Here is a 110471-nt window from a genome sequence, read left to right as displayed (position 1 = left end):
AACGTCATCGCCGACGATGCCTATCCGCAGACATCGCCGACCGGGTACCGTTTCGAGGCGCTGTCGCATCAGGCCTGCCTGAACCGCCTGCACGAGATGATGGGTTATGAAGCGTTGCGCGCCGAGCAGGCCGACTTGCGCAAGCGCGGCATCTATCGCGGCATCGGCATTGCGGCCTTCGTCGAGATCACCAATCCCAGCCCGGCCTTCTACGGCGTCGGCGGCGCGCGCATCTCGTCGCAGGACGGCGCGATCCTCAGCCTGACGCCGTCGGGCGAGGTCCGCTGCCTGATCTCGGTCACCGAGCAGGGGCAGGGCACCGAGGCGATCATCAGCCAGATCGTGGCCGATCAGCTCGGCCTTGCGCAGGAGCACGTCAAGGTCATCACGGGAGATACCGAGGTGACGCCGCATGGCGGCGCGACCTGGGCCTGCCGTGGCGCCGGCATCGGCGGCGAGACCGCGCTGCAGGCCACGCGCGTGCTCAAGCGCAATATTCTGGAGATTGCCGCGCTCATTCTTCAGGAGCAGCCGTCGGCACTCGACATCATCGATGGCGAGGTCGTCGACGCCGTGACCCGGAACCAACGGTTGCCGATCTCCGAGATCGCGCGGATCGCCTATTTCCGCTCCGATACGCTGCCACCGGGCACGCAGGCGCAGCTCACTGTCAGCCATCACTTCGCTCCGCAGGGCTATCCGTTCGCCTTCACCAACGGCATCCAGGGCTGTTCGCTGGAGGTCGACGTCGAGACCGGCTTCATCAAGGTGCTGAAGCATTTCATCGTTGAGGATTGCGGCCGCGTCATCAATCCGATGCTGGTGGATGAGCAGCTTCGCGGCGGCATCGTGCAGGGGCTGGGTGCGGCGCTGTTCGAGGAATGCCGCTACAGCGAGACTGGTCAGCTCATGAACGGCTCGCTCGCCGACTACCTCGTTCCGATGCCGATGGAGATGCCAGACATCGTCATCGGCCACGTCGAGACGCCGACCGCCGACACCGTGCTCGGAGCCAAGGGGGTTGGCGAGGCCGGCACGGCGGCGGCCTCCGCCTGCGTGCTTAACGCCGTCAACGACGCGCTCGCGCCGTTCGGCGCGACGATCAATTCGATCCCGATCACGCCCATAAAAGTCCTGAAAGCCCTGAAACGCTTCTAAAAAAAGTCAGTTGGAGGAAATCATGCCCAAATCCGGTTCGACCTCGACAATATCCCGCCGCACCGCGCTCGCTGGCCTCTCGGCCGGCGCCGCCCTGCTCGCCATGCCGCGGCTCGGCCGCGCCGCGGACGAGACGATCCGTATCGGCTTTCCGACGCCGCTGACCGGCCCGTTCGCTGCTGAGGCGCGCGATCAAGTCAAATGCGCTGAGCTCGCCGTCAAGCTCGTCAACGACAAGGGCGGCATCGGTGGCCGCAAGGTCGAGCTGCTGGTGCGTGACGACAAGCTCAATGCCGGCGAGGCCGCGACCCGGACGCTGGAGCTGATCGAGAAGGACAAGGTCCACGCCGTGGTGGGCGCGCTTTCCAGCGCGGTGCAGCTCGCGGTCAACGAGGTCACCCGCGCCCGCGGCGTGATCTACGTGTCGATCAGCCAGTCCGACACGATCAACGAGGCCAAGGATTTCAGCAAATATACCTTCCATGAGGCGCTGAACCCGCACATGACGACCGCTGCCGTGGCGCGGCAGACCCTGAAGAAGGGCATGAAGGTCGCCCATCTCGTCGCCGACTATGCGTATGGCCATGAGATGCTGCGCGGCTTCAAGCGCGCGCAGGCGGCGATCGGCGCTGATAACGTTGGCGAGATCCTACATCCGTTCGGCGCGGCCGACTATTCCACCTTCATGCCGCGCCTGATGTCGATGCGGCCGGACGTGCTCTGCATCTCCAATTTCGGCCGGGACCAGGCAAACGCGATCAAGCAGGCGGTGGATTTCGGGGTCAAGCAGCAGATGAAGATCGTCGTACCCGTCATCCTGCACAACCAGCGGCTCGCGGTCGGCCCTGACGTGTTCGAGGGCGTGGTTGGTGGCGCGAACTATTACTGGGGACTCGAGCCGCAGAGCAAGTCGGCAGCAGCCTTCAACGCCGCGTTCAAGGCCGCCAATAGCGGTGCGATCCCGACCGATTACGGCGCTTATGGCTATTCAGGCGTCGGTTCGCTGCTGGCAGCCATGCAGGCCGCCGGCGGCACCGACACGGACAAGGTCGTAGATGCCCTGGAGAAGCTGCAATACGATCTGACCAAGGGCCCGCAGCACTACCGCAAATGCGACCACCAATCGGTGCAGTCGGTGCTCGTGCTGGAGTCCAAGAAGAAGTCCGCGATGGCGAACGACAACGATTTGTTCGCCATTCTCGCCAACGACACCGGCTCCGACGAAATGCTGCGCAGCTGCAGCGAGCTCGGCCACGCGACCTGAAGCCCGGCCGATGGACCTGTCGCTGATCATCATGCAGCTTCTCTCCGGGATCGCCCTTGGGGCGGTCCTGGTCATTACTGCGCTTGGACTGACGATCGTGTTCGGCATGCTCGGGGTGGTGAATTTCGCCCACGGCGCGCTGTTCATGATCGGAGCCTATGCGGGGCTGTATCTGGCGTCGCTCACCGGCAGCTTCTGGTGGGGACTGCTGCTCGCGCCCATTTTGATCGGTGCCTTCGGCATGCTGATCGAGTTCGTCCTGATCCGCAGGCTCTATGGACGCTCGATCGACGACCCGCTGCTGCTCACCTTCGGCCTCAGCTACATCCTGGTCGAGGGTGTGCGCATCGTGTTCGGCAGCGACGGCATTCCTTTTCCGACCCCGCCGCAGCTGGTCGGCGTGCTCGATCTCGGCATCGGCTTCTTTCCGCGCTACCGCATTTTCGTCATCGCGCTGGTGGCGGTGGTGCTGCTGGTGCTCTGGCTGACGCTGGAGAAGACCCGCATCGGCCTGATCGTGCGCGCGGGCGCCCGAGACCCCACCATCATGCAGGTGCTGGGCGTCGATATCGGCCGGGTCTGGCTCGCGATCTTCGGCCTCGGCGTCGGGCTGGCCGCGCTAGGTGGCGTGCTTGCTGGACCTATGCGCAGCGTCAATCCGGAGATGGGCTCGCTGGTGCTGGCCGAAGCCTTTGTGGTGACCGTGATCGGCGGCCTCGGCTCGATCGTCGGCGCGGTCGTGGCCGGCCTCATGGTCGGTATCTCCATCAGCCTGGTGGCGCTGTTCGCCCCCGAAATGGCGACCATCGTCATGTTCGCCCTGATGGCGATTGTGCTGCTGATCCGCCCGCAAGGCCTGTTCGGCGTCAGAGGGAGGACCGCGTGACGTCACCATCGAGCGGCGAAGCGGTCGCCAAGCCTTCGTCCAGCGGGCTCGGCTGGCTTCTCGAGCAGCGCGTGCTGCTCTCGATCGCGGTGCTGGCCGTGCTGCCCTGGCTGCTGCCGTCACAGGCGCTGGCCGTCAATGTCCTGATCTACGGCGTCGTGGTGATGGGCTACAATCTGCTGTTCGGCTACACGGGACTGCTGTCGTTCGGCCAGGCCGCCTTCTTCGGTGCCGGCGCCTACTTCACCGGGATTGCGATCGGCCGCTATGGCGTGCCATGGTTCGCCGCGGTGCCGATCGCCGTACTGCTCAGCACTTGCCTTGCCGCCGCGATCGGCATCGTTTCGACGCGTACCCGCGGCATCTATTTCTCGATGGTGACCTTGGCGCTGGCGCAGCTCGTCTATTACGTCGCGCTGCAAGCCTCGTCCTTCACCGGCGGCGAGAATGGCCTGCGCGGCTTCACCGTCGATCGCATCAATCTGTTCGGCCTCCAGGTCAATTTCCTCGACCCCGTCAACAAATACTACGTGCTGATGGCCTTCGCGGCGCTGGCGATGTGGTTCCAGTCTCGCATCCTGAATTCGCCGTTCGGTGCCGTGATCGAGGCGATCCGCGAGAACGAGCAGCGGGCGCGGGCCTGCGGCTATGACGTCGAGCGCAGCAAGCTGATCGTGTTCATGCTGTCGGGCGCGATCTCCTCGTTCGGCGGCTGCATGCTGGCGCTGCATCTGTCGATCGTGCCGCTCGACCTTCTGCACTACCAGACCTCCGGCATGATCGTGATGATGGTGCTGCTCGGCGGCGCCCGCAGCTTCTTCGGGCCCTTCGTCGGGGCTGCGAGCTTCCTGATCCTGGAGGATGTCATCTCGCTTTGGACGCCGCATTGGCAGATTTTTGTCGGCGCGATCTTCGTGCTGTTCGTGCTGTTCCTGCCCAAGGGGATCTGGGGAACGCTGCTCGACACGCTCGGCATCGGAAAGGCGCGGCCATGAGCGGCGAACTGCTTCGCGTCGAGGGGGTCGGCAAGCGTTTTGGCGGCTTCGTCGCGCTCGAAGACATTACCGTGTCCTTTGCGGCAGGACAGCTCACCTCGATCATCGGACCGAACGGCGCTGGCAAGAGCACCTTCTTCAACATCCTCTCCGGCGCGCTGCCCCCGACGTCGGGCACGCTGCACTTCAGGGACCGCGAGCTGAACGGCCTGCCGCAGCACCGCTTCGTGCATCAGGGCATCTCGCGCTCCTACCAGATCACGAACATCTTTCCGGACTTGTCCGTGCACGAGAATGTGCGCGTGGCGGCGCAGGCGCTGACCGTGAGCTACGACATCTGGCGCAACCGCGCCCGGCTGACGGAGCTGAACGCGCGCGCCGATGCGGCGCTTGAGGCGGTCGGACTGCTCGGCAAGCGCGCTGAATTGGCCAAATTCCTCTCGCACGGCCAGCAGCGCGCGCTGGAGATCGCGATCGCGCTGGTCTCCGAGCCCGAGCTGCTCCTGCTCGATGAGCCCACCGCCGGCATGGGGCCGGAAGAGACCAAGGACATGGTCGCGCTGCTCGAACGGCTCGCGGAGAAGCGCACGGTGCTGCTGGTCGAGCACAAGATGAAGATGGTGCTCGGCCTGTCCAAGCGTGTCGTGGTGCTGCATCACGGCCGTCTGCTGGCGGACGGCGCGCCCGACGAGATCAGGAGCAACCCGGAAGTCCGGCGGGTTTACCTCGGACAGAGTGAAGGCTATGGCTGAGACCGCGCTGCTCGAAATCGATGATCTCCACGCCTGGTATGGCGCCAGCCATATCCTGCACGGCATTTCCCTGCAGGTGAAGGAGGGCGAGGTGGTAGCTCTCGTTGGCCGCAACGGCGCCGGCAAGACCACCACGCTGCGGGCGATGATGGGTCTGATGCCGAAGGCCACCGGCCGCGTGCGCTTTGCGGGCAGGGAGCTGCTGCCGCTCCGCGCTCATCAGCGATTCCATCTCGGTTTGGCCTATGTGCCGGAGGAGCGCCGCATCGTTCCCGGGCTCTCCGTGCGCGAGAACTTGCGGCTCGGCCTGGTCGCGGCCGGAAGCGAGATCGAGGAGCGCGCCGCGATTGACGAGATCGCCGAAACCTTTCCGCGCCTGAAGGAACGCCTCGATCAGGAGGGCGTCACGCTTTCGGGCGGCGAGCAACAGATGCTCGCGATCGCCCGCGCGCTGATCGCAAAGCCCAAGATGATCCTGCTCGACGAGCCCTCGGAAGGCATCATGCCCGTCCTGGTCGAGGAGATGGGCGTGCTGTTCCGCCGCCTGCGCGACGAGGGCAAGACACTGCTGCTGGTCGAGCAGAACGTCGAATGGGCCCTGCGGCTGGCCGACCGGGCGGTGATCATTGACCAGGGCGAGGTCGTGCATCAAAGCAGCGCCGCGGCACTGCTGGCGGACAAGGACATCCAGGAGCGCTATTGCGCGGTGTGACGGCTCCGGAGGGCCGCACGCCAGCAGGTCATCCAAGCAGCTTGCCGAGCTCGTTGAGCTTTGCGATCGCGGCCTTGCCGACTTCGGTGATGTTCTTTTCCGCGCGCGCGGCAAGCTCGCGATCGGCCTCGAAGCCTTTCCTGGCGGCATTGACGCTTTCGCGGATATGGCCGCCCACGTTGGGGTCGCCGATCGCTTTCTTCACCGCACCGTCGTCGAAGGCCTTGACGGTCTGCTCCTGATCCGCTAGCCGCGCGTTGCTGCCGGCTGTGGTCTCCTCGAGCGCGAGGCCGAGCGCCTCATCCAGGAGTTCGTGCAAGGCTGCGAGCGGACCCTCGGTGGCGGAGCTTGTGGTGCTGACCTTGAAGCCCGGCGTATCCGGCACGAACAACACGGTGCCGCGCGCGAGCCTGTTGAGATCGGCATGCGGATTAGCCTGCTGCAAGGCTTTTAGCGCAGCTTCGCTGCGAACCTGGCTCAGATTGGCATGCAGCAGCTTCTCGCTGACAGCCTTGAGTTTCGTCTCGTCTCCAACGATGAAGGTGCGCATCGAAATCTCCGCGGATTAGCCGATCACGTTGAGTGGCGCCCACGGCGTGTTGGCAATGCCGCCGGGGATGATGATGTTGCTGGTCGTGATGTTGCCGATCACGGTCACTGCCCGCGCGCCGGTGAGGCGGATCGAGCTTTCGCCGCCGCGCACCCGGTTCGCGCTGATGATGGCGACCGCGCTCTCCAGCGAAACGGCGACGCTTCTGCTGCCGGATTCCACCCGGTTGTCGTTGAACAAGCATTCCTGGCCGGCCACGACCAGAACGGCGGGTGCTGGCCCGCGCGCGGCCAGCATGTTGCCGATGATGCCGGCGCGCGCGCCCTCGGTGTCGTTGGCGGCAAGGCTTGCCCTGACGAACGCATAGTCGGCGCCAAGCGCGAGGATCCGCCCGTCGCCGAGCCGGATCGCGACCTTGTCGCCGGCCTGTCCGAACGGCACCTTCGGATTGACCTCCGCCGTGGTGAGCGCGAACCAGTTGCCGTCCGAATTGTCCACGCCCGGCGTGAGGTCGCGCTGCACGCTGTTGTGATTGACCTCGATCTGGGTCTGCGGCGCGCGCAGCATGATGCCGGCGCTGGTGCCGACAAACCCCTTGGCGGGCGCGACCTCGACGATCTCGTTGCCGCTCACGCGCGGCCGGTTGACGCCGAAGGTGACGACGCCGGCGCGCAGTGCGGACTTGACCGCCGTCAGGCCGATCGCGCGAACCAGATTGCCCGCAATCGTCGCGCTGTCAGCGCGGATCACCTCGATGCCGACCACGGTGCCGTTCTCGCTCTCGGTGACCGGTTCGATGTTGCGGATGTGGTTATTCTCGATCGAGACGGCTGCGGCGTCGGTCGCGCCGCCGAGCATGATCCCGGCGCCGCAGGCGTCGATCGCGTTGAGCTTGATGATCAGGTCCTGTGCTCCGGCAATCACCTTGATTCCGGCCGTGCCGAAGCCGTGGATCTGGTTGGCGAGGATATGCGCAGTGGCGGTGCTGCGGCGGTCGAGCCCGGGGATCAGCCCGATGCCGACGTGATCGCCGGGCGACCAGTTGCGCAGCTGGTTGCGCTCGATCCACAGCCCCGCCGCGGCACAGGCGATGCCGTTGGCCGTGACGTTGCAACTGTTGCCGTCGATAGCCAGCGAGGCGCCGGGAAGCGCAAGGCCCTGCGCGGCGATGGCGGTGTCGGTGCAGCCGATGATCTCGTTGTGCGCGATCCGCGTGGCGAGCAGATGCAGCACCTCGTCGGCGAAGGCGATCGCGCCGCGCTGGCACAGAAGGACGTTCTCCTCGATCGTCACCGCGGCCGTCAGCAGGAAGCCGGCACCGTTCTCCACGCCCTTGAGGGCGCCGCCCGCAATCCCAACCGGCGCGAAGATCGCGTTTTCGGCGAGCTTCGCACCGCCAACCACACCGCGCAGCACCACCGCCGGGAGCTGTGCATTCTCGGTGCCGAGTGCCGCGATGGCGAGACGGGTCAGGCCGAGGCCGATGCAGGTCGAGACGTCGATGGTGGGGTCGCGTGCGAGCGAAAGGATCGCGAGGTCCTCGATTGCGATCGCAAAAGAGTCCTGGATGGCGAAGGCGCCGGTCGGCGCCACCAGCAGCGTTGCCGGGCCCTTGCCGGCGATGCGGACCGATTTCGCCTGTTTGATCGCCACGGCCTCTTTGAGCACGTAGCGGCCGGGGCCGAGGCAAATGGTGCCGCCGGTCTCGCGCACCTTGTTGACGGCGTCCTGGATGGTGAAGCTGCCGCTCTCGTGCTGCTCGACCGTGACACAGGCCGTGCAGGCACAGTCGTGGCCTTCGCCTTTCGGCGGCCACGGGTGGCGGCAGTCGCTGACGCCCTGGGCGCCGACATCCCAGATGCCGAGCCGTGCATAATGGTGATGGATGCCGCGCGGCGGCGCGCGGTCGAGCAACTCGACGCTGGCATCCGCCGTGCGCGCGGCGAAGGCCCACCAGTCGCAGGCACGACAGCCCACTGCCCCGATCGAATCGAAGCTCACGGTGACGCCGTCCTCAAGCAGGACTGTCGTGCCCGCGGCGGGCACCTTGATTACGCCGGTCGATCCGGCGGCATCGAGATCGCCAATCTGCACCGGTGTGCCGCTGGCGTCGGTCCGGAAAACCTTTCCTTTCTGATCCCAGCGGCGCACCCGCAAATTGGTCTGCTTCGGCCAATCGCTGTTGGGGAATCCCGGCGGCAGCATCAGGCCCGGCAGTGCCGGTGTGAAGCTGATGCGGCGGGTCGCTTCGGTGACGGTGATGCGGCGCATCTCGCCGGCCTTCTGCGAGAACTCCCTGGCGTCGTCGATGATCTCGACCCAGTCGCCGGTGTTGAAACGCAGCACGTCGTCGCGCCCGAGACTGTCGAGCTCGAGTTCGGTGGCCGAGATCATGCTGGCGACGCGCGAGCCGACGCTGGCATTTTCGCGCGACCATTTGAAGGTCGCAGTGCCGCCGGGCTGGCCGGGGTCGTGGATCTCGACCCGGTAGAGCTGGTTCTCGAGGCCGCGGAAGCCGCCGGTCGGCGGCAGCTCGCAGGGGTCGGTCACCGGAGCTGCGTCGAACGTGCCTGTCGTGAGCACGCCGGTCGATGGCGCGATCACTGTGGTCCAACCCGGCATGTCCTCGTCGGGCGTCGCGCAGCTGGTGTTGGCGCCGGCATCGGTGTCGAGCACACGCACCTGCCACACCGTCTGGAGCCGCGAGCTGGTCTCGACGCCGACGGCGATCTCGACCAGTTCCGGCCGCTCGAGCCAGGTCAGCTCGCGCTCCCAGACGTCGAGATAGACGAGATGGCGACCGGCCGTCGGCAGCGGCGGCCGCACTGCATCCGGCAGATAGGGTTGGGTCTCATAGGTCAGCTTGTCGGTGAAGACTGTCTCGGCCATGAGTTCGTCGAACAGGCGCTTGTCGGGATCGGCAAGGCCGTGATTCTCCGCGAGCAGGCCGTCGACATAGAGCCGCCCCTTGCCGATCTCGAGCGTATTGCCGGCAACGCCGAGCTTGAATGCATCCGGGGTGGTCGAGGACACCGTATCGCGGTCGAGAATGTCGCTGGCGAGTGCACGCAGCCTGCGATCGAGGATCGCCATCAGCTCGTTGGCGTCGCCGTCCAGCAGCACCGCGCCCTGTTTCAGCTCCACGCCGGCGAAGTCGAGCAGCGGGTCGAGACGAACGCGTGAGAAGTCGGCACCCATGATAGCCTCCGATGCACTCGGTCAACTCGCGAAGAACAGGCCCGCGTGCAGCCCGAAACGTAGATATTCATCGAGCCGCAGCCTGAGATTGGCCTCGCGCTGCGGCTGGAATAATGCGTTGAGAACGCCGATCTCGCTGTCATTGTCGCCGCCCGCGCGGATCGCGAGGCTGGTGCTGCGGCGCAGCTGCCCGTAGCCGGGATCGCCATAGCGCAGCGAGGTGAACAGCGGCAGCGCCGTGGGCGCCGTGTCATTCGGCACGCAATGGAAGCGCCGCGGCGTGATCGAACCCGCAGGCACGTAACAGAAGCGGACGCAACCTTCCTGGCGGCGCTGGACCAAGAGCGGCGCGATCCACTTTTCCGCGGGCTTCGGACCAAGCTCTGCGAAGAAGATGGTGTTGGAGGCGAGCTTCAACAGTTTCGTGTGAACCTTGCCGATGACGGTGCATTGGGCGGCCGTCAGCTCGGCGCCGGGGCCGCCTGCGGCATCGGCGGCAAAGGCGACGTTCCCCGGCGCGCCGGCATCGATGATGCAGTCGGTCAGCGTCACCTCGGCATCAGTGACGGCGTGGATCGGGCCGAGGATGCAGCGCTCCAATGTCACTTTGGCAAAGGGATGCCCGATGATCAGGCTCGGCTCGCCCGGCGAGGTCGGACTGCCGTCCCCATTCAGAGTCAGTCCGGGCACCAGCGTGCAATCGCGCAGCAGCAGCTCCCGCGGCTCGACATCGGCGAAGGCCGCCAGCCGCAACGCGCCGCCCGATATCACGAGCCCGTCGAGCGTGAGGCGACCGCGCGCGCCGATGTCGAGCGTGATCTCGCCGCCTGCCGCCAGCAACGGGCGGGTCTGGTCATGCGCGGCGACCACGACATGGTGCGGCGTGGCATCGCCGGTCACGTCGTCGACCACAAAGGTCGGCGTCTCCTTGTAGGTCAGGCTGTCGCCGATGATGAGGCGGCCACCGGTCCTGATCAGATTGAGCTTGGCCTGCCACGCGCCTCCGGCATCGACGGTCTGCTCGTTGCCGATATCGCCCGACCCGGGCACGCGCGGATACTCGCCGCCGCCGATCTGCCGCGCAGTGCCATAGTGGAATGTCGCAAGCAGTGGCCCGTCGGCGGGATCGCCGAGGAGCACGCGGCCGCGTTCGGGATCGAAGCCGATCGTGCCCGCCGTCACCTGCGCCTCATGGGCCCAGCCGATCACATTGCCGCCGCCATCGAGAATGTCGCGGAGATCGCAGACCTGCACCTTGGCCGTCGGCACCGGGATGGGCGGGGTGCCCGGCGTGAAAAACACCAGGCTCTCGCCGGCGCCATAATCGTCCTCGCGCTGTGCGTCCGGCTGTGCGGTTGCCTGTGCGGCGCGCACCGCCATTGCCATCAGCCGCACCGACAGTGGCTCCGGCGCATTGATCGGCTCGGCGAGATGGGAGATGTCGGACTCGGCCTGCGCGAATCGAAACAGCCGCATGTCCGCGCCGAGCGGGTTGAGACGGAATTTCCGGCCGGTCGCATCGCCGGCATCAGGCGTCAGCGGCACCGCCGTGAGCGACAGCGACAACAGCCGCCACAGGAAGATGCCGATGTTGGGGATGTTGTAGCGGCCGGCGCCCGTTTCCGGCCGCCGCATCTCGGCGGTGTGCGCGATGCTGTTGAAGGCGCCGTCGCGCCGGAACAGTGCCGCCGTGTCGCGCAGATTGCAGGTCGCGGGCGCATGCAGGCGGATGTGCTTCATGTATTGCGTGGTGGCGAGCTGCTCGAAAAATTCGACCGCATGTGCCGGCCAGCCGGTGACGTCCTGCGCGAGCTCCTCCAGCATCAGCGCGGTGCCCTTGCGGCGGCGAAAGGCGATGGTGTCGGCGACTTCGGCACGCGGCGAGGTCAGCTCGGTGCCGAGCCCGCGCAGCGGCCGGTAGCCGATGAGGTCGCCGATATAGGGCGTCACCCACTCGGCGCAGGTTTCGATGAACTGGTCGTCGTAGAGCTGGTCGACGGACTCTTCCAGCGTGGCGAACTCGCGCGCAAATGCCGCCAGTAGAGCCTGGAGCGGACCGGCCTTTGCGGGATCGCCCGCAAGCGCGGCGTCGCGCAACCGGTGCAGCGTCGGCAGCAGGCTGTAGAGCCGTTCGGGGGTGAGGCTGTTCATGCCATCTCCTCCAGGAGGTCGAACGGCGCCGGGTTCAATGTCAGCAGCTCGCTCGGCTTCACCACGCCCTGGTCGACATGCATCCGTGAGGCGAGCAGGCGGACCTGGCGCGAGGGAATGGTCTGCGCGAGAGGCGCCGTGCCGCCATAGAGCTGGACGAGGTCGACAGCGATGACGCCCGGCACCGATTGTGCCGCCGCGATCACGTCGGATTGCTGCACCGGCTGGCCGAGCTCACGCGCGTCGAAGGCGAAGTGCGCGCGTAGCGCCGCCTCGACCGCGGTGAGCACGGCCTTGGCGTCGAAATCGGGATCGCGCTTGACCTTCAATCCGATCCGGAACGTGCCGGGCTGGTAGGGCAACAGCATCACGGCGACGTGCGGATCGCCGCCAGCTTTCAGCGCAGCGAGCAAATTGGTCCATACCGGGCTTGTCGAATTGACGGGAGCGCCGGGTGGTCCCGCGATCGTGATGGCGACGGTCTTTCCGCGCGGCAGTTGCAACACCTGCGCCTGCGCCTTGGCAATGCCGGTGAAGGCGCGGGCAAAATCCTCATAGTCAAGGACGGACACGACGCGGCCGAGCGTGCGGGCGCCGAGCGGCATGCTGCGTCGCGCCGCGTCCGCCGGCTCCGGGTCGTTGCCGCCTTCGGCCGCGAACGGGTTGCTCACCCCCTTGAGGCCGAGCGGGCGCGACAGCAACTGGCTCAGCGTCTCGGCGCGAACGTTGCCGCCGACCCCGATGCCCTTGCGGTAGGTGGCGCGGACGTTGTTGAGCCCGCTCGGCAGCCGCGCGCCGCTGGTGCCGTCGCCGAACTTCACGAGATTGCGCCCTTGCTCGTCAATATCGAGCGCAAAGGCGCGATCGGTGGCGGCCGCGCCGGACAGCGTCGCGCGCTCGTGCCATGCGATCTCGCCGACCCGCAGCGTCAATTCGCTTGCGGCACCGCTCTCATTGGCGGCGGCGCGATAGGTCAGCGGCACCTGCTTCAGCTCGAATTGCTGGAACGGTTGGGCCGCATCGCCCGAGCCGAGGATCTGAGTCACCGTCTCGCCATGCGAGGCCGGCACCACATTGCCATGAACGACGACGCTGCCGCGGTCGAGGCTGCCGGCGAGCGGCGGATCGATCTGAAGCATGCAGCGGCCGGCATCGACAGCCTGAGCGGATACGAGGTTGGCCTGCACGACAACGGCCTGGCCGTCGGAGACGCGATTGCCTCGCACGATCAGCCGTCGCCCTGCGACGAGGCCATCGGCACTGACGGCCGCCGGGATGCTGCTGCCGGTCGCGGCATCATCGACGGCGTAGGGCGCGAGCGCGAGCTGCTCGGACTGCACGAAGGCCGTGATGCGACGAACTTGGTCCTGATAGCGGTCGTAATGGGAGCCGCGCAATTGCAGCCGGGTGACCTTGCCGGCCAGCGCGAACTCCGCGCGCGACGTCTCGTCCGCATCGGCGATCTGGTAAACGTCGAGATGCGGGCCGAGATCGAGGATGACATCCGACTTGCCGAAGGCCTTGATGATGACCTGGATGGAGCCCTTGGCTGCCATCGAAAGCACGACGTAACCGCCGGCGCGGACCTCGGAATAGACCGTATCGAGATCAATGAAACCGCCGCCCTGGGCCGAGCCCATCGGCGAGATCGTGTAGTCGGGCCACTCCGGCGCGTCACTCCCGCTCGGATAGTTGTTGCGAAAGTCCGTCGACATCGACTTCCACATCGGCGCGTTGTGGCCGAAGGGTGCTGCCCGCTTGCGCAGCGCATAGACCTTCGAGTTCTGGGCGGCCGTGACCCCGGAAAGACCGAGCTGCCAGGTCACCTTGGTGCGATCGAAATCCGATTGCAGCTCGACACTGTCGATGAAGCGGAAATCGCAGTTGCTGTCATTCGTACCGGGATTGAAGGCATCGCCGACGATCAGCAGCGCATCGCCCGGCTTCAGATTGTTGCGCTGGCCGGCGAGGTACATGACCGTGTCGCCTTTGTCCGGTCGGCGTGTCTCCGCCAGCCACGGTCGGATCGCATTCCAGGCCGGCCGTGCGGCGTCCAGTCGCTCGACCGTTTCGAAGGTCTGCGGCTTCTCGTCCGGCCCCGGTACGCTCTGCACTTTCGTGCCGATCTCGATCGACACTTGAGCGGGCACGCCGGTGACGAAGCTGCCCGGCTCGGGCGACAGTTTTGGCGGCGGCGCGGGCGGCGTTTCCAACGTGAAGGCAAGCCATGTCTCGGCGGCGACGCCGGGCCGCAGGCGGTAGCCGATCAGCCGGCCCATCTCCTGGAGCGAGACGCGCTCCAGCGCAGTGCGGAGATAGGATTCGTTGGCGATGCGCTCCTGGTAGAAGGTGAGCACGTCGGCAGCGCAGGCGAACGCATCGATCAGGCCGATGGTGAAATCGTCATCGGCGCGGCTTTGCAGCTTGCCGAGCGGTGCGAACGCGGCAGAGGACAGCGCAGCGCGCAGGCTGTCGCGGAACTGGGCGTAGTCGCCGACGCGATAGGCGATGGCGGAGAGGCCGTAGCGGTTCGAGATGCCTTGCGGCGTCTCGGCTTCGACGCCGGCGCAGCAGCCGCAGCTCTCGCTGCCGGCAGGCAGGGCATGAGGCTTGATGGTTGGAACCGGTAGCGTCATTTGCCGCCTCCCGCCTCGATGATGAGCCGGCCGCGCTCGCGGAAACTCGGATTATTGGCGAGCTGCGCGATCTCGAGGCTTCCGATCGGGATCACCTCGTCATCCAGCGAGGTCGCGATCGGCGAGATCAGCCGCTGGAATTTTTCCGCCTGCACCGCCTCGACACCCTCGACCGCTTGTGCGGCCGCGATGATGCGGCTGAGATAGACGGGATCGCCGAAAGAGAAATTGTCGGGATGGAACAGGCCGAGCGTGCCGTCGGGCAGCACCGCGCTCGACAGCACCGTCCGCACGGCCTGCGCGACTTCGGCGCGGAAATAGTCCGGCTTGACGCAGACATGCAGTGTGACATCGAGCGGCACATAGCGCGGCGGCCGTACGTCGAGGTCGTAGCCGGCCATCCTGAACCGTTCGAGATGGTTGCGCAGCTGCGTCGCGAAGGGCGCGTCGACTACGCCGCCGCCGAAGCGGTCGGGCGTCACGAACACGGCGTGCCAGCTTCCGGTCCAGCGGAACGTTGCGGCCGCGCGCTGCACGTCGGCGCGTCGCTCACTGGCGGCGGCGTAGTCGGCCGCCGTCACCGCGCGCTCCTGGGTACGGAACGCCTGTGGGGCATCGCGGCGCGCGGCTTCGATGTCCTCGGGCTCGACGCCGCCGGATGCGGGAAGCGGATTGCGTACGGTCGCGAACACGCCGTCCGTGGTGCTGACGATGTGGGCGATGGCTTCGGCGCCGACATTTCCGGATGTGCCATTGCCGATCCGGTAGGTCGCCGTGAATGCGGTGTCTTCGGCCGGGCGCTTGCCGAGCAGGCCGTCACCGAACCGCAGCAAGGCCCGGCCGTGGTTGTCGATCTCGACCACGACATGCGGCGCGTTGCCGGCGCTGTCGATGAGGTCGCGTCGCGGCAGCCAGTGCTCGGTGATGCCGGCGACTTGTCCCGTGAGATCGACGATGGCAGGCGTGGCGTCGCGCGGCGACAAGAGCGAAAATGTGCTGGCCGCCCACCACGGCTTGTCGTTGCTGACGGGAACGGCGAGCAGCGCGCCGAGATCGAAGGATTGCGTCAACGGGCTGTTTGCCAGCACCGGGCGGAAGCGCGGCGGCAGCATGACGTCCGGGGACGAGGTGCAGCAATTGCCCGGCGCGCGCGATGCCTGCTTCAGGCTAGCGCGCGGCATCACGCCGAGCTGTTCGGGCGGCAGCGAGCGGCCGTGATCGACGAGCACGATATTGCCGCGCGCAACACTGATCGCGAGCTCGGGGCGGTCCTCCACCGTCAGGCAAAGCGGGAAAGGCAGCGCGTCGGCCTCGCTCCAGGCGATCTCGGTGACGTCGACCGGGCCGTCGACCGGAGGCTCGTCGAACAGCCCGCCGGACGGATCGCTCGTAAGCGTCCTCTCGGTCAGCCGCACCGCGCAGCGATGGCCGGGATCGGCATCGGCGGCAGACAACGTCGTTGGGCTGATCACCTCCTCGAAGATCAGGATGTCGCCGATGGCGAGCGTATCAATGTGGCCGCGCAGCGTCGCGCGCGTGGTGCCGCGGGGCAGGCAGCATCCGTTGTTGCCCCAGGCATAAAAGGTGAGACTGTTCTGTTGCTGGTCCAACTCGGCTGGCGTGACCGTTTCGAACACCTCGGCGCCACCGTCGATCGCATCGCTGAGCGCGCGCGAGCCCGGCGTCAGCGCCACGTCCAACCCGGGCACGCGGGTCAGCAGCTGCGTGCCCGTCGGCAGCGCGATTTTCTGTCCATTCACGCCGAAATGCACGAAGGCGCGCGCGTTGCAGCCCTCGTGCAAATGATAGTCGACCAGCCTCGCATGGCGCCGCACCGAGATGCGCTGCCGCGCGGTGGCGAGATAGGCTTCGTTGGCGACCGCATCCTGGCGATAGGCGAGGTTGTCGGCGGCATAAGCGAGCAGCTCGACCAGGGTCACGCCGAGATCAGCGGCCGAGCGCTCCTGCCAGCCGGGCACGAGCAGGCTCAGCCTGTCTAGCATCAGCCGGCGAAAACCCTGATAGTCGCGCGCGAGATAGTCGATCTCCGGCCTCAAGCGCGGCGTGGGCGGGCACGGCGCGGTGTCCGCGCAGTCATAGTCCGAGGGACATTCGACCTTGAAGGTGAAGTCGATCGCCGACAGCTTGGGATCGAAACCGGCCGGCGGCAGGGCCGAGCCGGAATTGGCAAAGATGCCGAAATTGTAGATCGAATAATCCCCGCTGCTGTCGGTCCGGACGACCAGCGTGCGGGCGAGATCGTCGACGGTGTCGACCAGGCCCGGCTCGGCCTCGGCCGGCAGCGCGTCGGCCGGCGCACACCAGACCACGCCGACGGTCGCGATCCGCTCGCCGCCGGTGATGCGCAGGTTGTCCGGCGAGAGCGTGAAGCCGGGATGCAGGAGCCGCACCAGCAGGGTCTGTTGCCGTGGCGCGCCGGGCGGAGAAGCGAGGTCGAGCACCTCGATGAAGGCGATGGCGTTAGCGCTGCCCTTGGCCTCGAGCACCTCGAGCCGGCGCGGATCGCAGCAATGTTGCTTCATGCCGCGCCTCCTGGAACCGCAAAGCTCGCGACGTGGCTGGTGCGGTCGGCCAGCACCACGTAACGGATCTCGACCCGCAGCACCGCATCGTCATTGATCACCTCGACCGAGGTGACGGCGATCAGATGTGACAGGTGCTGATGCAGCGCGGCCTGGGCCAGCATCTGCGTCGTCGCGGCGAGCGTCACCGAGTTGGGCTCGAACACCAGCGCCAGGAGTCCTGCGCCGAAATCCGGCCGCATCACCCGCTCGCCCTGCATCGTGAACAGCACCTGCTCGATCAGGTCGCGGATGTGATCGGGGCGGCCGGTCGTCGCCGTGCGGCCCTGGTCGTCGAAATGATAGGGGAAATCGAGTTCGCTGCTCACGCCGTCCTCCCCTCAGGTTGCCAGCACGCGCGTCTGCGCCACGACGGGCAGCATCGGCGTGCCCGTCGGCGTGCAGACGGATTGTCCCATCATGGTCGCGGCCGGTGCGCCGCCGATCATCACCCGCGCCGCGCCCACCACCATCTGCGCCGTGACGCAAGGCGGCGCCGAGCCGGTGAGCGAGCAGGCCGCGATCGCGTAGGGGCTGGTGAGATTGACCGCTGGCTGGCCCGACAGCATCACACGCGGGAACGGCGCGACCGGCGTCGCCTGTCCGGCATGGCTGCACAATACGGTGGCGCCGAGATGCAAGACGGGAGCGGGCATGTGCGTCTCCTAGATCACGGTGAGCGCGCCGAGATTCACGTCGACGGTCGGCCCGGTCATGGTGATGACCGCGCCTTTGCCGTTGGAAATGGTGATGCCGACGTCGCTGACCGAGATCATCGCGCCCGTCGTTGTCTGCATCAGGATGCCTCCGGTCGGGCCCGGCACGTCGCTGATGGTGAGACCGTTCTTCAAGGGGGTTTGCAGGGTGATGCCGGGCACGCCGGGCGGCACTGCGTGCGCCAGCACCGGCACCTCCGCGGCACTGCCCCAGTAGCACCCGACCCAGATCGGATAGTCGGGGTCGCCGCGCTCGAACTCGACCCAGACCCCGGCGCCGATGATCGGCACCGTGAAGAAGCCGGCATTGATGCCTGCGGTCGGCAGGCAAGGCATCGCCCAGCTCGTCGGTATCACGGCGCCGACGTCGGGCACCATCACCTGGATCCGGCCGATCTGCAGCGGATCGATATTGTTGATCACCACCGCGCGATACTTTCCGAAAAATGGCGCATCGCTCATGTCGGCACCTGCGGGACGGTCGAAATCAGCGCGTTGCGTGCGAGCGAGAACGATTGCTTGTAGGAGCCGCGCTCAATCTCGTGGGTGACGTTCTTGACGTAATAGAGCCCGTCGAACGGCAGGCCTGCGCCGCGCACGCCAACCAGTTGCCGCGACTTCAGGACGCGGCCATATCTGGCGACGTCGAGCTTGCCGTTCCCGAACACGCTGTCGCTGTGCTGGCTGGCATAAGCGAGCCCCGCCATCAGCGCCTGCGGCGCGGACAGATGCGCGGTGTTGGAGAGCTTCTCGATCTTCGGCGGCAGCGGCGGCACCACGCCGAGCGGCGGGCTCATCGGCGTTATGTCGGGGATCGGTACCGGGATCGGTGCCTTGCTGTTGGCCTCCTGGAAGAACACGATCGGCATGACCTTGCGTTCCTTGTCGAAGTTGAACGAGATCTCCTCGACATTGGTGAGCGCGTCCATGTTGGTGGTGAGTGCCGGCTGTGGCGCGCCGAAGCGGATTTCCGGGCCCCAATAGGCCTTCGAGGCACCGGGCGCGGGACCGGCCTCGAGATAGAAGACGTAGCCGGCTTCGCCGGCGAGCTTCTTGACGTAAGCGTAGTCGCTGCCCTTCTGCTGCGGGATTTGCTGGACCGGGATCGGCGGGATGTCGAGCACGCTCGGGATCACCATCGGGATCACGCCGAGCGCCGCGTATTTGGCGAGGATCGCGAACACCCGCACCGAGGGCGGCATCGCCGGGAAGGGCAGGCCCGGCAGCTCGATGATGTCCATCAGCGCCGACATGTCCTTGCCCTTGATCACCAGCTTGCCGACACCGCCGCTGCCCGGCTGGGTCTCGACATTGGTGACCATGCCGTCGATGACGGACTCGGCCGTGCCGTTGATGGTGACGATCAGCACCACGCGCAGCAGCGGCGGCAGTGCGCCGCCGCCGGCAAGCAGGAAGATGGTGCGCAGCGGCGAGCGCACCGGCAGATCGAAGGTCAGCTCGAATCCGCTCTGCGCATCGCCGGATCCGATCTCGATCTTGGCATGGGTCAGCGTCTCCAGCACCTCGCGCGGCGCCGGCACCGGCGCCGGGCCGATCTGAAGCGAAAGCTGGACGCCGCCCTGCATCATCGGGGATCGTCTCCTTACAGCCCGTTCGGGCGCGGGATCTGCACGCGCTCACCGGGCGTGTCGGTGAGTTCGAGCGGATCGGTCACGACATTGGCGTCGGCGATCCGCCAATACAGTTCGGGGTCGCCGAGCGTTGCGGAGGCGAGCGTGTCGGGCCGTTCGCCGGCATTGACGATGTGTTCGCCGGCGATGCCGATGTCGCGCGCCTGGGGGATGAAGCGGCGCAGTACATAGGCGACACCGGGATCGTCGGCGCTGCGCTTGAGCCGCCCGATCGCGGCGCCGTGATAGCGGCTGTTTGGCGGAAAACTGTTGTCCGGAAACGCACCGGCATCGATCAGCATCTGGACGGGATCCGAGGACATCATGTGCTCCGTCAGGGCAGACTGGTGAGGCCAAGCGAGGCCAGTGAGGCGCTGCCGGTCAGGCCGGCAAGCGTCTCGCGGTTGCGCAGGTAATTGAGGAAGATGGTGCCGCCACGATGCGAGAAGCCGAGATCGTCGGTGCTCATCACATGCAGCCCGAGCGAGACCTTTGCGCGGATCGGGTTGAGCGCGGGATCGAACGCTTCCTCGACGATGGAGAACTCGGCGACGCGCACCGGCGCGACCCGGTTCTTGCTCCAGACGAACAAGGTGAGCGGCGCCTCCGGCGGCAGGATCTCGAGCGTGCCGCCATCGGCCTGGCTTGCGATGCCGAGCAGATCGTCGACGCTCGGATTGACGAGCGCCTCGAGCACCGCGAGCTGCGGCGCGATGCCGAAGGCGACCGCATTGGCGTGCGCGTCGGGATCGGCGAGCTGGTCGGTAGCGTCGATCTCGGCGTCGAGCTTGATGGTCTCGATCGCGGGCCCTTTCAGCCGGAACGGTTGCGCCCGCCCGCCGGCCGAGCCGTCGCCGCCGGTGCCCTGCACCTGGTAGCTGCGGCTCAGCGTGTCCGGATTGTACTGGAGCGCGATCTGCCGTCGCACCGTGCCGCCGCCCGGCGCCAGCACCACGAGGCCGCCCTTGATCAGTTTTGGGGACGAGGTGAGACCGGTCATGGCAGGCGCCCCCCCGATGGGCCGCGCGACGGCGGCAGCCGTTTCATCTGAAGGTCGAGCCGCAAGTCGCGCTGATAGCGTTCAAGACTGCCCGGTGCGAACGCGGCGATCCGGAGCGGCGTATCGACGGCGCCGTTGACGTAGAGCGTCAGGCCCCGCCGCGCGTACACGTATTCATTGGCCTCGACCTCGAACGTCCCCTGGAACGAATTGAGCCTTGTCTCCGGCTCGCCGAGTGCGTCGAGCAACGACGGCAGCGGCTCGACGAGGACGACGTCGGTCGCATCGATCAGCACCACCGTGCCGTCGTTTGCCCATACCCGCGCGCCGCGCGCGAAGCCTGCGGCCGAGGCGTTGAACCAGTCGGTCCGGTGCCTGGCGCTGCCGAGCGCGCCCTGACCATGCCAGGAGCGGTCGAGATCGAACACGGCTGCGACGTCGTCGAGGGAGGTCGGGTGCGCGAGGCCTGCGAACGAACGCAGGTCGCGCCCGGCGAGCAGCCGCAGCGGTGACAGAGCGAGATCCGACGGGCGCGCGGCTTGCATCGCTCAGCCTCCGATCTTCTTGACGTCGCCCTGGAAATAGGCGGCGTAGAGGTTGCGGATGCCGACGACGTTGACGAGCTTCACCGCCTCCGCATACGAGGAATAGCGTCGGCGTGATGCCGGCTGCACGGTGATCGGTTTGAGCTTTGCATATGCGGGGCCCTCAACCGCCTCGCGCAGCTTGGGATCGTTGACCCGCGGTGCGACATTCTCCCAGGCGATCTCGTCGAAGAGCGAATCGACGCCTTCGATCAGCGTATTGTTCTCGTTGGAGCCATCGCCGAAAGTATTGGCGAAATTGTCGTATTCCGTGGTCCGCAGCGTGTGGATATATTCGTGGATCAGCGTCTGGAACATGTCCCACAGGAAATCGCGATCTTTGTCCGAATCGGCCTTCTTGAAGATCTGGATGTTGATGTCGCCGAGATTGGCGGAGGCATCCCAGCCGCGGTCGATTTCGTTCAGCTTGTCGACCTGCGCGGCCGTGCTGGTGAAGTCGTCGGCGATCTGGTCGAGGATGATCGCCTCGTCGCCCACGGGATTGTTGCTGGCATCGAAATGCGGTGAGGCATTGAGCTTGCGATTGATGGCGCGCACGCGGTCGTTGGCCTGAAAGAAATACCGTAACAGCGCCTTCGCCCTGTCGCGCTTCTCGGTGCTGTCCATGCCCGCGAGCTCGGCCTCGGTCTCGGCGAACAGGTCGTGGATGTTGCCGCGCGCGCCGAGCGTATCGGCTTTCAGCTCGGGATGCTTCGACTGGTCGTAGTACTCGCCGAACACCTTGTCGGTTTCGTCCTTGCTGGCCTTGCCGATCCGCTCGAACTCCGCAAGGTGGTGCACCTTGTTCGGATCGCCGTGCTCCGCGGTCCCCTTGTCCTTGACCATTTCATCCCAGTAGTCCTGGATCATGCCGGGCATCAGCAAGCGCAAGGCGTCGTCGTACTTCTTCTTGCCCGCCGGGGAGTTGTCGAATGGCAGCGGGCTGCTGGGGTCGGGCCTCAGCGCCACCGCGATGTCTGCCTTCTTCGCGGCATCGGGTTCGACCGTCGTCGACAGATCGCCGGCGCTGGTGATCAGCGTGACGTCGCGGAACACGCCCTGAAGCATGACGTCGTATTTGTCGAGGATCCTTTCCGTCGCGTGAGCCTGCTGTTTGAGCGTTGCTTTCTTCGCCGGATCGCTCTCATCTTCGGCCTGGTCGCTGAGGAGGTCGAACCGGCGGGCGATGTCGGCGCGTTCGCGGCCGAGTTCCTCCGTGGCCTTCGCCCGCTCGGCCGGCGCGAGCGCGAACACCTCCGCGGCGATGGTGGCGACCTCGTCGTGGCCCGCTGCCGTCGCAATCCGGATCTTGATGGCCATGGCATCGTAGGCGAAGGTCGGCGCGCCCTTGCCCGGTTCGCCCTGTGGCTCGACGTCGCCCTTGGCGAGCGCGTCGCGTCCGCCGCGAAAGCGGGTTGCGAAGAAGCGCTTCAACCTCTTGTACTCGGCGCCGTCGATGTCGGATTCGAGCTCGGTGACGCTGAGTTTGCCTGAACCGAACATGATCCTCAGTGCGGCGATATCGCTCAGCTCGAGCAGGTCGAGGATGGCGTTCTCGTCGTCATCGAGTGTGGGGCCGCCCTGCATCTCCAGGATCAACAGCGCCTTTTGCAGTGGATCGAGCTTGAACTCGGCCTGGCCGGCTTTCCACCGACGGACGATCGCACGCGCCTTGTTGTCGCTGTCGAAGCTGCCTTCGATCGCTGCGGACTTGGTGATCTTGTCGAGATAGGCGAGCAGCTCCTTGTCGCCGAAATTGCCCTCGGCGCCGAAAAACACGGCGATCGATTCGTACCAGGCGAGCCGCTGCACCGCCGCCGGCGGCACGGTCGCGCCGCGCTGCTGCACGACATGGGCGAGCTCGTGCGCCAGAATGTGCCGGCCACGTGGGCTTTGCGGGTTGTATGCGCCGTCGCCGAACACGATGTGGGCGCCCGCGGTGTAGGCGGTTGCGCGGATCGCGCGGGCTGAGGCTGCGGCTTGCGCGTCGATGTGGATCCGCACATGGCTAAAGTCGGAACGAAATTGGCGTTCCATCGTCTCGCGCGTCGGAGCGCCGAGTGGCGAGCCGGCCGATCCGACAACCTCGGATACTGCGGCCGGCGCGCCCTGTCCCGTCGTGCCGGTGGGGCGAGGAAGCGGCGACAGCACCGGGGCCGGGCCAACCGGCTGCGATGACCGCAGGGCGTTCTCGGCCGCGTGCTCGGCCTCGCTCTCGAAGCGGTCGCGGGTCGGACGAAGCTCGAGCGAGGGCGCATGGGCCGGTGAGGATGGCTTCGGCACCGCCTTTGGTGCGGCATGCACGGTCATGGCTTGCCTCGCGGAGCGCCGGCGCCGGATGTCGTGGTCAATCGTGCCGCGATCCGATCGGCGACCGCGCGCGGCGCCTCGGCATGGGCGGCGCTCGCCTCGTTGGAGGACCCCGTGAGCCGCTGTTGCAAGGCCTGTCCGATTGCGTCGGCAAGTCCCGCAGCTTCGGAGTGTCGCGACGCATCGACGACGAGACGTCCGATCCGGATATCGATGCCGGAATGTTTCATGGCCCGACTCCCGGCCGAGGCCGCTCGAGCTTTGAGAACTCCGCACGCACCGCGGCGTTGATCGCGTCCTGCTCGATCCGTCCGCCGTCGGCGGCGGCCAGGAAGGCGGCGTTAAGCGCGATGGCGCGGATGTTGCCGCCGGTCAGTTGCAGCCTGGCAAGGCCTGCGAAATCCACCTCGCCGAGCGGTGCATCGGCAGGGAACTGCATGCGCCACAGTGTTTCGCGCGCGGCGGCGTCAGGGTAGGGGAACTGGACCACGTAGCGGATGCGGCGCAGGAAGGCGCGGTCGAGCGCGCTCTTCATGTTGGTGGTGAGGATCACGAGCCCGCGATAGGTCTCGATCCGCTGCAAGAGGTAGGCGATCTCGATATTAGCGAAGCGGTCATGGCTGTCGCGCACCTCGCTGCGCTTGCCGAACAGCGCATCGGCCTCGTCGAACAGCAGGATGGCGCCACTGGTCTCCGCGGCCTCGAACAGCCGGCTCAGATTTTTCTCGGTCTCGCCGATATATTTGCTGACCACGCTGGCAAGATCGATGCGATAGAGATCAAGTGCGGCCGCGCTCGCGATTGCTTCGGCCGCGTAAGTCTTGCCGGTGCCGGATTCGCCGGCGAACAGCGCGGCGGCTCCGAGCCCGCGGCCGTTATGCGCGGCAAAGCCCCAGTCGCCATGGACGCGGGGCCGGTGCTGCAATTCATTCGCGATGGCGCGGAGCTGCGCGGTCACCACCGGTGGTGCGACCAGGTCGTCGAAACCAACGCGGCTGTCGATCCGCTGCGCCAGCCCGTCAAGCCCGCCGCGCACCGCGGCGCGGCAGAGCCGCCACACCGCCGGCCCGAGCAGAGCGGGATCGGCCTGTGTCTCGGCGAGGGCTTCGGTGGCCACGAGGCGCAGGTCGGCGGCGGGCACGTTGAACTGCCGCAGCGCCGGACGCAGCGCGGCTGCGAGCGTGGCGGCCTGCTCACGCGAATGCCCCCGCAAGGCTGCGACCTGCCGCGCGGCGGCCGGGGCATCGGCAACCTGGAGCCGCAGCATACGGCGCTGCCGCAATCGCGACAAGCGGGCCGGCTCCGGCGCGTTGAGCACGATCGCGGGCCCCATCAGATGGGCGAGCAGCGTCATCGCATGCGCCTCGGCATCCGTCGCCTCGATCGGGCGGTCGAGCTCGAGCGCGATGATGGCATCCGAGAGGGCGGCCTCGCGGTCGAGCAGACGGGCGATCTCGGCGAGCTCGCGCGGATCGTGCGGCAGGTCGCGGGCGTGCAACCACAGGCCGTTCGCACCGAGGCAGGCGAGCGCCCCGCGCGCGAGGTCTTGCTGCGGCTCGATCTCGCCGCGAGCGTGACCCAGGGCGGCCAGGGCGGCCGCCCCCGTGCCGAGCGCGTGCGCGATCGTGTTCGCCTGTGGTGTATCGGGCTGGATAGAGCCGACCGGCTCGCAGCGAACGAGCCCGATCAGGCGGGCATCCATCGCGGCCACGCCGGTCAGGTAGTGGAGCACGCGCTCATCGATCTGGATCGGACGGCGCGGCGGCGCCTCGCGGCCCTCGCACACGATCAGGCGCCAGCGCCGCAACGGCCGGAGCGGCGAGAGCGCATCCCAATGTGGTTCGCTCAGCATCTGCATGGCGAAATTGAACGTCGGCTGCGTGCTCGCGATGGCTTCGGGCGCTTGCGTCATCGCCACGCCGACGAGGCGACGTAGCGCGCTGTCGAGCTCGACGCCGGCCGCGAGCAGCACGACGTCGCGCTCGAACGCTGACAGACCGAACAGCTTTGTCAGCGCGTCGAGCGCGGGCTCGAAATCATCGCCGCATTCCGGCGGAGGCGGCTCGGCGTTGGCCGATGGATCGCGCAACTGCCGTGCGAGGCGCAGGCGCAGCGCAGCGAACTGCGCCGCCAGCCATTGCTGGTTGCGGCTGGCCCAATCGAGCCCCGGCTGCGCTTGCGGTCTGTCGTGCATGTTCATGGCGGCACGCTCAGGGTTTGCGAGGCATCGAAAGCGGGCGCATCGCCGCTGAGATCGAGCAGGAGGCTGTCGACGCCGTCGATGCGCAACCGCGCCGGATAGGCTCCAGCGGGAAGCGTCGCGGGGAAGTCGAACACCAGCGGATCGGTGGCCGCGCTGCGCGGTTTGGCGGTGGCTTCCGCCGTGCCGAGGACGAGGCTCGCGCGCTGCCGCGGCTGCACCTGCGGCCGCGAGAACAGGGTGGCCGTGACGCGCAGCGGCGCAGTCTTGCGCAGCACGGTCGCTGCGGGCAGCGAAAGTCCGGCATCGGCTGCAATGACCAGTGCTGGGGCGATGACCAGGGCCACCGCGTTGGTCTCGCGCTCATTGGCTTCGCCGGTCGGAAGCAGGCGCAGCGTGAGGCTCCATTGCCCCGGCGCGAGCGCGGCCTGCGCAGCGGCATCGTTCGGCAGCGTCACGGTGAGCTCGGTGCCGTCGTCGTTCGGGGCGCCCGGCACCAGTTCAAAAGGAGCTGGAAATAGCGGGTGCGCCAGCCGCACATGAAAATTGCTGCCGCTGAGGCGAATGCCGGAGAGCACCACGGGCTCGCCGAGCCGCGCGCCGGCCTGCTTGTTCTGCGGCGTCGCCGCAAACAGCGTCGGCAGCGGAGGCAACGTGTCGGGATTGACGACGACGCCGCGGTCGCGCTTGGTCGCGGGATCGATGATCCCGCGCGACAGCACCGGCAGCGGCGAGACTGCGGGTTTCGTGGCCTCGATCAGCACCACCGACACCACATAGGCGGCCGTCGGCCGGTAATGCGATTGGATGGCGGCCCATAGCCGTGACATCTCCTCCGGCCCCATCACGGCCGGCGTGATCTTGATCAACTCGGCCTGATCGGCAAGGTCGGCGGCAGCGAGCGCCTGGAACGCCGGCGGCAGCATCGCGACGTCGAGCGGATTGGGATTGAGCGCGCGCTGCACCGCGGCGCGATCGAGCACCGGGCGCTCGTGCAACAGATGCATGCCGTAGCCGAGCAGGATCTCGGCCTGGCAGTCGACCCGCGCGTAGGCCGTCAGCAGATAGTGCAGGTCGAGCGCGAGCGGTGCGTTGGTGAGGCGCTCGCCGCTGGTCGAGGACCGCGACGGCAGGGAGCGGTTGCGCCAGCCGGGGTTCGGCGTCACCTGATGCAGGAACAGGTTGAGCCGCGGCTGCTCTTCAGGGCTGGCGAGGTCGATCGTGTCGGGCGCAACCGCACTGACATTGACGGTGCCGCCGACCGCGGGCCCGGCCTCGATCAGCCCGTTGTCGAGCAGGTTGCGCAGGACTGCGCTGACCGCGCCGATTGCGAGCGGCGAGCTCATGCGCGGCCTCCGGGTCCAGGGCGGCGCAGATAGTCGGATAGCGACACCGACGGCTTTGGTGCGGGCTTGACGGCGCGTGCCGCGCGTGGGGGCTCCGGCGAGCGGATGTCGATGCGGTCGATCGTCACTTTGATGACCGGCGGTGTCTCGCGCCGGCGCTGCGCCTGGCCGGCGAGCGCGGTCTGGCCGAGCGGAAGCGCCGGCGGTGTTGCAGCCTCGTTTCGGGGGCGGGGCGTGTCGCGCAAGACCGTGTCACGCGGCTGTGTGCCGCGCGGCGGATCGCGTGGGGCGGCAGGCAGAGGGGCATCGACAGGCGATCTTGACGGCGCGTCGGTTGATTGAAGCGGCTGCGCGGTAGCTGCGACCTTGGCTTCGAGACGTAACGGTGCGGCTTCGTTGTCCGGCTCCCTTTGTCTGCGCTGCGGCGCCTGCACTCCAGTGGCAGGATCGTCTGCGCCGGTGATGTTCGGCAATGCCGCCGGCGAGGATGCCGGTGTCTGTCTTTCATCCAGTCTTGTCTCGTGCATCGGAGCATCGTCATTCCGGGGCGGGGCGGCAAAACGCGGTGGCAGGGCAACGCGTGCCGCTCCGGGAATCGGTTCGCCGCGGCCGATGCGTGCAAGATTTTGCAGGAGGCCCGTCATGACGCGCTCGCAAGTTGCAGGTAGGCGGCGCGGCGGGTGTGCGGCAATGCCAGCACCTCGGCCTCGCTCCAGCCATATTCGCGCGCGAGCGCGTCGACTTCGAGCAGGGTACGCTCGGCCGCCGCCTGCACCTCGGTCCAGAACGCCGGCGCGATGTCGATCACGGCCTGCCAGGCGTGGCCGCAATCGGGGCAGTCGAGCGCGAAACTGAGCACCGCTCCGGGATCGCAACGTTCGAGCTCGGCCTCGACCCTGTGCAGGATGTCCTGCGCAGCCGGCGGCGCCTCACCGAGGCAGCGCGCGAGCAAGAGTTTTGCCGCGGCGGCGGAATCGCAGGTCGCGGCGAGGCTTGCGAGATCGGAAAGCGTCGGCAGCCGCAGCGCCAGCTCGCGGCCCCCGTTCGTGATACGCGGCGGCACGGCGTCAGCCGGTGGTGCAAGTCCGTCCGCGAGCACTGCGCTGTCCGCCGTGAACTCGCAGTCGGTGTGACAGGTGGGGCAGGCGGCGCGCAGCCGCCACGGCGCGCCGAACAATCGCGTGCGCAAGGCCAGCAGCGCGGCATTGCCCGTGCCGATCGAGTCCGTCGGCGCTGCGCCCGCCGCGGCGAACAGAGCATCGTCGCGCTGGCGCTGCGCGCGACCGGCGGCCCGGTCCCACAGCGCCAGGATGTCCTGCTCGCGTTGTGCGGTGGCGGAGAGCATGAGCGGTCTCAGGCTGGATCGGTGAAAGTGGGCTCGGACGGCTCGGCGACCGCCTGATCGCGCTCCCATCCCTCGTTCTCCAGCTTGATGTGCTGGATCGCCACCGCATTGGCGTTGGCATCGAGATCGGGCAGCGACTGGTATTCAGAGACCCAGCAGCGGAACAGCTTGTAGGCGAGCGCGAGCTGCCCGGCCTCGTTGTAGACCTCGAGGATGATGTCCTTGCGGAAATCCTTCAGCGAGACCTCGGCGCCAAGTCCTGCGCCGAAATGCCAGACCTTGTTGGCCCATTTCTCGAACTCGGTGTCGTGGGTGACACCGCGATCGAGCGTGATCGCCTCGAACTTGCTGCGGCCGGGCGACTTGCGTCCCGTCGAGGGATCGCCGCCCTCGCGGTGCTCGACCACTTCAGTGGTGCGTTTCAGCGCCGACACCTTGCTGATGCCGGCGACGTAGCGGCCGTCCCATTTCACGCGGAACTTGAAGTTCTTGTAGGGATCGAAGCGCTGCGGATTGACCGAGAATTGTGCCATTTGCTTGCCTCAGGTGTCTTTGCCTCAGGTTGGGATGTCGCCGGCGATCTGCTGGATCTTGATGACGACGAACTCGGCGGGCTTCAGCGGCGCGAAGCCGACGATGATGTTGACGATGCCGAGATTGATGTCGGCCTGCGTCGTGCTCTCGCGGTCGCATTTGACGAAATAGGCCTCGCGCGGCGAGCGGCCCTGGAACGCGCCCTGCCGGAACAGGCCCTGCATGAAGGCGCCGATGTTGAGCCTGATCTGCGCCCAGAGCGGTTCGTCATTGGGCTCGAACACCACCCATTGCGTGCCGCGGTAGAGGCTCTCCTCCAGGAACAGCGCCATGCGCCGTACCGGAACGTATTTCCATTCCGAGCCGCGGTCGTTCTGGCCGTGCAGCGTGCGCGCGCCCCAGACCACGTTGCCGTAGACCGGCAGCGTGCGCAGGCAGTTGACGCCGACCGGATTGAGCTGGCCGTTCTCGGCGTCGCTCAAGCTCAACGCGAAGCCGACGCCGCCGTTGACGCTGGCATCGGTGCCGGCTGGCGCCTTCCAGACGCCGCGCGTGGCGTCGGTCCGGGCGTAGACGCCGGCGACGAAGCCGCAAGGTGGAAAGTCGCGCACGACGCCGGATTGCAGCGGATCGGCCTGCATCACCCACGGGTAGTACAGCGCGGAGAAATTGCCGTCCGAGCCGGTCAGGCCGGCCTCGCCGTTGGCGCCGCTCATGTTGGCGACGGTCTCGTTCTGGAGGCTGTCGATGATCAGGAACGCACGGCGGACGTGGCAGCGCTGCTGTAGCTTGGCGAGTGCGCCCTGGGTTGTTGAATTGACGTTGGTGAGGCCGGGCACGCAGACCAGGTTGAAGATGTCGATACGATCGACGATCCCGCCGGTCGCGAACAGCGGATCGATCGCGCTGACGAACGGACCGTCATTGGCGGAGAGGACCGTGCCATCGGCGCCGCCCGCAAATGGTTTCGTGGCCGGGGTCGGGACCGTCGTTGACGCCGTGGTCAGCTTGTCCATGAAGGCGGAGCGGCCGTTGACGACGCTCGGCGCGTAGCGCGGATCCGCCTTGTTCATCGACAGGTCCTGGAACGTCTCCACGATGTCAGTGCTCGGCGACGGGCCGATGACGTCGAGCCGGAAGCGGGTGCTGTCGTCCGCACGCAGCGTCAGTCGGACGCTGAAGGAGTTGGCCCACAGGCCCGGCGAACTCGCCTCGATACCGAGATCGTTGATCGCGCAGGTCGCGGTCTTCGCGTCGTTGGCGGGCGTTCCCGAATTGAACAGCGCGATCCGCACGACGTAGGCGTCGCTGCCGCCGTTGTCGAAGAATTGGCGCACGGCGTAGCCGAGATTGGCGCGGCGGTCGAGCCCGCCATAGGCGCGCTCATAGTCGGCAAAGCTCGAGATGCGCACGGCACGGTCAACGGGGCCGCGCGGCGCCCAGCCGATGAACAGCGCGATCGACGTCGCCACGCCCGAGATCGAGCGCACGCCGCTGGAGATTTCCTCGATATAGACGCCGGGTTGCAGAAGGGCTGAGGGCATGTCGGCTCCTGTGATTTGGCGGTCCGTCTTCCTTGGTCAGACCGCGGCGATGGTCTTGCCTGGCCGGCGGGCGCGCCGCTGGCGCGGCCTGCGCCTCGGGCCGGGCGGATCCCGAATGGCTTCCGACAGGGATTGCGTCGTGATCTCGGTGATGGCCGTGCGGTGCGGCCGCAGCTCGTAGAGCGCGCCGCTTTCGCCGCTTGCGACGATGGTCACGACCTTCATCCGCGGCCGGCTGTGCAGAAGGCTCGCGAGGCTGTCGCGCTCGTCCGGGGCCTTCTGTGCCACCACGAGGACGTCGGCCCGGGTGCGGCGTGCCTCCGTTGCCAGATTGGCGTCGTCACTCGTCCCGACTACGGACAATGCCGGATCTTTCGCGACGACATGCTCGAGAAGATCGGTCATCAGCCTGGGAAATCCCGCAATGAGGATGCGTCTCTGTCGCAATGGCCACCTTTGTGGTGAGCCTTGCACAAGGCGCGACGGCGCGATTGAGCCAATGGGTCTAGCGAGGATGGAGTTGATGGTCCGGACCATGCCCGCGGCGGCGGGACCGCGACGACGCCAACCGGCGCGCAATTCACGGCGATATAGCGGCTTCGCGCGCGATGCCGGCCCGAAGGATCTAGGCCGAAAGGTCTAGCGGGTCTGGATCCGCGACGATGCCGACGCGGGCGCGCCGTTCGCGTGCAGATGCTTGCTGATCTCGCCGCGCCGGCGAATCTGCAATTTGCTGAGCACGTTGTGCATGTGGTTCTTCACCGTCGAATTGCGGATCCGCAAGGCTCGAGCGATCTCTTTGTTCGAAAGCCCTTCGCCGACGAAGCGAATGATCTCGTGCTCGCGTGGTGTCAGCGTGTCGACGCCGGCGGCCGGCGCTCGCGTGACGGTCCGCGCTGAGAGCAGCGCGAGGCGGCCGAACAGGGCGGCGGCGACCTTGGGCGAGCACACGAGCTCGTCGCGCATCGCGTTATGGACGGCGGCGACGACATCACTGATCGAACCCTCGCGCAGCACAAAGCCGGACACGCCGGCCTCTGCGCAGGCCAGGATGTCCTGCTCGGCCTCGGCGACCGCGATGGCGACGACCTTCAACGCCGGCGTCAGCGCGCGGCAGGCTGCCGATTGCTGCAAGCCCTGCGGCGTCGCTATGTCGACCAGCAGCACCTGCGCGCCGCTGTCGACGACTTGCTCAGGCGGGGTCGCAAGATCGCCGTGTCCCGCGATGCGTAAGCATTCCTGCCGGGCCAGGCAGGAACCGAGGCCTTCGCAGAGCAGGCGCACGTCGCTGAGGATGAAGAGGCTGATGGGTATGAGGCCGCCGCCGCCCGGCTCGGCGGGCGGCGGTGATGCATGCGAAGCGGTGAGGTGGGAATGCGGCGGGACGTGGCGCCCTGCCGAAAATGACGCATTGGACGACATGCCTGCCTCCCGATTGCCAACTCACAACCGTGTTTGCCGCCGCGCCCAGTTGAAGGCCACCAAGATCAAAAAGTTGTATATTTAATATCTTTCCCCTTGAAATTGAGTATCGCGCGTTTTGATGTCGCTGACAAGCACCGACACGGCATCCCGGCATGTCGGGGGCGTTTCGACGCATGTGAAGCGGACGATTGACAGGCAGCAATTTAATTTATCAGCGCTACGCGTGCGGATTGAGATCTGGCCTCTCAGGCCACGACCTTGGCGCCGGCGTCGCCGAGACGCTGGCGTTCCTTTGCGAGATAGTCGCCGATCGCATCGCCCGACATCGGCTTTGCGAAGTAGTAGCCCTGGATGAAGTCGCATCCCAGGCGACGCAGGCTGTCGAGCTGGGCGCGGGTTTCGACGCCCTCGGCGACGCAAGCGATCTCCATGTCGTCGCACAGGCCGGCGAGAGACTTGATGATCTTGTGACTTACCGGATTTTCGTTGATGTCGGCGACGAAGCTGCGGTCGATCTTGATCTTGTCGAGCGGCAGCCGATGCACGTGGCTCAGCGAGGAATAGCCGGTGCCGAAATCGTCCAGTGAAATGCCGCAGCCCATGGCCTTCAGCGTCGCGATCGATTGCTGCGCGCGCACGAAGTCGAAGGTGACGGCGGTCTCGGTGATCTCGAAGTCGATCCGGTGCGGCGGCAACCCGCTCTTCTCGATGATCGAGATCAGCGGCAAAATGCCCTCGGCTGCGCAGACATCGTGAGCAGAGAGGTTGAACGACAGGCGGATGTGGTCGGGCCAGGTCCTTGCCGTCGCAAGCGCGCGGACCAGCAGCGCCTGCGTCAGCGGCCGGATCAAGCCGATGCGTTCTGCGGCCGGAATGAAGTCGGCCGGCGAGACTAGGCCCAGGCGGGAGCTGCGCCAGCGCGCCAGGACTTCGAAGCCGGCGGTGTGCTCGCTCATGGCGTCCACGATCGGCTGGAACACCAGGTCCATCTCGGTGCTGAAATCGGCAGTGCGGAGCAAGTTCTCGATGACGCCGCGGCTGCGGATCTCGGCCTCGAGCTCGCTCGAGAAGATCACGGTGCGGCCGCGCAGATGGCGCTTGGCGTGATAGAGTGAGTAGTCGGAGCATTCATAGAGCGCTTCGGCGCTGGTCGCCGAGCTTGGGAACAGCGCGAAGCCGATCGAGCAGGACAGCCCGGTATGGGCGGTGTCGAGCTGGTAGGGCAGCTTGACCTGTTCGCCGATGCGCTGGCCGAGCCGCATCAAATCGTCATCTTCGGGATCGCCGCACACCACAAGGCCGAACTCGTCGCCGCCGAGCCGGGCAAATTCCACCCGCTGCGGGCCGAAGCCCTCGCAAACTTCGCGGATGCGGCGCCCGGCTTCGATCAGGACGCGATCGCCGACCGAGTGGCCGTAATTGTCGTTGATCGGCTTGAAGCCGTCGAGGTCGATGATCCCCACCGCGACGCGAACGCGCCTGCGTTCGGCGTCGGTGAAAGCGCTCGACAGCTCGGCGAAGAAGCGGCGGCGGTTCGGCAGCTCGGTGAGGGAATCGAGATTGGCGAGGCGGAAGTTCTCGTCCGAGAGCGCTTGCGTTGCCGCCTGCTGCGCCAGCAGCGATTTGCGGCTCGAGACGAGATCGGCGAAGTCGCGGTAGTAGATGAACAGCACCGTCACCATCGCGCCGGAGACGAGCAGGTTGTTGACCGCGATCGCCTTCAGCGTCGGTTCGCCGGTGGCCCAGAAGAACAGCACATAGGGAACGTCGACGACGAGCGTCACGATCAGCGCCGCGGAACGCAGATGCATCAGCGAAAAGATGCAGCCGATCACGGTCACCGCCATGTAGAAGGCGACCTGGCTCTTGGCGAAGGCGTCGCCGTAAGGGTACAGCGCAAAGGACCATGCGGTGAAGCCGGCGCCGATCGGCAATGTCATCCAGTTGGTGGCGCGCAGATTGCGCAGGATATCGGCATCGCTGCGCACGAGGTGCCGCTGGCGCAGCCACCAGAAGGTCCGAAGCGCGGCGAGCACGGTGAGCACGCTCGGCACGATCATCGTCAGCCAGTCCGGCGCCACGTTGACATAGGTATAGGCGACCGCGATCGTGTTGCTCATCAGGATGAAATAGAGCAGCGGGATCTGCTTGGAGAAGGCGTCGAACTGCGCGCGCGTCAGGTCCGGGTTATCGGCCGGCACGCGAAACAGCCGCATCGTGGCGGCGAGCTGAGACTTCAAATTGACGACAGGCATTGCAATACGCGCCCCGGATCCCTTCAAAAACGGCGGCGATCTTGCACGACGGGGGTAAAGGTCGCGTTAGGTGGGACTGCACGAAAAGCCAGCGCAGGTTGCGCGCTGCCACGGGATTTTCCAGCCGCGTGCATTGGTGAGACCGTGTTAAGGATATCCGGCGGCCGAGGCGCGTGTCTCAGGCACGTCTCGCCCGCGGCCACCCGCAGCTACGATCTGCTAACCATTGCGAGTCTTGGCTTTTCACGTCGGCGACGGCGCATGGCCGCGCGGTCAGCCGACGCGCGCGCTTCACCTCTCCCCGCGGAAGGAGAGGTGAAGAGAGGACAAATGGCCGTTATTTCTTCTCCAACGCCGCCGTCTGCTTGGCGAGTTGCTTGTCGAAATCCTCCGACAGGCTGGTTGCGTAGGTTGCGAGCTCGTCCGGCTTGACGAACGGGTTCGGTGCGCCGTCCTTCATCTCCGCACGCTTGGCCTGCATGCCATAGACTTCCGGATGCGGTCCGAGCAGCACCTCGATCTTCATCGCCTTGGCCTTGGCGAAGGTCGCGCGGTAATCATCAACGATGCCGGCATAGGTCGGCTGGCCGACCAGCCGGTTCAGCGCCACCGTGCCGCTGCAGAAGAACAGCACCTCGCGGTCCTGGCCACCGTCCTTGACGGTCATCTCCCAGCTCGTGCAGCCCGGCGAGTGGCCGGGCGTTGCATGTGCCGTCAGCGTGGTGTCGCCGAGCGTGACCTTGTCGCCTTCCTTCACCGCGCGGTCGACCTTCACTGCGGGGAAGGCGAGGTCCTCGTTCTTCTCGTCGCCTGGATAGTAGCCGCCTTCGAGCAGCGGTTTGTCGCGCTCACCGGCAACGAGCTGCGCGCCGGTCTCCTTCTTGATCTCGGCGAAGCCGCCGGTGTGGTCGAGATGCGCATGCGTGTTGAGGATGATCTTGATGTCCGCGACCTTGAGGCCGAGCTTCGCGATGTGCTCCTCGATCATGCCGGTCGACTGGGGCATCGCCGTGTCCATCAGGATCAGGCCCTGCGATGTCTTGATGACATAAACGGCAATGCCGTCGGTTCCGACATAATAGATGTTGCCGATCAGCTGGAACGGATCGAATGGCGCCGTCCATTTCTGCATGACCGCTGTCAGGAAATCCTTGATGGTCTGCGCCTGTGCGCCGGTTGCGAGGAACGCCAGCGCACATAGCGTGGCCGCGAGCTTCTTCATAGGTTGCCTCCCGAAGTGTTCTTGTTCATTTTGACCGTGCGCGCCTTTTGCTTGGCACGGCGCGGTGCCCAAGCTACGTCGCGCGAGCTACGGCAGCAACGGCCTCGTATCCGGAAATATTCATGGGCATGCGCGGAATAGCGGTCGCCGTTCGGTTTGAGCATGGCGGCTATCGCTGGAATGCGGCCGCTTGCTGTTTGACCGCGCGCAGGCGGCCCGCCATACTTTGCGTCAAGGCGAGCCAGAAAGACTTGTCGGCACCGGGAGCTGAAATGACCAATTCTTTGTCCGTCCTTGCGGGGACGTTGATTTCCCTCGTCTCCTTCACTTCAATTGCATTGTCGCAGCCGGCCTGCGTCACCCAGAACATGGCTGTGCCGCCCGGGGCCAACACCACCGACAAGGCGGCACCGTTCTTCATCGACACGACGGGCCTCGACTTCAAGACGGCGCCGCCGACGCGCGATCCCTCGAACCCCGACTATCCGCGCGCGACGGAGCTGCCCGACGGAACGCTGCCGCCGCCCGGTGCCGAGGGCAATTTCATCATCGGGCCCACCCACAATCCCGCGCCGGAGACGATTGCGAAGGAAGGCGTACCACGCGGCATGACAAAATCCTTCACGCTGACGTCGAAGGAGAGCACGATCTACAATCCCGGCCTGATCCGCGACGACGTCGCCGGCTGCACCAATTCCTCGATCATGACGACCGTCACCGCGCCGGATGACAAGTCGCACATGGTCGTCACCACCAGCCATCCTGGAATCTGGTCACGCACGATCGACGTCTACGTGCCGGCGCAATATGTACGCGGCACCGAGGCGCCGTTCATCGTGGTCGGCGACGGCGGCTCCAACGCCTACAAGGACCTCGCCACGACGCTCGATAATCTGATCGCGCAGCGCCGCGTGCCACCGATGATCGCGATCCAGATCGGCAACGGCGGCCAGGACGCGCAGGGCAGCCAGCGCGGCCGCGAATACGATGCGGTGTCAGGCGACTATGCGCAGTTCGTCGAGCGCGAGGTGCTGCCGCTGGTCGAGAAGAACGCCGACGTCAAGTTGACCAAAAACCCCGACGGGCGCGCGACGATGGGCCTGAGCTCGAGCGGGGTTGCGGCCTTCACCATGGCGTGGTTCTATCCCGATCTCTATCACCGCGTGCTGGCGTTCTCGCCGACCATGGTCAACCAGCAATGGCCGCACGATCCGTCGCTGCGTGGTGGTGCGTGGGAATATCACAGCGCTTGGACCGGGCCGGCCACGCCCAACCTCATCTCCAAGGCGGGCGTGCTGACGCCGGCCGAGCCGCCCGGCGTGCCGCTGATCGTCGCCGCGCCGGTAAAGCCGATCCGCTTCTGGTTCTTCGGCGGCGACCAGGATCTGTTCTATCCGAATCCGACCATTCCCGACGGCATGCATGACTGGACCCTGTCGAACGCGCTGACGGCGAAAGTGCTGGCGGAGAAGGGCTACCACTACCAGTTCCTGTTCGTGCGCAACGCCAAGCACGTCGACCGGCCGACGATCGCGCAAACGCTGCCGTCGGCGCTGGAGTGGGTCTGGAAGGGCTATCCGATCCCCTGAACGCGAAGTCGCGCGAAATCTAGCGGCCAATCCCAATCGTCACGCCGGCGGTCGAGCGCATGGCGTCCCGGAGGGTCGTCGCGTTCATGTCGTCAAGGATCTGACGTGTCAGCACGGTGGTCTGGCCGGGCGTGTTGAGGATCGTCTCGCCGCGCGAGGTCGAGAGCCGGTCGGCCTTGTGGGGCGCGGCCCGATCGGTGGCGGGCGCATGGTGCGGGCGTTTGCCGGACGCCGCAAAGGCCCCTTGCGAGATGCAGAGAGCGGCGATCACGATCAGGCGCAATGATCTTGCGGGCATGCGGCCTCCCATGTCCAAGCCGTCAGCCTAGCATATGGCGGGCATGGTCGCAGAGGACAAGGGTCAGGCGAGAGCGGCCCGGCGCTCCCGTACCGGTTCGCGGGGCCGGTCGGGGTTACGCGGCTCGGCGAGCCGGGTAAAGCTGCGCTGACCCGCCGACGCGGGCGCCTCGACGACGACGCCCTCGCAGACGATCTGCCCGTCCAGCATCCTGAATTCGAGCTTGTCGTAGCGTGGCATGGTCTCGCCGGGCGCGGGCGGCAGCAGCTCGACGCGGCCCTGGATGTTCAGCGTGGCGTCGCCGGCGCCGTGAAGCCGCGGATTCCACATCCTGATCCCGGTCTCCGTCCAGCGCTGCCGGATCAACGTGGCGCGGTCGACGGGTTCCACGACCTTTGTGCGCGTCTTCGGCGCGCTGGGGATCACCGGCGCAGGAGACTCGAGGACCGGCTCCGGCGCGACATGCGTGACGACGCTCGCTGTGTCGGCAGACGAACCCGGCGCGGCGATCGCTGCGATCGGGGCGGGATCGTTGGCCGGGATCGGCTCGATCTCCATTGCGACGATCGGGAAGGCCGCGCTGTCGATGCTGCTCTCGGAGACCTCCTCCGCCGAGACGTCGCTGTCCGCAAGCGCGACGCACGGGTCCTCCACGACAGCCGGCTCCACATCAGCGACGTCAGAGGAGGTATCGTCGTTGACGGCGAGAACGGGGGCATCAACCGGAGCGATCTCGATGTCGATAGAGGAGACCAGCGCCTCCTCTGCGACGACAAGCTCCACCTCGGTCGCGAGTTGGGGAGATGCATCGTTGCTGACGACGGGCTCGGAAACGTTGGCCCGCCGGCTCTCGGCCTCGACAGGCGACAGCCGCGCCTCTTCAACGATGACGGGTTCAGCGATCTCCGGAAGTTCCACAGGTGGGTTGCTGATGACGAGCTCGTGTGCACCGACCGGCTCACTCTCGATCTCGACAACCGGGACCGGTGTCTCTTCTACGACAACGGGTGCGACGCTGGTCTCAAGCTCCGCGGGCGGATCGCTGCTGACGAGCTCAACGGCCTCGCTCTCCACCTCGACTGATGAGACCGAAACCTCTTCGACGACGACCGCCTCGACCTCTGTCGGCGCTTCCAAGGATGGATCATCGGCGACGCTGATATCAGTTGGCGCCGCGGACGAGCTCTCCGGGATGACAGAGATAGCGGCGCCATCTTCGGCGACCGGAGCCGCAACGGCGATCTCGGTGTCACTGGGCAGCGGGGTGGTGCTGATGCTGTCGGGAGCCGGAACGGCTTCTGCGATGTTGGCGACGATTGCGGGCGAATCGCTTGCCGCGATCGGCGCGACATCGATGCTGCCGCCGTGAGGCAAGGGCCTAAGCCGGGTGAACGCCCATTTCACCGCGGGAATGCGGCGCAGCAACGATATCAGTCTCGAAAGCACAGGGAGTTGTCCAAGAGGTACTCGGCGTGAAGCAATCGCTGATTCGCCAGCAATGCAAAAAACTGCCCCGGCCGTCACATCGATGTCAATGTAGGTGGGACCAATTGCAGAACATCCGTGCCTCCACCGCGCGGGAAAGGGCAACGCGACTGCCGTGTCGGATGCGACAATGCACCACCGCCGGGTTGCGGGCGGTCGCGCCTAGGATGGACGGGACAGCAACGCAAAGCACGCGCATGTCCGATCCTCCCGACGACAGGATCGTTCCGATCCGCTCGTTGCAAGGCGCCCGGCTCGACGAGGGCTTTGATGCAACGCTTGCGGACCTCGAGGCGCGCCGCGATGAACTCGTGCAAATCATCTCGCGTCTCACCGACGGCTTGAGCGTGATCGATCAGGCCGCCGTTGGCGGATCAGCCCAGTCGGCGCGCGATCTGCTCGATCTGCTGGCCACGGCCAAAGCCCAGCTGAACGAGGTGACGGCCATCATCGAAAAGCTGCGGTCGTCCTGAAGCTCCGGCGCGGCAGGCGGCCAATGTGACCGCGCCCACAGAGTTGCCGCGCCGATCCCCGATACGCTTCCTTCGACGACGAAGGAGAAAAGACGTGATCCGCAAGACATACCCGGCCGCTGATCCTGCGCCGAACGTCGGACTTCCCTGCGTCATCCTTCCCGCCTAAGTTCAAACGTCTGGGGAGTGAGGACAACGCAATGAGAAAGCTTGCCGCCATCGCAGCGGTTCTGGTCTGGTCGACATGCGCATTCGCGCAGGATCGCACCATCACCGTGGCCTCGACGACGTCGACGGAACAGTCGGGCCTGTTTGGTTACCTGCTGCCGTTGTTCTCGAAGGCGGAGGGCATCGAGGTGAAGGTCGTTGCCGTCGGCACCGGCCAGGCCCTCGATATCGGGCGGCGCGGCGATGCCGACGTGGTGTTCGTGCATGACAGGCCGGCCGAGGACAAGTTCATGTCCGAGGGGCAGGGCGTGAAGCGCTTCGACGTGATGTACAATGACTTCATCATTGTCGGTCCGAAGAGCGATCCCGCAAAGATCGCCGGCGGCAAGGACGTCACGGATGCGCTGCGCAAGATCGCGGCGGCGAAGGCGCCATTCATCTCGCGCGGCGACAAGTCCGGCACCCATGCGGCCGAGCTGAGATTGTGGAAGGAGGCGGGCGTCGATATCGGCGCCGGCAAGGACAGCTGGTATCGCGAGATCGGGCAGGGCATGGGTCCGGCGCTGAACATGGCCTCGTCGTCGAACGCCTATCTTCTGTCGGACCGTGGCACCTGGCTGTCGTTCAAGAACCGCGGCGAGCTTGCCGTCCTGACCGAGGGCGACAAGCGGCTGTTCAACCAGTATGGCGTCATGCTGGTGAATCCGGCGACGCATGCGAATGTGAAGGCGAAGGACGGACAGGCCTTCATCGACTGGCTGGTCTCGCCGAAGGGGCAGGACGCGATCGCCGGCTACAAGGTCGGCGGCGAGCAGCTATTTTTCCCCAACGCGTCCCACTAGCAGGAAGGCGACGGTCGACACCGCCACGCTGAGCGCGAGCAGGATCAGCCCGAGCCCGAGTGCCAGCGGCAGGTCGCCCTTGCTGGTCTCCAGTGCGATCGCCGTCGTCATCGTGCGCGTGAAGCCGCGGATGTTGCCACCGACGATGATGATGGCGCCGACCTCGGCGATCGCGCGTCCGAACGCCGCGAGAAAGGCCGTCAGCAGCGATGTCCGGCCGAGCGCGAACAGCAAGCCGATGCTGCGCAGCGTCGATAGTCCGTCGATCCGCGCGAGGTCGCCATACTCCGCCCAAAGCAGGCTCGCCGGCCGGTGCACCAGCGCGACCACGATCGGGGTCGCAAGCAGGGTCTGCGCGATCACCATGGCGGTCGGCGTGAACAACAGTCCGGCTGCCCCAAGCGGGCCGGACCGCGACAGCAGAAGATAGAGCGCAAGCCCGACCACGACCGGCGGAAGGCCGAGCAGCGCATTGGTCAGCACGATGACGACCTGCCGCCCGCGGAATCGGGTGATCGCGAGCAGCGCCCCGAAGGGCGCGCCGATCAGCAGCGCGACGATGCCGGCGGTCAGGCTGACACGAACCGACAGCGCGACGATGCCGAGCAGCTCGGCGTCGGCCTCGCCGATCAGCGTGAGCGCGGCGCCGATGGATCGCGCGAAATCGTTCATCCGGCCGGACGCCGTCGCGCCGGCAGGAGATCAAGCACCAGATCCGAAGGGCGGCAAAGCCTGACGTCGTTCGGGGTCACCACGATCGGCCTGTTGATCAGGATCGGATGTACCACCATCGCTTCGAGCCGCTGGTCATCCGTCAGTGCGGGGTTGTCGAGCCCGAGCTCCGTATTGGGCGCCGCCTTTTCGCGGACCGCCTCGCGCACCGAAATCCCCATGCGCGCGATGGATTGCTGCAACGGGGCTCGCGAGGGTGGCGTCTTCAAATATTCGACCACGTGCGGCTCGATGCCGGCACTCCCGATCGTGGCAAGCGCGCTGCGCGACGTGCCGCAATCGGGATTGTGGTAGATGATCACGTCCATTCGAAAGCCCCCGGGCCTGGACCTTCGCGCGTTCTCGCCGCTGCGAGCCGGCAACAGGCCTTCCGCGGGACTAAATCACGATTCACGGCGAGATTTCCAGAAGGATCGCGGTCGCGCGGCTGGCACTGGGAACGTGGATGCCCGGGACAGGCCCGGGCATGACGGTTGCTCGTTTCCAAGCTTCAGCGCTTGACGTTAGCCGATGCCGAAATCGAGGGCGCGCCAAGGCTCTGCTGCCAGTAGCGCTCGATCTGGTCGACCAGGGCGGCCGGCAGCGGCACGTAATTGAGCGTCTCGGCCTGGGCCTTTCCGTTCTCCAGCGACCAGCGCATGAAGTCGATGGCCGCTGCCGATCGTTCCTCGGATTTCGGCGCCTTCGGCATCAGCACGAACGTCGTGGCTGTGATGGGGTAGGCGTCTTCGCCGGGCGCGTTGGTGAGCACGAGATGGAAATCTTTCTCCGCCTTCCAGTCCGCGCTCGAGGCCGCGGACTGGAACGATGCGGCGTCGGGGACGACGAAATTGCCGGCGCTGTTCTGCACGACGCCAAATGAGATTCTGTCTAGCCGTTGCAGCGCGTAAGTGTATTCGAGATAGCCGATCGAACCGGGCACGAGGCTGACGAGCGAGGCGACGCCGTCATTACCCTTGCCGCCGAGACCAAGTGGCCACTCGACCGAGGTGCCTTCGCCCACGCTCGTCTTCCACTGCGGGCTGACCTTCGAGAGGTAGTTCGACCAGTTGAACGTCGTGCCGGATCCGTCGATGCGATGAACCACCGTGATCGCAGTGTTCGGCAGCCTGATGTCGGGGTTGATCGCGCGAATGGCCGGATCGTTCCATGATTTCAGCTTGCCGAGATAGATGTCGGCGAGCATCTGGCCGGTGAAGCGGATCTGGCCGGGCTTGACTCCATCGATATTGACCACCGGCACGACGCCTCCGATCACGATCGGGAATTGCATCATGCCGAGCCTGTCCAGCTCCTTGGGATCAAGCGGCATGTCGCTTGCGCCGAAGTCGACGGCCTCTTTCTTGATCAGGCCGACGCCGATGCTCGAGCCGACCGCCTGATAGCTGACGGTGTTGCCGGTCTTCGTCTTGTATGCGTCGATCCATTTCGCCATCACGGGCGAAACGAAGGTTGAGCCGGCTCCCTTGGTCTCGGCCGCCAGGCTTTGCGTGGCGACGAGCAGAGCGGTGAAGAGGACGGGGAGAGTGAGATGCTTCATCATGCGGCCGAGGCTAGCAGGCCGGCCAAGAAGCAGATGTGGCCTGTGTCACAAAGACGTCCTGGCCGGTGCTCGCTGGCGCGCCCTCGGCACCCCTGCAGTGGCCGGGCAAAATGCGCACAAATCAGCCCGCCGGGGCATCGAATCGCACCTCTCCGCGGCGGAAGAGCGGCTTTATTCCCGCCCGAGATGCTTTAAGGAGGGGGCAGGATCAGGTCGCACCCGCCCGGCGGCGGTGCTAGACCCTGATGCAGGAACAATGGGGCCGGGCCGTCTGGCACGCCCGCAAGGATGAAGGATACGAGGCAATGATCAACACGGTTGGCATCATCGGGGCAGGGACCATGGGGAACGGCATCGCGCAGATTTGTGCCGCGGCCGGGCTCTCGGTCGTGATGGTCGACATCTCCGATGCGGCGGTGAACCGCGGGCTGTCGACCGTCGGCGGCAGCCTCGAGCGCCTGGTCAAGAAGGAGAAGATGTCGGCGGCCGATCGCGAGGAGGCTCTCAAGCGCATCACCGGCACCACCGACCGCGCGAAGCTCGCCGATTGCGACCTCGTCATCGAGGCCGCGACCGAGAACGAGGAGCTCAAGGTCAAGATCCTGAAGGACCTCTGCGCCACGCTGTCGCCGCGCACGCTGCTCGCGACCAACACCTCCTCGATCTCGATCACGAAGCTTGCCGCCGCAACCGATCGTCCCGATCGCTTCATCGGCATGCACTTCTTCAACCCGGTGCCGGTGATGGCGCTGCTGGAACTCATCCGCGGCTTGCAGACCTCCGACGACACCCACGCCAAGGCGCTGGATTTCGCCAAGCGGGTCGGCAAGGTGGCGATCACGGCCAAGAACAGCCCCGGCTTCGCCGTCAACCGCATCCTGTGCCCGATGATCAACGAGGCGATCTTTGCGCTCCAGGAAGGGATCGCAACCGCTGAGGAGATCGATGCCGGCATGAAGCTCGGCTGCAACCATCCGATCGGGCCACTGGCGCTCGCCGACCTCGTCGGGCTCGACACCATGCTTTCGGTGATGGAGGTCTTCTATAAGGGCTTCAACGACCCCAAGTACCGTCCGGCCCCCTTGCTCAAGGAAATGGTCGATGCCGGCCATCTCGGCCGCAAGACCGGCCAGGGCTTCTACACCTATAGCGCCTGATGGCGCGGGCGGCGGGTGCTCTGCATCCGCCGCCCGATCCCCGCAATTTGCGCTGCGACAAAGACGCCGCGTGCAATTGGCCCGACAATGTCGAACGGGCGGCCTGCGGGAACAAATGAACGGATAACGAAGGACATGTCGGATCGACTGAAGGCCGAGCGCGAGGCGGCGGCCGCGCGGCGGAACCTGCTGACCCAGGATGCGATCGAGCGCACCGGGATCACCGAGGAGATGATCGGGGAGCTCGTCACCCGCTTCTACGGACGCGTGCGCGAGGATGGGCTGCTGGGGCCGGTCTTTGCGATCGTGCAGAATTGGGACGAGCATCTCGCCAAACTCAAGGATTTCTGGTCGTCGGTCGTGCTGATGAGTGGCCGCTATCATGGTTCGCCGATGCGGGCGCATGTGCCGCTCAGCTTGGTCGGCGATCATTTCGATCGCTGGCTCGATCTGTTCGAGCAGACCGCGCGCGAGGTCTGTCCGCCGCCGGCGGCCGCGCTCTTCATCGACAAGGCGCGACGTATCGCCGACAGTTTTGAGATGGCGTCGGCGACCATCGCCGGCCGTATCGCTGCGCCGCGTCACGTGCTCCGGTCCTGACGACAGCAAATCTGCCTGTAAAACGTGCAGTTGTGTCGCTTCGAGGTTGTGCTGCGCGGCCAATAACGCGTTGCACCAATTCCCGCATCATCGGTCTGATCTGCAAAATCATCATGCCGATCGCGCGACGCGACGTTGCAATTGCAAATATGCGCTGGAACGCATTCATTTGCGTTCAACCAAAGCGAGCAAAGACATATTGATGCGCTGCGGCGCCAACTCTCCGCCTTTTTTTCGGCAGAGTTCCAGCGCCTGCTAGCGTGCATGTCGCGCGCATCGTTCAACACCACCCCCTCATCGTCCGAGAGCACCGCGGAGTCTGAAGTCGACGCGGGTACAGAACAGACGCGGCGAACGCTGCTGCTTGGCGCGCTCGCCACGACCGCCTGCCTTGGTTGTTCCACGCAGGCGCGCGCGGGCGAGGATCCGCCAGGCTCCGACGAACGTCCGCAGAAGGGTGATCTCCTCGTCTTCTCCGAAGGCGAACAGGAGGGAAAGCTCATCACCGCGGCCGATCTCCCGGCCGGTGGACCGCCGGTCCATGCGTGGCCGAAGGATCCCAACACGTCGGTGGTGCGCAGCGCATCGCGCCTCAACGAAATCCTGATCATCCGGCTCGATCCCGCCGAGCTCGACGAGAAGACCCGCGCGCGTGCCGTCGACGGCATCCTGGCCTATTCGGCGATCTGCTCGCATGCCGGCTGTCCCGTCACCGCCTGGGTCAAGAGCGATGTCGGCGACAAGGACGTGTTCAAGTGCATGTGTCACAACTCCGAATACGATCCCCGCGAGGGCGCGCAGGTCGTGTTCGGACCGGCGCCGCGGCGGCTTGCCGCGCTGCCGCTCGCGCTCGCTGACGGTTCGCTCAGCGTCGCCGGCAACTTCATCGGAAAGGTAGGTGGCGTGCAGCCAGGATGACGGACGGTGCGGGTTGTGCCCGCGTCACGAGAGGCCGCATCCGCCGATGGGCGGACGACGGGACGAACGACAAGAATTCAAAACAAGAATTCAAACGGATGAAAAAGGGGAACGTTCATGACCAGGAAGCAATGGTTACTGTCCGGCTTCGTCGCCTTCACGTGCCTTGTCTCGACCGTCGCCGTCGCCGGCCCGATCGAGAACTACGCGCCGGTCACCCAGCAGCGGCTGGAAAATCCGGAACCCGGCAACTGGATGCTCTATCGGCGCACCTATGACGGACAGGGCTACAGCCCGCTCGACCAGATCAACACCTCGAACGTCAAGAATCTCACACCGGTCTGGACCTTTGCCACCGGCGTGGTCGAAGGCCACGAGGCGCCGCCGATCGTCAACAATGGCGTGATGTTCGTGGCGACCCCGATGGGGCAGGTGATCGCGCTGAACGCGAAGACCGGCGACGAATATTGGCGCTACAAGCGGCAGCTTCCCGACGACCTCTTTCAGCTGCATCCGACCAACCGCGGCGTCGGTCTCTGGGAGGACAAGCTTTATCTCGCCACCACCGACGACCATGTCGTCGCGCTCGACGCCAAGACCGGCAAGGTGGTGTGGGACACCAAGGTGCAGGACTACAAGAAGGGCCAGTACATGACCCTGATGCCGCTGGTCGTCGAGGGCAAGGTCATCGTCGGAGGCTCCGGCGGTGAACTCGGCGTGCGCGGTTACGTCGCCGCATACGATGCCAAGGACGGCAAGGAGTTGTGGCGCACCTTCACCATCCCCGGCGAGGGCGAGCCCGGTCACGATACCTGGCAGGGCGACGACTGGAAGACCGGCGGTGGCTCCGCCTGGATGACCGGCAATTACGACAAGGACACCAAGACGATCTACTGGGGCGTCGGTAACGCCGCGCCATGGCCTGGCGAGACGCATCCCGGCGACAATCTCTACACCTCCTCGGTGCTCGCGCTCGATCCCAGCAATGGGAAGATCAAGACCTACCACCAGTACCACCAGAACGATTCCTGGGACTGGGACGAGGTCGAAGCACCGATCCTGGTCGACCTGCAACGCGACGGTCGCACCATCAAGAGCCTGATCCATCCGGGCCGCGACGCGATCTTCTGGGTGCTCGAGCGCACCCCGACCAAGATCAACTACGTCGCAGGCTGGCCCTTCGTCGCGACCGATGTCTGGAAGGGCATCGATGCCGAGAGCGGCAAGCCGATCGTCGATCCTGCGCACAAGCCGGTCATCGGCAAGCGGGTCGAGTTCTGTCCGTCGCTGTGGGGGGGCAAGGACTGGCCGTCGGCGGCCTACAGCCAGAGGACCGGGCTCGTCTACGTGCCCGCCAACGAGAATTTCTGCGGCGGCTTCACCGGAGAGAAGGTTCCGCTCAAGGCGGGCGAACTCTGGCTCGGCACCAAGCCGGAGGACATCGGCCTGACGACGAAGCCCGGCGCCGATCATTTCGGCGAGCTCCAGGCCTGGGATCCCGTCACCGGCAAGAAGGTGTGGCAGCACAATTTCCCGAAGTCGCAGCTGTTCGGCTCGGTGACGGCGACCGCAGGCGATCTCGTCTTCGTCGGCGGCACCAACGACCGCAACTTCCGCGCCTTCAATGCCAAGACCGGGGAGCTGCTGTGGGAGCAGAAGACCAACTCCGGCATCATGGGCATGCCGTCGTCCTATGAGATCGACGGCACGCAATACATCGCGATCCAGTCGGGATGGGGCGTCGACGCGCAGCGCATCCAGGATGCGCTCGCGACCAACAATATCGGCATCGAATCCAATGTGCCGCAGGGCGGCGTGATCTGGGTGTTCGCGCTGAAGAAATAAGCTCCGCGGGCGAATCGAAGGAAGCGGAGCGTCAGGGGGCAAATGCGGCGGACGGCAACGTCCGCCGCATTTTGCGTGTGCGGTAAGGATTGTTGCTCGCGCCACGAACTCGTCATGCCCGGGCTTGTCCCGCCTGCGCGGCCGAAGCCGCTTCGGCGAGGCGAAGGCCCGGGCATCCACGTTCTTCGTGCCGCGGCAGAGGTCGTGGATGGCCGGGACAAGCCCGGCCATGGCGGCGAGCGGCGGTATGTGGGCGCAGGCGCTGGACCGCTACTTCCCCTGCCGATCAACCTTGTCCTTTTCCTTCTGGTTCATCTCCTGAACCTTCGGATCGGAGCTGGTCTGCCCGGTGGCCTGTGTGGTCGAAGGCGGCGGGGCGCCGGCGTTGGGAAGCGAGTTCTGGTCCGGCGCGGTGGGGCGCGTGGCGGTGGTCGGCGGGGTGGTGTTGCTTTGAGCGAACGCAGCCGTGGTCGTCATGAAAAAGGCGCCCGACAGCAACGAGACTGCGAGCGCCTTTGAGATGTTGGTCATCGATCTGCTCCTGTCAGATCGATGGAAACGGCGCGAGGCCGCTCAATGTTCCGCCTTAGGCCTCCAATTGCTTGCCGAGCGGAAGGCTGCGGATACGCTTTCCGGTCGCGGCGAAGATCGCGTTCATCAGCGCGGGTGCGAACGGCGGAACACCGGGCTCGCCGACGCCGCTCGGCGGCGTGTCGGGTCCGGGCGGGACGATGTAGACGTTGGTTACAAGAGGAGATTCATCCATCCTGAGGACCTGGAAGTCGTCGAAGTTCTTCTGCTCCACCTTGCCGTCCTTGAAGGTGATCGCGCCGTATTTGGCGACGCTCAGCCCCATGATCGCCGCGCCCTCCATCTGCGAGGCGATGCGCTCGGGATTGACATAGGTGCCGCAGTCGATCGCGGTGTCGACCCGCGGCACCGTCAGCTTGCCCTTCTCGTCGACGGCCACCTCGACGATGGTCGCGATGTAGCTGACGAAGCTTCGGTGCACGGCAATTCCGAGGCCGTGGCCTTTCGGCACCTGACGGCCCCATTCGCCCTTCTCGGCGACCAGCTCGACCACCTTGCGCAGGCGCGCGGTGTCGATCGGGTAGCTGTCATAGGGCTCGCCGTAGTTCCACATGTCCTTCACCGCCGGCTTGACGATGCGGGGACTGCCGATCAGCGCGAGCAGCGTCTCCTTCTGGTCGCGCCCGGTCGCCTGCGCGATCTCGCCGACCATCGACTGCACCGCAAAGGCCCGCGGGATGTTCGAGACCGAACGGAACCAGCCGATGCGGGTGAATGCCGCGGCTTCCGGGTTCTCGCAGGAGATGTTGGCGATCTCGAACGGCATGTCGACGAGGCCCATGCCGAGCTCGAAGGGCGCCTGGTGGTTTGCACCCGCGGCGAAGGTCGAGGCGATGCTCGGGGCCACGCTGCGGTGGCGCCAGGCGATCACCTTGCCGTTCTTGTCGAGCCCCGCCTCGATCCGCTCGACAGAGACGGTGTGCAGGAAGTCGTGACGGACGTCGTCCTCGCGTGTCCATTGCACCTTCACCGGCGTGCCGAGCTCCTTCGACAGCAGTGCGGCCTCGAGCGCGAAGTCGCATTTCGACTTGCGGCCGAAACCGCCGCCAAGCAGCGTGACGTTCACCGTGACGTTGTCCTCGGGAATGCCGAGCGTCTTGGCGACGTCCTCGCGGGTGCCGCCGGGACTCTGCACCGGCGCCCAGATCTCCGCCCTGTCACCCTTGACGTCGGCGACCGCCACCGGCGGCTCCATGCTGACATGGGCGAGGTGCGGCAGATAGTATTCGCCGACGACGACCTTGTCGGCGGCCTTCAGCGCAGCGTCTGCGTCACCCTCCTGGCGCACGACGAGGCCCGGTTTGCGCGAGGCTTCCTCGAGCTCCTTGCGATAGGCGACCGAGTCGTATTTGCCGTTGGCGCCGTCGTCCCAGGTCAGCTTCAGCGCGTCGCGGCCCTTGATCGCCGCGCCGGTGTTGCGCGCGATCACCGCGACGCCGCCGAGCGGCTGGAATTTCGACGGCCACGGCCAGCCGCGCACCTGCATCACCTTCTCGACGCCGGGGACCTTCAGCGCCGCGTCCGGATCGAACGAGACCAGCTTGCCGCCGGTCACCGGCGGGCGCGCGATGACCGCATATTTCATGCCTGGCAGGCGTACGTCGGCGCCGTAGCGCGCCTTGCCGGTGGTGATGTCGTGGAGATCGACGATGCTGATCTGGCCCTTGCCGAGATAACGGAAGTCCTTGGGGTCCTTCAGCTTGAGGCCTTCGATGCTCGGCACCGATTCCTTGGCTGCGTCCGCGGCGAGTTCGCCGAAGCCGAGCTTGCGGCCGCTGGCGCTATGGACGACCTCGTGGTTGACGGCCTTGACCTCGGTCGCCGGCACGCCCCAGCGCTTGGCCGCGGCCTGCTCCAGCATGGTGCGGGCGGAGGCACCGATCTGGCGCATCGGGATCAGATAATGCCGCGTGCTGCGCGAGCCGTCGGTGTCCTGGTTGCCGAACTTGACCTCGTCGCCATGGGCCTGCTGCACTTTGACCCTGGACCAGTCGGCTTCCATCTCTTCGGCGACGATCAGCGGCAGGCTGGTGCGCACGCCGGTGCCCATTTCAGCGCGGTGGGCGAGGATGGTGACGGTGCCGTCGGGCGCAACGGCAACGAAGACGCGGGGATCGACCACGACGCCGTGCGGCATCTTGCCGGCGCCGGTCTCATAGGCGAAGGCCTGGCGTGACATCACGGGGGCGGCGAGCACGAAGCCGCCGGTGACGCCGAGCCCCTTCAGGATGCTGCGGCGCGAGACCTTCTCGACCTTGAGGTTCTTTTCGAAGCCACGGAGCTTCGTCGGGTTCTCGATGAAATTCATGTCACACTCCCGTCGATGCGAGATGGACCGCGTTCTCGATGCGCTGGTAGCAGCCGCAGCGGCAGATGTTGCCGGCCATCGCTTCGCGGATCTGGTCGTGTGACGGCTTGGGATTCTCCATCAGCAGCGCGGCGGCCTGCATGATCTGGCCAGCCTGGCAGAAGCCGCATTGGGGCACGTTGACCTGGCGCCAGGCCTTCTGGACGGGGTGGTCGCCGTTCGGATGCAGCCCTTCGATGGTGGTCACCTCGCGCCCGGCGACGTCGTTGATCGACGTGATGCAGGCGCGCACGGCCTCCTTGTCGACGATGACGGTGCAGGCGCCGCACAGGGCCTGGCCGCAGCCGAACTTGGTGCCGGTCAGGCCGGCCTCGTCACGCAGGAACCAGAGTAGCGGGAGATCCGGGTCGCCGTCCCAGCTCTGTTCCTGGCCGTTGATCTTCACCTTGATCATGATGGTCCCTCGCTCTTCATAAGCATGTCGATTTGAACATTGCCGACCCAGGTCGGCGCACTGCCCGTTTCGTCGTGTCGCCGCATCCCGGCTTGTTCTCCCGCGCGGGCAGATCCCGGCAGCAAGCAGGAATGCGAATCGTGATGTCCGGATGTGCTCGATACCTCCCGTCTTATTCTTGATTGATTGAATTCGCGCGGCATCGTGACGACGCGACCGTAGCAGAGACCGCGCCGGCCCGGCGTTCACAGCCGGGTGTTGTTGAAGGGAAAAGTTGCAACGAAGGTTTGTCAAAAGCAGGGCGCGGCATCACGCCCCTGCGCCTGCGAAATGTGCACGACGAAAAAAGCTTCGTCCGGCAGAGACTGCGCGGACGAAGCAGGATGCCTCAGTCGAGGGAGGGAGAACGCAGCGGCGCGGACTTCGAGGGGGAAGTGGGCGGCACTGCGCAGTCATTCAGAGACCAGGACTGAGGAGCTCATCTGAGGAGCTCATGGCGCTCGCGTCTGCCTCGTGCGATGCGGCGGCATCGCAGCGATTTGGTCGAGGGCCGGACCGTCCGGCTCGCTGGCGATGGTCGGGGCCAGCGAGCGGACGGGCACGGCGAAGGTCTGACGTCCTTGTTCAGGCGGCCTTGTCAGGCAGCCTTGTCAGGCAGCCTTGTCAGGCAGCCTTGGCTTTCGCCACGTGGGTCGCGATCGCGTCCATCAGCGCCGGCGATAGGCAGTCATAGGGCTCGAGCCCGATTTCCTTCAGCCGCGAGCGGATGCCTGCCATCTGTTCCGGCTTCACGCCGGATTCAATCACGGAGGAGACGAAGGCGGCGAATTGCGGCGCCTGCGAGCCCTGCTCCTGGAACAGCTCGGGATGGATGAAGTCGAGGCCGTAGAACGGATGGCCCTTGTTCTCGATGCGGCCGTACATGTGGGTGCCGCAAGCCTTGCAGGCGTGCCGCTGGATCACCGCCGAGGGATCGACGATCTGGAGCTTGTCGCCGTTCTCGGTCACGCTGACGTTCTGGCGCGGCACCACGGCGACCACCGAGAAGTTCGCGCCTTGCGGCTTCCAGCACTTGGTGCAGCCGCAGGCGTGGTTATGGGCGACATCGCCCTTCACCGCGACCTTGACCGGGTGGTCCGTGCATTTGCAGACCAGTGTGCCGCCGGCAAAGTTGCCGCTGCCCTGTTTGACGCCGTTATCGATCGAGGGATGGAGTGCAACAGTCATGGGTCGATCCTCCTTGGGTGTGACGCTTTCGAGCTAGAACACGACGACTGAACGGATGGATTTGCCCTCGTGCATGAGGTCAAAACCCTTGTTGATCTCCTCGAGCTTGAGCACGTGGGTGATCATCGGATCGATCTGGATCTTTCCGTTCATGTACCAGTCGACGATCTTGGGCACGTCGGTGCGGCCGCGCGCGCCGCCGAAGGCCGTGCCGCGCCAGTTGCGCCCGGTGACGAGCTGGAACGGGCGGGTGGCGATCTCCTTGCCGGATTCGGCAACGCCGATGATGATCGAGGTGCCCCAGCCGCGATGGCAGGCTTCCAGCGCCTGGCGCATCACGGTGGTGTTGCCGGTGCAATCGAAGGTGTAGTCGGCACCACCGTCGGTCAGGTTGACCAGATGCGCGACGATGTCGCCGGTGATCTTCTTGGGGTTGACGAACTCGGTCATGCCGAACCGGCGGCCCCAATCCTCCTTGGAGTCGTTGATGTCGACGCCGATGATCTTGTCGGCGCCGGCCATCTTGGCGCCCTGGATCACGTTGAGGCCGATGCCGCCGAGGCCGAACACGACCACGTTGGAGCCCGGCGTGACCTTGGCGGTGTTGACGACGGCGCCGACGCCGGTGGTGACGCCGCAGCCGATGTAGCAGCTCTTGTCGAACGGCGCGTCCTCGCGGATCTTGGCGACGGCGATCTCCGGCAGCACGGTGAAGTTCGAGAAGGTCGAGCAGCCCATGTAGTGGTAGACCGGCTTGCCCTTGTAGGAGAAGCGGCTGGTGCCATCAGGCATCACGCCCTTGCCCTGCGTCGCGCGAATCGCGGTGCAGAGATTGGTCTTCTGGCTCAGGCAGCTTTTGCACTGCCGGCACTCCGGCGTGTAGAGCGGGATGACGTGGTCGCCCGGTTTCACCGAGGTCACGCCCGGTCCGATCTCGCGGATGATACCGGCGCCCTCATGACCCAGGATCGACGGGAAGATTCCTTCGCTGTCGAAGCCGTCGAGCGTGTAGGCGTCGGTATGGCAGATGCCCGTCGCCTTGATCTCGACCAGGACTTCGCCGGCCTTCGGTCCTTCCAGATCGACTTCGACGATCTCGAGTGGTTTCTTGGCTTCGAAAGCAACGGCGGCACGTGTCTTCATCGTAAACTCCTCAAATTCTCGCAGGACGCCACGAGGTGGTATCGGTCCTGGTAACCTTCATTTCTTGCCCATGCAGGCGTCTTCCGCCTTGGTGTAGGTCTCGTTCTTCTCATCCTTCTTGGAGGGACGTTGACGGCCCCACGCCTCGTCGGAGCGGGCGCGCAGATAGACGTAGAGATCGTCCATGTAGCAGGCGACGTTCGGGTTGTCGCCGAAGGCAGGCATGACGTTCTCCTGCGCGGTCGAGATGTTCTTGCGACCGGAGGCGACGACGCCGAGGAAGTCGCCGTAGCTCATGGTCTTGACCGAATCCTTCAACGCCGGTGCGTAGGTGGATCCCATGCCGTCGGGGCCATGGCAGACGTGGCAGTCGGAGTGATAGCGGCGATATCCGGAATAGGTGAACCAGTCCACGGTGCCGTCGGCCGAAATCTTGTAGGTCGGGTTTCCTTCCTTATCGAGCCACTTTCCGTCGTCTTCCTTCTTGACGGCGGTCGGGTCGCCCGGACCGTCCGCAACGGCAATTCCCCCCGAGGTCACGAAGATGGTCGCAGCGATGACAAAGCAGATTTTACGCAAGAGATGATCCTCGAAGGCGTTCGGTGGAGACGAGCCGGCGCGTGGAGTTGATCCACGCGCCGGAGCGACACGAAGGTGAGGCTAGTTCGCCGCTGGCAGCGAGAACACGGTCAGCGTACCGCCGAGTGCCGTGTAGTTGCTGAGAGCCGCGTAGCCACCGACTGCGCCGAGACCGGCGGTCGGATCGGTCAGACCAGCTGCCAGACCGATACCGGCCCAGCCGCCCACGCCGGAGAGCACTGCGACATACTGCTTGCCGCCGTTCTCATAGGTGGTGACGTTGCCGATGATGCCGGAGGGAGTCTTGAACTTGTAGAGCTCCTTACCGGTCTTGGCGTCGACCGCCTTCAGGTAGCCTTCGAGCGTGCCGTAGAACACCACGCCGCCGGCGGTTGCGAGCGCACCCGACCAGACCGAGAACTGCTCCTTGTTCGACCAGACGATCTTGCCGGTCTTGCCGTCCCAGGCGATGAAATTACCCATATGGGTTTCACCCTGCGGCGGATACATCGAGAGCGTCGCACCCACATAGGGCTGGCCCGCGGTGTAGCTCACCTTGAACGGCTCGTAGTCCATGCAGACGTGGTTGGTCGGAACGTAGAACAGCTGCGTGTCCGGCGAGTAGGCTGCCGGCTGCTCGTCCTTGGTACCGAGCGCGGCCGGGCAGATGCCCTTGGTGTTGTGATCCTCGCCGCCCTTTTCAGTCGAGGCCGCGTCGAGAACCTTCGGGCGGCCATAGGTCGGTGAGTTCTTGTCCATGTCGACGCCGGAGGTCCAGTTCACCTTCGGGTCGTATTTCTCGGCGACCAGCAGTTCGCCGGTGACACGATCCATCGTGTAGGCGAGGCCGTTGCGGTCGAAATGGGTCAGCAGCTTGCGCGGTTGGCCGTTGATCGACTGATCCGAGAGGATCATTTCGTTGACGCCGTCATAATCCCACTCATCGTGCGGCGTCATCTGGTAGACCCACTTGGCCACGCCGGTGTCGGCATTGCGGGCCCAGATCGTCATCGACCATTTGTTGTCGCCTGGACGTTGCTTCGGGTTCCAGGTCGAGGGATTGCCTGATCCGTAATAGATCAGGTTCAGCTCAGGATCAAAGGAGATCCAACCCCAGGTGGCGCCGCCGCCAATCTTCCACTGATCGCCCTGCCAGGTCTTGAGGCTGGAGTCCTTGCCGACCGGCTTGCCGAGAGCGGTGGTCTTCTCGGCATCGACCAAGATTTGATCATCAGGCCCTCCCGAGTAACCGCGCCAAGCCAACTTGCCCGTTTTGAGATCGTAAGCCGTCATGTGAGCCTGGACGCCAAACTCGCCACCGGAAATGCCAACCAGGACCTTGTCCTTGACGACGAGCGCCGCAGAGGTTCCGGTCTCGCCCTTAGTGGGATCGCCGTTCTTCACAGACCAGGCGACCTGGCCGGTCTTGGCGTCGAGCGCAACCAGTGTGGTGTCAGCCTGATGCAGGATGATCTTGCCGTCGCCGTAAGACAGGCCGCGGTTGACCGTGTCGCAGCACATCACCGGGATGACGTTCGGATCCTGCTTCGGCTCGTACTTCCAGATGATCTTGTTCTCGTTGGAAAGGTCAAGAGCATAGACCTTGTTCGGGAACGGTGTATGGACGTACATCACGTTGCCGATGATCAGCGGGCCGCCTTCGTGGCCGCGCAGCACGCCGGTGGAGAAGGTCCAGGCGACCTGGAGCTTGCCTACGTTTTGTGCGTTGATCTGGTTCAGCTTGGAATAGCGGGTATTGGCGTAGTCGCCCGCCGGCATGACCCAGTCTTTGGGATTCTGCGACATCTTGATCAGCTCGTCATTGGCTGACGCGCTGCCGACGGCGAGCATCGCCGCGGAGCCAAGATAGGTCGCCATTAGCACCTTGCGCATAGTCATTCCTCCGTTGGTCTCGTTTATTGTTTCCGAAGCATTGCTTAATCACCGGGCTTCTCGTCCGGCGTCTGCTCGTGCAGGGCGGTCACGTTTGGGACCAGAAACGATGCTGTGCTGTTTCCTCCTCCGGATGAGAGCTACGGGTCCACGTGCAGGAGAGGCCCGTTTTTGTTGTTCCTGCCGCAATCCCTAACGACTTCGTCATCGGGAAACTTGCCCAAGAGGGAAGCCGGTTTGCTTGACAGCGCACGGACGCAAAGTTTTTGATTTTGCAGTAGCGAATTCAGCGGCTTCCGCGCGCCTTCGCGACCGCCTTCGACGCTCAGGTTCCCCTTGACGGCGCTGCAACTAAGGCGGAGGATTAACCGTCAAGGGTGGCAATGGAACGATCGCGCTCGTTGCAAGAGACCGCTCAAATTCGAGGTAAACGTCACGCAATCATGGCTGAGGGCTCCGGCAGCGCTGGTTGCGATTCGCGTCGAATCTGCAGATGAAACCAGCGGCTGGATTAATGTCCGACACCATTCACACGCTCTCGACGACCGGCCTGACGCCGAAGCGGCAGATCCAGAGCTGGATCGACGGGCTGACAAGCCTGTGTGGGCATTTCGACGTCGATCCGCTCGAGGCGTCCTCGCTCGAGGGCCGCATCGACTACACGAGCGTCTCGCGCCTGAAGCTCTGCCAGATCGAGGTCAGCCAGCATCGCATCGCGCACACGCTGGCGCGCGCCAAAGCCAATGAACACCCGTACATCAAGATCCACTTCCAGACCTACGGCGTGTCCTATTTCGAGCAGGAAGGCCGCCACATCGAGCTGAACCCGGGCGACATCATCGCCTATGACGTCTCGTGTCCGCATTCCATCATCAGCCCTGCCTTCACCCGCCACGACGTGGTGATCGTGCCGAAGGCCTTGCTGCGTGACCGTGGGTTCCCGTCGCAGCGGATGCCGGCCTGCAAATTGTCGGCGAAGACCGGGACGGGGAGGATCGCCCATGATTTCGTCCATGCCACCTTCGACGAGGCGGCCAAGCTGTCGGCGAACAGCGCGGTCGGTGTCGCCGATTCGCTGATCGACCTCTTGCTGCTGCCGTTGCGCGAAGCGGACACGATGTTCGATCGCGTCGGGCCCGAGGCGATGTATGTGCGCGCGCAATTCTTCATCCGCGAGCACCTGCGCGATCCGGATCTGTGCATCGACCAGATCTCCGCCGAGCTCGGCTGCTCCAAGCGCTATCTGCACATGCTGTTCTCCGAGCGCGGCACCACGGTGAGCGACTACATCTGGCAGGCGCGCTTGCAGAATTGCCGCCAGGAGCTCGAGGCGCACGGCGGCAAGACCATCACCGACGTCGCCTTCTCCTGGGGCTTCTCCAGCTCATCGCATTTCAGCCGCGTGTTCCGGAAATATTTTGGCGTGGTGCCGTCCTCGATCCACAAGGCCCAGCAAGGCGCCGCGGCCTCGGGTGAGCATTAGGCGAGCGCCGCAGCCGACGCAGGCCGCGCGGCGATATCTCTCAGGCCGATATGGCGACGTAGGGAATGCTGGTCACGAGAGCGACCAGCAGCACCGCGTTGCCCAGCATGCCGCTCCAATGCAGCCGGCGCAGCCGGCGCGGGGCTTCAGCATCGCCTGCGTCCCTCGCGCGGAGCTGGTCGTCGATCCGTTGCATGAACCAGCGGCGCCCGTAGATGGCCAAGGCTGCAATCAGCCCAACGCCCATCGCGGCGACCAGGCGACCGTCGAGCAGGAAAGCCAGCGCCCCGATCACGCCGGCGACGCGCATCACCAGAAAATGGGCGTTGAACATCCCACGCAAGAGCTGGGCGACGGGCTGGATATCGAGCTTCACCAGCAGGAAGGCGGGCGAGGCCAGCGTGAAATAGCCCATCGGAAAGAGCAGGATGATCATGACGGCAACGGCGACGCCATCCGGTGTCATGCGATCGGCCTTTCTTGTCCGCCGGTGAGGGGGCGGTACCGGCGCACAATCATAGCGGGAAAGTGCGGTTCCGACACTAGGCTTTGGTCGGATGCCGGGTTGCGATGGGACAGCCCGGTGCGCCGCGCAAGGTTCAGGCCGGCTCGAGGCCGAGCGACCGCGCGCTCTCGATCCAGATCGGCAACTCGTGCTGATACAGGGCATTGGTCTCCTTGAAGCCGATGGCCGGCTCGAGCACGAAGGTCGCGAGAACCTCCTTCACCTTCGGATCGCTGTTGGCGGCGACGCAGAGCGCCGCCAGGCGGTCGACCACCGGCTGCGGCGTCGCCTTCGGCACGGCCCAGCCGGAGAAGCCGCTCACGGTGAAGAATTTCGACGTTGCGTCCTGCTCCGGGAGGGTCTTGATGGCGGGGATCGCGTCGACCTTCTTCGAATGCACGGCGAACACAGTGCCGCGATCGCTTTGCAGGACGGACTGCGCCGCCGTGTAGCTGCCCATTGCGGCATCGAGCGTGCCTTCCAGCATCCCCGTCCACATCGGCGCCTCGCCGCGGTAATGGACCGGCTCGATGTTGAGACCGTACTGCTTGTTGAGCTCGTTGATCGTCATGTGCGGGGCCGAGCCCGCGCTATAGGTGCCGAAGTTGACCTTGCCGCTCTTGCGGGCGAAGGCGACGAAATCCTCCAGCGTCTTGACCCCGGTCTTGGGGTTCGCGACCAGCAACAGGCCGGCGCCCGGAATGACGCTGACCAGCGTCAGATCCTTGTCCATGTCGTAGCCGGGATTCTTCATCACGACCCGGTTCATGATGTAGGTGGTCGAGATCGAGCACAGGATGGTGTGGCCGTCGGGCTCGGCGCGGGCGACCTCTGCGGTGCCGATCGCGCCGGAGGCGCCGGGCTTGTTCTCGACCACGACGGTCTTACCGACCTGCTTGGAGATGAATTCGCCATAGGCGCGCGCGAGCAAATCGGTCTGTCCGCCGGCGGGATAGCTGCAAATCATGCGGATCTGCCGCGACGGCCAATTGCCTTGCGATGCGCCTTGCGCCGAGGCGCCGCGCGCGACGAAGGGCATCGCGAGTGCACTGGTACCGGCGGCGATGAAGTGGCGGCGATCGAATTTTGCGGGCATGATTCCCTCCTGATTTTTGCCGACCCTACTGCATCAGGCTGGGGTGGTAGGCGAGACAGATTGGCGCATTTGACAGGGCCGCGCGGTGCCCATTTTGTGCGTCATCCGGGCGATCGGGTCTTCCGCATCACCCGCAGCCAGACGATCTCGGTCAGGGCTACCGCAATCAGGCCGAACGCACCGCCGATCAGCACGTTGACGATGCGCTCCTCGGCGATGCCGCTGGCGCCGCCGGCAAAGGATGCAGCGAGCGCAATGAAGAAGCAGCGCAGGCAGAAGCCGACGACGTAGCGGGAGAACGAGATCAGGGTGAGGGTGGCCGCGAGAATCGCGATGGCGTAGCCGACGCGGCTTTGCGGCAGGGCAAGGCCCGCGAGAAAGCCGAGCGGCGCGCCGACGAAGGCGCCGATCGCCCGCTGCTTCAGCTTGCCGGTGGACGCTGTGAGGTCGCCGACCACGACGCTTGCGGCCGACCACATCACCCATTGCCCCTGCGCGAGGTTGAAGATCTCGACCAGGGCGGCTGCGGCAAAGACCGCCATGGCGGTTGCCGCTGCGGGCAGAAACCAGTCGACCGCGGGCGGTCCGAACGAGGTCGCGGCATAGCCGCGCAGCCGCTGGTCGTAAATCTGGATAGCGCAGACGAGCGCCAGCGCGATCGGAGAGGAGGCGATGATCACGCCGGCATGACGTATTGCTTCCGAGGCGCTCACGCCCTCCCGCACCTCGCAGGCGAGATAGACGGCGGGGATGAACACCCAATTGCCGAGCGTACGGAAATGTTCGCCGTAGCGCGTCCCCGCCACCGCAAGGAAGCCGGCGAGCGCCGTCAGCACCACGAATAGCGGCTTGACCGGAGCTGCAAGGAAAAGCGCGGCAAAGGTGACGAGGATGGCGAGATAATGCGACGCGACGACTTTTGGCGGAAAGTGCTGCCTGAGCGCCGGAATGAGCAGCGAGACCGCGACGAGCCCCAGGTTCAGCAGCGCCGTCTCGCGCGCGATGAAATAGGCGGTGACCATCGGGCCGACGACGATCAGCGCGCGCAGGAGCTCGCCGGTCTTGACTTCGCGGGAGAGGAGATCGCGCAGGTTGGTGGCAGAGGGTGTCGTGGGGGGATTCACGGGGCACCAAAGGGGCGAACGAAACGCTATGCATACCACGGAAATGTGGTCGGCACTTTGGCGTGTGGAGCGACGGTCGCACCACACCCTCGCTGTCATCGCCCGGCTTGACCGGGCGATCCAGTATTCCAGAGGCGCTTGCGATTGAATCGAGAGGCCGCGGCGTACTGGATGCCCCGCCTGCCGCCTACGCTAAAGCTTCGGCGCCCCTAGACCTCAGCCCCGGCGAAGCCTTGGCGTAGCCGGGTCGCGGGGCATGACACCGGTGATGTGGTGGCACGTGAGGCCACCTCACCTTTGAATGATCTTCGCCCAGACATCGCCGAGCACCGCAGGCTCGCGCGGCGGCAGATAGGTGAGGCCGGCCTGCTTGCCGAATTCGGCGATCTTGCCCTCGGCGGCAAGGCTGGTCAGCGCCTTGTTGACCGCGTCGATCAGTGCGCCGTCGCTGGCGAGCCCGACATAGCCGCGATTGGCGCCGATCGGATAATAATAGCCCGACGCGGTGATCGTCGTGTCGGGATGCGCGGCGCGGTGGGCATCGAAGCGGCCGAGGTCGATCAGCGTCGCGTCATGGTCGCCGCGCTGGAGCGCGCCGAGGAGATCGTCGCGGCCGGGGACGAAATGGGTGATGCTGTCGATCAGGCGGCCCTTGTCGAAGGTCATCAGGATGGCATCGCCCAGCGAGCCGCTCTCGATCGCAAGGCGAAGGCCGGCGAGATCGCCGATGTCGCCGATCTTGCGGCCCTGCGCTTTCGGCCCGAGTACCACCGTCATCGGCGAATAGACGTAGGGCTGGCTGGGCGCGAGCACGCCGAGCGCGACGCGGCGGCGGCGGTCGTCGCGCGTGGCCCCGGCGAAATCCGGCAAGCGTGCCGTCTTCATGCCGGGCTTGACGAGGGAATCCGTCGTCAGCGCATAGCCGCCGACCAGCGAGCAGCGCCCATCGGAGAGCAAGGCGTTGGCCTCGAGCTGCGGGCTCGAATCCTCGTCCAGCTTGCTCTCGAACCACTGGATCTTCAGCGGCCGGCCGATCCGGTCCGCGATCGCCTGCGCCAGCAGCACGTCGAAGCCTGAATCCGGCTTGCCCTTGCGATGCATCGAGAGCGGCGGCCGATCCTCATCGAGGCAAACCTTCAGCGGCTCGTCGGCCGCGCGCGCGGCGGTGGTCGCCGCCGCGAGGATCGCGGCAACGCTCCATGCGGCGAGCCAGGGTCTCATGGCTTTCTCCTGCTCGAGACGAAGGCCCAGAGATTGCCGATCTCGTCGTCGCTCAAAATGTCGGCCCAGGGCGGCATCTTGTTGTTCTTGCCGTTCTTCACCGTGGTGACGAAGCGCGTCTTGTCGTCGGGAAAGGCGCGCAGGTCCGGCGTGATGGTGCCGGAATTCATCATGTTGGGGCCGTGGCAGTGCGAGCATTTCGAAGTATAGGTCGACTTGCCATAGTCGATCTGTGCCTGCACGGGATTGCCGGTTGCATCGTCCGCGGCACGAACGGTCGCCGCAAGCGCGACCGTCAGCACCGCGACGGTGGCGATCGTCGCCACCGTCTTGTGAGATATGTCCTTCAGCATCGGGCCGTGGTTATTGCTTGACCGCAAAAACCCACAGCGAGCCGCCGGGCGGCACTTTGGCAAGCCGCTCGTCGCCGGAGAACAGCGAGTAGACGCCGCCATAGCCGGAGGTGACGGCAACGTACTGCACGCCATCCTGCTGCCAGGTCACCGGTTGTCCCTCGATGCCGGAACCGGTCTGGAACTGCCAGAGCTTCTTGCCGGTGTCGGCGTCGAAGGCCTCGAACTCGCCTGTCAGTGCGCCCGAGAACACGACGCCGCCTGCGGTCGACAGCACGCCCGAGAAGCGCGGGATGTCGCTTGGCGCTTCCCACTTGGCCTTGCCGGTCATGGGATCGATCGCCTTCAGATGACCGCGCGGGCCGTCACCCCACTCCCAGAGGTCGGTGAGGTCCATGCCGAGATACCATTCGCCCTGCTTGAAGGTGACAGGCTCGGTCTTGTACCTGCCGCCGAAGGCGAGCGTGTTGGCATAGGCGAGGCCGGTCTGCGGATTGAACGACATCGGCTCCCAGTTCTTGCCGCCGAGGATCGACGGATAGACGGTGACCTTCTTACCGTCGCGCGCGTCCTTCGAGACGTCGGTCTCGATCGGCTTGCCGGTCTTCATGTCGATGCCGGTCGCCCAATTCACCTTCACGTAAGGATTGGCCGCGAGCAGCTTTCCGTTGGTGCGATCGAGCACGTAGAAGAAGCCGTTGCGGTTGGCATCCATCAGCACCTTGGTCGGCTTGCCCTCGACATTCATGTCGGCGAGGACCATCTCGGCCACCGAGTCATAGTCGAACGGATTGTTCGGCGAGAACTGGTAGTGCCACTTGATCTTGCCGGTCTTGGGATCCATCGCCAGCACGGAGCAGGTGTAGAGGTTGTCGCCGGGACGCACCGCCGAGTTGAACGGTCCGGGATTGCCGATGCCCCAATAGACCGTGTTGAGCTCGGGATCGTAGGAGCCGGTGATCCAGGTCGAGCCGCCGCCGAGCTTCCAGGTGTCGCCCTTCCAGGTGTCGCCGCCGGGCTCGTCGGGCGAGGGGATCGAATGGGTCCGCCAGAGATGCTTGCCCGTCGCCGGATCCCAGCCGTCGATGAAGCCGCGGGTGCCGAACTCGGCGCCGGAGATGCCGGTGATGACGACACCGTCGGCGACCAGCGGCGCCACCGTCATCGAATAGCCTTCCTTGATGTCAGCGGCCTTCTGCCGCCACAGCTCCTTGCCGTCCTTGGCATCGAGCGCGATCACGTTGGCGTCGAGCGTGGTGCGGAAGACCTTGCCGTCATAGAGCGCGGCGCCGCGATTGATGATGCCGCAGCAGACGATACGCGGCGTCTCGGCGGGATACTCGACCTTGGATTTCCAGATCTGCTTGCCGGTCTTGGCGTCGACCGCCATGGTGGCGTTGTGCGAGGTCACGTAGATCACGCCCTGGTACACCAGCGGCTGCGATTCCTCGCTGCGATCGTCGTTGAAACTGTAGTTCCAGACCGGGACGAGATTCTTGACGGTGTCCTTGTTGACCTGGTTCAGCGTCGAGAAGCGCTGCAGATTGTAGCCCATCCCGTAGTTAAGAACGTTCGATGTATCGGTCGCGCCCTTGACCAGTTGCTCGGTGGTCTGTGCGCTCGCACAAGTCGATGCAAGCATGACGAGGCTCGCGGCCATCGCAAAGCGTTTCATCCGTTCCTCCCAATATGCGCGCCTTTTGACGCTGCGGGAGCAACACTCCGCCCGAACGCAAAACTCGTCAATACGAAAGTCGCAAGTGCGTCGCCGATATGTTGGATGCCAGATGCCGGTCACCTGACAGAAACCTGACAACCGACTTTCACTTGTGCGCAGACGCTGAAAAAATTCCGTGGCATGAAGCGGTGCCGGCTTCGGCCGCTTTACTCGGCGGTCGGGTTCCGCGAGTTGTGCGGTGCGCAGGTTGCAATTCCGGACTTGAACCGGGGCTCGCTTGTAGACTTATGTCGTTTCGATCCCGTGCGAATCGGGGTCTTGGTCAGGAGGGTTTGATGATTTCACGTCGCTCAGTTGCGCTTGCGCTCACGATTGCAGTGCTGTCCGGTCCAGCTTGGGCTGCTTCCGGCAACGCCGTAAAGATGTTCGACACCGACAATGACGGCACGCTCGATCTCGCCGAGGTGAAGAAGGCGGCCGCCGCGCTGTTCGCAAAGCTCGATCCCGATCACGACGGCACGCTGGACGCGCGCGAATTGCGCGGACGGTTAACGGCGAAAGAACTCGCCGCCGCCGATCCCGATCGCGACGGGACTCTCACGCTCGACGAATATCTCGCGGTGGTGGAGCAGCGCTTCAACGCAGCGAATCCCGACAAGGACGGAACGCTGGATGCGAAGGAGCTGAACTCGCGCGCCGGCCGCGCGCTGCTGCGCCTGTTGCGGTGAGAGACGCGGCGCTTGACTGGGAGCGAAGGCGATTTGCCCGAGAGGGAAATTCGCGAGCATAATGCGACAGTTCGCTGTGTTTGCGCTTCGATTCCAGACTTGCGCTGCACCTGACGCAGCCCTAGGTTTTGCCCCGCGCGATGTCGCGCTCAATACCCTTGGGAGACCCGAATGGCTTGGAAAGCTCCGAAGATCGTGGAAGTGCCGGTCGGCATGGAAATCAACATGTACGCCTGCGCTGCGCGCAAGTAAGACTGACGACCTGCCGCGGCTTCGATGGCGAACGCCGTCGAAGCCGTGGTAGTGTTCGCAATGCGCCTTGGAGCCCACACGATCTGGACGGCAATTGCGTTCGGTGTTGCGCTTGCACCGGCGTGTGTCAGTGCCGAAGAGAGCTTTGATACCGAGCACATCTTCGGCTTCATGATCGGCACCGATGTCGGCAATCCCGGCGAGCGCGAATTCCAGACTCAGACCACGGGACGCTTCGGCAAGGGCGGCACCTATCGCGCCCTCCAGCAGGAGGTCGAGATCGAAGTCGTGCCGCTGCCGAACTTCCGTATCGAGGTCGGCGGCACCGCCACGCTGCATGACATCACCGGCGTCCCTGATATCGACGACCGCCGTCAGTTCAATTTCCAGGGCGCCTCGCTCGACCTGCGTTACCGCCTGCTCGACCGCGAGCGCGCGCCATTCGGATTGACTGTCGCCGCCGAACTCCATGGCGATCGCATCGACGAGACCAGCGGCGCGAAGGGACGGATGTACGGCTCCGAATTCACGCTCGCTTTCGACCGCGAGCTGGTCCCGAACTTCGTCATCGGCGCGCTCAACCTGATCTATCAGCCGGAATGGGCGCGCTTCGAGGTGGCAGGTCTGTCCGAGAAGAGTTCGACGATCGGGGCGGCGTTTGGCGGCTTGGTGCGCGTGCGCCCCAATTTTCTGCTCGGTGGGGAGATGCGCTACTTCCGCCAGTATGAGGGCATCGGCCTCGGTGAGTTCTCGGGGCAGGCGCTGTTTGTCGGTCCGACCGCCTATTTCCAGCTATCGGAGAAGTCGCGGCTCACCCTGAGCTGGAGCATGCAGGCCTGGGGCCGCCCGGCCGGATCTGGCGGCAATCTCGACCTCGTCAATTTCGAGCGTCATCAGGCGCGATTGGTGTTCGGGGTAAACTTCTAGCGTGTTCCGCCTTTGCCCGCGCGCGGGGGAGAGGGAACATCCCGTCCGTTTGAAACTTCCCGCTCCTCGGTACGTAATCTTTCGTGCTAATCTCCATTGTCCCCTTGCGACAGGATCCCGGCATGAACCCGATTGACCTGGTGGTGACTGTATGTGCGGTGCTCTCGCCTGCGACCTGCGAGGAGCAGCATCTGGTGTTCAACTTTGCGGGGTCGCCGAGGCAATGCGTGATGGCCGCGCCGCCCTATATCGCCCAATGGGTCGGCGACCATCCGAAGTGGCAGGCAGTGCGGTGGCGCTGCGAATATCCGCACCCGAACGACAAGGCGTAAGCCGCCTTCGTTATTTCGTGCAGTCCTTCAGGTCCTTGTCGGCGATCGAGAACACCGCGTCCGCCTTGATCTCGATGTCGCGGACGATGCACTGCCGCGCATTGGGATAGCTGACCCTGGCGTCATAGCGGCCGGGCTCGACGCCGGTGATGCGCAGCCGCTCGTCGTGGTCGACCTCCTTGTCCTTGTCGTTCAGGCACTGGTTCGGGCCCCACTCGGTCTTGCCGGCGGGCGAGAGCTGGAAGCCGGAGATCGTCTCCGTCGTCAGATTCCAGAGCCTAATGCCCTTGCCCTTGCTTTGGGCGGCGGCTTCGCCGGCCAACGTCAACAACGCGATCAAAGCCAGAAACCAACGCATCAGCCGATCCTCCCAAAGGCGCCCTGTTATTCCCTGATCAGGCGCTCGCGGTTCTTTGCCTTGTCGAAATTCCTGGCGCGGTCAAGGCCGATCGGCGCGATCAGCTTCGCTGAGGCAAGATCAGCGCCCTCAAAATCGGTGTCAGTGACGGTGGCTCCGGTCAGGTCGGCGCCGCCGAGCTGAGCATTTTTGAGCGACGCGCCGGTCAGGTCGGCTCCCTTGAGGGAGGCAAATTCGAGATCGACGCGCGACAGGTCGGCATTGCGCGCGTTCAACCCTTCCAGATTGGCGGATCGCAGCACGGCGCGCATCAGCCCCATCGACTGGTTGCGCATATCGGCGCCAAGATGCGCGTTCGCAATCGAGGCGCCGACCAGGCTTGCGCCGGTGAGGTCGGCCGCGATGCGAGCACCGGTCAGGTTCGCGCCGTCCAGACGCGCGCGCGCCATCTGCGAGGCGAACAGATTGGCGCCCTTCAGGCTCGCGCCCGCGAGATCAGCGTCCAGCAGCCACGCCTGATCGAGGATCGCATGATCAAGACGGGCGCCGGCGAGTTTCGTCTTGTTGAGTCGTGCCGCACGGAGAATCGCCGTGGAAAGGTCGAGACCCGAGAGATCGAGCCCCGACAACCGCTCGCCGGTGAAATCGGCCGGCGCCCCGGCGCTGGCTTTGGCCAGGATGGCCTCGACCTCCTGACGGCTCATTTCCGCGGAGACCATCGCGGGTGACGTGAGGTCGACGTCACGCATCATGTCCTGCGCGCTCGCCATGGTCGCGACGAGAGCGAGACCAAGCGTCATGAGGGCGACCATTCGCTTCATCATCGGGCTCCGCTACGGGCCCTGTTTAGCACGCGCTTTGCGTGGCTGCCTATGAGGCATCACGCCCGGCGTGTTCGCCGCCATGTTCGCCTTGGATTCTCGCCACGAGGTCCGCCCTGATCGCGGCGATCTCTGCGTCGCCGCGTGCGCCACGCGGGATGCTGATGGGCACTTCTGCCAGAATTCGCGCCGGCTGCGGCGACAGGAAGAACAAGCGGTCGCCGAGGCGGATCGCATCGTCGAGGCTGTGGGTGACGAGCAGGGTCATCATGGGGCGGCTTGCGACCAGCGTCGCGATCTCGTCGCGCAGGCGGCCGGCGAGCGCGTCGTCGAGCGAGGCGAGGGGCTCGTCGAGCACGAGCAGATCGGGCTCGACCGCGAAGGCGCGGGCCAGCGCGACGCGCCGGGCAAGACCCAGCGACAATTCGCCGGGAAAGTGGCTGCGATGCGCCTCCAGTTCCAGGATCCTGAACAGCTCCGACAGCTTCGCCTCGGAGATGCCAGGAGCCGCAAGCCGCACATTCTGCTCGACCGAGCGCCACGGCAGCAGCCGCGGCTCCTGGAACACCATCCCGATCCGCGCTTCGGGTGGACGCGCGATGGTCCCGTGGAAATCGCGGTCGAGCCCGAGGATGATGCGCAGCATCGTGCTCTTGCCGCAGCCGGAGGGGCCGATCAAAACGCCGACCTCACCGGATTGAAGCGCGAAGCTGACCGGGGCCAGCACCTCGTGCGTTTCGCCCGCGGCACTCCTGAATGTCTTTCCGGAGATATCGACTTCAAGCCGCACGGGGCCGCCACCGTGTTGCGCGGGCTTCGAACGGCTGCACCAGCAAGGTTTCGATGACGAGTACGACGGCCGCGAAGGTGAGCGAATAGGCCAGCAGTCGCGGCGTGTCGAACAGCTGGAAGGCGACGCCGATCTCGAAGCCGACACCGTTCGGCCGTCCCAGCAGCTCGGCCACCAGCACGATCTTCCATACCAGCGACAATCCGGACCGGGCCGAGGCTGCGATATAGGGCGCAAGCTGCGGCAGCACGACGTGGCGGAACGCACGCCAGCGCGGCATCGCGAACACGGTGGCCATCTCGTCGAGCGAACGGTCGAGCGCGCGCGTGCCCTCGCGCAAGGTGACGATGGCGGTCGGCAGCTTGTTGATGGCGATCGCCGCGATCGCGGCCGCTTCGGTCAGGCCGGCCCAGATATAGGCAAGCACGATCACGACCAGCGCCGGCAGGTTCAGCAGCAGGATCAGCCATGGATCGCCGAGCCGGTCGGCGAGCTTCACCCGTCCCATCAAATAGCCGATGGCGCTGCCGAGCGACATCGCCAGCACGAAGGCGAGCGCGACGCGCGCCAGCGTGGCGCCGAGATGCAGGAACAGGGCGCCGCTCGATGCTTCCGCGATGATGACGTTGAGCACGGCCGGCGGGGAGGGCAGCTTTGCGCCGCCGACGAACAGCGCTGCAATCCACCAGGTCGCGAGAAACAGGGAAAACGAGAGAAGACGCAGCACCTCAGTCTCCGGGGACTGCGTGATAGAAGGTGCCGGGATCGAGCTCGGCCGCCGGCCCGACCAGGTCGCGTCCGCCGATCTCGGCGAGCACGCGATAGAGCACGCGCGCATCCGCCTCCTCGTCCACGATGCTCCGGCGCGGAATGCCGTCGCGATAGCGGTCGCGATAGGTCTTGAGGATGGCCGGATCGCTCGCGCCGGTGAGCGGCGCGATCTTGTCCCAGGCGGCGTCCGAGGTGACCAGCAGCTGCTTGGCCTTGCGGGTCATCGCAATGAAACGCGCCACCGCATCGCGGTGGCTTGCGGCCCAGCTTTCGTCGAAGACATAACCGACCGCGGACACCGCGCCCTTGGCCCCCAGCTTCGGCAAAATGTCCTCGATGCCGGCGAGGCGGCGAAAGCCCTTGGCCTCGAGCTGCGCACAGAAATTCCAGAAGTTGAGGCTCGCATCCATCTCGCCATCGAGCGCCTTGGCGGCGATCAAAGGCGGCGCGCCATAGACGATGCTCGCATCGGACTTCAGATCGATGCCGTCCTGCTTCATCCGCGCCTGCAGCAGCAGCCAGCTCTTGTCGATCGCGCCGCCGCCGACGCCGAGCTTGCGGCCCTTGAGGTCGGCGAGCGTCTTGAGCGGCGAGGATGCGGGCACCATCACCGCGCCGAGCGCGCTGGAATAAGGATAGAAGGTGAGCTTGGCGCCGAGCACGCGCTCGCGCGACACCCACAGCCAGTCGGACAGGATGATGTCGGCACTCCCGGCGCGCAGGGCGATCTTGCCGGCCTCGGGGCTCGCGAGCTCGGCGACGTCGAGCGACAGATCGGCTTCCTTGTCGAGCCCGCCGGCGCGGATGGCGGCCAGCTCCCAGGAGAATGTTCCGGTCTTCTGCACTGCAAGGCGGATCGTGTCCGCGGCGCGGCCGGGGGCGGCCAGCGACAGCGCCAGCGTCATCGCGAGCGCCAATGTTCGTCCAGGCGCTCTCAAACCAAGTGCTCTCATCACCTTGTGAGCCGTTTCCTCGAAGGGAGTGCTTTTCATGACAATACGCATAGCATAGCTTTCGTCGCAACCAGCGGGAGGACGCTCATGAATCTGGCGGGACAGCTACGACCGATTGTCGCCGCATTGGCGGTGTGGGCTGCGACCGTCTACGCCGCGCGTGCCGAGGAAGCCAATGATTATCCGACCTCGGCGCGTGCCGAATACGTCTATGGCTGCATGAAGGCCAATGGCGAGAGCCGGCAGTCCATCGAGCAATGCTCCTGCTCGATCGACGTGGTGGCCTCGATCGTGTCCTATGACCGTTACGTCACCGCCGAGACGGCGCTGAGCATGTCCCAGGTGCGCGGCAATCTCGGCGTCCAGTTTCGTACGTCCGAGCAGGCGAATTCGGCGGTGAATGATCTCAGGCGCGCGCAGGCGGAAGCCGAGGTGAGGTGTTTCTAGCTGCCGCATAGACGGTGCGATCCCTTCTCCCCTTGCGGGAGAAGGTGGCGCGAAGCGCCGGATGAGGGGTATGCCTCCGCGAATACTATCGCAAGAGAGTAGCTCGCGGAGACAGACCCCTCACCCAAGCGAATTTTTGTCTACCAGCGGTGCTGCCCTCTCCCACAAGGGGCGAGGGCACAGTCATCCGCACCGCGTTTGACTTTGAAGGGGGAGGGAAGGCAGCGCCTCACGTCCCCGGCTTCTCGACATCCCATTCATTGCGGAACACGTGCCCATCCGTGTCCTTCGCCTCCGCACGGAAGCGCTTGGCGCCATTGGAGACGTAGGTGAAGCGCAGATTGGGATCTTCCGAGATCGAGATGCCGCCCTCCACCGACAGCACGGGACTGTCGTCCTGCGTCAGCCTCAGTTGGTTGACGAAAAAGGCGGGGATGTAGAGCTGCGTGACCTGATCCATTTGCAGCCCGGAATTGTTGGGATGGCCGATCATGATCTGCGCCTCGCGGACGCGGCTGGCCGGTGCCTCCTCGCGCGCGAATTGCCGGTAGCGCATCTGGCCGAGCCGGTTCCTGGCTTCCTCGATGTTCTTTCCTGCCGGCGCCGAGCAGCCGCCCGAGGCCTTCACATAGGTCTTGGCGACGTAAAGCTGGCCGTCGCTGAGCTCGGCAACCGCGTGGACGTCGGTATAGTTGTTGACGCGCACGCGCGTGGAGATCTCGGTGACGTTGGCATCTGCGCCGAGCTCGAACTTGGCTGCCATCGGCGCGGGGTTGCGGTCGATCACCAGCGTGATCGAACGGATGCGGCGGCTATCCGCGGGCGACAGTTTGCTGCGCAGGGTCACCGGCACGATCGCCGCGTCCTCGGCGCGATAGGGCATCTCGATGCCGATGACGTCGTTGCCGTCGTTGATCGGACGGTTGCTAAAGATGTCCTGCACCAGGCCCGGCCAGGGATCGTAAGCCTCCTCGGCGCTCGCCGGCACAGCGAAGGCGATGCCAAGCAATGCGGCGATCAGGGGCAGGCGGCGTGTGCATCCCGTCATGGTCGTGGTTCCGTGCGGACGAAGCAGTTTTCTCTGGGGCGGCGCAGCCGATCCCCCGTCCAGCGTAGCGCGTCCACTACTCCCATTCAATTTCCGAAAATGCTGCGGTTGCGTTGCGAGCATTGTAGTCGTCGAACAATTGCCAATGCGGCCGTTCCGATGCGGCCGCCTTGTCGGCGGCAGTCCGGATCGGCTCGCCCTTCTTGTTCGACGCCCGGACGTCCGCCAGCAGGGTCGTGAGATAACGCCGCTCGTCGCCGAGCGCGGCAGGCCAGTCGCTCACAGGCCCGTGACCCGGCACGACGCGCTGCGCCGGAATTTTATCGAGTTCCCCGAGCGTGCCGAGCCAGCCGCGGATGCTGCCGTCCATCACCGGAATATGGCGGAGGAAGACGAGGTCGCCCGCGAACAGCGTCTTGCTGGTCTCGTCGAACACGGTCAGATCGTTGTCGCTGTGCCCGGCCGGCCAGGCCCGCAAGGTAAGGCGGCGCGACCCGAGATCGAGCGTCAGGGTATCAACGACGAGCAGGGTGGGCGGCACGATCTTCACGGGATCGATCAATTCGCTACCCATGAGGCGTCTAAAATTGTCGAGATAATACGGCCCGCGCGTCGCCAGCGCCTGCGGCAGCTTGCCGTGGCCGACGAAGCTGGTTCCCTCTGCGGCGAAGGCCGCATTGCCGAAGACATGGTCGGGATGGCCATGGGTGTTGATGACGTAGCGGATCGGCTTGGATGTGCGAGCCCGCACCGCCGCCAGCAGCGCCTCGCCCTCACGGAGGCTGCCGCCGGTGTCGATCACGGCCACCGCATCCTCGCCGACGATAAAGCCGACATTGGCGATGTCGCCTTCGTTCTCGCGGGTCATGAGGGCGGTGGTCCCGGAGTGCACGAAGATTCCCGGTGCGACTTCGCTCACAGGCAATTCGGCTGCCCCGGCGCGTGCTAGCGTTGCTGTCCCCAGCAGGGACAGGGCTGCGATCAAGGAAGCGATGCGAGACACTTTTCCGCCTCAGTTCAGATGGCTTGCCGCACTGCACTGCAACAAACCAAAGCCAACACAAAGTTTGGCAAAGCATGGCGCGTCATGCGTTGCATGGCTAGCATTCAAACAAACCGAGGAGGAAGCGCGATGACGGAGGCCGGGCGACATCGTCGCTGGTTGTTTTCACTGTGGGTCCTGGTGGCGTCCTGCGCGTTCGGCGACGTCGCCATTGCGCAGACCAGCGAGACCGGCGACCTCTCGTTCGAGCTGGTCGATCCAAAAGTGCTGCGCGTCTGTGCCGACCCGCGCAATCTGCCGTTCTCGAACGAGAAGGGCGAGGGGTTCGAGAACAAGCTCGCCGAGCTGCTCGCGGACAAGCTCCAGAAGAAGCTCGATTACGTCTTCTTCCCGCAGGCCACCGGCTTCGTGCGCATGACGCTGGGCGCGCATCGCTGCGACGTCATCATGGGATTTCCGCAAGGTGACGACCTCGTGCAGGGCACCAATCCCTATTACCGCACGACCTATGCGCTGGTCGCGAAAACAGGCAGCGGGCTCGAGGAAGTCGATACGCTCGAAGACCCGAAATTGAAAGGCAAGCATGTCGGCATCGTCGCCGGCACGCCGCCGGCCACCAACATGGCGATCGCCGGCCTGATGGGCGATGCAAAACCCTATCCCCTGATGATCGACACGCGCTTCGATAACTCCGCGCAGGCGATGGTCGACGACCTCGTCGCCGGCAAGATCGACGCAGGCGTGCTGTGGGGTCCGATGGCCGGGTATTATGCGAAGAAGGCTGGCTCGCTTCATGTCACGCCGCTGGTGAAGGAAACCTCGGGGCCAAAGCTGATCTATCGCATCGGCATGGGCGTGCGCCCCGCCGACCAGAACTGGAAGCGGCAGCTCAACAAGCTGATCCAGGAGAACCAGGGCGAGATCAACAAGATCCTGATCGACTTTGGCGTGCCGCTGCTCGACGAGAGCGACAAGCCGCTCGGCGCGGAGACGGCCAAGAAGACGCCATGAGGCGGCGCGTTGCCGCTGCGCTGGTTGCCGCCATTCTGGTGGCGCCGGCGTTGGCGCAGCAGCAGGAGCCGTTCGAGCCCGAGGGGTATCGCTCCGACAATTACCGCGCGCCGGTGCCGGCGACGCTCACTGGCGCGCGCGTGCTGACGACTGCGGAGGCCGAAGCAATCTGGCGTGCGAAGAGCGGCGCCTTCATCGACGTGCTGCCGCGCGCGCCGAAGCCGAAGAACCTTCCCGAAGGCACCGTCTGGCGCGATATGCCGCGAAAAAACATACCGGGCAGCACCTGGCTGCCGGACACCGGCTACGGCGTGCTGCCGCCCGCCATGGACGATTATTTCCAGCGCGGCCTCGCCCACGCCGCGCGCGGCGACAAGGCTGCGCTGCTCGTGATCTATTGCCTGGCCGACTGCTGGATGTCCTGGAACGCCGCCAAGCGCGCCTTGGCCTACGGTTATGCCAACGTCGCCTGGTACCCCGACGGCACAGATGGCTGGGAGCGCGCAAACCTTCCGACCGAGGAGGTGCAGCCGCAGCCGCGGCCAGAGCAGTAGGTACAGGTCGTCATGCCCGGGCTTGTCCCGGGCATCCACGTTCTTCAATCCGCGTGGTTGGGCGTGGATGGCCGGGACAAGCCCGGCCATGACGCCGTGCCGCGCGCGGGGACAGGTGAAGATGCAGGGTTACTGCTTCTGCAGCTTGGTCAGCGTGCCCGTACCGTTATTGTCGGTCGCCGAGTACGTCACCCTGTCGCCGGCATGGACGGCATCCAGCATCGCGGCGTCCTTGGCCTTGTACTCCTGAAGCGTGCCGGCGCCGCCTGCGCTGCCGCCGACCGTGCCCTTCTGTGTCTGCTGGATCGAGATCGTGCTGTTGAGCCGGTCGATTCTGGTGACCATCCCGGTCATGTCGTCAGCAAAAGCAGGGGACGCAAGCGTGCTGATGGCTGCAGCGCATGCGAAGATGAATTTTGTTGTTCCCATCGAGGCCTCCCGACGTCTTGGAGTTCACGTCGACAAGCCATCCTAGAGCGATTTGGTTCCGGCTGATATCGCGGCAAAGGGTAACGATTGATATCGCGGGAACTTTCCGAAAGTCGTCGTCAGCGAGGCTGACGCTATTCCATCTCCTGCTGGATCACGCGTCCGAGAGCGAACAGGCGCTGGTCAATCGCGGTCGGAACCTCGCAGACGAACCGCACCACCTTGTGGCGATCTTCGAAAATGCGGGTTTCCCAGATCAACTGGTTGCTGAGCGCATCGACCTTTGCGTCGTCGCGTGGTGTCGCGCTCTGGAGCGCCTGGAGCTGGATCGACTCCTCGCGGATCTTGTCGGCCGCCTCGCGCTGTTTGCGGCTGACGCGTTCGAGCCCGTTCATGACCTGCGAGCGCTGGGCGTTGAGCGTGTCGAACAAGCCGGCGAACAACAGCTTGGCGTTCGCCGTCTTGTCAGCGGCGGAGCCGGCCAAAAACTCCTTCACCGACTTCTCGGCCTCGTCCATCGGCGTCTTCCGCGCCGACAGTTTTGAGACCAGCGCGGTGACCTTTGCGTCGTCCTTCCATTTGGTCTCGGCGTCGTCGAGTGCGGGACCGGCCCAGACGGCGGCGAGCGAGATGTCCGGCACCTTGGCCTGCGTGCAAGGCCAGTTGGGATAGCGTGGATCGGCGGCGCACGCAGCCGTGCTCGCAACGGCGAGCGCAAAAGCGGCCATGGCCAGAACCTTCATCATTCGCCTCCCGCAGGGCCCCGTCGCGCCAGCCCGCGCGAGGGATCATAGGCCAGAATCGCGCCGATCATGAAGACGATTGTGCAGGCCGCCACTACCGCGAGCGAGATCCAGTTGATTTGCCCGTAGAATGCAAAACGGATCAGTTCGACCGCATGGGTGAACGGGTTGGCCTGGCAGAGATAGTAGAGATAGGGGCTCCCCTCCTGCACCCGCCAGAGCGGGTAGAGCGCGGAGGAGGCGAAGAACATCGGAAAGATCACGAAGTTCATCACGCCGGCGAAGCTTTCAAGCTGCTTGATGCCCGAGGAGATCAGCATGCCGAGCGAGCCCAGCATCAGCCCGGACAGGATCAGCGCCGGCAGCACGGTGAGATAGCCGATGGGGGGAGGCGTGATGTCCCAGAACCAGGCGATCAGCAGGAACGCATAGACCTGGAGCAGCGACACCGCGGTGCCCGCCAGCAGCTTGCAGAACAAGAGGAACCCGCGCGGCAGCGGGCTCACCAGCAGCGTCCGCATATTGCCCATCTCGCGGTCATAGACCATCGAGAGCGAGGATTGCATGCCGTTGAAGAGCTGGATCATCGCCATCAGCCCGGGCGCGATATAGACCTCGTAGAGGATGTAGGTCTCGTAAGGCGGGATGATCGAGATGCCGAGCACCTGGCGGAAGCCGGCGGCGAAGATGAACAGCCATACCAGCGGCCGCACCAGCGCCGAGACGAAGCGCTCGCGCTGATGCAGGAAGCGCAGCCCCTCGCGCCAGACGATGCCGGTGAGGCAGGTCATGTATTCCGCGGCCGAGAAACCGCGCGGTGTATCCCGCGTCGTGATGCTGCTCATGCGCCGCCTCCCGGCATCGTCTGCGCACCGGTCAGGCGCATGAAGGCGGTGTTGACGTCCTGTGCGCCGGCATCCGTGATGACGCGGCTCATGGGCCCCTGCGCCAGCACCCTGCCCTGGTGCAGCACCACGAGGTCGTCGCCGGCCATGATCTCGTCGAACAGATGCGTGGCCCAGAGCACGCCGATGCCTTGCTCGGTCACGAGCTGGCGGACATGGCTGATGATGTCGGCGCGCGCCTTGACGTCGAGGCCGACGGTCGGCTCGTCCAGCAACAGCAGCCGCGGCCGGTGCAGCAGGGCGCGGGCGATCTCCAGCCGCCGCATCTGGCCGCCCGAGAGATCGCGCACCTTGCTGCCGGCACGCTCTTCGAGCCCGATGCGGCCGAGCAGCTCGCCGCTGCGCGCGGCCGCTTCGCGCCGGCTGATGCCGTGGAGTGCGGCGTGATAGAGCAGGTTCTGCGTCAGCGACAGGTCGAGATCGAGCGTGCGCGGCTGGAACACGACGCCGAGCAGCCGCAGCGCCTCGCCGGGGCTCTTGCTGATGTCGTGGCCGAAGATGCCGACACGCCCGGACTGGATGCCAAACAGGCGCGTGATCAGCGAGAACAGTGTGCTCTTGCCCGCGCCGTTGAGCCCGAGCAGCGCAGTGAAGCTCGCCGGCTGCACATTAAAGGACACGTCCATCAGTGCCCGGCGTGGCCCGTAGGAATGGCTGACGCCGTCGATCGACAGCGCCGGCACCGCGGCCGCTTGCAGCCTCGGCATCTCCTGTGGCTCGGCGATGGGAGCAGGGCTGGTCATGGCGAGATCGTAATGCCCCAGGGCAGTTCGCCCACCTGAATGGTCTTGATCACCTTTTGCGCGGCGACGTCGATGACCGAGACGTCGTTCGACACGCCGTTGGTGGTGAGCAAGTATTTCTCGTCCGGCGTGAACGCCATGTGCCAGACCCGCTGTCCCACCAGCAGATACTTCGTCACCTTGCGCGAGGCGACGTCGACCACGGCGACGCGGTTGGCGGGACCCAGCGCGACGAAGGCGGTCTTGTCGTCTTTGGTCATGCCGATGCCGACCGGCTGGATCGCCTCTTTCCGCAATCCCGGAATCTCGAACGTGACCTTGCCGGTCACCTCGTGCTTTTTGGGATCGATGATCGAGACCGTGCCGCCGATCTCCGAGGACACCCACAGCTCTGAACTGTCATGCTTGAATTCGGCAAAGCGCGGCCGCGCGTCGACCAGCACGTTGGCGACGATCTGGCGCGACGAGGTGTCGATGAAATGCGCCATGTTGGTCGTCTCGGACGTGTTGATCAGCGTCTTGCCGTCGGGGCTGATGGTCATGCCCTCGGGCTCGACGCCGACCTGGATGTCGCCGAGCCGCACGCGCTTCTCCAGATCGATCACGGTCACCGTGTTGTCGTTCTCGTTGGCGACATAGAGGATTTTTCCGGCCGCATCCTGCGCGAACAATTCCGGGTCGGGCCCGGAGGGCAGGCTGTCCACGATCGCTTGCGTCTTGGCATCGATCACCTGGATGGTGTCGTCGTCGCCGACCGCGACCATCACGAACTTGCCGTCGCGCGTGAAATCGATGCCGCGCGGGCGCTGGCCGACCTTGATGGTCTTGGTCACGGTCCAGCTGTCGGTGTCGATCACCGAGACCGTGTTGCTTTTCTCGTTCGAGACGTAGGCGATGAACGCATGCGCGGGCGCAGCCGCCATCGCCAGTCCGGACAGCAACCCCACACGCCACATGCGCAACATTCGCGTCCTCATTTCAGCTTGCATTTGCTCTCCGGGCGGTCGTAGCCGAGCGTGTCGAGCTCGGAGACCTGGTGCAGAAATCCCTCCTGCGGCGATACCGACACCACCATCCGGCCGTCGACCAGCAGGATCGGCTGGCGCAGCTGCAGGTTCCAGTCGCGCAGGGTCAGTCTTGTGCCCTTGAAGGCAGCGACCGAAAAATCCGGCCCCTTGATGAAGTCGGTGACCTTCTTGACGTCGCCGGAATTTGTGCGTGAGGTGGCCTCGCCGATCATGCGCACGGCCGTCCAGGCCTGCATGTCGAGCGGGGTCATGCGCCGCGAGTTCAGCTTGATGAAGCGGTTCTGCATCTGGATCGCGCCCCACTGGTCCTGCGCCGCGTCCCAGCTCCGCGGCACGAGGCCGGCCGAGCCCGCGACGGGGCGCGGGTCCCAGGTGCGATAGGGCAGATAGGCGCCGAACACTTCGCTCTCGTCGGCGGCGACCAGCACGTCATAGGCCGGCAACTGTTGCGTGAACACCGGCATCTGGCGCTGGATCAGCGTGACACCGCTATCGGTGCGGCGCGCGCCGCCCTTGTCCTCGAAGGTCTTCTCTTGCACGATCTTGGCGCCGAAGCGTGTGGCGGTACGCCGGAGTGCGTCTGCAAACAGCTTGTCCTCGTCATGCGAGCCGACCACGAGCACCCAGCGCTTCCACTGCTTCCACACCAGGTATTGGCCGAGCGCATCGGCCAGCATCGCGCGCGTCGGTGCGGTGTGGATGACGTTGGCGCGGCAATCGGCCTCGCGCAGGCGCTCGTCGATCGCGCCGGCGTTGAACAGCAGAGTGCCGCGCTCGCGCAGAGCATCCGAGACCTTCAACAGTGCGTCGGCCGGCAGGTCGGCGATGATGAAGCCGTTTTTCTCGGCGAGCGCAGCCGCAGCCTCAACCGGATCTTCGCCTTCCTTGATGCGGCGCTCCTCCAGCGTGAAACGCTGGTTGAGGAATTTTCCCGTGGTGTTGTTGTCCTCGATGGCGAGGCGCGCGCCGGCGACGCCGTCATTCTCCGCGGGCTGCTCGACCAGCGACAGCGTCGATCTGGTGCCGGCGACGCCGAGATAGCCGACGCCGATCTGCACCGGGTCGGCCGCGAGCGCGCTCGTCGCGGCAAGACCCAGGCCGATCAGGCCGACCAACCATCGGATCATGTTTCCTCCAGATGTTCTCCCTGGCTTGACCGCCGGTGGAGAATTGTCTCTGCTAAAGCATGACCGATTTGGCCCGGCTTGCAACCCCGCATTTCGTCCCCGCGCGCGCGAGGCCGGGAATCACGATCATGCGAGCGCTGATCTGTTTCGCAGCTTTGCTGTTGACGGGTTCGGTCGCGTTGGCCGATCCGCCAAGGCTCGCGGTGTTCGATTTCGAGCTGATCGACACCAGCCTGCCCGGCGAGTTCTACGGCTCCAAGCCGGAAGAGGCGCGGCTCGAGCGCATCGGCGAGCAGCTGCGCAAGGAATTGACGGAGTCAGGAAGGTTCCAGCTGCTCGATATCGCGCCGGTCAGGGATGCGGCCCGTCACGCCAATTTGCAGGCCTGCGGCGGCTGCGACCTCAAGCTTGCCGGCCAGCTTGGCGCTGACCTCGAGATCACCGGCATGGTGCAGAAGGTCTCGAACCTGATCATCAATCTCAACATCTATCTGCGCGACGTGAAGACCGGCAACATGATCACCGTCGCCAGCGCCGACATGCGCGGCAACACGGACGAATCGTGGTCGCGCACGATGAGCTACCTGATCCGCAATCGATTGCTGGCGCCGAATTACGGGAAGCCGGAGTAGGGCGCTCTTACCCTCCCCTGGAGGGGGAGGGTCGCTTCGCATGGAGCGAAGCGCAATGCGAAGCGGGGTGGGGTGGGGTGATCTCTCCACTCGGGCACCGCCTCGTCGGAGAGACTGTCACCCCACCCCGCTCGCGCTTCGCGCGATCGACCCTCCCCCTCCAGGGGAGGGTAAGAAGAAAATCACCCCTTCAATCTTTCCGCATGCCAGTGCAGATGATCGCCCATGAAGGTCGAGATGAAATAATAGCTGTGGTCATATCCCGCCTGCCGCCGCAGCGTCAGCGGGATGCCCGCCTTGGTGCAGGCGGCCTGCAGCAGCTCGGGCCTGAGCTGTTCTTTCAGGAAATTGTCGGCTTCGCCGACGTCGACGAGGAAGCCGGAATATTTCGCGCCGTCCTCGATCAGCGCCACCGTGTCGTGGTTGCGCCAGGTCTCCTTGTTCGGTCCGAGATAGCCGGTCAGCGCCTTGATACCCCAGGGCACAAGCGAGGGCGCCACGATCGGCGCGAACGCGCTGGCCGCGCGATAGCGGTGCGGATTGCGCAGCGCGACCGTCAGCGCGCCGTGGCCGCCCATCGAATGGCCCATCACCGATTGCCGCTTGGCGTCGACCGGGAAATTCTCCGCCACGAGCTTGGGCAGCTCGTCGGTGACATAGCTCCACATGCGATAGTTGCGCGCGAACGGCTCTTGGGTGGCGTCGACATAGAAGCCGGCGCCGAGGCCGAAATCATAGGCATTGTTGGCGTCGCCCGGCACGTCGGGCCCGCGCGGGCTGGTGTCCGGCGCGACGAAGATCAGGCCGAGCTCGGCGCAGGCTTTGCGAAATTCGCCCTTTTCGGTGACGTTGGCATGGGTGCAGGTGAGGCCGGAGAGATACCAGACCACGGGAAGCTTTGCGCCGGCGGCATGTGGGGGAACATAGACCGAGAACACCATGTCGGTTCCGGTCGCCTGGCTGGCATGGCGGTACACGCCCTGCACGCCGCCATAGGAAGTGTTGGTCGAGACAGTCTGGATCGTCATGCCGTTATGCTCCGTGGCATCTAACCACATCAAGATTGCAACGCTTGTGTGACCGAATTCGTGGCGGTGTTTGTCAGGCGACGCCGCTGTCGATCGCCAGCCGCACCAGCTCGACCGAGGTCTTCACGCCGAGCTTCTGTCGCATGATCGAGGAGGTGTTGGCGACAGTCTTGTAGGACGACTGCACCAGCCAGGCGATCTCGGACAGGCTCTTTCCGGCGCTGAGCAGCCGCAGGATTTCCATCTCGCGCGCGTTCAGCTTCGACAGCGGGCTTTGCGCCAGCGTCGGTCCCGCAAACGCGATGCTGCGCGCAATCGCGGTCGGCAGATAGGTGCTGCCGCCCCCGACGGCGCGGATCGCCTCGACGAGGTCGTCGGGGTCGCCGGTCTTGGAGACGTAGCCCTTGGCCCCGCACTCGATCGCGCGCGCGGCGAACGCAGGGTCGTCGTTCATGCTGAACATGATGATGCGGGCCTCGGGCGCACGTTCGAGGATGCGGCGCGCGAGCTCGAAGCCGGAGACGGTCGGCAGGTTGATGTCGATGATGCACAGGTCGGGGCGCTCGACAATGAAGACGCATTCGCCGTCCTCGGCGTCGGCGGCCTCCAAAATCTCGATCTCGCCCTCGTCGGCCAGCACGGCACGGCAGCCGGAGGCGACAATGGGATGATCGTCGACGATCAGAATGCGCATAGGCGTTCCCCGTGACAGCCTCGGCCTGCTTTTCCGCCGCATGATCCGAACAAGAACGCTGCGCGCGTCTCGTGTCGCCTCATGCAACCCGGCCGGGATTGCTGTACGCTTTCGATTAGATATCGGGCGCTTCGCCTCTGTCAACGTCATCGGACAGGCGCGGGCCAACCTTCGCGAGGCACGGGCGGCACCAATGTGGCAAAATCTATCGTTGCGCGCGCGCATCAACCTTCTGCTGGCGCTGCTGCTGGCGCTGGGGCTCGCCGTCAATATCGGCCGCCAGGTCGCGGAAGCCGGGCCGCGCGTGCAGGCCGAGGACCAGAGCGTGATCCGGCTTGCGCGCGAATTCATCGAGATGATCGTTGCGGATCTGAACGAGGCGCCCGATCCGGATGCCAGGCTGAACCAGATCGCGCGCGATCTGAGCCGCCTGCGCCATGTCAGCATCGCGCTTCAGGACGCCGGCGGTAACCCGCTGACGCCGCCCCGGCCTGCCGACGACGACGCGCGCGGACCGCCAGCCTGGTTCGTCGGCCTGGTTCATCCCGAGCAGACCACGGTGAGCGTGCCGGTCTCGGTCCATGGCAAGCCGGGCTCGCTGGTGATCACCGCACATCCCGATGACGAGATCGCCGAGATCTGGGACGCCATCGTGACCCAGCTCGAGGTCGGCTCGGTGATCGCGCTCGCGCTGTTCCTGGTGATGATGACGGTGGTCGGCCGCGCGCTTGCGCCGCTGCAGTCGTTGGCGCAGACGATGACCGCGATCGAGGGCGGGCATTATGACGCGCGCGCCACGCCGGGCGGTGCGCCCGAGCTGGCCGCGATCTGCGGCAAGCTCAATCATCTCGCGGCGGCGCTCGGCGAGGCGGTGGAGGAAAAGCGGCTCCTGGCCGAGCGCGCGGTGTCGCTCCAGGACGTCGAGCGCAAGGAGATCGCGCGCGAGCTGCATGACGAATTCGGGCCGTATCTGTTCTCGCTGCGCGCGCATGCGAGCGCGCTGGCGAAGCTCGCGGACGGGCGCGCGCCGAATGCCGACTCGGTCCGGAAGCACGGCAGCGCCTTGCTGGAACAGATCAACCAGCTCCAGCAGTTCACCCGCCGGGTGCTGGAGCGGCTCCGGCCCGTCGGCCTTGCCGAGCTCGGCCTGCGCCAGGCGCTGGAATCGCTCTCGCGGCTGTGGCGGGAGTCGCATCCCGACGTCGCGATCGAAACCGTGATCTCCGCCACGCTCGGGGTCACCGGCGAGACGGCCGACCTCACCATCTACCGCATCGTGCAGGAGGCGCTCACCAACGTGTTCCGCCACGCCGGCGCGACGTCGGTCAATGTCGTGATCGAGCCCGTCGAGCAGGCCGGCGGCCGCGGCTACGCGCGCGTGCGGGTCAGCGACAACGGCCGCGGCATGGAGCCGGGCCAGAAGCTCGGCTTCGGCCTCGTCGGCATGCGCGAGCGCATTCTGGCGCTGGGCGGCACGCTCAACGTCGTCTCCAACGACGGCGGTTTGACCGTGGAGGCGCTGGTTCCGACGGCGGCGTCCTGATTGCATCGGGAAAAATTCCCGATTTGGTCGGGAAAACGGGTGCGGGTAGTGCCAGACCTTTTGTGGCTGGCGGACTCACTGCCGCCGAATACACTCATCTCAACCAAACGGCGAAAATCAAAACAGCCGGTGGTCACGGATGGGAAGGCAGGGATGGGCAAACCTCTTTGGTTCAACGCTCTTTGGTTCAAGCGTCGTTTGTTGATAGCCTCGGTGTCGACGGGGCTGGTGTCGGGCTTGGTCCTTGCAGGTCCCGCCGCAGCCGCGCAGGATGAGGAAACCAACGTCCAGAATCTGCCGGCGGTCGAGATCACGGCACCACCGCCGTCGGCCGTGAGGCGCAGTGCGCCAACGCGGCCGGTCGCACGGGTAGGGGCGCCGGCGTCCGCCGCTCCGAAGACACGCCTTTACGTCTACCCGACCTCACCGGGCACCGGCCGAGGTCTCGATGTCGACAAGGTGCCGTCCGCGATCAATGCGGTTGATGCCAGCCAGATCAGGCGTACCGCCTCGCCGGATATCGCCATTGCCCTGCAGCAGTACGTGCCTGGTCTCAGCATCAATGAAGTGACCGGCAATCCATTCCAGCCCGACGTGCAGTTTCGCGGCTTCGTCGCTTCACCTCTGGCCGGCACGCCGCAGGGCCTCGCCGTCTACCAGAACGGCGTACGCATCAACGAGGCGTTTTCCGACACTGTTAATTGGGATCTGATCCCGACGGCCGCGATCCGATCGGCGCTGGTCGTAACTAACAATCCGGCATACGGCCTCAATGCCCTCGGCGGTGCCATCGATCTGCAGATGAAGAACGGCTTCAACTATCAAGGGGCCGAGATCGATATCATGGGCGGCTCATTCGGCCGCATCCAGGGCTCTGCGCAATGGGGCAAGCAGGTCGACAATAATTGGTCGGTCTACGGAGCGCTCGAAGGCGTTCACGACAATGGTTTCCGCAATTTCTCGCAATCGGATGTCCGGCGCTTCTATGGCGACGTCGGGTATCGTTTCGAAGGCAACGAGTTTCACCTCAATGGCGGCGTCGCCAACAATTCCCTGGCAGGACCCAGCACTGTTCCGGCCGAATTGCTCCAGCAATATTGGGGGGCGACCTACACAACGCCGCAAACCATCTCCAACAAGGTCGGCTATCTCAACCTGACCGGCAAGGTGGAGGCGACGCCGACCTGGACCTTTGAGGGCACGGCGCATGTGCGGAGCTTCAAACAGAGCACCGTGGACGGAAACCCGACCGACGCCCAGGCATGTGCCGATCCAACGCTCCTGTGCTTTGGCAATGATACGGTCCCGGCTTTTGGCCTGAATGGCGTTCAGCTCGCCAATACCTTTGCGCCAGACGCCATCCTCAGCGAGATCGATCGCACCAGCACGAAATCGACCACATTTGGCGTATCCGGTCAGGCAACCAACACCGACCAGCTGTTCGGTCATGAGAACCGCTTCGTAGTTGGCGCGAGCTATGATGTCAGCAGCACGCGCTTCACCGGCAGCGCTGAATTAGGAACCATAGGCACGAACTATGTCGTCACGGGCAGCGGCATATTCCTGGGTCCCTCCGGTGACCCGACATCGGTTGGTCCCGTGTCGCTTCGCACCGTCAACCAATATCACGGGCTCTATGCGCTCGACACGTTCAACGTGGACGATCGCTTTGCGGTGACGGCAGGCGGCCGGTTCAATGCGGCCCGTGTCACGCTGATGGACCAGCTCGGCACCGCGCTCAATGGCGATCATACCTATGATCGATTCAATCCGATCATCGGTGGCACCTACAAGATCACGTCTGAAGTGACCGCCTATGCGGGCTATTCCGAAGCCAACCGGGTGCCGACACCACTCGAACTCGGCTGCGCCGATCCGGCGAGGCCATGCATCATCGGGCAGTTCCTGATCGCTGACCCCCCACTGCAGCAAGTCGTATCCAAGACCTTCGAAGCGGGCTTCCGTGGTACCAAGGAATTGAACATCGGCTCCCTAGGCTGGAAAATCGGTGCCTACCGTGCCACCAACTACGACGACATCCTCGCGACCCCAATTCCGGGCCTGACGGGCTTCGGCTTTTTCCAGAACGTCGGCCGGACACGCAGGCAGGGTGTCGAAGCCGAGGTGAGCCTGAAGTCGAATGTCCTTCAGTTCCAGGCGAGCTATGCGTTCCTGGACGCGCGCTTCCTCGACGCGCTGACGCTTGGATCAGAGAGCCCGTTCGCCGACGCCGGCAACATCCAGGTCTTGCCGGGCAATCACATTCCGCGCCTCCCTAGCCACCTTATTAAGGCAAGCATCGAATATGCGGTTACCGATGTCTGGAAGGTCGGAGGTGACGCGCTCTTTGTCTCGAGCCAGTATTTCGTCGGCGATGAGTCCAACCAGTTTCCGAAGCTGCCGTCCTACGCCGTGTTCAATCTCCACACCTCCTACCAGATCACCAAGAACCTGCAGATTTACGGTCGCGTCGCCAACATCTTCGACAACCGCTACTCGACCCTTGGCACCTTCTTCGACAGGGAAGCCTTGCCCGACTTCACCAATGGCGGTGCGGAATTTAATGACCCGCGATCGCTGAGCCCGGCAAGGCCGCGCGCGTTCTATGCGGGCATGCGGATGACGTTCTGAGTTCGACACGCAAGCCCGGCCGCCTTTGGAGGGCGAAAGACATCGCCTTTACTCCGCCCAGCCTCGGGCGAGGATCGCCGCTTGCTGCAAGGAAATGCGCCGGACCAGCGGATCTGCATGGCGGTGTACCAGCTGCCAGTCCGTGCTGTCCTTGCGATAGATCTCCGTGACGCGCAGCGACCAGTCCTGGGCAGGCAGGCCGCCGACCTCCGCGCGCTGGCGTTCGATCATGACGAGCGCAACGAGCCCGTTCGAGGCATAGGTCTGCAAGACCTCCAGTCCGGTTTCCCCGTTCCTGAAATATTGCGCCAGGTCAGCCAGCCGTTTTGGGCTGCTGTCGAATCCGAAGCTGGCAGGACCACCGAAGGGCTGCATCAGCGTGAAATCCGGGGCAATCCGGACCAGCTGCGACCAGCGGCCCATGTCGCCACGCATGAAAGCGGCATTCTTCTCGCCGGCGAGCTTGATGAGACCGGCTGTCGCGTCGTCCTCGGCGGCTGCATTGGCCGGAAGCTGACCGGAAGCAGGAATTGCCGCCGCCGCCATCATCATCGAGCGCCTCGACATCCTGTGCGGCGAGTCCTGGTTGTCCGGCGAGCCATGGCCTTTGCTCACCCCTTTCGACCTTCTGATCATTTCGAGGCTCCTGATTGCACGATCTGCGCATTCCATGGGGCCTTGATCTCGATGAATCCAGCGATATGATTTCAGCAACATGCTGAACAAAATTGATCTATCCAGGATCGAACTGAATCTCCTTGTGGCCTTCCGCGTGGTCCTGGAAGAACGCCATGTCGCGCGCGCGGCCGCGCGACTGAACCTGACGCCGTCCGCTGTCAGCCACGCGCTTGGCCGGCTGCGCCTTGTTTTGAACGACCCGCTGTTCCTGCGAACGCCGAAGGGCGTCGTTCCAACGGAGCGGGCCCTGGAGCTCGACCACCCTATCGCTGAAATCATCGCGCGCGTCGAACAACTGGTTGGCTCGGCTAGACCATTCGACCCTGCAAAAAGCCATCGCCGGTTTACGATCGGCGCACCCGATGCTGTTCTCGCCTCAACAACGGGGCAGCTACTCGGTTCGATCGCGAGTAGGGCGCCCCACATCGACATCGGATTGATCCATGTGATGCCCGCGCCCCGCGGCGGCGCGATCGGCGAACCCTGGCACGAGTGCCTCGAGATGCTCGAAAGACGAGAGCTGGACGTCGCGATGCTGCCGCTGCCGGCGGTATCGCCGCGTTTCGAGGCGCGCAGGCTCTACGACGAGGAATTCGTGCTGGCCATGCGCAAGGGACACGCCTTCGCCAGAGCTCCGACACCCGCGGCTTTCTCGCAATCGCAGCATCTGCTGGTGTCTCTCAGCGGTGAGCCGCGCGGCTTCGTCGATGAGATGTTGGCAAAGCGCGGTCTCAAGCGCCGCATTGCCTTGACTGTCCCGAACTTTATGATGGCGCTCGCCCAGCTTGCAGGGTCTGAACTGATCGCTGCGTTGCCGCGGCGTCTGATGCAGCAGCACGCCGGGCATTTCGGATTGATGTTCGTCGAGCTGCCTTTCGCCCGTAAGCCGGATACGATCTGCGCCATCGCGACCAAGGCTGCGATGAAGGACGCCGGCGTTGCATGGCTGATGGAAGTTGTCTTCGCCTCGGTCGGAGCAGGTCGGAACCGCAATCGGTAGCGCGCGCGCTCAGTTGGGCGGCCCCCAAACGGTTTCCTCCGTCCAGCCCAGATCGGCAAACTCGGATGCCCTCAACGGCGCTTCGGCAGTTGAAAAGAACTCGTCGAGCTGCGGCGGCTTGATGCGCGTTCCCGACAACATCGCATGCGCCTGCCCACGGTGGTGAATCTGATGCTGAATGAGATGCATCAGCAGCCGGTCGCGTCGCTCTATCTGGACACTGGGATCTCGATTGATCCGCACGTCTTCGTTCAACGAGGCGGGTGTCAGAGCATCGCAGACGCCGATGAAGCGCCGGTCCATCGATGCTTGAGCTTCCGAGAGCCCTGCAAGAGCTGGAAATGGGATCGGATCCTCCCAAGCCTTCGGCCCGAGCCATCCGCCCTCGAGTGCATCGACGTAAAAGAGGTCAACGACATAAATATGGTTCAGCGTCCGCTGCAAGCTCGGGAAGAAGCCCGTCCGCTCGACCTCAAATTCGCCTTGGCTCAGCTCGGCGCACACGCGGAGCAATCGGTGGTTCGCCCAGGCATTGTTGTAGGCGAAGGCGCGATAGGTTTGAACGATCGACATTGCTAACCCCTCGACCTGCTTGGCGCCGCGTTCCTTTACCGATCAGAAACCATAGCAAATGATCTGAAAATTGTAACGAAACGACTTGGCTGTTTCCGGGTAGGTTTGCCGGAGGGCCCGTCCGATGACAGAGCACCAGTTGCGAGAGCGGGAATTCCAGATCGCGCGTTACAGGCTTCTGGAGCGCGAAGTCACCGATCCGCTTGCCGCGTGCCTGCTTCACAGCATCATCGAGGAACTGGAAGCCGAGTTGCGAAGGGACAGACCGGATTCGCACGGGCCGCGCGATTAACCGTTTCTTAGCGCTAATCATGCGGATTATTCGCGAGGGAATGTCAAGGGAGACTGCTCCCATGCTGAAGGACGGCACCTACGCGGCGTGGTACAAGACGCCACTCGACCAGGGTACCGGGATCGTCCATGTCGCAGACGGACAAATCTGGGGCTGCGACAGCCTGATGACCTATCACGGCTCCTGCAAGGTCGATGGAGATCGCTTCACCGCCACCGTGTCGACGAAGCGTCATACCGACGGACGTGCAACGGTCTTCGGCATCGACGACGAGCTCACGCTGGACATCGAGGGAAACTGCCCCGGCAAGGTCGCGACTTACACGGCGAAGGCAGCGCAGATGCCGGGAATGATCCTCCAGGGTACGCTCATTCTCACGGAACAGCAGCCGCCCGCGCGTGAGCGAACCGAGCAGGTACCCGCGTTCAATCCCGACAAGCTTCCGAAATTGCCCAAGCGCTCGCGCTGATCGAGCGAGCCGGGTCGCTCGGCGTGCTCGGTTCAATACAGCATCATGTCGGACAAGGCTTCGCGTTGCCAGCTTGCCAGGCTGGCGCGACGGCCGCAGCAGGACTCGCAATCACTCGGGACCGCGTTTGTGAACGGACGTATGCGTTCTTGCCATCGATGGTGGAGCGTCGGATCGTTCTATCGATGGTTTCGGACGATCGCTCCTGCATTCGCAGCGCGAAGCTGAAGATCATACCGCCCAACGGCAAGGACCGCGACTTCGTGGTGGATGGTCTGGGCTCGCGAGCCGTGATCAATTCGCTGTTGGCGTGCTTCGACGCGGCTCAGGGCGTGAAGGGCAAAAAGCAGGGCAGGGGGGTAAATCCGGGGCGTTCTTCTGCATTTTTGCATCCGCAAGTCCCGGAACTCCCGCTTTTCAAGCAGCTTCCGACACGCCATTGTGCCGCCGCAACAATCGTCTGAAGGGGCAGTATCAATGTCGGACAAGGTCTCGCGTCGCCAGTTTGCCAAGCTGGCGGGATTGTCCGCAGCCGGTATCGCAAATCCGCTGGAGGCCGCCGAGGTTAAGCCGGCACCGGCGCCGCGAGGCATGGATGGCTTTCCGGCGGGCTTTGTCTGGGGCACGGCGACCTCGTCCTATCAGGTCGAGGGTGCGGTCGATGTCGACGGGCGGGGGGCTTCGATCTGGGACAAGTTCGTGCGCATCCCCGGCAAGATCGAGGACGGCACCACCGGCGATCGCGCCGTCGAGCATTATCAGCGCTACAAGGAGGACATCGCGCTCATCAAGGAGCTCGGCTGCAAGGCCTACCGCTTCTCGGTGGCATGGCCGCGGGTGTTTCCGGACGGTGACGGCAAGCCGAACCCGAAGGGGCTCGACTTCTACAATCGTCTCGTCGACGAGCTCCTCAAGAACGGCATAGAGCCGTGGCTGACGCTTTATCACTGGGACCTGCCGCAATCGCTCCAGGATCGCTTCGGCGGCTGGCGCTCGACCGAGACGTGCAAGATCTTTGGCGACTATGCGGGCTATGTCGTCGAGCGCCTGACCGATCGCGTCAAGAACGTGTTCACGCTGAACGAGAGCGGACGTTTCGTCCAGTTCGGCTATGGCCTCGGCATCGACGCGCCCGGCGTGACGCTGCCGCAAGCGGAGGTCAACCAGGTCAGGCATAACAGCGCGCTCGCGCACGGGCTCGCGGTGCAGGCGGTGCGGGCGCACGGCCGCCCCGGCACCAGGGTCGGGCCGGCCGAGAATATCGACGTCTGCGTTCCCGCAATCGACACGCCCGAGCATGTCCGTGCGGCCGAGATCGCGCTACGCGAGATGAATGCCGGTTATCTCAACGTCATCATGACCGGCCGGTATACCGACGCCTTCCTGAAATACGCCGGCGCCGATGCGCCGAAATACACCGACGCCGAGCTGAAGATCATCTCCTCGCCGGTCGACTTCCTCGGCCTCAACATCTACGCGCCACAGAACTATGTGCTGCCTTCCGACCAGGGCGCGGGCTTCATGCCGCTGCCGATCCCGAAATCGTTCCCGCACATGAACTCGAACTGGCTCCGCGTCGCGCCGGAGACGATCTACTGGGTGCCGAAGCTGGCCGCAAAGATTTGGAAGACGGATGCGATCTACATCAGCGAGAACGGCACCTCCGGCGACGATGTGATAACGCCCGACGGCAAGATCTACGACACCGACCGCATCATGTACCTGCGCAACTATCTCGCGCAGCTCCAGCGCGCCACCGCCGAGGGCGTGCCGGTGCGCGGCTACTTCCTCTGGAGCCTGCTGGACAACTTTGAATGGGTGTTCGGGCTCAACAAGCGTTTCGGGCTCTATCACGTCAATTTCGACACGCAGGTGCGCACGCCGAAGCTCAGCGCGACCTTCTACCGCAACGTGATCGCGAAGAACGCGGCGGGGGCGTAGCTTTCTCTCGCTCTCCCGGATTTTCCGCCGCGCGTAAAATCCGACCTCTTCCCGCAGGCGGGGCGGGGTGACGCAAGATCGCGCGGCCACGGCCGTTTAGCCTGACAGGCCAATCGCTTCACCGGTATCACCGCGCCCCATGCGGAACCCGCGCTTCTACTGTGCATGGGGTTGTTTTTCAGTTTTTGCAAGGAGGCCGCGCGGCACCGCACGTTGACTCCACTCTTCCCCTTATTCAGAAACGACATCAACACCCATAAACAAGAGGACAACGCCAATGGCTGACGCGCTGATCATCGATGCCTGCCGGACCCCGCGGGGCCTCGGCAAGGCCGGCAAGGGAGCACTCTCGGGCATTCATCCGCAGCAGCTCGGCGCGACCGTGCTGCGCGCGCTCGCCGATCGCACCGGCATCGACACCGCCGATGTCGACGACATCGTCTGGGGCTGTAGCGCGCAGGTCGCGACCCAAAGCGGCGACCTCGGCCGCATGTCGGCGCTCGATGCCGGCTACGACGTGCGCGCCAGCGCGGTGACGCTGGATCGTTTTTGCGGAAGCGGCATCACCAGCGTCAACATGGCGGCGGCCTCGATCATGTCGGGCACCGAAGACCTCGTCATCGCCGGCGGCTGCGAGATGATGTCGATGGAAGGACGCCGCGGCGGCGGTCCGATGATGATGGACTCCGGCAATCTGCGCCTGCGTGCGCGGCATCCGCAATCGCATCAGGGCGTCTGCGCCGACGCGATCGCGACGCTGGAAGGCATCACGCGAAGCGACGTCGACGCGCTCGGTCTCGAAAGCCAGAAGCGCGCAGCGCAGGCGATTGCCGGCGGCCACTTCAAGAAGAGCCTCGTGCCCGTGCATCGCGAGGACGGCAGCCTCGCGCTCGACCATGAGGAGTATCCGCGGCCGCAGACCACGATGGAAGGGCTGAGCGCATTGAAGCCCGCATTCCCCGCGATCGCCGACTATGCGCTCGACGACAAGGGGACGACCTATCGCGGTCTGATCCTGCAGAAATATCCGGACCTGAACATCGACTTCATGCATCACGCCGGCAACTCGTCCGGCGTCGTCGACGGTGCTGCCGCGATCCTGCTCGCATCGCCCGCTTATGCCAGCGCGCACGGCCTGAAGCCGCGCGCTCGCGTCGTCGCGATGGCCAATATGGGGGACTCGCCGACCCTGATGCTGAACGCGCCGGTGCCGGCCACGCGCAAGGTGCTGACGAAGGCGGGGCTCTCCATCGACGACATCGACCTGTTCGAGATCAACGAGGCCTTTGCGGTGGTGGCGGAAAAGTACATCCGCGACCTCAAGCTCGACCGCGCCAAGGTCAACGTCAATGGCGGCTCGATCGCACTCGGCCATCCCATCGGCGCCACCGGCTCGATCCTGATCGGCACCGTGCTCGACGAGCTCGAACGGCGCGACCTGAAGCGCGGTCTCGTCACCATGTGCGCCGCCGGCGGCATGGCTCCGGCCGTCATCATCGAGCGCGTCTAGCCTTATTTTTCAGGGTGAATCGCGACCGGCCTTTCACAAAGAGGCCGGTCGTCGCTTGTCGAAAGCAGCGAATCAGCTTTAGCAAGGCGGCGTGCGGGCCTTTGAAACAAGGCAAAAACCGCTGCCGGAGGCTCCTTCCGCTCTGGAAGCCGCTGAAAAGCAGGGTTTTTTGCCTCAGAGGGCCAAAAAAGCCCGTAAAATCGCGACAAAACTGTGCAGAAGGCTCTGGGCCTTCAACGGTTGGTCTAATATGCAACCGGCAACGAATCAGAGGAGACACGATGCCAACCCAAATGTCCAAATCGCAGCTGATCGAAAAGATTGCGACCGCCACCGAGCTTTCCAAGCGCGACGTCAAGAGCGTCATGGAGACGCTGACCGACGTCGGTCACAAGGAGCTCAAGAAGAACGGCCTGTTCCTGGTGCCGGGCTTCGCCAAGTTCGTGGTCATCAAGAAGCCCGCGACCAAGGCGCGCAAGGGTACCAACCCGTTCACGGGTGAAGAGATGATGTTCAAGGCCAAGCCGGCCCGGAAGATCGTCCGCGCCCGCCCGGTCAAGGCCGCCAAGGACGCGGTGGGCTAACAACGCAAAGGCCCCCTCGGCTAGGAGGGGGCCTTTTGTTTGGGGCTGCCGCGAGGGCTTGAGACGGAGGGCTCAACCCTTGCGGCGCTTCACCCGGACCGGAACGGGCTGAAGCCGCGGCCCTGGTGCCGCCAGCGCATCGCGAACCCGGTCGATCGCACGGTCGAGCAGCTGACGCAGCCGCTGCGTCTTCCGCGATCGCCTCGCTTTTTCCAGCAGTTTCTTCATCGCCTTCACTCCGCCGCTTCGACCTTGGCATCAGCCGGCTCGAGCGCTGCGGCGATGGCCTCATCGACGCGCTCCAGCCAGATGAATTCGAGGTTGTCCCGCGCGCTCTTCGGGATGTCGTCGTAGTCCCGCTTGTTGCGTGCCGGCAGCATCACCCGCTTCAATCCAGCGGCGGCCGCAGCCACCACCTTCTCCTTGATGCCGCCGACCGGCAGCACCAGGCCGCGCAGCGAGATCTCGCCGGTCATCGCGGTGTCGCTGCGCACCGTGCGATTGGTGAGCAGGGACGTCAACGCCGTGAACATCGCAACGCCCGCGCTCGGTCCGTCCTTCGGGGTTGCGCCCGCCGGCACGTGAACGTGGATGTCGCTCTTCTCGAACACCGACGGATCGATGCCGAGCTGCGTGGCCTTGCTCTTCACCAGCGTCATCGCAGCCTGCACGCTCTCGCGCATGACGTCGCCGAGCTGGCCGGTCAGGATCATGCCGCCCCGGCCGGGCACGCGCGAGGCCTCGATGAACAGGATGTCACCGCCGACCGGCGTCCAGGCGAGCCCGGTGGCGACGCCCGGAATGCTGGTCCGCTGCGCAATCTCGCCCTCGAAGCGCGGCTGGCCGAGCACGGTGGCGATGTCCTTCGGGCTCACCACGACCTTGGCAGCCGTGCCCTCGGCGATTTGCACCGCGGCATGGCGGAACACCTTGCCGATTTCGCGCTCGAGGTTGCGCACGCCGGCCTCGCGGGTGTAGCCCTTGACGACCAGCTTCAACGCCTCTGGCTCGATCTCGGCCTGCTCGGCCGTCAGGCCGTTGGCCTCGAGCTGACGCCGCACCAGATAGCGCTTCGCGATCTCCAGCTTCTCCTCTTCGGTGTAGCCGGCGAGGCTGATCAGCTCCATGCGGTCCAGCAGCGGACCCGGAATCTGGTCCAGCATGTTGGCGGTCGCGATGAACACCACGCGCGACAGGTCGAACGGCACGGCCAGATAGTTGTCCCGGAACGTCCCGTTCTGCTCGGGGTCGAGCACCTCCAGCATGGCGGCCGAGGGATCGCCCTGCACGCCACGGCCCATCTTGTCGATCTCGTCCAGCATCATGACGCAGTTCCGCGTGCCGGCCTTCTTGATGCCCTGGATGATGTTGCCGGGCAGCGCGCCGATATAGGTGCGCCGGTGACCGCGGATCTCGGCCTCGTCATGCACGCCGCCGAGGCTGACGCGCACGAAGGGGCGATCCATCGCGCGTGCGATGGACTGGCCGAGCGAGGTCTTGCCGACGCCGGGCGGGCCGACGAAGCACAGGATCGGCGCCTTGCCATGCGGAGCGAGCTTGCGCACCGCCAGATATTCGATGATCCGGCCCTTGATCTTCTCCAGGCCGAAATGATCGGCATCCAGGATGCGACGCGCTTCCGTGATGTCGATCGGCTTCTCCGCGGGCAGCGCCCAGGGCAGCTCGATCAGCCAGTCCAGATAGGTGCGGACCATGCCGGACTCACCGGCAGCCTCGGGCATGCGCTCGTAGCGGCGCAGCTCCTTCTTGGCGTGCGCGTCCGCTTCCGGCGGCATGTTGGCCTTGGCGATGGCAGCCGTCAGCTCGGCGACCTCGGCCGCCTTGCCGTCGCCTTCGCCGAGCTGGCGCTGGATGGTCGCCATCTGCTCGCGCAGGATCGCCTCGCGCTGCCGCTCGTCGAAGGAGGCCTTGGTCTTCTGGCCGATCTCGTTGGAGATGCGCAGCACCTCCAGCCGTTCGGCCAGATGCTTCGACACCTTCTCGACGCGCAAGGCGAGGTCGATGGTCTCCAGCACCTCCTGCTTGTCCTGCGGCTTGATGTCCATGAACGAGGTCGCCAGGTCCGCCAGCGCGCCGGGCGCGGTGGTGCTCTGGAACATCGCGACCAGCTCGGGCGGCGCCTGCGGCAGCAGCTCGACCGCCTCGATGGCCTGGCGCTGCAGATTCAGCGCGCGCGCCTCGATCTCGGGCGAGCTCGTGGTCGGCTCGGGGATCTGCTGGAAACGCGCGGCCAGGAACGGTGTTCCCGGCAGGAAGTCGAGGATGCGGGCGCGCTGCACGCCCTGGCAGACGATGTGATGCGTGCCGTCGGGCGCAGTGATGTAGCGCACGATGTTGGCGATGGTCGCGACCCGGTAGAGATCATCAGGCCCGGGCTCCTCGATCTCGGGGCTGCGCTGCAGGACGATGCCGACCGGCCGCTGCTCGCGCAGCGCCTGCTGCGCGGCGGCAATGGACTTCGCCCGGCCGATCGCGATCGGCGCGATGGCGCCGGGAAACAGCGCCATCTCGCGCACCGGGATGACGATCAGCGCGTCTTCGGGAATCTTCACGTCGGACTCGGTGGAATTGGTCTGTGCGTTATTCATCTGTTCGGTGGCCATGATCGACCTCAGGATTTGGCGAGGCGCAGCGCGACGCAGCCGTCCATCACGAAGCGGCTGATGGCGTAGCGGCCAACGGGAAGCGCGATGCGCCGCTCGAAGCGGCCCTGCGGCAGCTCGAGCCGGTGGATGCGGGCGTTGCGAAGCTCCGGCGGAAGCGTGCGCTGGCCGGAGATGACGAGGACGCCGTCGAGGATCACCGTCTCGACATTATCGGGATTGACGCCGGGAAGCGCGACCAGGATCAAAAGCTCATGCTCGGTTTCGAGCACGTCGATCGGCGGCTCCCAGCAGGCTTCCTGACGGCCGAACTGCTGCCGCAGCCGTTCGGCGCGGGTCAGCGAGTCCAGGGCTTCGGACAGCATCCAGTCGAGGGGATTTTTGGGTTGCATGGCAAAACTCGGGGAAGGCGCTGCGGTTGGAAAACGAGCATATGGGGACGGTTCCCCAAAATTCCAGCATCGCGCGTTTGGAGCATGCCTGGCCTCTCCAACCGGAAGAGGCCCTTGTCGTCGCACGCTTCGACGCCGCGGGGATATTCCGCGGCATCGAAGGCAACAGTAGGGCGCGTCGCGCCGATCAGGCCGCGGCGCGGTACTCCTCTTCCGCTTCGAGGTTGATGACCGAGGTCGCGAGCTCGGTCAGCGTGTGATCGGTCGCCTCTTCCTCGTCCAGTGTCTCCTGGAGCAGCCTTGCCGCGTCCGGCATGCCGAGCTCCTCGGCCCAGGTGCGCAGCGTGCCGTAGCGGGAGATCTCGTAGTGCTCGACGGCCTGAGCGGCCGCGAGCAGGCCGGCGTCGAGGGCAGGGGCGTTCTTGAAATCCTTCATGATCTCGGCGCCCTCGTCGGTGATGCCGTTGATCGCTTCGCAGGGCTTGCCGCGGGCCGGCTTGCCCAGCATCTTGAAGATCTGGTCGAGCCGTTTGACCTGGCCCTGCGTCTCGCGCAGATGCTTGTTGAAGGCGGCGGCAAGGTCCTTGGAATGCGCCGCCTTGGCCATCTTGGGTAGCGTCTTGATGATCTTGTTCTCGGCGTAATAGATGTCCTTCAGCGTCTCCAGGAACAGGTCGCTCAACATCTTCGGTGCCTGACGCGGACGGCGCGCCGCGGTCTTTTTCGCGTTCGCACGTTTCTTCGCTCGTTTAGCCATAAATCCTCCTCTTGAGGCGACACGGGAAGGGCGATGCCTTCCTCAATCCTCGCGCGACCAAGACTCTGCGAGGGCAAATGTTCCTCGCGAAGACCTCCTCCAGCGGTTATGGATTGCGGCTGCACCTGGCGTGAGACCCACCCGCATGCTCGACTTCGCCCTGTCCGCCTTCGTGACGCTGCTGCTGGTGGTCGACCCCGTCGGCCTTGCGCCGGCCTTCCTGGCCGCGACCGGAGGCATGCCCGACAAGATCAAGCGTACGATCGCGCTGCGCGCGCCGCTGATCGCGGCTTCGATCCTGGTGGTGATCTCGCTGGCCGGAAACTGGCTGTTGCGCCAACTCGGGATCGGCATCCCCGCCTTCCAGATCGCCGGCGGGCTGCTGCTGTTCGGCGTCTCCTACCAGATGATCTTCGGCGACCGTCCGCATCGCGAGGCGCGCGAGGCCGACAAGGCGACCTCGGAACATGCTTCCGACGTCGCGGTGTTTCCGTTGGCCATCCCGATGATGGCCGGTCCCGGCGCGATCGCGACCACGCTGCTGCTGACGGGCAATGCCGGCTATGGGGCCAAGCTCGCGATCATCATCGCGGTCGTCGTCTCCGTCTGCCTGCTCTGCATGCTGTGCTTCGTCTCCGCGAGCCTGATCGCGCGCACCCTCGGGCGCACCGGAAATGCCGTGCTCTCACGCGTCCTCGGCATGCTGCTCGCAGCCTATTCGGTGCAGTTCGTGATCAACGGAATCGCGGCCGTCCGGGCGAGCTTTTCGTAAACCTGCGACAATCTGCTAATATACTGATTTTACAATTGGTTTCTTGATGTAACGGTACAGCCGGCAAGGCAGCAGCCAATCCCGGCCGCTTTCTCTTGCACTGCCATATAGCTTTGACGTACTCCCGGTCTAACAAAGGTCCATCGTCAAGAAGTCGAGAAGAAACCGAGATATCGATGACAGCGGACGAGCTCGCAAAGAGACAGGCCATCATCGACGCGTGCCGCCGTATGAACGCGCTCGGCATCAACCAGGGTACCTCAGGCAATATCAGCGTCCGGCATGTGGACGGGCTTCTGGTCACGCCGACCAGCGTGCCCTATGACGCCATGACGCCCGACCAGATCGTGTTCATGGCGATGGACGGCTCCCATGCCCCCGGTCAGAAGCCGTCCAGTGAATGGCGCTTCCACCGCGACATCCTGAAATCGCGGCCCGACGTCAACGCCGTCGTCCACGCCCATCCGACCTATTGCACCATCCTGGCGATCATGGGCATGGAGATTCCGCCCGTGCACTACATGATCGCAGCCGCCGGTGGTGACAGTATCCGTTGCGCACCCTATGCCACCTTCGGAACGACGGAACTGTCCGAGCATGCGCTGCGGGCGCTGGAGGGCCGGCTCGCCTGCCTGCTCGACCATCACGGCATGATTGCGGTCGGCAAGACGCTGGACAAGGCGATGTGGCTCGCCGTCGAGGTCGAGACGCTGGCGCGGCAGTATCACGGCTGCCTCCAGATCGGAAAACCGCCGCTGCTGTCGAGTGCCGAGATCGAACGTGTCCGCCAGCGCATGGCCGGTTACGGCATGTCGGAAGGGTAGGGCGGGCAAAAAGGTGTTCGCGCGGATCAGACACATCACCGATCGCAAGGGATCGAACCGCGTCATGGTTCGCCTGCGCGCGCTCTTGCGCAGCAACGAGTTCTACCTGATCCCGCTGGCGCTCGTGATCGGCACGTTTACCGGTGCCATCGTGACGCTGATGGCCGAGATCGCGCAGATTGCCCATATGATGATCTACGGCATTCCCGTCGACGTTCGCCTATCCGCGCACGCCCGGGTCAGCCCCTGGGCGGCCCTGATCGCGCCCGCGCTCGGCGGACTGGCGCTCGGTATCATGGAGTGGTGGCGGCGGCGGCTGAAGATCTCCAACGCGGTCGACCCGATCGAGGCGAACGCGCTACGCGGCGGCAATCTGTCGATGCGCGACAGCATGGTGGTGTCGAGCCAGACGCTGATCTCGAACGGCTGCGGCGCCTCGGTCGGCCTCGAGGCCGGCTACACCCAGATCGGCTCGGGGATCGCCTCATTGCTCGGCAAGTTCTTCAATCTGCGCCGCAACGATTTGCGCCTGATCGTCGGTTGCGGCGCCGCTGCTGCGATCGCAGCGGCGTTTGGCGCGCCGATCACCGGCGCCTTCTATGCCTGCGAGCTGATCGTCGGCGTCTATTCAGTCGGCAGCGCCGCGCCTATCCTGGCGGCCTCGCTTGCTGGCGCGCTGACCGCGCAATGGCTCGGCGGCGCGCCGTACTCTATCGAAATACCGAAGGTCAGCGCGGTCGGCGTCGAGCAATATCTGGCATTGATCGGGCTTGCGCTCATTACCAGCGGCGTCGGCATCGCCGTGATGCGGTCGTCTTCGATGTTCGAGCGCCTGTTTGTCTGGCTGCCGGTCTGGCTGCGCCCGGTGATCGGCGGCCTTATCGTCGGCAGCTTTGCCATCGTCACGCCGCAGGTGCTCGCGGCCGGCCACGGCGCCATGGTGCTCGATCTCTTTCACGACATGACGATCGGCCTGATCGCGCTGATCATCGCCCTGAAGGTGACGGCCTGCCTGATCTCGCTCGCCTCGGGTTTCCGTGGCGGTCTGTTCTTTGCCTCGTTGTTCGTCGGCAGCCTGATCGGAAAGTTCTTCGCTGCGGTTCTTTTGCTCATCAGCCCGGAATTCGTGATCGACCCGCTGGTCGCGATGCTGACGGGTATGGCGACGCTCGGCGTCGCCATCGTTGGCGGCCCCTTGACCATGTCGTTCCTCGTGCTGGAAATGACCCGCAATGTCGACGTTACCGCCGTGGTGCTGGCCGGCTGCATCGTCACCTCGATCTGCGTCCGCTTCATGTTCGGCCATTCCTTCTCGACCTGGCGCCTGCATCTGCGCGGCGAGACCATCCGCAGCGCCAACGACGTCGGCTGGCTGCGCAACCTCACGGTCGAGCGGCTGATGCGCTCCGACGTCGGCAAGGTGCCATCGACCACGACGATCGCCGCCGTGCGCGGTGAATTCGCGCTGGGCTCGCGGCCCGGCATCGTCATCGTCAACAATGCCGACGAATATGTCGGCCTCGTCCTGCTGCCCGACCTGTTCTCCAGCGATCTCGACAGCATCGCCGACGACATCCAGGTGATCGAGCTCGCCCGCCTGACCGAGATCGTGCTGATCCCGGAAATGAACGTGAAGTCGGCGATGGCCGTGTTCGACGAGGCGGAAGCCGAGATGCTGGCGGTGGTCGATTCCACCGACAGCCGCAAGGTGGTCGGCTTCCTCACCGAGACGTTTGCCCGCCGCCGCTATGTCGAGGAGATCGACAAGGCAACGCGCGGCGTGCTCGGGGCGCTGTCGTAGGATCACTCCCGCAGGCGCAATCATGGAAGCGGGACGGCGTGCTTCGTGCGCCGCCGTCCGCGCCGGCTATCAGCCTGGTTGAGATGGGGAAGCGACGACGCACGCTACGATCCGTCGGACCAGTGGCAGCACCATCAGCAGCGTGGGAAAGGCAACGAGCCATGACAGCGCCCAGGCGCCCGGCCAGGTCGCGAGGAACGCCGGCGTCGCGCCGAGGCTCCGGAGCGTCGAAATGACCGACACCACGGCCGTCATGAGGATGGACAGCACAAATGGCATCACGATCGGCGCATAGCGCGCCGGCAGTTTGCGAACCGCAATCATCTGATTTCTCTTGAGGAAAAGGACGCGTCAGTCACGTTGAACCTGCGAAAATGCATCGATCCCGACGGCGTCGGTTGATGCGTTGGTTCACGTAAAACGCTTACGGCGACCGAAAAACGGCGCGGCTGTTCATTATCCGCTCAGGTTGAGTGGTTCAAGCTGGATCTGGTCGTTCGGTTTACAATCGTTCGAAGCGTGGCAGATTGCCGCGATCACGAAACTTTTCAGTGGTTTGCACGTTGTGGATCGTTTCATATTTTGACTTTGGACAAGAACAAAGGACGCCGAGATGCGCGATAGGCCCGTAAATTCAAGGTTCGGCCGCAACACCGCACTGGCCGCGTTTGCGAGTCTGGCTCTGGCGACAGCTTCCGTCTCGCCCTCGTCTGCGGCGCCGGCCGGTTCGCCGACCGGTTCGCCGACCGTCAGCGCGGACTCTGCGACGTCAAGCAGATCCGTTGCGACCGATTTCAGCGCCGCCCGGCGCCACCGCTACTATCGCCGGGGTCCAAATGCGGCAGGGCTTGCCTTCATGGGCGTGGCGGCAGGTCTGATCGGAGGTGCGATCGCAGAGAGCCGGCGCCAGGAGTACTACGAGAATCGCTATTATGACGGCCCGGGTCCTTACTATGGCGGTCAGGGATATTATGGCGGCGGTCCCTATTACGGTCCGCGTGGCTACTATCAGCCTTATTAGGCACCTGTTCTCGCCGTAGCCCGGATTGCACGGAGCGTGTCATCCTGCGGCGCTTCGCGCCGACCCGTTGGCTCCGTCCGGGCTACGCGTCTCTGTGTTGCCCGACGGGTAAAACACCCGGCGGGCTGTCAACCCGCGCGCTATGAGACGAGCTAGCGACATTGAACGGCATGCTCGGGCTGTCGGAACAAGTTAGTTCGGTGTAGGATGGTGTCGCGAAGGAGAATTCACCCACGTATGGGATGAATGAGCCGCGCCATGGAAGACGCGCCATGGAAGAGAAATCTCCTCAAATGAGATTGGCACAGCCGCGGGGGACTGTGCTGACGAATATGGCCGTCGCAGCGTTGATAATTGCTGCGCTCTATTTCGGTCGTGAAATTTTTGTCCCCTTCGCGTTAGCAGTTCTCCTGAGTTTCGTTATGGCGCCCTTCGTGATGCGCTTACGTTCCTGGCGAATTCCGCGCACGATTTCTGTGCTGGTGGTCGTCTTCATCGGATTCTCGATCATATTTAGTCTAGGCGGTCTTATGGTTTCGCAGGCGACCCGGCTCGCCACCAAGCTGCCAGGCTATCAACAAACATTGAGTGACAAGATCGAAAGCCTGCGCGGCTTAATGGGCGGCGGCTCTGGAACATTGGAGCAGGCGTCGACAGTTCTGAAAGAATTGAAGACAGAGTTGCAGAATCGAGATGGGGCCGGTCGACCTACTGACGGCGAACTCACCAGACAGCCCTCAGACAAGCCGATACCCATACCCGTTGAGGTAAGGCAACCCGATCCTGGTGCTCTGTCGACGTTTGGCGCAATCATCCAGCCACTGATTTCACCTTTAACGACGACAGGGATCGTCGTGATCTTTGTTGTCTTTGTCCTGCTGCAACGGGAAGATCTGAGGAATCGGCTTGTTCGACTGGCCGGATCCGCGGATATTCAACGCACGACTGCGGCCCTGGACGACGCCGGTAAGCGTCTGAGCAAGCTCTTTCTTACCCAGATCGCGTTCAATGGCGTGTTCGGTCTTGCAATAGGCTTAGGTCTTGAATTCATCGGTGTCCCCTCGGCTCCGCTATGGGGGCTGATCGCGATGATTATGCGATTTGTACCGTATATCGGTGCATTGATATCTGCGGTATTCCCTCTCATTCTCGCGGCGGCGGTGGGCACGGGCTGGCAGATGCTGATACTTACGGCGGCATTGTTCGTCGTGCTTGAGTTGCTCGCAGGACAGGTCCTCGAACCCTTGATTTTTGGGCATAGCTCGGGTCTTTCCCCGATTGCAATTATCCTGTCCGCGTCATTCTGGACGTGGCTTTGGGGGCCGGTCGGACTGGTGTTGGCCACGCCCTTAACAATTTGTCTCGTCGTCCTTGGGCGGCATGTCGATCGCCTCAAATTTCTTGACGTTATGCTTGGCGACCGACCACCGCTGACGCCGCCGCAACTGGCTTATCAACGAATGCTGGCGGGAGATCCCATTGAAGCGGTGGAACAGGCACATGAATACCTGAATGACTCGTCGCTTGAGAATTATTATGACGACATCCTCTTGAAAGGCCTGAGACTCGCGGAGGCCGACCGTCAATTGGGTCACCTCGATCAGGACCGATTAAATCGGGTAGTCTCAACGGTGGAAGAATTGGTCGCTGAGCTGGGGGCACGCCATGACGTGGAAGCAACAGGACCCAGTTCCCCGAATCTAAGCTCAAGCCCCGGAGCTGCCATTACATTCGAGCGAGCAGGCTCCGAGCACGCTTTGATTCCGGAGCCGCCGACCTCGTCTATTTCGGTCGTTTGCATCCCTGGTGCCGGGCGACTCGATGAGGCGACGGCGCTTGTGCTGGCGCAGCTTCTGCGGTACCGCGGGATTCAGGCAATTGCGGAAAAGGCTGATGCTTCATCAATGTCGAAATTGCTTTCGCTCGAATTGGCGAACACCGCGCTTGTATGCGTCTGCTATCTGAGTCAGCCGTCCACCGCCAAGATTCAGCACGTCGTTCGAGGGCTCAGTAAAAGGATTGGCGCAACCCGTATCCTGTTCGCTTTGCTGGGAACGGGAGCCGCAGAAACGGTGGGAAACGCTTCCAACGCGTTGGTAGCAAGCGGGTCGTTCGGTGCAGCCTTGGAAGCAGTCGTTCACGTGACCTCTGCGCAACCTGATGCGTCGGATCAGGCGAAGGCAGCTGCTCCGGCGTAAAAACGAATATTTTGCTCCTCTGGATTGCCGGGCGTCGCAGAGCGACCATCCGCATCGGTCACCGGGTCCTGTGGAGAGCAAAAGGATTGGCGGGGACCGCGCGACGGTGACCCTTGCGAATATTTGCCATCGCGCATTCCCGATTTTATTTAATACGAACCGGTAGACAAACGGCGGGCGCGATGTGGCGAATGCCGTAATCCGAGGACCGTAAGTGCAGCCCGTTTTGGCGCAAACCGCACATTTGGCCGGACCCAAAAGCTTCAGCAGGGACAATAGCGATCATCGCGACACGCGCGTGGAATGTCCACTCACGCCTCACAAGCAAAACTTTCAGTTTGCACGGCCGCCATGACCCTTTGACCTAGGTCAATACTCTCAATGTGGGTTTACCTTGGAAGTAGCAACTATCGGAGCGACCGCACTCTTCGCCTGTATCTTCTGCGTAACGCCGATATCGCTCGTATGTCGCGCAAGGGAAACGTGTGGTTGTCTGTGGCAAGCAGCCTGAGCTAATCACGCAAGGAGGAGCTGTACATGGGTATCCTTGACGAGTTACTGGGCGGTGGGCAACGCCAGAAAGAGTATCGGGATTTCGTTGATCGATACGAACAAGGAAATCCGTCGGAGGGTTATTCCGATCAAGAGGTTCTCAAACGGTATGGTGATGTGTCACACGCCGTGCCGTCTGACCAGTACGCGCAGGCAGCGATAGAAGCGTTGGGCAAGCTTTCGCCGGAAGAACGGGCGGCGTTCGTGAAGATGCTGCAGGAGCGAGCCGCCGCGCGCGGCGTGGCGCTACCGGGACAAGTGGCCCCCGAACCGAAGGAACTGGGCGAGGTGCTCACCGATCTGCATGGGAGGCCCGGTCAGCTCCGGGATATCCTCGCCAGTGGCGATGCCCAGCCTCACGAGCAAGCCCAACCGTCGAACCCGATCATCGACATACTTGCGTCCCCGCAGGCAAAGGCCGTGCTCGCGGGGATCGCGGCCATGGTGGTCAAGCGTGTCATGCAGGGTTCATCCCGAACCGCGTAGCGCATGCGAGGCCCGCAGCCAAAGTCCGGTTGGGGTCATTCGGTTGACCTACCGGCAAGTCCGGGCAAGGTTCGCTATGCCGCCAAAAAAGCGGAAGCGAGTTATCCTGTCGCGACGCAACAGGAATGAACACGATGACCGAGAGCGACGGCCCGTCCATCGCCAAAGGTTCTGCGACTGTCAGCGCGTCGGCCATTGGTGCGTCTGCAGCACTCGCTGTCATCGCCCGGCTTGACCGGGCGATCTAGCATTCCAGAGACGGCTGTGATTGAGCCGAGAGGTCGCGGCGTACTGGATTCCCCGCCTGCGCGGGGAATGACAATGGCACTTGGAGGACGCCGCCGCTGCCTCATACTTCGTCATTGCGAGCGCGGCGATGCAATCCAGAATCCCTCCGTGGAAAGACTCTGGATTGCTTGGCTGCGCTCGCAATGACGGAGTATGAGGCAGCGAGCGCCACAACTCCCTCTCGTGCCCCGGACGCAGCGCAGCGCTCTTGCGGTGTGCTGCAGAGCCGGGGCCCATGTCTCCGCATTCTACTCTCCGCATTGTACCGTGTCGCTTTCTGGGTCCCGGCTCTGCGCAGCAACGCTTGCGCGTTGCAGCGCGTCCGGGACACGAGAGACGTCGCAGCAACCGCGTTCTACGCCCGCATCACCGCCCCGCCGGTGCCGACAGCGCGCCGTTGGCGTAGCGCTGCCAGTCGGGTGTGCTCGGCTGCGACGGCCAGAACGCGTTGGAGTCGCGGACCGACTGGGTGATCGGGGCGGGGTGTGCCTTGCTTCTGTGGTGGTCGCTCGCGGCGGCGGCGGTCTGGATGGTGGCGGCGGCAATCAGGGTGGCGCCGTGAATGGCAAAGGTCTTTCGCATGGTTGTTTCTCCCGTGACGGCGATTCAGGCTGTGAGAAAAATGTCGCCTGTGTTCGCGGTCGTGGCTGACATGGCGATGTGTCCTGCCGGATATCAGCCGGGCCGGTTTCACGATCCGAAGCGTGGCCATCACGTTGGGGCGAGCAAATTTTCTAGCGCCGGCCAAATATTCGGCAATCGCGCCCGCAGCGCCGGTGGACTTGCCCCCGGCAATCCGGTTCAATGAGGCAAATTGAGTTCTCAGGCGACAACGATGTCGAAATATCTGCTGGTCCTTCTCCTGATCGCCTCGCCGGCGGCCGCGCAGGTTAAGCTCACGCCAAAGACCTCGGCAGCGCATCCAGACCCCTGCGCCCCGATCGGGCGGACCGCGGACGGCAAGCTGGTCTACTCCATGAAATGCGAGAATCTGCCGGCGCCGCCTCCACCTCCGCCACAGGCGGAACTGAAGGAGGCGCCCCCTTCGGCCGCGCCCGCCGCCGACCCCGAGCCGGAGGTGCGGCGGAGTGGTATTTTCGGCTGGTCCTACGACCGCAGATGACGGGCCGCGCCACTTGCGCGAAGCCCGATGGAATGCTCTTTGCTTGAAAATTCCCCGTGGGCCTTTGGCCCCCGATCCAGAGAGATGAGATGAGCAAACTCGTTATCCGCGCCGGCGACTTCACCTTCGATGCCCGCTTCGAGGAGCAACTGGCGCCCAAGACCGTCGCTGCGTTCCGCAAGGCGCTGCCGTTCGAAAGCCACATCATCCATGTGCGCTGGAGCGGCGAGGGCGTCTGGATGCCGCTCGGCGATCTCGATTTCGGCGTCGGCTACGAGAACCACACCAGCTATCCCGCGCCGGGTCAGATCATCCTCTATCCCGGCGGCATCAGCGAGACCGAGATCCTGCTCGCCTATGGCGGCGTACACTTCGCCAGCAAAATGGGCCAGCTCGCCGGCAACCATTTCATCACGCTGACCTCGGGCCTCGAGAATCTTGCGACCCTCGGCAAGAGCGTGCTCTGGAAGGGTGCCCTGCCGATCCGCTTCGAGGAAGTCTGAGTGACGGATACTCGCTACCCGCGCGATCTCCGCGGTTACGGCCGCAACCCGCCGCATCCGCAATGGCCTGACAACGCGCGGGTCGCGGTGCAGTTCGTCGTCAACTTCGAGGAAGGCGGCGAGAACAACATCTTGCACGGCGATCGCGCCTCGGAAGCGTTTCTGTCCGACGTCCTCGGCGCGCAGCCCTGGCCGGGCCAGCGCCACGCCAATATCGAGTCGATGTTCGAATATGGCTCGCGCGCCGGCTTCTGGCGGCTGTGGCGGATGTTCAACGAGCGGAAGTGGCCGACCACCGTGTTCGGCGTTGCCACTGCGCTGAAGCGGAATCCGGAGATTGTCGCGGCGATGAAGGAGTCAGGCTGGGACATCGCGAGCCACAGCCTGAAATGGATCGAGCACAAGGACATGACCGAGGCGCAGGAGCGTGCCGAGATCGCCGAGTCCATTCGCGTCCACACCGAGGCGACGGGCTCGCGGCCGCTCGGCTGGTACACCGGGCGCTCCTCGATCAACACCAACCGCCTGTTGATGGAGGAGGGCGGCTTCCTCTATCTCTGCGACTCCTATGCCGACGATCTGCCCTATTGGGTCAAGGGCGCGAACGGCAAGCAGCTCATCATTCCCTATACACTTGACGCCAACGACATGCGCTTCATCAACCCGCAGGGGTTTGCCGAAGGCGAGCAGTTCTTCACCTATCTGAAGGACGCCTTCGACGTGCTCTATGCCGAGGGCGAGACCGCGCCGAAGATGATGTCGGTGGGGCTGCACTGCCGTCTTGCCGGCCGGCCCGGCCGTGCCGCGGGACTGATCCGCTTCCTCGACTATATCGGCAAGCACGATCGCGTCTGGGTGCCGACGCGGCTCCAGATCGCGCAGCACTGGCACGACAAGCATGCGCATCTTGCCGCCGACGCATTCGAGATCGGGTGAGGACGATGGCGCAAATCTCGCTCGCCGATCTCAATGCTGCTGATAAGGCCGGCTTTATCGCGGTCCTTGCCAACGTCGTCGAATATTCACCGTGGATTGCGGAGAAACTTGCCGGGCAGCGGCCGTTCGCCGGTATCAACCAGTTGCACTCAGCGCTGATGGCAGCGATCCAGAGCGCCGAGCCCGACGTGCAGCTCGCGCTGATCCGGGCGCATCCCGATCTCGCCAACAAGACCCAGCGTGCCGCGGGGCTCACTGCGGAGTCGACCGACGAGCAGAACAGCGCCGGCCTCGACCGTCTCTCAGATGCAGAATACGCCGCGTTCGAGCGCGTCAACAACGCCTATCGCGACAAATTCGGCTTCCCCTATATCGTCTGCGTGCGCCGTCACACCAGGGATTCCGTGCTGCGCGACTTCGAGACGCGGTTGCGCAATATCGCCAAGACCGAGACGCGGCGTGCGATCGAGGAGATCGGTCGTATCTCCGCGCTGCGGCTCGATCAGCTCGTCGTCGCCGACGACAGGCTGAAAGTGCATGGCCGGCTTTCCACGCATGTGCTCGACAATCACGCCGGAAAGCCTGCAGCCGGCATCCCGGTGGAGCTCGTCGAGCTCGCGAGCCTCGGTGAGAGCCGCATCATCGCGCGCGCCGTGACCAATGCCGATGGCCGCACCGACCAGCCGCTGATCGGCGGCCGTCCGCTGCCGATCGGCCGCTACGAGCTCAAATTCAGCGTCGCCAAATATTACGCCGAGCGCAACGTGCCGCTGTCCGACCCGCCGTTCCTCGACGAGATCCCGCTGCGCTTTGCGATCAGCGAGCCGGAAAGCCACTACCACGTGCCGCTGCTGGTCACGCCGTGGAGCTACTCGACCTATCGTGGCAGTTAATTCCCAAACTTCTCGTGCAGCGCCGGAAACAGCCGGTCCGGCTTGAACGGCGGCGCCGTGAAGCGGATGCCGGTGGCATCCGCGATCGCGTTGCCGAGCGCGGCGGTGACCGGATTGTACGGGCTCTCGCTCATCGATTTGGCGCCCAGCGGCCCGATCGTGTCGGACGTCTCGGCGAAGAAGACCTCCGTGCGCGGAACGTCTGCAAAGGAGGGCAGGTGGTAGTCGCGGAATTTCGGGTTGGTGACGCGGCCGGTCGCGTCGATCACCATCTCCTCGTAGAGCGCCGCCCCGATCGCCTGCGCGACGCCGCCCTCGACCTGGCCGCGGCACTGCATGGGATTGGCGACGATTCCGGCGTCCGCCGCCTGCACGCTCCGGAGAATCTTGATCTCGCCGGTGCCCTTGTTCACGGCGACGCGAAAGCCCTGGACGTTGAAGCCGACCGAGCGCGGCGTCCCCTCGGAATTGCCGGTGCCTGCGAACGGCTGCCCGCGTTCGCGCGCGAGCTTCGCCAGCTCCGCAAAGGACATGCGCCGGACGCCGCTGACGACGGCTTCGTCGTCGAGCGTGCAGCTCGCGGCGTCGCACAGCCAGGCGCTGGCGGTTGCAGCTTTTAGCTCGGTCGCAAGCTGCATCGCTGCTGCATGCGTTGCCTTGCCCGCAACGAAGGTGCCCGCACTGCCATAGGCGCCGGTGTCGTGACCGCCATGGGCGGTGTCGGACTGGCGCAGGCGGATGCGGTCGACGGTGGTTGCGAGCGTCGTCGCCGCGATCTGCCGGTGCACGGTGCTGGTGCCGTTACCGAACTCGGCGGTGCCGACGGTGAGGTCGAAGCCGCCGTCGTCGTTGAGTACGATCATCGCATCCGCGAGATGGCCGGCCGGCGGCACCGTGTCGATCATGGTCAGCGCGACGCCGTCGCCGATCAGCCACTCCGGCGTCAGGTCCGGCTGCGGGCCGTCGGCCTGCATGGCGCGTTCGACGAGGTCGAGGCACTGGTCGAGCCCGTAGGAGCCATAGAGCACGTCATGAAATTCGGACGGCGGCGGCGACAGCATGGGATCGCCTGGTTTGACGACGTTGCGCCGGCGCATGTCGTAGGGGTTGATACCGAGCTGCCGTGCCAATTCGTCGATCGCGGCTTCGATCGCGATCTGCGTTTGGGGCAGGCCATAGCCGCGAAACGCGCCCGACGGCACCGTGTTGGTGTAGACGGCGAAGCCATCGACCTTCTTGTTCGGACAGTTGTAGACAGCGATGGACTCGGACAGCGAGTGGAACATCACGGGGCCGGCATGATTGCCGTAGGCGCCGGTGTTGGAGAGCACCTCGAGCTGGAGCGCGGTGAGCCTGCCGTCGGCATCGGCGCCGGCCTTGATGTGGACCCGCATCGGATGCCGCGTCGAGGTCGCGATGAACTGCTCCTCGCGGGTCAGCTCCAGCTTGACCGGTCGTCCGGTCTTGAGCGTAGCGAGCGCCAGAATGTCCTCGACGAACATCTCCTGCTTGCCGCCAAAGCCGCCGCCGACGCGTTCGCAGAACACGCGGACCTTGTCCATGGGGAGCCCAAAGATGTCCGACAGCGCGCGGCGGGTCAGGAACGGCACCTGCGTCGAGGTGCGGACATTGAGCACGCCTGAAGCGTCGAGCCAGGCGAGGCCGCCATGGGTCTCCAGCGCGGCGTGCTGCACGCGGTGGCTTTGGAAGGTGGCCTCATAGGTGACGGCCGACGTCGCGAGTGCCGCCGCCACGTCGCCGTATTCGCCATGGGTCTCCGCTGCGAGGTTACGCTGGGGATCGGCGATACGATTCGCGGTGGTGCGGTCAGGATGAATGACAGGTGCACCCGGCGCCATCGCCTGCTCCGGATCGATCAGCGCAGGCAGGATTTCGTAATCGACCTTCAGCCGCCGGCACGCCTCCTCGGCGGCGGCCTCGCTCTCGGCGACGACGGCGGCGACCTTCTGGCCGATGAAGCGGACGACCTCATCGAGGATGCGGGTATCCTCCGGATCCATCCAGTCCTTCTCGTGCCGCGCGGTCGAGATCAGGACCGACGGCGCATCCTCATGCGTCAGCACCGCGTGCACGCCGGGCACGCGCAGCGCGTCCGACTTGTCGATCGCGACGATTTTCGCGTAGGCGTACGGCGAGCGGAGCAGCTTGATGTGCAGCAGGTCGTCGATCTGCGTGTCGAAGGTGTAGCGCGCCTTGCCGCGCACGACATCGGGGCCAGCGGGCGCCGGAAGGCTGCGGCCGAAGGCAGCGCCGGGCTCGACGCTCTCCTCGACATTGGTCTTGCCGAGCAGTGCGTCCTCGATCGAGCGATAGCCGGTACAGCGACAGATATTGCCCTTCAGCGCCGATCCGAGGTCGGTGCGCTGCGCCTGGTTCAGCGAGGCGCACGTCAGGATCATGCCGGCGGTGCAGAAGCCGCATTGGAAGCCCTGCGCATCGAGGAAGGCCTGCTGCATCGGATGCGCGCCATGGTCGCCACCGAGCCCTTCGATCGTGGTGACGGCGCGCCCCTCGGCGCGGAACGCCGGGATCAGGCAGCTGTGCACCGGCTCGCCGTCGAGCAGCACGGTGCAGGCACCGCAATCGCCGGCATCGCAGCCCTTCTTCACGCCGAAATGGCCGAGCTCGCGCAAGAACGTGCGCAGGCACTGGCCGGCGCGCGGCTCTTGCGGGAAGGTCTTGCCGTTGACCTCGAAACTCATGATGGCGTCGCCCCCACGAGTTCGCCGCGAATCTCCTCGGCGAGCCTTAGCGTCATATGCTTGCGCCAGATCGGCTTGCCGTGGATGTCAGTGTGGTACAGATCATCCGGGATCTGCTCTGCGATCGCGTCGCGAAGCGCGCCCGCGTCCGGAGCCTTGCGAAAGGACAGCTGGATCGGTCGCACCGTCGATGCGGTCACCGACAGCGTCAGCGTGCCATCGCTATCCAGGCTGCCGATCAGAAGCGCCGCAGAGCGGCCGACCGGCGCCAGCGAGATCTGGCGAAAGGCCGTGCGGCGCTTCAGCGCGGCAACCGGGATATCGATCTGCCGGATCAGGTCGCCTGGCGTCAGGCGGTTGCGCTGGTTGCCGGTGACGAAGTCGACGACGGGTATCTTCTCTTCACCGCCGTCGGCCTTCCAGATGATGCAGACGCCGTCCAGCGCTGATGTGAGCGAGATCATCGGTCCCGCCGGCAGCGACATGCAGAGATTGCCGCCGACGGTCGCGGTCTTCCAGATCTTGAATGAAGCAAGGAAAGCCCGGCAGCACTGGCCGATCAGCGGGGCTGCGAGCCAGTCGGGCGGGCAGGCGAAACCGTCGAGCTGCGTGATGGTGCAGGTGGCGGAGATGGTGAGATGGGTGTCGGTGATCGTGAGCGCCGGCCATTTCAGGTCAGTGAGATCGATCAGCCGCTTCAGGTGGACCTGGGGCTCCGAGAACAGCCAGGTGCCACCCGCGAGCCAAGCATCACCTTCCGTCCAGGCGGGCAGTTGTGCGCGCGTTTGCGGATGGGCCACCGTCGTGATGGTATTCAAATCCATGGCTGCGCCAAAGCTTTCGCCCGGTGAATCGTGCAGATGAGTCTTGCAAGACCGGAGCCAAGTCGCAACAAGCAAGTCGTAGCATGAATGTGATCGGGCCCGCGGCCGCCTTGCCGGCCTGTCGTCAGCGGATGTGAGGAGAACCAGGATCATGAGCGACGCAAAGCCGATCTGGATCAGGGATCCCCTCGCCATCCTCGCTGACGGCGCCGAGCGCGGGATCGTGGTGAGGGATGGCCGGATTGTCGAGCTCGTGCCGGCCGGCGGCAGGCCTGCGACGGCGGATGTCGCGGTGTTCGACGCGGGCGAGCATGTCGTGCTGCCGGGCCTGATCAACACGCATCATCATTTCTACCAGACGCTGACGCGGGCGCTGCCGGCGGCGATGGACCGCGAGCTGTTTCCCTGGCTCCAGGCACTCTATCCGGTGTGGGCGAGGATGACGCCGGAATCGCTCGAGCTCGGCGTCACCGTGGCGATGTCCGAGCTCCTGCTCTCGGGCTGCACCACCACAACGGATCACCACTATGTGTTCCCGGCGGGACTCGAGGAGTCCGTCGATATCGAGGTTGCAGTCGCAAAACGGCTCGGTGTCCGGGTGCTGCTCACGCGCGGCTCGATGAACCTGTCGCAGCGCGACGGCGGCCTGCCGCCTGACAGCGTCGTACAGGACGAGGACACGATCCTCGCCGACAGCGCGCGCGTGGTCGCAAAGCATCACCAGCGCGGCCCGGATGCGATGGTGCAGATCGCGCTGGCGCCTTGCTCGCCGTTCTCGGTGACGACGTCGCTGATGCGCGCCACCGCCGATCTCGCCGACAAGCTCGACGTCCGTCTGCACACCCATCTCGCCGAGACCGAGGACGAGAACAAATTCTGCCAGCAGATGTATGGCTGCCGTCCGCTCG

110 protein-coding genes (2 of these 110 cut by a window edge) are annotated in these 110471 nt (G+C 64.9%); 43 read left to right on the top strand and 67 right to left on the bottom strand.

What is annotated here, in order from left to right:
• The 6 genes in view from ABIA90_RS35235 to ABIA90_RS35210 are tightly spaced (at most 22 nt apart) and all read left to right on the top strand, a layout consistent with a single transcriptional unit that may run on beyond the window.
• Positions 1-1158, top strand: partial view of a xanthine dehydrogenase family protein molybdopterin-binding subunit gene (locus ABIA90_RS35235; protein ID WP_354120351.1) — the end only. It extends 1218 nt beyond the left edge of the window; only the last 1158 of its 2376 coding nucleotides appear in the window; the start codon falls outside the window, past its left edge; its stop codon occupies positions 1156-1158.
• 22 nt (positions 1159-1180) lie between these two features.
• Positions 1181-2422, top strand: a complete 1242-nt coding sequence (locus ABIA90_RS35230; protein ID WP_354120352.1) for an ABC transporter substrate-binding protein — start codon at positions 1181-1183, stop codon at positions 2420-2422.
• A gap of 10 nt (positions 2423-2432) precedes the next feature.
• On the top strand, positions 2433-3308 hold the full coding sequence (locus tag ABIA90_RS35225; protein ID WP_354120353.1) for a branched-chain amino acid ABC transporter permease: 876 nt from the start codon (positions 2433-2435) through the stop codon (positions 3306-3308).
• Complete coding sequence (locus ABIA90_RS35220; protein WP_354120354.1) at positions 3305-4303, top strand: branched-chain amino acid ABC transporter permease; 999 nt, start codon at positions 3305-3307, stop codon at positions 4301-4303. Before ABIA90_RS35225 ends, ABIA90_RS35220 begins: the two co-directional genes overlap by 4 nt.
• Positions 4300-5055: an ABC transporter ATP-binding protein gene (locus ABIA90_RS35215; protein ID WP_354120355.1), complete on the top strand. Its 756-nt coding sequence runs from the start codon at positions 4300-4302 to the stop codon at positions 5053-5055. The genes ABIA90_RS35220 and ABIA90_RS35215 overlap by 4 nt, the downstream gene beginning before the upstream one ends.
• Positions 5048-5767, top strand: a complete 720-nt coding sequence (locus ABIA90_RS35210) for an ABC transporter ATP-binding protein (protein WP_354120356.1) — start codon at positions 5048-5050, stop codon at positions 5765-5767. The genes ABIA90_RS35215 and ABIA90_RS35210 overlap by 8 nt, the downstream gene beginning before the upstream one ends.
• 28 nt (positions 5768-5795) lie before the next feature.
• Here the strand turns inward: ABIA90_RS35210 and ABIA90_RS35205 are convergent, their stop codons facing one another.
• The 24 genes from ABIA90_RS35205 to blaBJP form a co-directional block, all read right to left on the bottom strand.
• Complete coding sequence (locus tag ABIA90_RS35205) at positions 5796-6317, bottom strand: hypothetical protein (RefSeq protein WP_354120357.1); 522 nt, start codon at positions 6315-6317, stop codon at positions 5796-5798.
• Between the two features lie 15 nt (positions 6318-6332).
• On the bottom strand, positions 6333-9515 hold the full coding sequence (locus tag ABIA90_RS35200) for a DUF6519 domain-containing protein (protein WP_354120358.1): 3183 nt from the start codon (positions 9513-9515) through the stop codon (positions 6333-6335).
• A gap of 21 nt (positions 9516-9536) precedes the next feature.
• Positions 9537-11666, bottom strand: coding sequence for a hypothetical protein (locus tag ABIA90_RS35195; protein ID WP_354120359.1), 2130 nt, complete (start codon positions 11664-11666; stop codon positions 9537-9539).
• On the bottom strand, positions 11663-14302 hold the full coding sequence (locus ABIA90_RS35190) for a putative baseplate assembly protein (RefSeq protein ID WP_354120360.1): 2640 nt from the start codon (positions 14300-14302) through the stop codon (positions 11663-11665). Before ABIA90_RS35190 ends, ABIA90_RS35195 begins: the two co-directional genes overlap by 4 nt.
• Entirely contained in the window at positions 14299-16845 is a 2547-nt protein-coding gene (locus ABIA90_RS35185; protein ID WP_354120361.1) for a putative baseplate assembly protein, read from the bottom strand. The genes ABIA90_RS35190 and ABIA90_RS35185 overlap by 4 nt, the downstream gene beginning before the upstream one ends.
• On the bottom strand, positions 16842-17213 hold the full coding sequence (locus ABIA90_RS35180; RefSeq protein WP_063981950.1) for a GPW/gp25 family protein: 372 nt from the start codon (positions 17211-17213) through the stop codon (positions 16842-16844). The genes ABIA90_RS35185 and ABIA90_RS35180 overlap by 4 nt, the downstream gene beginning before the upstream one ends.
• Positions 17214-17225: 12 nt before the next feature.
• Positions 17226-17540: a hypothetical protein gene (locus ABIA90_RS35175; RefSeq protein ID WP_247303523.1), complete on the bottom strand. Its 315-nt coding sequence runs from the start codon at positions 17538-17540 to the stop codon at positions 17226-17228.
• 9 nt (positions 17541-17549) lie between these two features.
• Positions 17550-18062: a phage baseplate assembly protein V gene (locus ABIA90_RS35170; RefSeq protein WP_354120362.1), complete on the bottom strand. Its 513-nt coding sequence runs from the start codon at positions 18060-18062 to the stop codon at positions 17550-17552.
• A complete protein-coding gene (locus tag ABIA90_RS35165; RefSeq protein ID WP_354120363.1) occupies positions 18059-19189 on the bottom strand; it encodes a hypothetical protein in 1131 nt (376 codons plus the stop codon). Before ABIA90_RS35165 ends, ABIA90_RS35170 begins: the two co-directional genes overlap by 4 nt.
• A gap of 14 nt (positions 19190-19203) precedes the next feature.
• Entirely contained in the window at positions 19204-19533 is a 330-nt protein-coding gene (locus tag ABIA90_RS35160) for a Base plate wedge protein 53 (RefSeq protein ID WP_354120364.1), read from the bottom strand.
• A gap of 32 nt (positions 19534-19565) precedes the next feature.
• Positions 19566-20231, bottom strand: coding sequence for a hypothetical protein (locus tag ABIA90_RS35155; RefSeq protein ID WP_354120365.1), 666 nt, complete (start codon positions 20229-20231; stop codon positions 19566-19568).
• On the bottom strand, positions 20228-20776 hold the full coding sequence (locus ABIA90_RS35150) for a hypothetical protein (RefSeq protein WP_354120366.1): 549 nt from the start codon (positions 20774-20776) through the stop codon (positions 20228-20230). Before ABIA90_RS35150 ends, ABIA90_RS35155 begins: the two co-directional genes overlap by 4 nt.
• A gap of 3 nt (positions 20777-20779) precedes the next feature.
• Entirely contained in the window at positions 20780-23125 is a 2346-nt protein-coding gene (locus ABIA90_RS35145) for an eCIS core domain-containing protein (RefSeq protein WP_354120367.1), read from the bottom strand.
• Positions 23122-23355 carry a hypothetical protein gene (locus tag ABIA90_RS35140; protein ID WP_354120368.1) on the bottom strand — a complete coding sequence of 78 codons (234 nt, stop codon included), beginning with the start codon at positions 23353-23355 and terminating at the stop codon, positions 23122-23124. The genes ABIA90_RS35145 and ABIA90_RS35140 overlap by 4 nt, the downstream gene beginning before the upstream one ends.
• On the bottom strand, positions 23352-25325 hold the full coding sequence (locus ABIA90_RS35135) for an ATP-binding protein (RefSeq protein WP_354120369.1): 1974 nt from the start codon (positions 25323-25325) through the stop codon (positions 23352-23354). Before ABIA90_RS35135 ends, ABIA90_RS35140 begins: the two co-directional genes overlap by 4 nt.
• Positions 25322-26671 carry a Pvc16 family protein gene (locus tag ABIA90_RS35130; RefSeq protein ID WP_354120370.1) on the bottom strand — a complete coding sequence of 450 codons (1350 nt, stop codon included), beginning with the start codon at positions 26669-26671 and terminating at the stop codon, positions 25322-25324. Before ABIA90_RS35130 ends, ABIA90_RS35135 begins: the two co-directional genes overlap by 4 nt.
• On the bottom strand, positions 26668-26916 hold the full coding sequence (locus tag ABIA90_RS35125; protein WP_354120371.1) for a hypothetical protein: 249 nt from the start codon (positions 26914-26916) through the stop codon (positions 26668-26670). Before ABIA90_RS35125 ends, ABIA90_RS35130 begins: the two co-directional genes overlap by 4 nt.
• A 395-nt stretch (positions 26917-27311) precedes the next feature.
• On the bottom strand, positions 27312-28016 hold the full coding sequence (locus ABIA90_RS35120; RefSeq protein ID WP_354120372.1) for a hypothetical protein: 705 nt from the start codon (positions 28014-28016) through the stop codon (positions 27312-27314).
• A gap of 8 nt (positions 28017-28024) precedes the next feature.
• Positions 28025-28549, bottom strand: coding sequence for a phage tail protein (locus tag ABIA90_RS35115; protein WP_071911630.1), 525 nt, complete (start codon positions 28547-28549; stop codon positions 28025-28027).
• A gap of 24 nt (positions 28550-28573) precedes the next feature.
• Positions 28574-30094, bottom strand: a complete 1521-nt coding sequence (locus tag ABIA90_RS35110; RefSeq protein ID WP_354120373.1) for a phage tail sheath family protein — start codon at positions 30092-30094, stop codon at positions 28574-28576.
• A 36-nt stretch (positions 30095-30130) separates the two neighbouring features.
• Positions 30131-30499, bottom strand: coding sequence for a hypothetical protein (locus ABIA90_RS35105; protein WP_085405637.1), 369 nt, complete (start codon positions 30497-30499; stop codon positions 30131-30133).
• Between the two features lie 234 nt (positions 30500-30733).
• Positions 30734-31516, bottom strand: a complete 783-nt coding sequence (locus tag ABIA90_RS35100; RefSeq protein ID WP_354120374.1) for a LuxR C-terminal-related transcriptional regulator — start codon at positions 31514-31516, stop codon at positions 30734-30736.
• A 248-nt stretch (positions 31517-31764) separates the two neighbouring features.
• Complete coding sequence (locus tag ABIA90_RS35095) at positions 31765-33774, bottom strand: putative bifunctional diguanylate cyclase/phosphodiesterase (RefSeq protein WP_354120375.1); 2010 nt, start codon at positions 33772-33774, stop codon at positions 31765-31767.
• 337 nt (positions 33775-34111) lie between these two features.
• Entirely contained in the window at positions 34112-34996 is an 885-nt protein-coding gene (gene blaBJP, locus ABIA90_RS35090) for a BJP family subclass B3 metallo-beta-lactamase (RefSeq protein ID WP_354120376.1), read from the bottom strand.
• Between the two features lie 272 nt (positions 34997-35268).
• On the opposite strand from blaBJP, the gene ABIA90_RS35085 reads away from it, so the two are divergent.
• Entirely contained in the window at positions 35269-36585 is a 1317-nt protein-coding gene (locus ABIA90_RS35085; RefSeq protein ID WP_354120377.1) for an alpha/beta hydrolase, read from the top strand.
• 19 nt (positions 36586-36604) lie between these two features.
• Here the strand turns inward: ABIA90_RS35085 and ABIA90_RS35080 are convergent, their stop codons facing one another.
• Together ABIA90_RS35080 and ABIA90_RS35075 are read right to left on the bottom strand one after the other, a co-directional pair.
• Complete coding sequence (locus ABIA90_RS35080) at positions 36605-36883, bottom strand: Plug domain-containing protein (protein ID WP_354120378.1); 279 nt, start codon at positions 36881-36883, stop codon at positions 36605-36607.
• A gap of 63 nt (positions 36884-36946) precedes the next feature.
• Positions 36947-38308: a hypothetical protein gene (locus ABIA90_RS35075; protein ID WP_502916663.1), complete on the bottom strand. Its 1362-nt coding sequence runs from the start codon at positions 38306-38308 to the stop codon at positions 36947-36949.
• A gap of 125 nt (positions 38309-38433) precedes the next feature.
• Between ABIA90_RS35075 and ABIA90_RS35070 the strand changes: the two genes are divergently transcribed.
• Together ABIA90_RS35070 and ABIA90_RS35065 are read left to right on the top strand one after the other, a co-directional pair.
• The gene (locus ABIA90_RS35070) at positions 38434-38841 is read left to right on the top strand and encodes a hypothetical protein (RefSeq protein ID WP_354120380.1); all 408 of its coding nucleotides are present in this window, start codon (positions 38434-38436) and stop codon (positions 38839-38841) included.
• Between the two features lie 200 nt (positions 38842-39041).
• Entirely contained in the window at positions 39042-39851 is an 810-nt protein-coding gene (locus tag ABIA90_RS35065) for an ABC transporter substrate-binding protein (RefSeq protein WP_354076712.1), read from the top strand.
• Here the strand turns inward: ABIA90_RS35065 and ABIA90_RS35060 are convergent.
• From ABIA90_RS35060 to pstS, 3 genes are all read right to left on the bottom strand, one after another.
• On the bottom strand, positions 39825-40523 hold the full coding sequence (locus ABIA90_RS35060) for an ABC transporter permease (RefSeq protein ID WP_085405650.1): 699 nt from the start codon (positions 40521-40523) through the stop codon (positions 39825-39827). The genes ABIA90_RS35065 and ABIA90_RS35060 overlap by 27 nt on opposite strands.
• Complete coding sequence (gene arsC / locus ABIA90_RS35055) at positions 40520-40891, bottom strand: arsenate reductase (glutaredoxin) (protein ID WP_354120381.1); 372 nt, start codon at positions 40889-40891, stop codon at positions 40520-40522. The genes ABIA90_RS35060 and arsC overlap by 4 nt, the downstream gene beginning before the upstream one ends.
• Positions 40892-41073: 182 nt before the next feature.
• Positions 41074-42126, bottom strand: a complete 1053-nt coding sequence (gene pstS, locus ABIA90_RS35050) for a phosphate ABC transporter substrate-binding protein PstS (protein WP_354120382.1) — start codon at positions 42124-42126, stop codon at positions 41074-41076.
• A gap of 245 nt (positions 42127-42371) precedes the next feature.
• Here pstS and ABIA90_RS35045 point away from each other — a divergent pair, with 245 nt between their 5' ends.
• The 4 genes from ABIA90_RS35045 (at position 42372) to ABIA90_RS35030 (ending at position 46646) form a co-directional block, all read left to right on the top strand.
• The gene (locus ABIA90_RS35045) at positions 42372-43283 is read left to right on the top strand and encodes a 3-hydroxybutyryl-CoA dehydrogenase (RefSeq protein WP_354120383.1); all 912 of its coding nucleotides are present in this window, start codon (positions 42372-42374) and stop codon (positions 43281-43283) included.
• Between the two features lie 135 nt (positions 43284-43418).
• A complete protein-coding gene (locus ABIA90_RS35040) occupies positions 43419-43883 on the top strand; it encodes a group III truncated hemoglobin (RefSeq protein WP_166343232.1) in 465 nt (154 codons plus the stop codon).
• A gap of 264 nt (positions 43884-44147) precedes the next feature.
• Positions 44148-44801, top strand: a complete 654-nt coding sequence (locus ABIA90_RS35035) for a QcrA and Rieske domain-containing protein (protein ID WP_354076703.1) — start codon at positions 44148-44150, stop codon at positions 44799-44801.
• A gap of 117 nt (positions 44802-44918) precedes the next feature.
• Positions 44919-46646, top strand: a complete 1728-nt coding sequence (locus ABIA90_RS35030; protein WP_354120384.1) for a methanol/ethanol family PQQ-dependent dehydrogenase — start codon at positions 44919-44921, stop codon at positions 46644-46646.
• Between the two features lie 270 nt (positions 46647-46916).
• Here the strand turns inward: ABIA90_RS35030 and ABIA90_RS35025 are convergent, their stop codons facing one another.
• The 7 genes from ABIA90_RS35025 to xoxF5 all read right to left on the bottom strand — a co-directional run bounded on the left by ABIA90_RS35025 (position 46917) and on the right by xoxF5 (position 54841).
• On the bottom strand, positions 46917-47177 hold the full coding sequence (locus tag ABIA90_RS35025; protein WP_354120385.1) for a hypothetical protein: 261 nt from the start codon (positions 47175-47177) through the stop codon (positions 46917-46919).
• A gap of 55 nt (positions 47178-47232) precedes the next feature.
• Positions 47233-49545, bottom strand: a complete 2313-nt coding sequence (locus ABIA90_RS35020) for a xanthine dehydrogenase family protein molybdopterin-binding subunit (RefSeq protein ID WP_354120386.1) — start codon at positions 49543-49545, stop codon at positions 47233-47235.
• A gap of 1 nt (position 49546) precedes the next feature.
• Complete coding sequence (locus ABIA90_RS35015) at positions 49547-49999, bottom strand: (2Fe-2S)-binding protein (RefSeq protein ID WP_085405661.1); 453 nt, start codon at positions 49997-49999, stop codon at positions 49547-49549.
• A gap of 663 nt (positions 50000-50662) precedes the next feature.
• A complete protein-coding gene (gene gfa / locus ABIA90_RS35010; RefSeq protein ID WP_166100510.1) occupies positions 50663-51226 on the bottom strand; it encodes an S-(hydroxymethyl)glutathione synthase in 564 nt (187 codons plus the stop codon).
• 33 nt (positions 51227-51259) lie between these two features.
• Positions 51260-52369, bottom strand: coding sequence for an S-(hydroxymethyl)glutathione dehydrogenase/class III alcohol dehydrogenase (locus tag ABIA90_RS35005; protein WP_014493614.1), 1110 nt, complete (start codon positions 52367-52369; stop codon positions 51260-51262).
• Between the two features lie 57 nt (positions 52370-52426).
• Positions 52427-52948 (bottom strand): c-type cytochrome, methanol metabolism-related, encoded by a 522-nt coding sequence (locus ABIA90_RS35000; protein ID WP_207794581.1) that lies wholly within the window; start codon positions 52946-52948, stop codon positions 52427-52429.
• A gap of 81 nt (positions 52949-53029) precedes the next feature.
• The gene (gene xoxF5, locus ABIA90_RS34995) at positions 53030-54841 is read right to left on the bottom strand and encodes a lanthanide-dependent methanol dehydrogenase XoxF5 (protein ID WP_063981978.1); all 1812 of its coding nucleotides are present in this window, start codon (positions 54839-54841) and stop codon (positions 53030-53032) included.
• A gap of 514 nt (positions 54842-55355) precedes the next feature.
• On the opposite strand from xoxF5, the gene ABIA90_RS34990 reads away from it, so the two are divergent.
• Positions 55356-56324 (top strand): helix-turn-helix domain-containing protein, encoded by a 969-nt coding sequence (locus ABIA90_RS34990; RefSeq protein ID WP_014493617.1) that lies wholly within the window; start codon positions 55356-55358, stop codon positions 56322-56324.
• A gap of 40 nt (positions 56325-56364) precedes the next feature.
• On the opposite strand, the gene ABIA90_RS34985 is transcribed toward ABIA90_RS34990, so the two are convergent.
• The 6 genes from ABIA90_RS34985 to ABIA90_RS34960 form a co-directional block, all read right to left on the bottom strand.
• Entirely contained in the window at positions 56365-56790 is a 426-nt protein-coding gene (locus ABIA90_RS34985; RefSeq protein WP_259256575.1) for a hypothetical protein, read from the bottom strand.
• 133 nt (positions 56791-56923) lie between these two features.
• Positions 56924-57925, bottom strand: a complete 1002-nt coding sequence (locus ABIA90_RS34980) for a Bug family tripartite tricarboxylate transporter substrate binding protein (RefSeq protein ID WP_354120387.1) — start codon at positions 57923-57925, stop codon at positions 56924-56926.
• Positions 57926-58026: 101 nt separating this feature from the next.
• Positions 58027-59049 (bottom strand): FUSC family protein, encoded by a 1023-nt coding sequence (locus ABIA90_RS34975; RefSeq protein WP_354120388.1) that lies wholly within the window; start codon positions 59047-59049, stop codon positions 58027-58029.
• A 291-nt stretch (positions 59050-59340) separates the two neighbouring features.
• Positions 59341-60270 carry a type 2 periplasmic-binding domain-containing protein gene (locus ABIA90_RS34970; RefSeq protein ID WP_354120389.1) on the bottom strand — a complete coding sequence of 310 codons (930 nt, stop codon included), beginning with the start codon at positions 60268-60270 and terminating at the stop codon, positions 59341-59343.
• On the bottom strand, positions 60267-60623 hold the full coding sequence (locus ABIA90_RS34965; protein WP_063981983.1) for a c-type cytochrome: 357 nt from the start codon (positions 60621-60623) through the stop codon (positions 60267-60269). The genes ABIA90_RS34970 and ABIA90_RS34965 overlap by 4 nt, the downstream gene beginning before the upstream one ends.
• 10 nt (positions 60624-60633) lie before the next feature.
• A complete protein-coding gene (locus ABIA90_RS34960) occupies positions 60634-62298 on the bottom strand; it encodes a methanol/ethanol family PQQ-dependent dehydrogenase (protein ID WP_354114032.1) in 1665 nt (554 codons plus the stop codon).
• Positions 62299-62636: 338 nt separating this feature from the next.
• Here ABIA90_RS34960 and lanM point away from each other — a divergent pair, with 338 nt between their 5' ends.
• The 4 genes from lanM (at position 62637) to ABIA90_RS34940 (ending at position 64540) form a co-directional block, all read left to right on the top strand.
• Entirely contained in the window at positions 62637-63029 is a 393-nt protein-coding gene (lanM, locus tag ABIA90_RS34955) for a lanmodulin LanM (protein WP_063981985.1), read from the top strand.
• Between the two features lie 171 nt (positions 63030-63200).
• Positions 63201-63281 (top strand): pyrroloquinoline quinone precursor peptide PqqA, encoded by an 81-nt coding sequence (gene pqqA, locus ABIA90_RS34950; RefSeq protein WP_012029362.1) that lies wholly within the window; start codon positions 63201-63203, stop codon positions 63279-63281.
• Between the two features lie 24 nt (positions 63282-63305).
• A complete protein-coding gene (locus tag ABIA90_RS34945; RefSeq protein ID WP_259256580.1) occupies positions 63306-64208 on the top strand; it encodes a DUF6662 family protein in 903 nt (300 codons plus the stop codon).
• A gap of 122 nt (positions 64209-64330) precedes the next feature.
• Positions 64331-64540: a hypothetical protein gene (locus tag ABIA90_RS34940; protein WP_014493627.1), complete on the top strand. Its 210-nt coding sequence runs from the start codon at positions 64331-64333 to the stop codon at positions 64538-64540.
• Between the two features lie 10 nt (positions 64541-64550).
• Here the strand turns inward: ABIA90_RS34940 and ABIA90_RS34935 are convergent, their stop codons facing one another.
• Genes ABIA90_RS34935 through ABIA90_RS34915 form a run of 5 tightly spaced genes read right to left on the bottom strand, consistent with a single transcriptional unit; the run spans position 64551 to position 68185 of the window.
• Positions 64551-64898, bottom strand: a complete 348-nt coding sequence (locus tag ABIA90_RS34935) for a hypothetical protein (RefSeq protein ID WP_166343210.1) — start codon at positions 64896-64898, stop codon at positions 64551-64553.
• Between the two features lie 26 nt (positions 64899-64924).
• Positions 64925-65722, bottom strand: coding sequence for a pentapeptide repeat-containing protein (locus ABIA90_RS34930; protein ID WP_354120390.1), 798 nt, complete (start codon positions 65720-65722; stop codon positions 64925-64927).
• A 46-nt stretch (positions 65723-65768) separates the two neighbouring features.
• Complete coding sequence (locus tag ABIA90_RS34925; RefSeq protein ID WP_354120391.1) at positions 65769-66509, bottom strand: ABC transporter ATP-binding protein; 741 nt, start codon at positions 66507-66509, stop codon at positions 65769-65771.
• The gene (locus ABIA90_RS34920; RefSeq protein WP_038957639.1) at positions 66499-67236 is read right to left on the bottom strand and encodes an ABC transporter permease; all 738 of its coding nucleotides are present in this window, start codon (positions 67234-67236) and stop codon (positions 66499-66501) included. The genes ABIA90_RS34925 and ABIA90_RS34920 overlap by 11 nt, the downstream gene beginning before the upstream one ends.
• A gap of 1 nt (position 67237) precedes the next feature.
• Positions 67238-68185 (bottom strand): ABC transporter substrate-binding protein, encoded by a 948-nt coding sequence (locus tag ABIA90_RS34915; RefSeq protein WP_354120497.1) that lies wholly within the window; start codon positions 68183-68185, stop codon positions 67238-67240.
• Between the two features lie 135 nt (positions 68186-68320).
• Here ABIA90_RS34915 and ABIA90_RS34910 point away from each other — a divergent pair, with 135 nt between their 5' ends.
• The gene (locus ABIA90_RS34910; protein WP_014493633.1) at positions 68321-68680 is read left to right on the top strand and encodes a hypothetical protein; all 360 of its coding nucleotides are present in this window, start codon (positions 68321-68323) and stop codon (positions 68678-68680) included.
• Positions 68681-68909: 229 nt separating this feature from the next.
• Here ABIA90_RS34910 and ABIA90_RS34905 read toward each other — a convergent pair whose 3' ends face one another.
• Together ABIA90_RS34905 and ABIA90_RS34900 are read right to left on the bottom strand one after the other, a co-directional pair.
• Complete coding sequence (locus ABIA90_RS34905) at positions 68910-69728, bottom strand: quinoprotein dehydrogenase-associated SoxYZ-like carrier (protein WP_063981991.1); 819 nt, start codon at positions 69726-69728, stop codon at positions 68910-68912.
• Positions 69729-69804: 76 nt separating this feature from the next.
• The gene (locus ABIA90_RS34900) at positions 69805-70731 is read right to left on the bottom strand and encodes a quinoprotein relay system zinc metallohydrolase 2 (RefSeq protein WP_354120392.1); all 927 of its coding nucleotides are present in this window, start codon (positions 70729-70731) and stop codon (positions 69805-69807) included.
• A gap of 129 nt (positions 70732-70860) precedes the next feature.
• On the opposite strand from ABIA90_RS34900, the gene ABIA90_RS34895 reads away from it, so the two are divergent.
• Positions 70861-71742: a substrate-binding domain-containing protein gene (locus ABIA90_RS34895; RefSeq protein WP_354120393.1), complete on the top strand. Its 882-nt coding sequence runs from the start codon at positions 70861-70863 to the stop codon at positions 71740-71742.
• Positions 71739-72296: a PQQ-dependent catabolism-associated CXXCW motif protein gene (locus ABIA90_RS34890; protein WP_354120394.1), complete on the top strand. Its 558-nt coding sequence runs from the start codon at positions 71739-71741 to the stop codon at positions 72294-72296. Before ABIA90_RS34895 ends, ABIA90_RS34890 begins: the two co-directional genes overlap by 4 nt.
• Before the next feature lie 129 nt (positions 72297-72425).
• On the opposite strand, the gene ABIA90_RS34885 is transcribed toward ABIA90_RS34890, so the two are convergent.
• The 6 genes from ABIA90_RS34885 to ABIA90_RS34860 form a co-directional block, all read right to left on the bottom strand.
• On the bottom strand, positions 72426-72725 hold the full coding sequence (locus ABIA90_RS34885; protein ID WP_063981995.1) for a copper-binding protein: 300 nt from the start codon (positions 72723-72725) through the stop codon (positions 72426-72428).
• Positions 72726-72859: 134 nt separating this feature from the next.
• Positions 72860-73468, bottom strand: a complete 609-nt coding sequence (locus ABIA90_RS34880) for a hypothetical protein (RefSeq protein ID WP_063981996.1) — start codon at positions 73466-73468, stop codon at positions 72860-72862.
• Positions 73468-74313 carry a lanthanide ABC transporter permease protein PedC gene (locus ABIA90_RS34875; protein WP_354120395.1) on the bottom strand — a complete coding sequence of 282 codons (846 nt, stop codon included), beginning with the start codon at positions 74311-74313 and terminating at the stop codon, positions 73468-73470. Before ABIA90_RS34875 ends, ABIA90_RS34880 begins: the two co-directional genes overlap by 1 nt.
• The gene (locus ABIA90_RS34870; RefSeq protein WP_354120396.1) at positions 74310-75116 is read right to left on the bottom strand and encodes a lanthanide ABC transporter ATP-binding protein PedB/LutE; all 807 of its coding nucleotides are present in this window, start codon (positions 75114-75116) and stop codon (positions 74310-74312) included. Before ABIA90_RS34870 ends, ABIA90_RS34875 begins: the two co-directional genes overlap by 4 nt.
• Entirely contained in the window at positions 75113-76081 is a 969-nt protein-coding gene (locus ABIA90_RS34865; protein WP_354120397.1) for a YVTN family beta-propeller repeat protein, read from the bottom strand. The genes ABIA90_RS34870 and ABIA90_RS34865 overlap by 4 nt, the downstream gene beginning before the upstream one ends.
• Before the next feature lie 8 nt (positions 76082-76089).
• Entirely contained in the window at positions 76090-77271 is a 1182-nt protein-coding gene (locus tag ABIA90_RS34860; protein WP_354120398.1) for a lanthanide ABC transporter ABC transporter substrate-binding protein PedA1, read from the bottom strand.
• Between the two features lie 59 nt (positions 77272-77330).
• On the opposite strand from ABIA90_RS34860, the gene ABIA90_RS34855 reads away from it, so the two are divergent.
• Positions 77331-77903, top strand: a complete 573-nt coding sequence (locus tag ABIA90_RS34855) for a DUF3280 domain-containing protein (RefSeq protein ID WP_135215173.1) — start codon at positions 77331-77333, stop codon at positions 77901-77903.
• 182 nt (positions 77904-78085) lie between these two features.
• Here ABIA90_RS34855 and fghA read toward each other — a convergent pair whose 3' ends face one another.
• The gene (gene fghA, locus ABIA90_RS34850; RefSeq protein ID WP_354120399.1) at positions 78086-78931 is read right to left on the bottom strand and encodes an S-formylglutathione hydrolase; all 846 of its coding nucleotides are present in this window, start codon (positions 78929-78931) and stop codon (positions 78086-78088) included.
• 73 nt (positions 78932-79004) lie between these two features.
• Positions 79005-79625, bottom strand: coding sequence for a response regulator (locus ABIA90_RS34845; RefSeq protein ID WP_354120400.1), 621 nt, complete (start codon positions 79623-79625; stop codon positions 79005-79007).
• A gap of 193 nt (positions 79626-79818) precedes the next feature.
• Between ABIA90_RS34845 and ABIA90_RS34840 the strand changes: the two genes are divergently transcribed.
• Both ABIA90_RS34840 and ABIA90_RS34835 read left to right on the top strand, forming a co-directional pair.
• Positions 79819-81168 (top strand): histidine kinase, encoded by a 1350-nt coding sequence (locus ABIA90_RS34840; protein WP_354120401.1) that lies wholly within the window; start codon positions 79819-79821, stop codon positions 81166-81168.
• A 153-nt stretch (positions 81169-81321) separates the two neighbouring features.
• Positions 81322-83799, top strand: a complete 2478-nt coding sequence (locus ABIA90_RS34835) for a TonB-dependent receptor (protein WP_354120498.1) — start codon at positions 81322-81324, stop codon at positions 83797-83799.
• Positions 83800-83847: 48 nt separating this feature from the next.
• On the opposite strand, the gene ABIA90_RS34830 is transcribed toward ABIA90_RS34835, so the two are convergent.
• Entirely contained in the window at positions 83848-84351 is a 504-nt protein-coding gene (locus tag ABIA90_RS34830; protein WP_354120402.1) for a Cif family virulence factor, read from the bottom strand.
• Positions 84352-84514: 163 nt separating this feature from the next.
• Between ABIA90_RS34830 and ABIA90_RS34825 the strand changes: the two genes are divergently transcribed.
• Positions 84515-85477, top strand: coding sequence for a LysR family transcriptional regulator (locus ABIA90_RS34825; protein WP_354120403.1), 963 nt, complete (start codon positions 84515-84517; stop codon positions 85475-85477).
• 9 nt (positions 85478-85486) lie between these two features.
• On the opposite strand, the gene ABIA90_RS34820 is transcribed toward ABIA90_RS34825, so the two are convergent.
• Complete coding sequence (locus ABIA90_RS34820) at positions 85487-86050, bottom strand: DinB family protein (protein ID WP_354120404.1); 564 nt, start codon at positions 86048-86050, stop codon at positions 85487-85489.
• A 124-nt stretch (positions 86051-86174) separates the two neighbouring features.
• Here ABIA90_RS34820 and ABIA90_RS34815 point away from each other — a divergent pair, with 124 nt between their 5' ends.
• The 6 genes from ABIA90_RS34815 to ABIA90_RS34790 all read left to right on the top strand — a co-directional run bounded on the left by ABIA90_RS34815 (position 86175) and on the right by ABIA90_RS34790 (position 90846).
• Positions 86175-86342, top strand: a complete 168-nt coding sequence (locus tag ABIA90_RS34815) for a hypothetical protein (protein WP_166343176.1) — start codon at positions 86175-86177, stop codon at positions 86340-86342.
• A 61-nt stretch (positions 86343-86403) separates the two neighbouring features.
• On the top strand, positions 86404-86811 hold the full coding sequence (locus ABIA90_RS34810; protein ID WP_014493654.1) for a hypothetical protein: 408 nt from the start codon (positions 86404-86406) through the stop codon (positions 86809-86811).
• 185 nt (positions 86812-86996) lie between these two features.
• Positions 86997-87275, top strand: coding sequence for a hypothetical protein (locus ABIA90_RS34805; protein ID WP_354120405.1), 279 nt, complete (start codon positions 86997-86999; stop codon positions 87273-87275).
• A 13-nt stretch (positions 87276-87288) separates the two neighbouring features.
• Entirely contained in the window at positions 87289-88752 is a 1464-nt protein-coding gene (locus ABIA90_RS34800) for a GH1 family beta-glucosidase (protein ID WP_354120406.1), read from the top strand.
• A 277-nt stretch (positions 88753-89029) separates the two neighbouring features.
• The gene (locus ABIA90_RS34795) at positions 89030-90262 is read left to right on the top strand and encodes an acetyl-CoA C-acetyltransferase (RefSeq protein ID WP_354120407.1); all 1233 of its coding nucleotides are present in this window, start codon (positions 89030-89032) and stop codon (positions 90260-90262) included.
• Positions 90263-90543: 281 nt separating this feature from the next.
• Positions 90544-90846 carry an HU family DNA-binding protein gene (locus ABIA90_RS34790; protein ID WP_014493658.1) on the top strand — a complete coding sequence of 101 codons (303 nt, stop codon included), beginning with the start codon at positions 90544-90546 and terminating at the stop codon, positions 90844-90846.
• Between the two features lie 72 nt (positions 90847-90918).
• Here ABIA90_RS34790 and ABIA90_RS34785 read toward each other — a convergent pair whose 3' ends face one another.
• From ABIA90_RS34785 to ABIA90_RS34770, 4 genes are all read right to left on the bottom strand, one after another.
• On the bottom strand, positions 90919-91074 hold the full coding sequence (locus tag ABIA90_RS34785; protein ID WP_187387991.1) for a hypothetical protein: 156 nt from the start codon (positions 91072-91074) through the stop codon (positions 90919-90921).
• Between the two features lie 5 nt (positions 91075-91079).
• The gene (gene lon, locus ABIA90_RS34780; protein WP_354120408.1) at positions 91080-93470 is read right to left on the bottom strand and encodes an endopeptidase La; all 2391 of its coding nucleotides are present in this window, start codon (positions 93468-93470) and stop codon (positions 91080-91082) included.
• Positions 93471-93478: 8 nt separating this feature from the next.
• Positions 93479-93862, bottom strand: a complete 384-nt coding sequence (locus ABIA90_RS34775) for an Hsp20/alpha crystallin family protein (RefSeq protein WP_014493661.1) — start codon at positions 93860-93862, stop codon at positions 93479-93481.
• 187 nt (positions 93863-94049) lie between these two features.
• A complete protein-coding gene (locus ABIA90_RS34770) occupies positions 94050-94619 on the bottom strand; it encodes a YciE/YciF ferroxidase family protein (RefSeq protein ID WP_063982009.1) in 570 nt (189 codons plus the stop codon).
• Positions 94620-94764: 145 nt separating this feature from the next.
• On the opposite strand from ABIA90_RS34770, the gene ABIA90_RS34765 reads away from it, so the two are divergent.
• From ABIA90_RS34765 to ABIA90_RS34755, 3 genes are all read left to right on the top strand, one after another.
• Positions 94765-95391 carry a MarC family protein gene (locus ABIA90_RS34765; protein ID WP_354120409.1) on the top strand — a complete coding sequence of 209 codons (627 nt, stop codon included), beginning with the start codon at positions 94765-94767 and terminating at the stop codon, positions 95389-95391.
• 176 nt (positions 95392-95567) lie between these two features.
• A complete protein-coding gene (locus ABIA90_RS34760) occupies positions 95568-96215 on the top strand; it encodes an L-fuculose-phosphate aldolase (RefSeq protein ID WP_354120410.1) in 648 nt (215 codons plus the stop codon).
• A gap of 13 nt (positions 96216-96228) precedes the next feature.
• Positions 96229-98016 carry a chloride channel protein gene (locus ABIA90_RS34755; protein WP_354120411.1) on the top strand — a complete coding sequence of 596 codons (1788 nt, stop codon included), beginning with the start codon at positions 96229-96231 and terminating at the stop codon, positions 98014-98016.
• 69 nt (positions 98017-98085) lie between these two features.
• On the opposite strand, the gene ABIA90_RS34750 is transcribed toward ABIA90_RS34755, so the two are convergent.
• Complete coding sequence (locus tag ABIA90_RS34750) at positions 98086-98340, bottom strand: DUF2798 domain-containing protein (RefSeq protein WP_166100378.1); 255 nt, start codon at positions 98338-98340, stop codon at positions 98086-98088.
• A 289-nt stretch (positions 98341-98629) separates the two neighbouring features.
• Between ABIA90_RS34750 and ABIA90_RS34745 the strand changes: the two genes are divergently transcribed.
• The 3 genes from ABIA90_RS34745 (at position 98630) to ABIA90_RS34735 (ending at position 102273) form a co-directional block, all read left to right on the top strand.
• Positions 98630-99037, top strand: a complete 408-nt coding sequence (locus ABIA90_RS34745) for a hypothetical protein (RefSeq protein ID WP_354120412.1) — start codon at positions 98630-98632, stop codon at positions 99035-99037.
• Between the two features lie 272 nt (positions 99038-99309).
• Complete coding sequence (locus ABIA90_RS34740; protein WP_354120413.1) at positions 99310-101235, top strand: AI-2E family transporter; 1926 nt, start codon at positions 99310-99312, stop codon at positions 101233-101235.
• Between the two features lie 537 nt (positions 101236-101772).
• Positions 101773-102273, top strand: coding sequence for a hypothetical protein (locus ABIA90_RS34735; RefSeq protein ID WP_063982015.1), 501 nt, complete (start codon positions 101773-101775; stop codon positions 102271-102273).
• 654 nt (positions 102274-102927) lie between these two features.
• On the opposite strand, the gene ABIA90_RS34730 is transcribed toward ABIA90_RS34735, so the two are convergent.
• Positions 102928-103143, bottom strand: coding sequence for a hypothetical protein (locus tag ABIA90_RS34730; RefSeq protein WP_354120414.1), 216 nt, complete (start codon positions 103141-103143; stop codon positions 102928-102930).
• On the opposite strand from ABIA90_RS34730, the gene ABIA90_RS34725 reads away from it, so the two are divergent.
• The 5 genes from ABIA90_RS34725 (at position 103124) to uraD (ending at position 106016) form a co-directional block, all read left to right on the top strand.
• Positions 103124-103369, top strand: a complete 246-nt coding sequence (locus tag ABIA90_RS34725) for a hypothetical protein (RefSeq protein ID WP_354120415.1) — start codon at positions 103124-103126, stop codon at positions 103367-103369. The genes ABIA90_RS34730 and ABIA90_RS34725 overlap by 20 nt on opposite strands.
• A 27-nt stretch (positions 103370-103396) precedes the next feature.
• Positions 103397-103684: a hypothetical protein gene (locus ABIA90_RS34720; protein WP_166100356.1), complete on the top strand. Its 288-nt coding sequence runs from the start codon at positions 103397-103399 to the stop codon at positions 103682-103684.
• 89 nt (positions 103685-103773) lie between these two features.
• On the top strand, positions 103774-104187 hold the full coding sequence (locus ABIA90_RS34715) for a DUF3830 family protein (protein WP_014493672.1): 414 nt from the start codon (positions 103774-103776) through the stop codon (positions 104185-104187).
• Positions 104188-105123 carry an allantoinase PuuE gene (gene puuE / locus ABIA90_RS34710; protein WP_063982017.1) on the top strand — a complete coding sequence of 312 codons (936 nt, stop codon included), beginning with the start codon at positions 104188-104190 and terminating at the stop codon, positions 105121-105123.
• A gap of 5 nt (positions 105124-105128) precedes the next feature.
• A complete protein-coding gene (uraD, locus tag ABIA90_RS34705) occupies positions 105129-106016 on the top strand; it encodes a 2-oxo-4-hydroxy-4-carboxy-5-ureidoimidazoline decarboxylase (protein WP_354120416.1) in 888 nt (295 codons plus the stop codon).
• Here the strand turns inward: uraD and ABIA90_RS34700 are convergent.
• Positions 106013-108739 (bottom strand): molybdopterin-dependent oxidoreductase, encoded by a 2727-nt coding sequence (locus ABIA90_RS34700; RefSeq protein WP_354120417.1) that lies wholly within the window; start codon positions 108737-108739, stop codon positions 106013-106015. The two genes, uraD and ABIA90_RS34700, sit on opposite strands and share 4 nt — an antisense overlap.
• Positions 108736-109563, bottom strand: a complete 828-nt coding sequence (locus tag ABIA90_RS34695; RefSeq protein WP_354120418.1) for an FAD binding domain-containing protein — start codon at positions 109561-109563, stop codon at positions 108736-108738. The genes ABIA90_RS34700 and ABIA90_RS34695 overlap by 4 nt, the downstream gene beginning before the upstream one ends.
• 151 nt (positions 109564-109714) lie before the next feature.
• Between ABIA90_RS34695 and ABIA90_RS34690 the strand changes: the two genes are divergently transcribed.
• On the top strand, positions 109715-110471 hold the 5' portion of the coding sequence (locus tag ABIA90_RS34690) for an 8-oxoguanine deaminase (protein ID WP_354120419.1). The gene runs 593 nt beyond the window's last position; the window shows 757 of its 1350 coding nt (coding positions 1-757); its start codon is at positions 109715-109717; the stop codon falls past the right edge of the window.

The sequence above is a fragment of the Bradyrhizobium sp. LA6.8 genome (assembly GCF_040547935.1).
Classification (GTDB): Bacteria; Pseudomonadota; Alphaproteobacteria; order Rhizobiales; family Xanthobacteraceae; genus Bradyrhizobium; species Bradyrhizobium barranii.
The sequence above is the reverse complement of the archived record's forward strand: the minus strand, read 5'-3'. Positions and strand labels throughout refer to the sequence as shown.

What these genes read in the sequence shown, in the direction of transcription:
- ABIA90_RS34865 (WP_354120397.1), bottom strand. Translation starts at nt 76,081, where the DNA reads ATGTTGCGCATGTGGCGTGTGGGGTTGCTGTCCGGACTGGCGATGGCG.
- ABIA90_RS35230 (WP_354120352.1), top strand. Translation starts at nt 1,181, where the DNA reads ATGCCCAAATCCGGTTCGACCTCGACAATATCCCGCCGCACCGCGCTC.
- gfa (WP_166100510.1), bottom strand. Translation starts at nt 51,226, where the DNA reads ATGACTGTTGCACTCCATCCCTCGATCGATAACGGCGTCAAACAGGGC.
- ABIA90_RS34820 (WP_354120404.1), bottom strand. Translation starts at nt 86,050, where the DNA reads ATGTCGATCGTTCAAACCTATCGCGCCTTCGCCTACAACAATGCCTGG.
- ABIA90_RS34775 (WP_014493661.1), bottom strand. Translation starts at nt 93,862, where the DNA reads ATGCAACCCAAAAATCCCCTCGACTGGATGCTGTCCGAAGCCCTGGAC.
- ABIA90_RS34930 (WP_354120390.1), bottom strand. Translation starts at nt 65,722, where the DNA reads ATGATGAAGCGAATGGTCGCCCTCATGACGCTTGGTCTCGCTCTCGTC.
- ABIA90_RS35105 (WP_085405637.1), bottom strand. Translation starts at nt 30,499, where the DNA reads ATGACCGATCTTCTCGAGCATGTCGTCGCGAAAGATCCGGCATTGTCC.
- ABIA90_RS35060 (WP_085405650.1), bottom strand. Translation starts at nt 40,523, where the DNA reads ATGAACGATTTCGCGCGATCCATCGGCGCCGCGCTCACGCTGATCGGC.
- ABIA90_RS35135 (WP_354120369.1), bottom strand. Translation starts at nt 25,325, where the DNA reads ATGAACATGCACGACAGACCGCAAGCGCAGCCGGGGCTCGATTGGGCC.
- ABIA90_RS35215 (WP_354120355.1), top strand. Translation starts at nt 4,300, where the DNA reads ATGAGCGGCGAACTGCTTCGCGTCGAGGGGGTCGGCAAGCGTTTTGGC.
- ABIA90_RS34805 (WP_354120405.1), top strand. Translation starts at nt 86,997, where the DNA reads ATGGTTTCGGACGATCGCTCCTGCATTCGCAGCGCGAAGCTGAAGATC.
- ABIA90_RS34990 (WP_014493617.1), top strand. Translation starts at nt 55,356, where the DNA reads ATGTCCGACACCATTCACACGCTCTCGACGACCGGCCTGACGCCGAAG.
- ABIA90_RS35145 (WP_354120367.1), bottom strand. Translation starts at nt 23,125, where the DNA reads ATGACCGTGCATGCCGCACCAAAGGCGGTGCCGAAGCCATCCTCACCG.
- ABIA90_RS35120 (WP_354120372.1), bottom strand. Translation starts at nt 28,016, where the DNA reads ATGCTCTCCGCCACCGCACAACGCGAGCAGGACATCCTGGCGCTGTGG.
- ABIA90_RS35205 (WP_354120357.1), bottom strand. Translation starts at nt 6,317, where the DNA reads ATGCGCACCTTCATCGTTGGAGACGAGACGAAACTCAAGGCTGTCAGC.
- lon (WP_354120408.1), bottom strand. Translation starts at nt 93,470, where the DNA reads ATGGCCACCGAACAGATGAATAACGCACAGACCAATTCCACCGAGTCC.
- ABIA90_RS34915 (WP_354120497.1), bottom strand. Translation starts at nt 68,185, where the DNA reads ATGACGCTGGCGCTGTCGCTGGCCGCCCCCGGCCGCGCCGCGGACACG.
- lanM (WP_063981985.1), top strand. Translation starts at nt 62,637, where the DNA reads ATGATTTCACGTCGCTCAGTTGCGCTTGCGCTCACGATTGCAGTGCTG.
- ABIA90_RS35175 (WP_247303523.1), bottom strand. Translation starts at nt 17,540, where the DNA reads ATGCCCGCTCCCGTCTTGCATCTCGGCGCCACCGTATTGTGCAGCCAT.
- ABIA90_RS35040 (WP_166343232.1), top strand. Translation starts at nt 43,419, where the DNA reads ATGTCGGATCGACTGAAGGCCGAGCGCGAGGCGGCGGCCGCGCGGCGG.
- ABIA90_RS34845 (WP_354120400.1), bottom strand. Translation starts at nt 79,625, where the DNA reads ATGCGCATTCTGATCGTCGACGATCATCCCATTGTCGCCTCCGGCTGC.
- ABIA90_RS34895 (WP_354120393.1), top strand. Translation starts at nt 70,861, where the DNA reads ATGACGGAGGCCGGGCGACATCGTCGCTGGTTGTTTTCACTGTGGGTC.
- ABIA90_RS35225 (WP_354120353.1), top strand. Translation starts at nt 2,433, where the DNA reads ATGGACCTGTCGCTGATCATCATGCAGCTTCTCTCCGGGATCGCCCTT.
- ABIA90_RS35115 (WP_071911630.1), bottom strand. Translation starts at nt 28,549, where the DNA reads ATGGCACAATTCTCGGTCAATCCGCAGCGCTTCGATCCCTACAAGAAC.
- pstS (WP_354120382.1), bottom strand. Translation starts at nt 42,126, where the DNA reads ATGATGAAGCATCTCACTCTCCCCGTCCTCTTCACCGCTCTGCTCGTC.
- ABIA90_RS35190 (WP_354120360.1), bottom strand. Translation starts at nt 14,302, where the DNA reads ATGACGCTACCGGTTCCAACCATCAAGCCTCATGCCCTGCCTGCCGGC.
- ABIA90_RS35200 (WP_354120358.1), bottom strand. Translation starts at nt 9,515, where the DNA reads ATGGGTGCCGACTTCTCACGCGTTCGTCTCGACCCGCTGCTCGACTTC.
- ABIA90_RS34715 (WP_014493672.1), top strand. Translation starts at nt 103,774, where the DNA reads ATGAGCAAACTCGTTATCCGCGCCGGCGACTTCACCTTCGATGCCCGC.
- ABIA90_RS34940 (WP_014493627.1), top strand. Translation starts at nt 64,331, where the DNA reads ATGAACCCGATTGACCTGGTGGTGACTGTATGTGCGGTGCTCTCGCCT.
- ABIA90_RS34835 (WP_354120498.1), top strand. Translation starts at nt 81,322, where the DNA reads ATGGGCAAACCTCTTTGGTTCAACGCTCTTTGGTTCAAGCGTCGTTTG.
- ABIA90_RS35140 (WP_354120368.1), bottom strand. Translation starts at nt 23,355, where the DNA reads ATGAAACATTCCGGCATCGATATCCGGATCGGACGTCTCGTCGTCGAT.
- ABIA90_RS34905 (WP_063981991.1), bottom strand. Translation starts at nt 69,728, where the DNA reads ATGACGGGATGCACACGCCGCCTGCCCCTGATCGCCGCATTGCTTGGC.
- ABIA90_RS34885 (WP_063981995.1), bottom strand. Translation starts at nt 72,725, where the DNA reads ATGGGAACAACAAAATTCATCTTCGCATGCGCTGCAGCCATCAGCACG.
- ABIA90_RS34855 (WP_135215173.1), top strand. Translation starts at nt 77,331, where the DNA reads ATGACCGATTTGGCCCGGCTTGCAACCCCGCATTTCGTCCCCGCGCGC.
- ABIA90_RS34815 (WP_166343176.1), top strand. Translation starts at nt 86,175, where the DNA reads ATGACAGAGCACCAGTTGCGAGAGCGGGAATTCCAGATCGCGCGTTAC.
- ABIA90_RS34750 (WP_166100378.1), bottom strand. Translation starts at nt 98,340, where the DNA reads ATGATTGCGGTTCGCAAACTGCCGGCGCGCTATGCGCCGATCGTGATG.
- ABIA90_RS35170 (WP_354120362.1), bottom strand. Translation starts at nt 18,062, where the DNA reads ATGAGCGATGCGCCATTTTTCGGAAAGTATCGCGCGGTGGTGATCAAC.
- ABIA90_RS34945 (WP_259256580.1), top strand. Translation starts at nt 63,306, where the DNA reads ATGGCGAACGCCGTCGAAGCCGTGGTAGTGTTCGCAATGCGCCTTGGA.
- ABIA90_RS34985 (WP_259256575.1), bottom strand. Translation starts at nt 56,790, where the DNA reads ATGACACCGGATGGCGTCGCCGTTGCCGTCATGATCATCCTGCTCTTT.
- ABIA90_RS34890 (WP_354120394.1), top strand. Translation starts at nt 71,739, where the DNA reads ATGAGGCGGCGCGTTGCCGCTGCGCTGGTTGCCGCCATTCTGGTGGCG.
- arsC (WP_354120381.1), bottom strand. Translation starts at nt 40,891, where the DNA reads ATGGACGTGATCATCTACCACAATCCCGATTGCGGCACGTCGCGCAGC.
- ABIA90_RS35095 (WP_354120375.1), bottom strand. Translation starts at nt 33,774, where the DNA reads ATGCCTGTCGTCAATTTGAAGTCTCAGCTCGCCGCCACGATGCGGCTG.
- ABIA90_RS35035 (WP_354076703.1), top strand. Translation starts at nt 44,148, where the DNA reads ATGTCGCGCGCATCGTTCAACACCACCCCCTCATCGTCCGAGAGCACC.
- ABIA90_RS34735 (WP_063982015.1), top strand. Translation starts at nt 101,773, where the DNA reads ATGGGTATCCTTGACGAGTTACTGGGCGGTGGGCAACGCCAGAAAGAG.
- ABIA90_RS34840 (WP_354120401.1), top strand. Translation starts at nt 79,819, where the DNA reads ATGTGGCAAAATCTATCGTTGCGCGCGCGCATCAACCTTCTGCTGGCG.
- ABIA90_RS34760 (WP_354120410.1), top strand. Translation starts at nt 95,568, where the DNA reads ATGACAGCGGACGAGCTCGCAAAGAGACAGGCCATCATCGACGCGTGC.
- ABIA90_RS35155 (WP_354120365.1), bottom strand. Translation starts at nt 20,231, where the DNA reads ATGACCGGTCTCACCTCGTCCCCAAAACTGATCAAGGGCGGCCTCGTG.
- ABIA90_RS34790 (WP_014493658.1), top strand. Translation starts at nt 90,544, where the DNA reads ATGCCAACCCAAATGTCCAAATCGCAGCTGATCGAAAAGATTGCGACC.
- ABIA90_RS34825 (WP_354120403.1), top strand. Translation starts at nt 84,515, where the DNA reads ATGCTGAACAAAATTGATCTATCCAGGATCGAACTGAATCTCCTTGTG.
- ABIA90_RS34765 (WP_354120409.1), top strand. Translation starts at nt 94,765, where the DNA reads ATGCTCGACTTCGCCCTGTCCGCCTTCGTGACGCTGCTGCTGGTGGTC.
- ABIA90_RS35025 (WP_354120385.1), bottom strand. Translation starts at nt 47,177, where the DNA reads ATGACCAACATCTCAAAGGCGCTCGCAGTCTCGTTGCTGTCGGGCGCC.
- ABIA90_RS34880 (WP_063981996.1), bottom strand. Translation starts at nt 73,468, where the DNA reads ATGAAGGTTCTGGCCATGGCCGCTTTTGCGCTCGCCGTTGCGAGCACG.
- fghA (WP_354120399.1), bottom strand. Translation starts at nt 78,931, where the DNA reads ATGACGATCCAGACTGTCTCGACCAACACTTCCTATGGCGGCGTGCAG.
- ABIA90_RS35085 (WP_354120377.1), top strand. Translation starts at nt 35,269, where the DNA reads ATGACCAATTCTTTGTCCGTCCTTGCGGGGACGTTGATTTCCCTCGTC.
- ABIA90_RS35210 (WP_354120356.1), top strand. Translation starts at nt 5,048, where the DNA reads ATGGCTGAGACCGCGCTGCTCGAAATCGATGATCTCCACGCCTGGTAT.
- ABIA90_RS34720 (WP_166100356.1), top strand. Translation starts at nt 103,397, where the DNA reads ATGTCGAAATATCTGCTGGTCCTTCTCCTGATCGCCTCGCCGGCGGCC.
- ABIA90_RS35065 (WP_354076712.1), top strand. Translation starts at nt 39,042, where the DNA reads ATGAGAAAGCTTGCCGCCATCGCAGCGGTTCTGGTCTGGTCGACATGC.
- ABIA90_RS34770 (WP_063982009.1), bottom strand. Translation starts at nt 94,619, where the DNA reads ATGGCTAAACGAGCGAAGAAACGTGCGAACGCGAAAAAGACCGCGGCG.
- ABIA90_RS34725 (WP_354120415.1), top strand. Translation starts at nt 103,124, where the DNA reads ATGGCAAAGGTCTTTCGCATGGTTGTTTCTCCCGTGACGGCGATTCAG.
- ABIA90_RS35045 (WP_354120383.1), top strand. Translation starts at nt 42,372, where the DNA reads ATGCAGGAACAATGGGGCCGGGCCGTCTGGCACGCCCGCAAGGATGAA.
- ABIA90_RS34730 (WP_354120414.1), bottom strand. Translation starts at nt 103,143, where the DNA reads ATGCGAAAGACCTTTGCCATTCACGGCGCCACCCTGATTGCCGCCGCC.
- ABIA90_RS34935 (WP_166343210.1), bottom strand. Translation starts at nt 64,898, where the DNA reads ATGCGTTGGTTTCTGGCTTTGATCGCGTTGTTGACGTTGGCCGGCGAA.
- ABIA90_RS34695 (WP_354120418.1), bottom strand. Translation starts at nt 109,563, where the DNA reads ATGGATTTGAATACCATCACGACGGTGGCCCATCCGCAAACGCGCGCA.
- ABIA90_RS35130 (WP_354120370.1), bottom strand. Translation starts at nt 26,671, where the DNA reads ATGAGCTCGCCGCTCGCAATCGGCGCGGTCAGCGCAGTCCTGCGCAAC.
- blaBJP (WP_354120376.1), bottom strand. Translation starts at nt 34,996, where the DNA reads ATGAAGAAGCTCGCGGCCACGCTATGTGCGCTGGCGTTCCTCGCAACC.
- ABIA90_RS34960 (WP_354114032.1), bottom strand. Translation starts at nt 62,298, where the DNA reads ATGAAACGCTTTGCGATGGCCGCGAGCCTCGTCATGCTTGCATCGACT.
- ABIA90_RS34810 (WP_014493654.1), top strand. Translation starts at nt 86,404, where the DNA reads ATGCTGAAGGACGGCACCTACGCGGCGTGGTACAAGACGCCACTCGAC.
- ABIA90_RS35150 (WP_354120366.1), bottom strand. Translation starts at nt 20,776, where the DNA reads ATGCAAGCCGCGCGCCCGTCGGATCTCGCTCTGTCACCGCTGCGGCTG.
- ABIA90_RS35100 (WP_354120374.1), bottom strand. Translation starts at nt 31,516, where the DNA reads ATGTCGTCCAATGCGTCATTTTCGGCAGGGCGCCACGTCCCGCCGCAT.
- ABIA90_RS34980 (WP_354120387.1), bottom strand. Translation starts at nt 57,925, where the DNA reads ATGCCCGCAAAATTCGATCGCCGCCACTTCATCGCCGCCGGTACCAGT.
- ABIA90_RS35005 (WP_014493614.1), bottom strand. Translation starts at nt 52,369, where the DNA reads ATGAAGACACGTGCCGCCGTTGCTTTCGAAGCCAAGAAACCACTCGAG.
- ABIA90_RS35110 (WP_354120373.1), bottom strand. Translation starts at nt 30,094, where the DNA reads ATGCCCTCAGCCCTTCTGCAACCCGGCGTCTATATCGAGGAAATCTCC.
- ABIA90_RS34830 (WP_354120402.1), bottom strand. Translation starts at nt 84,351, where the DNA reads ATGATGATGGCGGCGGCGGCAATTCCTGCTTCCGGTCAGCTTCCGGCC.
- ABIA90_RS35185 (WP_354120361.1), bottom strand. Translation starts at nt 16,845, where the DNA reads ATGAAGCAACATTGCTGCGATCCGCGCCGGCTCGAGGTGCTCGAGGCC.
- ABIA90_RS35020 (WP_354120386.1), bottom strand. Translation starts at nt 49,545, where the DNA reads ATGAATTTCATCGAGAACCCGACGAAGCTCCGTGGCTTCGAAAAGAAC.
- ABIA90_RS34860 (WP_354120398.1), bottom strand. Translation starts at nt 77,271, where the DNA reads ATGATCCGATGGTTGGTCGGCCTGATCGGCCTGGGTCTTGCCGCGACG.
- ABIA90_RS34910 (WP_014493633.1), top strand. Translation starts at nt 68,321, where the DNA reads ATGAATCTGGCGGGACAGCTACGACCGATTGTCGCCGCATTGGCGGTG.
- xoxF5 (WP_063981978.1), bottom strand. Translation starts at nt 54,841, where the DNA reads ATGCGCAAGGTGCTAATGGCGACCTATCTTGGCTCCGCGGCGATGCTC.
- ABIA90_RS34870 (WP_354120396.1), bottom strand. Translation starts at nt 75,116, where the DNA reads ATGACCAGCCCTGCTCCCATCGCCGAGCCACAGGAGATGCCGAGGCTG.
- uraD (WP_354120416.1), top strand. Translation starts at nt 105,129, where the DNA reads ATGGCGCAAATCTCGCTCGCCGATCTCAATGCTGCTGATAAGGCCGGC.
- ABIA90_RS34700 (WP_354120417.1), bottom strand. Translation starts at nt 108,739, where the DNA reads ATGAGTTTCGAGGTCAACGGCAAGACCTTCCCGCAAGAGCCGCGCGCC.
- ABIA90_RS34740 (WP_354120413.1), top strand. Translation starts at nt 99,310, where the DNA reads ATGGAAGAGAAATCTCCTCAAATGAGATTGGCACAGCCGCGGGGGACT.
- ABIA90_RS35160 (WP_354120364.1), bottom strand. Translation starts at nt 19,533, where the DNA reads ATGCTGATCGATGCCGGTGCGTTTCCGGACAACAGTTTTCCGCCAAAC.
- ABIA90_RS35080 (WP_354120378.1), bottom strand. Translation starts at nt 36,883, where the DNA reads ATGCCCGCAAGATCATTGCGCCTGATCGTGATCGCCGCTCTCTGCATC.
- ABIA90_RS34875 (WP_354120395.1), bottom strand. Translation starts at nt 74,313, where the DNA reads ATGAGCAGCATCACGACGCGGGATACACCGCGCGGTTTCTCGGCCGCG.
- pqqA (WP_012029362.1), top strand. Translation starts at nt 63,201, where the DNA reads ATGGCTTGGAAAGCTCCGAAGATCGTGGAAGTGCCGGTCGGCATGGAA.
- ABIA90_RS34970 (WP_354120389.1), bottom strand. Translation starts at nt 60,270, where the DNA reads ATGAGACCCTGGCTCGCCGCATGGAGCGTTGCCGCGATCCTCGCGGCG.
- ABIA90_RS34800 (WP_354120406.1), top strand. Translation starts at nt 87,289, where the DNA reads ATGTCGGACAAGGTCTCGCGTCGCCAGTTTGCCAAGCTGGCGGGATTG.
- ABIA90_RS34795 (WP_354120407.1), top strand. Translation starts at nt 89,030, where the DNA reads ATGGCTGACGCGCTGATCATCGATGCCTGCCGGACCCCGCGGGGCCTC.
- ABIA90_RS34965 (WP_063981983.1), bottom strand. Translation starts at nt 60,623, where the DNA reads ATGCTGAAGGACATATCTCACAAGACGGTGGCGACGATCGCCACCGTC.
- ABIA90_RS34785 (WP_187387991.1), bottom strand. Translation starts at nt 91,074, where the DNA reads ATGAAGAAACTGCTGGAAAAAGCGAGGCGATCGCGGAAGACGCAGCGG.
- ABIA90_RS35165 (WP_354120363.1), bottom strand. Translation starts at nt 19,189, where the DNA reads ATGATGCAGGGCGGCGTCCAGCTTTCGCTTCAGATCGGCCCGGCGCCG.
- ABIA90_RS34745 (WP_354120412.1), top strand. Translation starts at nt 98,630, where the DNA reads ATGCGCGATAGGCCCGTAAATTCAAGGTTCGGCCGCAACACCGCACTG.
- ABIA90_RS35015 (WP_085405661.1), bottom strand. Translation starts at nt 49,999, where the DNA reads ATGATCAAGGTGAAGATCAACGGCCAGGAACAGAGCTGGGACGGCGAC.
- ABIA90_RS35195 (WP_354120359.1), bottom strand. Translation starts at nt 11,666, where the DNA reads ATGAACAGCCTCACCCCCGAACGGCTCTACAGCCTGCTGCCGACGCTG.
- ABIA90_RS35030 (WP_354120384.1), top strand. Translation starts at nt 44,919, where the DNA reads ATGACCAGGAAGCAATGGTTACTGTCCGGCTTCGTCGCCTTCACGTGC.